We start from the raw sequence: 83,327 nt of genomic DNA, 5'->3' as shown, positions 1-83,327 counted from the left end.
CCAGTTTGTGCTAATGAGGGGCGTATTATAGACCCTTTTTTGTCAGTGTCAAGGGTTTATTTTATTTAGTTTGAAAGTCTTTATTTAACTAAATAAATACTCTAAAACAAGGACCGATTTGTTCAGTGGTAAACCACTCTCCAATCACCCTTCCCTTTCGACTGGGTGGCATTATACGCGCTTTTAATAGGGGGTCAAGTAAGAAATTAAGAATTTCTTACTTTTATGTTTACTACAGTTCTTAATTTTCTTCAAAAATTTGTTATCAATTAATACTTTCTGTCATACAGTACTTCATAAAAAAGGAGCTTACATTTTAAACTCCTTAATATAAAACATAAATGTAACTTTAACTTTTTGCTTTTTCCTTAATAGTAGTAACAATACCTGATAACGCATAGATGATACCGATGGCTAAGATACCAACAGGTATGTCATAGATCACAATGCTCATAACCAGCACCCCAAGGATAAGCACCACAAAAGGTACTTTCTTTTTGTCAAATTCCTTAAAACTATAGTATTTGACGTTACTGACCATTAATAAACCACAGATAACTACCCACACGGCAAATAAGAACATAACAGCAGTATCATATTGTCCCACCCATTCATTATGATCGACAGCAACCATAACAGCAGACGTTACTAATATAGCGGCAAGCGGACTTGCTAAACCAACAAAGTACTTTTTATCTACAATACCAACCTGCACGTTAAAACGTGCTAAACGGAATGCACCACAAGCCGTGAAAACGAACGCACAGCCTAGGCCAATGCGACCTAAAGGCTCTAAGGCAAAGCTATAAATCAAAATAGCCGGCGCAATGCCAAAAGCCAACATATCGGCAAGGGAATCGTACTGCTCGCCAAAGGGGCTTTGTGCATTGAGCATACGTGCAACCCGCCCATCAGCACCGTCAAGAATAGCGGATAAAAAGATGGCTAAAGATGCTTTATAAAACTCGCCTTGAGTACTGGCTAAAATCGAGTAAAAACCAGATAATAGCGATAAAGTGGTGATCAAGTTGGGCGCTAAATAAACACCGCGACTGACCACAGGCTTACCTTCTGCAACTTCTGTCTCAATCACCTCGAAAGTCAGCCCATCGTAATTATCATTATCCGCCAAGCGAATATTGAATTCATGCTCATCAACAAAGGGTGGCTGAGTTGCGGCGCTGTCATTTAAACTATTGTGAGGCGATTGCTCAGTCGTCATATTGATATCCTTATTCGCCAACTAACCAGCGTACATTGGTTGCACTATCAGGCGTCAGATTTGGCGCATCAGCTACTTTTAAAGCAGGCTGTAAAAATCGTAATATTTCACGTGCATGATTATCAAACTGCCATGGCGGATTGATAACGAGCAGCCCCGTACCATTGAGACCAACGGCGACATCATTTGGATAAATATTTAGCTCACAAACTAGCTGACGACGCATTTCAGTACGTTTTAGCTTTTTGTAGAACAGCTCTACCGCTTCAATGTTTTTAATGGGGAACCACAACGCATAAGTACCTTGTGGCCATTTGTTATAAGCAGTAACAAGCAAGTTGATAAGGCGTGTAAAGTCTTTGTGTTCTTGCTCATAGGGAGGATCAAGGAAAATAAGTCCGCGGCGCTCGGCTGGTGGGATAACCGCTGTAATACCTTCAAACGCATCACGATGATGGATACCAATTGGTAACTTATGTAATTGATAGTTCAACGCATCATATTCAGAAGCTTTAGCTTCAAAAGCTTCACCGCGCACGCCTGCGTCTGGGTTTTTTTCAACATGGTGAGCAACCCACCATGGCGACCCTGGATAGACTTTACTATCATAAGTGAATTTGGCTTGCTTGATACCTTCCACATATTCTTTAACAGCAGTTGGGGCCTTTTCAATGTCCGTTTTTAGTAGAGCTTGGATACCGCCCTTGGCTTCTCCTGTCTTACGCGCTTCTTCACTACTAAGTGAATACAGTCCGCGACCGCCATAAGCGTCAAGCACATAAAAAGGTTTGTTTTTTTGGCCCAGTTGATTAAGCAGTTGTACCAATAAAATGTGTTTGACCACATCAGCAAAGTTACCAGCGTGGTAGGCATGTTTATAGTTCATAATCTCAAAAGTTTAAATAAGAAAAATTGCATCTATGGTAGCATAGGAAGCATAAAAGATAATGTGGTTTTGGTAAGCACTTTTAATAAAAGGGCTTTGAATGCCAGCTAATTGACAATAACGAGGTGAGATGACTAAGATTATTAGCAACCTAAATGTGACAAAGCTTGTGGTCAATCATCCGATAGGTCCTGATAATCCGCCGCAGCTTGCGCCGTATACTGATAAAACCAGCGATAAACTGCTTACCCAAGATGTTTTGCAGATGACAAACTTTGCTGTCAATTGGGCGGATAAGCTGACCGATAGACAGTTAGATAAGTTTGTAACTGATGGCTGGATAGTGGTAGATGGCGTGTTTGATCATTTGGCACTACAGGCTTTGCAAGCAGAGAGTGGTTTTGTTGACTATCGTGATGCTGAGCTGACCGCTGGTGTTCGGATTAGTGATATTCGCGGTGACCGTATTCGCTGGATCACTAAAAATTTCTTTGCTGGCTACTTTTATCTACAAAGTATCAATGCGCTTGCCACTTTATTCAATCAAAGCTTGTTTGCAGGTATTCGCCACAGTGAAGCACATTATGCCTGCTATCCGGTAGGTTTCGGTTATAAATGGCATAGTGACAACCCTGCCGGCCGCAATGAGCGCGTTATCTCAGCCGTGTTTTATTTAAACGACGAATGGGCAGCCAATGATGGCGGCGCGTTAGAAATTGTTGACAAACATGGTATACATCATAATGTCATGCCTGTTGCCAATCGTCTGGTCATATTTGACAGCGACCTGCAACATCAAGTACAAATCGCTCATCGGCAGCGCTATTCTATCGCGACGTGGATGCGCCGAGATGGTTTAGTGCCTTTTGTTGAAGAGGGTTAAATAAGCTATTTATTGTAGGCTGGGTTTTTAACCCAGCTTTTAAACTTCGCAAATGCAGAATGCTGGGTTAAAAACCCAGCCTACGCTCAATTCTGAAAGGTCTATCATGTCTAATAATAAAAATACTTTAACGCAAACTCATCAGCAAGCCACTCTTGATCTAAGCATTGAACTATTAGAACGTCCTTCAGTGACGCCAGACGACGACGGTTGCCAAGATATTTTATCGGAACGCTTAAGACAGGCAGGCTTTGATTGTGAGTTTATGTATTTTGGCGATAGAGATAAGACTGGCGAGCACGCGGAAGTCAAAAACCTTTGGGCACGCCGTGGCACGACTGAACCAGTGATTTGCTTTGCCGGTCATACCGATGTGGTGCCAACAGGCGATGTCAATAATTGGACCTACCCGCCCTTTACCCCAACCATCGAAAATGGCTATCTCTGGGCGCGCGGTGCCGCTGATATGAAAACCGGCATTGCTGCTTTTACCATTGCAGCTGAGCGTTTCGTTGCCAACCATCCTGAGCATAATGGCTCTATCGCCTTTTTAATTACCTCAGATGAAGAAGGCCCCTCTATCAATGGCACCGTTAAAGTCATAGAAACTCTAGAAGCACGTAATGAAAAAATTACCTATTGTCTTGTTGGTGAGCCCTCGAGTACTGATACCCTAGGCGATATTATCAAAAACGGTCGCCGCGGCTCGTTGGGTGCCGTGCTGACGGTCACCGGTAAGCAAGGTCACGTGGCCTATCCGCATTTGGCTTGTAACCCTATTCATGCGGCTACCTCCGCGTTAGCAGAACTCACGACGGCAACTTGGGACAGTGGCAATGACTACTTCCCCGCCACCTCTCTACAAATCTCTAATATCAATAGTGGCACTGGCGCAACCAATGTCATCCCTGAGACGCTTGAAGTCGTTTTTAACTTCCGCTTTTCAACGGAAACAACTGAAAATGAACTAAAAGCAAAAACCCATGCTATCTTTGATAAGCATTTTGCTGATAGCAAGGCCAGTTATGATATTCATTGGAAATTATCCGGTCAGCCGTTTTTGACACCTGAAGGTAAACTCGTCTCTGCCTGCCAGCAAGCCATTAAGTCGGTGACGGGCACACAGGCAACTTTATCGACTTCAGGCGGTACTTCTGACGGACGCTTTATTGCGCCAACGGGTGCACAAGTCGTTGAGCTTGGCGTGCGCAATGCTACGATTCATCAAGTTGATGAAAAGGTTGAGGTGGATGACTTGGGCAGATTGGCGCAGATATATGAAGGCATTCTAGAGAATTTGTTGTTAGATTGATTTTACCCCTCTAACGTAAAAAAGCGCTATCTGATTTAAAATAGCGCTTTTTTTATCATTGTTCTTTATCAACTATAAATTAAACCTTTTAAATTATCTAATTTTTACTGACAGACAAGGTCATTTACTGGCTTTACTCAATCCCAATATATAAGTCCACCTGCCCATACTCTAAATTACCACCAATATAATGCTCAAAATCGACCTTATAAGTGCGAGTATGCGCGCAATCTGGATTATGGAAGTACTCCCAAGCTTTCTCCCAAGCGTTCATCACGGTATTCGGCATTCTACCTTCTTCAGAAAATACTAAATATTTACCGGCAGGAATAGTAACTGTCACCACATCGCTAGCATGAGCGGCACTAAGAATATTTTCAGCACTTAAAACATTATGTTCTTCGTCACTGCCTTCGCCTGCTGCTTGTGCACTCTCTACCTTCCAACTAGCGACTACATCAAAAGCGCCGACCAAATCTTCGCTCTCGTAGTTCTGATACACCCCGTAAATATCTTCACCTTCAGCCAAATGGCTGACATGGTTTTGGTAGAACTTTTGCCATAAACGTCCTAATTTAGCCGTATCATGGCTGATTTCTGCGTTATTCGTGGTGCGAGTGCTAATACCTTTGCAAACGATTGCATCAGCTAACTCTGTTACTTGAGAAGTCATATTGTTTCCTAATGAATGAAAAAGATCATGAAAGCTTGTCACATAAAGAAAGGTCTAATCTGCTTCATCTATCCAATTCATTTGAATCGCTTCCAGGATACCTTCGTTTGACTTTTGTGGATCATCATCAAAGCCTTCAAGCTCAGTCACCCAGCGGTGCAAATCAGTAAATCGTATGTACTGCGGGTCAGTCTCTGGAAATTTCTCATAAAGCTCAATGGCAATGTCTAAGCTATCTGTCCATTTTAGTTTTTGTGGGGTCATAATGGTGCCTCTTTATTATTAATTAAGCCTTGTATAGTAAGTTCAAAACAAAACGATTATAAATTTGAACGCGCTACTGGTATAAATTTTACTTGCGTGCTGTTATCTTTCGATGCTGCGTAAAATTCATCCCAGCAGCGCTACAACACTTTTAAAGTAATTCGACTATATCAGTGTTATGAACTATCCTAACAAACTTCAGCCTCTACTGTATAGATAGGCTTGGTTTTAACGACTTTCAGACTTAACTGCCACTTGGTGCTTATTCCAACTGGTAATCACGTCGCTCAATTGCTCATCCGCCATATCTAATACCTCAGGCGTACACTTATCGCCATGTTTATCCTTTAGCAAAAATTTAGTCATACCAACGCCCATTAGCTGACTTTTGACAAAGAAGCGAGTTTCAAAGTAAATATATTTCTTATCCCAGCCAACAAGCTCGCTACTCACCGTCATCTTATCTAAGAATTTAATCTCTTTTAGGTAGACCATCTCTTGCATAGCGATAACCCAATTTAAGGGCTTGATACCTTTTTGATGAACACAGGTCATTAGCCAACGGGTGATATTGAGCTCAATAAAAGACAGGTAACGGTAATTTGGCAGATGATCGCGAAAGCCCATGTCATGTGGCAATACTCGATACTGACGAGCAATTGGCGCGCTCAACATTTCAGTGGTTAATTTTTCACTAGCATTTTGCAGCTTAAGTTGTTTTTTGAGTAAGCTTGTCATAATAAAGAAGCGAATCAACATATTCATAAAAAACTCTCTTGATGTTTATATAGTCAGTTGAAAATAAAACTGTCATCAATTTAAATGCACTACTGGTATAAATTTTCCTTGCGTGCTGCTATCGCTCGATGCTGCGCGACTAATATCTAAAAGCAAGCATCCCAGTAGCGCTATAACACTTTCAAATTGAAACTACTATACTGTGTTTTATAATTGGTTATCTTTTATATCTGAGATAAAGGCGTCATACCATAACGCAAAAAAGCCACCCAGTGACTTTTTTATTTGCAAACTTATATTTAAAAACCGATTTTAGAGATTAATGACCTGCGCCGTTAATACTACGTACCATCTCTTCTACCATCTTCTTCGCATCACCAAAGATCATCATGGTTTTGTCCATGTAAAACAGACTGTTATCGAGTCCCGCGTAACCGGTACTCATCGAACGCTTGATAACCATAATCGTTTGGGCTTTGGTGACTTCTAGGATAGGCATACCGAAAATTGGCGACGATGGATCATCTTTCGCAGATGGGTTTACTACGTCGTTGGCGCCGATGACTAAGACCACATCTGTACTGGCAAAGTCTGAGTTAATCTCATCCATCTCTAAAATATCATCATAAGGCACATCCGCTTCAGCCAATAGCACGTTCATGTGTCCTGGCATACGACCTGCCACTGGATGAATAGCAAAACGAACGTTAACGCCTTCTTCTTTTAGCAGCTCATATAACTCTTTTACCGCATTCTGTGCACGACCTTGTGCCATACCATAACCCGGTACAATAACGACACTGCTTGCGTTGGCCATTAAGAAGCCAGCATCTTCTGCTGAACCTGCTTTATAGTTCTTTGGCGCGCCATCATCGCCGCCTGCCGCCACTGCTGCCGTACCCATACCGCCAAATAGTACGTTAAGTAATGAGCGATTCATGGCTTTACACATGATATAAGATAAAATCGCACCTGATGAACCTACAAGCGAGCCTGCGATAATAAGCATCGAGTTGCCAAGGGTAAAACCAATACCTGCTGCCGCCCAACCTGAGAATGAGTTCAATAGTGATACAACCACTGGCATATCACCGCCACCGATTGGTGCAATCCACATCCAACCAAAGATGACTGCAATTACTGCCATGGCATAGAAGGCAGGTAATGAATCAGTAACGAAATACACGCCACCAAAGCCAATCATAGCGATGAATAGTAGTGCTTGGACAGGTTTAACCCAGCCGCCAACCAAGGTCTTCGCCCAACTCTTTGCCGCCAATTTACCAAAGGCAAAGACAGAAGCTGAGAAAGTAATCGCACCGATGAAACAACCGATGAATAATTCGACACGAGCAACCGCGCCATGCTGTTGTTCAGTATGCAGTACCGTTGCTAAAGCAATCGCTACCGCTGACAAACCGACAAATGAGTGCATTAAAGCGACCGTTTCTGGCATCTGGGTCATCGCGACCGTCTTTGCTTTCCACATACCAACGAGTGCACCCAATATCATCGCACCGATAATCAACCACAGCACTGGGCCTTCTGCTAAGAAGAATGTCGTTGCTACTGCAATTGCCATCGCAACCATACCAAAGCGGTTACCGCGAATAGCGGTCTTTGGGCTAGATAAACCTCGAAGGGTTAAGACGAAAAGAATGGCACCGATTAAATAAAACCAGTCAGCATTCGCAGAAATCATATTTGTTAAATCGCTCATGCATCGCCTCCATTTTCAGATGTTACCACTGGCGCTTTTTTTGCTTTAGGTTTAAACATCGCGAGCATACGCTCAGTCACGGCAAAACCACCAAAGATATTAATACTGGCTAAAAATACCGCAAATGCACCAAGCAAACTGGTTGGTGTAAATATCGAACCATCAATCGTGACCGTCTGTAGCATTGCACCGACGATGACAATACTTGATAAGGCATTAGTTACGGCCATCAATGGTGTGTGTAATGCAGGCGTAACGCCCCAAACAACGTAATATCCGACAAAAATAGCGAGTACAAATACAGTGAAAATCGCTACAAATGGTGTGCTACTCATGGCCGCACCGGCTGGCGCCGCAGCTAAAACAGTGGCAATCATCTTATCCTCCTAAAATTTTATTCATTACTGGCAAATGTATGATGACAAAGTGTGTAGTGATAGGCAGTCAAGACTTAGCGTTTAGCAAGGCGTACCTGACTCTCATGCGTCACTGCCAGTGCGCCCTGAATCTCATCTTCCATATCTAAGTTCAGTGCCAGCTTGTTTGATGCAGCATTGTCTGTCGCTTCCGTGGTTTCTTCAGAGGCAATTAAAGTCGTGATAAAATTGACAAGGTTATTGGCATACAAGTCTGATGACTGCGCCGCTAGCATCGATGGAATGTTGGCCGCACCGACGATACGCACGCCATTGGCAGTGGTAATGGTTTCATCTGGCACACTGCCTTCCACGTTACCGCCTGTTCCAGCAGCCATATCAATCAGCACTGAGCCTGCCTTCATTTTGGCAAGTGTTGCTTGATGTACCAAGCGCGGTGCTTGACGACCCGGAATTTGCGCAGTGGTAATGACGATATCGGCATTACTTAAGGCTTTGTCCACCACAGCTGCTTGGTCTTTGATATACTGCTCTGAGGGTGTCCATGCATAACCGCCTGTGGACTTAGCTGTCTCAGCTTCCTCTGCACTCATTGGTACATCCAGCCATTTGCCACCTAATGACTCTACTTGCTCGCGAGCAGTCGGACGTAGATCACTGGCTTCCACGACTGCACCTAAACGCTTGGCAGTAGCAATGGCTTGCAAACCTGCGACCCCTACGCCTAAGATAACAACTTTGGCAGGTTTGACTGTCCCAGCTGAAGTCATAAACATAGGAAAAGGACGGGAATATTCATTGGCCGCGAGTAGTACCGCTTTATAACCGGCAAGGTTAGCTTGTGATGACAAGACATCCATATTCTGTGCACGTGATAAGGTACGTGGTAACAGTTCCATGGCAAATGCCGTTACCCCTTTGGCAGCATAAGTATCTAGCTGAGTATTACGGTAAGGATCGAGCATACCAATGACAATCTGACCAGATTTTAAGCTGTCAGTAGTTATAGAAGGTAAGTCATTAACTGTGGTAATAATTTGAGACTGGTTAACTACCTCAGCACTACTATTTGCAATATCGGCACCAGCCGCTTGGTACAAATTATCAGCATAATACGCTGCTTGACCTGCACCTGACTGGATGACGACTTCAAACCCAAGTTTAATTAGCTTTTTGACCGCATCTGGGGTGAGCGCTACGCGGTTTTCGTGTGTGATATCTGCACTGATGACACCGATTTTCATACCGTCTCCTTACTCTAAATATATTACTGACCTATACACAGATTATTTGCATGATGAGATGCATAGAGCGAAAATTTTGGTCAACGCTTACATTAGATACTTCAACCAATATTATCAATATAATAAATGACTAACTGTTTTCCATCATGTGTTTTTATTATAGAGACATCGTTTGCTAACTTTCATTGTCTAATGATGACCCATAAGTAAATAAAAAGTTATGTATTTATACCATTTATATAATCTTTATTGCTATATTTGAAATTTTTATTTTTTCGATCTCATAAATCACAAGGAATGACTATGTATTTTGTACTCTCCCCTGCCAAGTCTTTGAATGAAAAAGATGATATTCCCGTAAATCTAGGCAATCATTACAGTCAGCCTGAGCTTATAGGACATTCGCAAGAGTTGATTAAAATACTAAAATCGAAAGAACCGATTGATTTGCAAGAGATGATGAGCATCTCTGACGATTTGGCCCAGCTCAATGCTGAGCGCAATCAACAATGGAGCTGGAGCAAAAATAAGCCATTTAATGATCAAAATGCAAAACCAGCAGGTTATTTATTTGATGGAGATGTTTATACTGGGCTTGATATGTATAACATGGATAAAGAAACGGCCATTTATGTCAATGAGCATTTAGGTATTTTGTCAGGTCTTTATGGTGTGCTGAAACCACTTGATTTGATTCAGCCGTATCGCTTAGAGATGGGCACTAAGCTGAAAAATAAGCACGGTAATAACCTATATGAATTTTGGGGCAAGGAAGTGACTAATGTTATCAATGCACACATGGCAGATAGCGATGACAAGGTATTAGTTAATTTGGCCTCTAATGAGTATTTTAAATCGGTCAAGAAAAAGGCGCTAAATGCTGAAATCATCATGCCACGATTTGAAGATGAAAAAAACGGTCAATATAAGGTAATTAGCTTTTATGCCAAAAAAGCCCGTGGTCTGATGGTGAAGTACGCTGCGGATAATAAACTCACCAATGCTGAGCAATTAAAGCAGTTTGACTTGGCGGGATATTATTATGTCGATGAGCTGTCTGATGATAAGACATGGACGTTTAGACGAGATGAAGCGGATTCGTAATCATCATGCTAAAACATACTAAACTTGTATAAAAAAAACCCCGATAAGCTCAGCCTACTGGGGGTTTATTTGGGAAAACTGGACTAAAAACTTTCATTAAAAAAACCCTGCTATCCTAACGATAACAGAGCTTTTAATAGTCAAACAGACTTTATGACTTCAGTCATACTTCTAGCGAAAAGCGATTTGTCGAGAAAGACGAGCGAAAATAGTACCTATTGTACATTGAGCGCGTCTGACAAAGAGAAATCGCCTTGTAGCAGAAGTAAAATTACATCATGCCGCCCATTCCACCCATACCGCCCATTCCACCAGCACCGCCCATAGCAGCCATACCATCATCACCTTGCGGTAAATCAGTAATCATGACTTCGGTCGTGAGCATGAGACCTGCAACAGATGCAGCGTTTTCTAGTGCTGAACGAGCAACTTTCGCTGGATCAAGGATACCCATCTCTAGCATATCACCGTACTCGCCAGTCGCTGCGTTGTAACCATAGTTACCGCTACCGCTCTTCACTTCGTTGACTACAACTGAAGCTTCTTCGCCAGAGTTGGTCACGATTTGACGTAATGGTGCTTCCATCGCGCGACGTAGAATATTCATACCGGCATTTTGGTCATCGTTATCGCCACGTAGCTCAGACAATGCATTCATTGCACGAACTAAGGCAACACCACCACCAGGGACAACGCCTTCTTCAACCGCTGCACGAGTCGCATGTAGCGCATCGTCAACACGGTCTTTCTTCTCTTTCATTTCAGTTTCAGTCGCTGCGCCAACTTTGATAACGGCTACGCCACCTGCTAGTTTGGCCACACGCTCTTGTAACTTTTCTTTATCGTAGTCAGAAGTAGACTCTTCGATTTGACGGTTGATAGACTCAACGCGATTATCGATGTCTGCTTTGTTGCCAGCACCATCAACGATAACGGTGTTTTCTTTACCGACAGTAACCTTTTTAGCAGTACCCAATTGCTCTAGGGTTGCAGTCTCTAAGCTTAAACCGATCTCTTCAGAGATAACCGTACCGCCAGTTAGTGTCGCGATATCTTCTAGCATTGCTTTACGACGATCGCCGAAACCTGGTGCTTTAACCGCACAAGTCTTCAAACCACCACGCATATTGTTGACAACTAGCGTAGCCAATGCTTCGTTTTCTACGTCTTCAGCGATGATTAGCAACGGTTTGCTCTGCTGCATCACTTGCTCAAGTAGTGGCACGATTTCACGAATGTTGCTGATTTTTTTGTCAACCAATAGGATATATGGGTTTTCAAACTCGGCCGTTAAGCTGTCTTGCTTGTTCGCAAAGTATGGGCTGATATAACCACGGTCAAACTGCATACCTTCAACAACTTCTAAAGTATCCTCAAAGCTTGAACCTTCTTCAACAGTGATAACGCCTTGCTTACCGACTTTTTCCATCGCTTGAGAAATCAATTCACCGATCTTGGTGTCTGAGTTCGCAGAAATAGAACCAACCTGAGCAATCGCTTTATGATCGTCGGCTGGGGTCGATAGCTTATGGATTTCTTTAACCGCTTCGCGTACTGCTTTGTCGATACCGCGCTTAAGATCCATTGGGTTCATGCCAGCGGCAACTGATTTCATGCCTTCTTGCAGGATTGATTGAGCCAATACTGTTGCGGTAGTCGTACCATCACCAGCGACGTCATTAGTGCGGCTAGCAACTTCACGAACGAGCTGTGCGCCCATGTTTTCAAATTTGTTCTCAAGCTCAATCTCTTTGGCAACTGATACACCATCTTTAGTGATGGTTGGTGCGCCAAATGACTTGTCGATAACCACGTTACGACCTTTAGGGCCTAGCGTGACTTTTACAGCGTTTGCTAGAACGTTAACACCGTCCATCATTTGCTTACGAGCATCAATGCCGAATTTTACATCTTTTGCCATGTTAATTTACTCCATTATTATAAGTATAAAAATACGATCGAATAAGTCGATATAGTGTTGTTAAAGAACTGTCTAAACACAATTATCAAAAATGTGCTGAGTACTCAATGATACTCAAAAGCACTAGCCCTCTAGCACACCCAATACATCAGACTCTTTCATAATAAGTAGTTCTTCGCCGTCAACTTTTACCGTTTGACCAGCATATTGACCGAACAAAACTTTGTCGCCAGCTTTTACATCTAACGCACGAGTTTCACCGTTGTCACGAACTTGCCCATTACCGACAGCCAGCACTTCACCTTGTGACGGTTTTTCTTGTGCTGAACCAGGTAATAAGATACCACCAGCAGTTTTTGTTTCTTCTTCTATACGGCGGACGACGATACGGTCATGTAAAGGACGAATGTTCATCGATATGACTCCAAAAGTTGATTGTTTACGTTAAAGGGTTTATTTGAATAAATGGTCTCAAGACCAGTATCTATAAGAAATACGATTAACAGTAATGTCTCATAGATAAGCGTTGAGCTTGTATCAAAAAGTGGGGGCAATAGAAGATGGCTTCAAGTGTAAATTCGAAAAATTTACAAGAATGTGAAAGCAGAAATTTTATAAGTTCATGCTAGCGAGTAACCTTACTCACAAAGCGTTACTTGTGACGTCAGCTTAAGGAGTTTTGGCAACATAGGCTACAAGAGCTGAACACTGCTATATGTTGACGCCCTTGAAAATGTAACAACATATGACCATTATAAGCGTTGAGAACATAATAATAGTTATAAGAAAAGATGACATCTCTGTCTTCTATCTATTAAGGAGTATTCATGAGTGTTTTATCAATAAATAAAAAGTTAGCAATAACTGACAATCAAGACCTTAGACATAATAAACCGAAATTTTTAACCGCCTTAACTACAGGTGCTAGTATCGCTATTATCGGAGCTTTAAGTATGACTGCCCCTACGCTTGCCAATGCAAAAATCATTCAACCATCAAGTGCTGATTATAGCTTTACCGTTGAAGACAAATATAAAGGTACTGCAAACCGCACTTTAAAGAAGTCTGGTAATACTTGGAATTATAAAGTAAAAGCTCGCGTAGCTGGCGTCGCTAGTGCCGCGCAAGACAGCACCTTTACCATCAATGGCAATAATGTCAGCCCAACTCAAGCGAGCACTACCTATAAGTTGCTTGGTCTTGGGCGTACGCATAAGTTAAGTTTTAACCCTAGTAGTAAAGAAGTCACCAGTACTTATAAAGGCAAAACCACGACCATGAATATGGCGCAGCAAGCTTTTGATGATTTGAGCCTTGAAGTGCAAATTCGTCAAGACCTATTGAATGGTGATTTTTCTGGTAACTACTATATGGCCAAAAAAAATAAAGTAGAAAAGACGCCATTCAAGAAGTCTGGTAATACCAAAATCACCGTACCAGCGGGGACTTTTGATACCGTTCGTGTTGACCGTATTCATGACGACAATAGTCGTTCAACCAGTTTTTGGTTGGCACCGAGCCTTGATTACTTACCTGTCAAAGTAAGCCAAGTCAACGATGGCAAAAAAATGGATTTAGAATTAACGAAAGCCAACTAAATCCTGAGCTATTACTCATTTAGCTGATGATTACGTTATGTAGAGTCGATATTGGCTAAAGTAGATACATGACTTAAATAAGCAAGACCATAATAAAAAGCGCCGCTCTGGATAAGAGTGGCGCTTTTTATTATCTAAGCTTTTTTATATCAATAACAGAGGTAAAAACCAATCTAGCGAGAGCGTGGCTGTTTGACGACGTTATTCATTGAAGGCAAACGCTTTAATAGAATAAATAACCAAACGTTGATCGCCAGCAATAGCACAAAATCAAGCAAATATACCGCTATCTCAGACCAGCTACTACCATAGATGCGAGTAAACAGCACGACCCCACTTGCGCCCAAATAGACTAAAGTGAACATACTACTTATCAACAACGCATAAGGTGAACGACCACGCACAATCCATGGCGTCAATATAAAGGCTGGCAAAAGCCATAATGTCTGCCATGCAATACCGCCCACGATATCGGGGTTACTGACGTTAAACACACTAATAAGAATGGGCAGTGCAAGCATTCTATAAGCTAGCCAAATAAGCCACGTCAACATCAAACGCTGACGAATGGGCGTAATAGGTTTGACAGGTTTACTGGCTTTTTTTGCTGCTGGTTTTGCCTGAGTGTTATTATCTGGACGGTTAGTAGCCATTAGATACGTCTGTTTCCTAGTTTAATAGCATTGTGCTGCACGATATAAAAACAGCTTAGCGGGTCCAATTAGCTTGTGCTAATGCTTTAGCACTAATAGCCAAACGTCGACCTTGAGCGACACCTAGCTCGCGCTCATCATCATTTACAGGCTGGTCATGCAATGCACCGCTCACGTGACTAGCGCCATAAGGCGTACCGCCGCGATGAGTACGATTGAGTGCAGGCTCAGCATAAGGCACACCGACTATCATCATACCGTGATGCAGTAGTGGTAACATCATTGTCAATAAGGTCGTTTCTTGGCCACCATGCATCGAACCGGTCGCTGTAAATACTGAAGCGGGTTTGTTTTGCAGATTACCAGCCAGCCATAGCGTAACAGTATTGTCCCAAAAGTATTTCATGGGCGCGGCCATATTACCAAAATGCGTCGGACTACCAAGCGCCAGACCGCTACAGTCTTTTAAGTCATCCATCGTGCAATAAAGATCACCTTCGTCAGGAATAGCGGGTTTGCTCGATGTGGTCTCAGGTGCCACGATCGGTACTGTACGGATACGCGCTGTCATGCCTGCGTCTTCGATACCTTGAGCGATAGCATACGCCAAGGTCTTAGTCGTACCGTGACTAGAATAATATAGTACCAAAACATAAGGGTTGGTTTGACTCATGAGCAACACTTCCTTATAAAATCATTAATGTTAAGAGATGCCATAGCTTGAGTGTCATAATAGCTTAGGTGTCATATAAGCTTTGCACCAAGAGATTAACGTCATTGATAGATGTGCACATTATGCCCGACTCATTCACTGACATGCAAATAAAGACTGCTATACCTTATAGTGATAGCCATGTAACGAGTGCTATTATGTATTTTGACACAATTAATTGGCAGATGCTGATGGCACATTTTTGTTACACTACTGTCACTCTTACCCTTGCTAAATGGTCGATATGGAAAACTTACTGAAAAAAATCCCGTTTACACATCAACGCTGGTTTCAGTTTTCGCGATTTTTGACGCGGCATTTTTTTGAAGACAACTGCCAACAAAAAGCAGCTTCACTTACTTACACCACCATGCTATCGATTGTGCCTATGTTGACCGTCCTACTGATGATCCTATCGTCAGTTCCAGCGCTTGCTACAGTTAGAGCACAGATTTATGAAGTGATTTATAGCAATTTGCTACCGAAATCAAGTATGCAAGTCAGTGAGTATATCAACAGTTTCGCTGAAAAATCGTCTAACTTGACGGCCATCGGGGCAATGATTTTATTTGTCACAACTATTGTCACTTTGACGACTATCGAACGTGCCTTTAATCAAATTTGGCGAGTAGAGGATCGCTCTGGTGGTATTAAGAGTATGCTGCGCTATTGGACCATTGTCACCATGGGACCGTTAGTATTGGGTACTGCATTTATTGCTTCTAGTACGGTACAAAGTTTAAGCTTTTTAAACCGTCAAATAGGCGGTTACGGCATCGACTGGTCGTTTTGGGTACAAATAGTTTCCATTGGTGTCACGATCGCAGGCTTTATTGGTATGTATTGGTTCATCCCCAAAGCACGTGTACCCGTAAAAAACGCGGCCATAGCTGGTATATTCGTTGCAATAGTATTTGAATTACTAAAGCATATCTTTGGTACGGTAATGGGCAACTTTACCAGTTACGAAGCCATATACGGTGCGTTTGCCGCCTTACCAATCTTTTTATTATGGATTTATCTGTCATGGAACTTGATTTTACTAGGTGTTGAGATTAGCTATACGTTAACTATTTTTGAGACTGAGGAGGTCTATCCGCGACACCCGCTGTTAAGTTTGCTTGATATGTTAAATCTAGTCTACCTTAGCCACTTAAAAGGTGATGCTGTTAGCGAGCAGGAGCTACGAAATGTATTGGGTCGTAAAGAGCTGCCTAAATGGTATACCTACATCAATTATCTAAAAGACTGTAAACTTATTACCGTGACTGAAGATGATGAATACGTTCTCAAAAAAGATCTTAGCAAAATGACGCTATGGGATTTTTATCGTACCCTGCCCTATCCGTTACCTATAAAGGACGAGCTTGATGAGATGGAAAATAATAGCCAACAACCATGGCTAAGCCTGCTGGTGCGCCGCTTTAACAATACTGAAGCCTTCGCTCAAGAACAACTTGACTTACCGTTGTCTGCTATTTTCTCTCACAGTCAGCCACGTAAAAAAACCTCTGCAGATAACAAAATAGAGCCTTTTGGGAAATCTAGTAAGCGCAATACACAGCACAATAAACATAGGCGCGAGCAAGACACACCGCATTTTGAAGCAGCAGCCTATGATAAAGACAGTGACGTCATATGTGATAACAATCGCAATGAGATTTTGATTCCAAATGACCAGATTGCAGACGATAAAGATAAAAATAACGACCGCATCAATCACCAGGGCAATATCATTACTGAAGCGGATAATCCAAAAGTAAACAGGTAAATGCTATAACCTTAACTTTAACCTTATCAGACGATATTATAAAATAACCTTCGCTAGAAGACATGAGTCAAAATATACTCTCAACCCTTTGGAGCCTATGGCAGTGACCAAAAATGACAAAAACAACCTGCCCACACGCATACTGTCGACCAGTCTTGACGCACTCAAAAAATTTATCCAGTTATGGTCACTACAGACTCTAACCGATCTACCTGATCGATTAAGAAATCTATGGCAGCAGCTCATCGGTTCTTACTGGTTTATCCCGACTGCTTGTGTACTGACAGGCATACTTTTAGCCCCTTTATTTATTGCTATCGATCAACAGTTTGATCGCGCAACTGTTAAAGATATTAGTTTTGCGTTTACTGGTGATGACTCTTCTGCAAGAGCTATCATGACGACGATCGCAGGAGCTGTCTTAGGTGTGGCTGGTACTACTTTTTCGATTACCATTGCCGTCCTGTCTATGGCCTCATCACAATTTGGCCCACGGCTCTTACGTAACTTTCTTACAGACACCTCAAACCAGTTTGTACTTGGCGCCTTTATCGGTACGTTCAGCTATAGCTTGCTGGTCTTAAAGGCCATTCACAAGCATGACGTCAACTTTGGTGTGCCACAGCTATCTGTTACTTTTGCTATCGTAATGGCTGTTGTCTGTGCCTTACTTTTGGTCTACTTTGTCCAACATATGGTCCATGCTATTCAAGCGTCACGCGTGATTCAAGGAGCATGTAATGATGCTATTAAAAACATTCATTACTGGTATAGCGACAACTGCGAGATGGAGCATCAGTATAATGTCATAAATAGCGATGATGTTGAACAATATCATTCTTGGGCCGCTACACCTATCTATGCACCAACTTCAGGCTACTTACAACAAATCTACTTTGAATCACTTATTACATTGGCACAAGATTATGGCGGTGTGGTGCAATTGCATACCAATCTTGGCGATTTTGTCACTGATAAAAACGTTATAGGGCATTTTTATCGGCGCCCAACAGCACATATTAGCAACCTAAAAAAGACCAAAACCTCTCAGCTTGCAGTATCTCCACAGGCACCCGATGGCATATTTTGGCAACGCTTTGCCGCTTGTCTGCACTTTGAGCGTCAGTCCGCTTATACCAATGATATAGCATCAAGTTTGGGGCAAGTCACTGAGATCGCTGTGCGGGCATTGTCTCCTGGGATTAATGATCCTAAAACAGCTGTCAACTGTGTACAGTCTTTGACCATTTGTTTAAGCCTAATGTTACGTCGGCAGCCACCTAGCCCTTATCATTTTTATACGCCACCAAAAGACAAAGATGAGTCTAATATTACGGTTAATCAGCCGCGTGTCGCAATACTGGCGCTTATCACCAGAACACCAAAGATATCTGACTTTATCGAAACCTCCTTAGGTGAGATACGTCGATATGCTATTGCTGACCTAATGGTATTAAAGGCGCTTTGTCAGGCAGTGACTGACTTAAACTATGCTCGAGTCAATAGCGCACAGCGTCAGACTTTATTGCGCGAGCTGACTTTGATTGAACACGCAGGTCAAGCGAATCTAAGTTATAAGGAGCTGGCAGAGGACCTGATAGCCATGTGCCAACAAGCACGGCAGTTTATTCATGACGACAATGCGCAACATCAACATTTTGAATATATCAGTAAGTTTGATATGCATATTTATAAAGATTTACAGACACAATCAAGGTAAATAAGTAGTCCGTAACTCAATATATACGTCTAAATTTTGCTATAGGTATTAAGCAATACTAGCACTATCTATCTGCTAAATACCTGTTATCCTTTCAACAACTTTTATACTCATCGAGACTGCTTTTATGGCATCTGCAACCAGCCTGACCATACTTGAGATTAGCGCTATTTTCTTATCAGTAACGGCGATATTGGCTTACATCAATCATCGCTTTATTGGCTTGCCAACTACAATCGGGGTCATGGTTATCTCTATTGTCTTATCCATGATAGCGATTTTTTTAGGATTTTTGGGCTTCGATCAGCTTATTGACTATGAGGTGAGTTTATTAGATCAACTAGATTTCACTGAAGTCTTACTTGATGGCATGCTATCTATGCTCCTGTTTGCCGGGGCTTTGCACGTCAATATTGGTGATTTGAAGCGTTATAAACTTCCTATAGGTATTCTTGCATGTATTGGTACGCTAGTATCAGCCGTGCTGATCGCTACTGCCCTTTACTTTATGCTACCACTCCTCGGTTTTGGGCTGCCTTTCATTTGGTGCCTATTGTTTGGTGCTCTGATATCGCCTACAGATCCTATTGCGGTTATGGGAATATTAGCATCAGCGGGAGCACCAAAGAGTATCGAGACAGTCATCGCTGGCGAGTCACTATTCAACGACGGTATCGGCGTTGTCATATTTGTCCTATTGCTCGGTATCCTATCTAGTGGTGATATTCCCACGGTTAATTATGTGGCACATACTCTAGCCGTTGAGGCTGGCGGCGGTATTATTTTTGGCTTGGTACTTGGCGCTATTTTGTACTATTTACTCAAAAGCATTGATAGTTATCAAGAGGAAGTACTGTTGACGCTGGCAGGGGTAATAGGCGGTTATGCATTGGCCAGTCATTGGCATTTATCTGGACCACTTGCTATGGTGATGATGGGGTTAATGGTCGGCAACCGTGGTCGTGAGCTTGCGATGAGCGATAAGACTCGCCATTATATCGATCTGTTTTGGGAGCTGATAGATGAGATTTTGAATGCCATTTTATTTGTACTGATCGGTCTTGAGGTGGTCATTATTGCCTACTCGGGCAATCTATTTATTGCTGGAGGTTTGAGTATCATGATTGCCTTACTTGCTCGCCTTATCGTCGTCGGCATGACTACTAAAACCTTTAGTCGACAGCTACAACTGCCTGAGGGGGCATGGAAAGTATTGACCTGGGGCGGGTTACGCGGCGGCATTTCGGTGGCTTTAGTACTACAGCTACCCTCAGGGATGGAGCGTGACATTTTACTGGCGCTTACCTATGCTGTCGTCGTCTTCTCTATCTTGGTACAAGGGTTAAGCATTGGTAAAGTCGCTAAGAGGATTCAGCCTGTTATGCATAAATAGCGATTAATTTAGCTAATCAGCTTATCTAAACCATACAATTAACGCTATATAACTATCGAAGTAGTCAGCGAGATATATAGCCATGACGTCATACTGGTTTCCTAGTGCCAATCTCTCAACAGCACAGCTGCTCTATGATAAGGTTTGCTATCAAGGTTATATCAAACCTTTACGTTTCATATTACGATAGACCACAACGACAATAATAATATTTAGTAGTAAGATTCCCAGTTTGAACCAATCAAATGGGCTCACTATTAAGTAGTAAATCTCAATAGGAATGAATATTCCATAACCGATAACGCTAAACCAGTACGCCCATGTTTTATCTTGCCATAACCCATAAGCTTCAATAAAACGCAGACTGACATAAGCAAAGATAAACAACAAAAAAAGTGACCAGTTTTTACTTGCTTGCTGGGCAATTTGGACGATACTGTCAATTTGTGGTGACAACAGGCTGCCAAAGCGTTGTTGCCATGAATCCGATGCTTGGGCCAGCCAGCGCTCAAGATTAGTATGCCAAAGCCATAACGCAAAAGCCCCTATCAGCGCGCCCGCCCCTTTGACAATCTCGTATACTGCAACCGCTTTAATCGATTCGCTAGATTCGCTGTCTTTGGTCGCTTTGTTCGACAAACTATCGTCATCACCTAATAACTGATGACTTTCACTTGCTATAGAAGGTCGTGAATTGTCATTATGCTGGGACGAATTAACCAAAGAAGGTCTCCACGACTCGGCCTTGCAGATGCTGGTTAAAAAACGGGGTGTTTTTGCCGTTCGATAACATGGTATCTACTGTCACCTGCCACTCAAGATTAGGATCGACTAAGATTGCACCGCCCAAGCTCTCATATTTGGTACTTATTCCAGCAATTTGCGCAGGGTTGATGCAAATCTTATCTACTAGCTGCTCTACTGTTAATACCTTATCCCGTACTAATTGACAGGCTAAAGCCATAAAGGTGTCGAAATTTGAGATACCAGGTGTACTCTCAGCGAAAGGTGCTTTTTTGGCTGTAGAATTTAGGGGTTCATGATGACTGCAAATGGCATCGATAGTCCCATCTTTGAGGCCACGTAGCAGTGCTTGTTGATCAGTGTTACTACGTAATGGCGGTAATACATAAGCTTGGGCATTAAAGCCTTCTAGATTGTCATCTGTCAAATATAGCTGATGCATCGCCACATCACACGTTACTGGCAGTCCTTTGTCTTTTGCCCAGCGCATCAGCTCTACTGAAGACTTACAGGACAATTGACTAAAATGAGCTGCAATACCCGTCTCCTCTACCATCAATAACTGGGTAGACAGGGCGACGGTCTCAGCGATCCAAGGAATACCTTGCAGACCGTGATAAGAAGCAATGTAGCCTTCGTGTGCAACCCCATTGCCGGATAAACTTGGCTCATCAGGATAAAAAAACACTTTCATACCAAAGGTTGCGGCATATTCTAACGTCCGTAACAATACCAAATCATTATCAAAAGGCCTGCGCGCATTAGAAACAGCAATACAGCCTCCTTTTTTAAGACCTGCGATATTAGAGGGACGCGTCCCTTCTAGACCTGCTGTCAATGCGCCAAGTACATGCAAATAAATACCACCATCTTCAAGTGCACGTTCACGCAAACCTTTGAGTAGTGAGCCATTTTCTAAGATAGGGTTGGTATCAGGTGGAATCACTACATGCAAAAAACCATTGCCACGGGCAGCTCGACCTTCAGAGGATAATGTCCCATGTTGCTGCTGTCCGGGTTCGCGTAGGCGTGCGCACAAGTCTACTAATGGAGGTAATAACCAAGTCTCACGACCAGTCTCAAGGTTTGTAAGTTTATTCATCGTCTCATTCGGTAACGATTTCTTAAAGACGTTAGGAAGTAAATTTATCATCTGTGCATCAGTAGTAATGGGGTCAGTCATGAGCTTGTTACCATATCAATAATTAAATAAATAGAATCGATTCATCAAACGTCTAAAGTTTACATTACAAAATATCAGCTGTTAACGTCATTGGTTAGGTGTCTTTTATGAGTTTCTTGCTGTTTGATGAGCGCGTTGGCCTTCCATGGCAAGTGATAATACAGCCATACGAATCGCTACACCATTACTTACTTGCTCTAAAATAACAGACTGTGGACCATCGGCTACACTTGAGGCAATCTCAATACCTCGATTCATCGGACCTGGATGCATAATTAGAGCATCAGGTTTCGCAAGCGCCACCCGTTCAGGCGTAATACCATAATGTTTGTAATATTCACTTGATGAGGCCAGTAGCGGCGAGCCAATGCGCTCATTTTGTATTCTTAATCCCATGATGACATCACAGTCTGTGACGCACTCATTCATATTTTCATACACACGCACACCGTAACGCTCAATTCCCTTAGGTAATAGCGTACGTGGCGCGCAGACGCGAATATCTTTGACACCTAAAGTTTGCAGCGCATTGATATCGGAGCGCGCGACTCTTGAATGCTTAATATCACCGATGATAGCAACTGATAGCGCCTCAAACGGGCGCGGCGCGGCGCGATGAATGGTCAGCATATCTAGCATCCCTTGGGTCGGGTGCGCATGCCAGCCATCACCGCCATTGATAATAGCGATATCTGGTGTCACCTCAGTCGCCATAAAATGCGCAGCCCCTGATGCAGAATGCCTGACTACAAAAATATCAGCTGTCATTGCCTGCAAATTCCATAGAGTATCGCGTAGACTTTCGCCTTTTTTTGTACTAGAGCGCGCAATATCAATGTTTAGCACATTGGCTCCAAGACGCTTTTCTGCCACCTCAAAAGTAGTGCGGGTACGGGTCGAAGGCTCAAAAAACAGATTCATGACTGTGCAGCCTTCAAGCTCAGGCCGATTGATCAGCTGACCATTTTCATCAAAGAAAGTTTCAGCTTTAGCAATGATGGCTTGTAGTTGTGATTTATTTAGCCCTTCTACGCCCAAAAAGTGACGCAAACTTCCATCTTGGTTTAACTGTGGACGACTAAGGGAAGTGTTGAGTCTCTGATGGACAGTATCATGGTCAAATGTGGCGTATTTGGATGGTGATACAGTATTTGTAGATGTATTTTTTTTGGAAGTTGGCATAATGGCAAGTCTTTATTATGAGTTTATATCAAGTCAATCATAACGATTTATTCGTTCACGACTATGACCATGTGTACAGACACGAGGACATTTTGGCACTTATTTGCTACACTTTATCGCAGTAGCCTATGTCATCTTACTTGCTTTCATAAATAACCCACTATCTACGATAATAAGCAGCAAGTCTGACTAAATTATCAATAATAATAGACATAGTGTAGCTGATTTTGCATGCAGGACAAAGATAACGTGCCTGCTATTTGCATATTTACTTATTCAACCAAAGTTTTAGCTGAACATATTCTAAGTCATAAGCTTAATCTAGCGTATTTCTAAACCTTATGATTTTTTATCTTAGACGACTTCTTCCCTTTATTAGGAACTACTATGACGACTTTAGCCCAATATTTAAAAGCACAAAAAACTGACTCTGCCGTAAGCGATGTTATCACTACTGTCACAGAAGTTGGTAAAACCATTTCACAACTGCTCAGAAAAGGAGCGTTAGCAGACATTTTGGGCGAAGCAGGCAATCAAAATGTCCAAGGTGAAGAACAAAAAAAACTGGATGTATTGGCCAATGATTTATTATTAGATGCTTTAGCACAAAACGAACACTGTGCAGGTGTGGCGTCAGAAGAGCTAGATGATGCAACCCCTGCCAATGCAGATGGTAACTTACTCGTATTATTTGACCCACTTGATGGCTCATCAAACATCGATATCAATATGGCGGTAGGCACTATTTTCTCTATACTCCCCTACCAGCGCCAGGGCCAAACGAGTGAAAATAGCGACTTTTTACAAGCGGGCAACGCACAGCTGGCAGCAGGTTACCTACTATATGGCACATCGACCATGCTGGCACTGACGGTAGCGGATAATGTAGTGATGTTTAGCTTAGATCCAGATAGTAACGACTACATACTAGTAAAAGACAATGTACAGATCGACGCAGATACTAGTGAATATGCTATTAACAGCTCAAACTATCGTTATTGGCGTGCTCCTATGCAGCAGTATATTGATGAGCTAACCGCTGGTGATACAGGCGTACGTGGTCGTGATTTTAATATGCGCTGGGTAGCCGCTATGGTTGGCGATGTGCATCGTATACTATGCCGCGGTGGGTTATTCACGTATCCTTTTGATACAAAGTATCCAAACAAAGCTGGCAAGTTACGTTTAATGTACGAAGCCAATCCTATGAGTTTACTCATCGAACGCGCAGGCGGCAGTGCGACTGACGCCACCAATCGTATTTTAGATATATCCCCAACCGACATCCACCAGCGAGTCCCTGTCGTCCTTGGTAGTAAAAACGAGGTTGACTATGTCAAAGACTTACATATCAAGTATGACAATAAATAGTACGCATTATCATTACTTATTTATAATGTAATCCTATCCACCAAGCATGACCAGTCCTATATTAAAAAGTATTTTGGACTGGCTTGTTCTTAATGTTGTTAACTTTACCTTTTTTAAGCGGTCAATTATGTCAATAGACTCTACCGAGCTGATAACTTCAGATAAAAACCCTTCAGTAAAACTCGTAAAAGCGCTGTTGTCTCAAGCTCGTCAACGTAAAAAACAAGGGCAGACTGTACTTGAAGGTGTGCATCTTATTGACGCAGCTCTACGCAGTGATTATCCATTTGTTCAAATACTACTCGCACAATCAGCTCACCAGCATCCTGAGGTTCAGCAAGTTCTGACACGTCTGCCTACCCACACAAGTGTTTTGACGTTGTCCGATGCACTTTATGAGGGCATTCGAAGTCTCGGTACAGGTATCGATATTATGGGAGTCATAAACGTACCTGTGCCAAGCTTAACGGTGATAGATTACGACTGCTTGATTTTAAATGATGTACAAGATAGTGGTAACGTCGGTACGCTACTACGTACCGCAGCCGCAGTTGGGATAGAAACAGTACTCTGTACTAGCGGCACGGCCCAAACATGGTCACCCAAGACATTACGGGCGGGAATGGGCGCGCAGTTTGCGCTCACTATTTATGAAGGTTTGAGTGTTCAAAATATCCTAAAGTGTGTAAAAACCCCTTTATTGGCAACCAGCTCACATACTGATACTTTGATTTACGAACATGACCTTACCGCTCCGACTGCTTGGATCATGGGCCATGAAGGTCAAGGCGTCTGTGATGAGCTAATGCAATGTGCAACTCCTATCGCCTTACCGCAGCCCAATGGACAAGAGAGCCTTAACGTTGCGGTCGCAGGTTCGCTCTGTCTTTATGAAACGCTACGTCAGCGCCGTTATAGTTAAACTCATATACAGTTAATATAGAATAGTTATATGAGCTTGGTGTTTAAACTTAAAAAATCCCGCTATCGTTGATAGCGGGATTTTTAGATTGTCTTTTATAGATCATCTATCGAACTTAGACCTTACTAGTAAGCTCAGGTATCGCGTCAAATAGATCAGCTTCTAAGAAGTAATCGGCAACACTTGCGATTGGAGATTCTGGGTCATTGTTAATAGCGACAATAACTTTTGAATCCTTCATACCTGCCAAATGCTGGATAGCACCTGAGATACCAGCTGCGATATATAGATCTGGCGCGACAATTTTACCCGTTTGACCGACCTGCATGTCGTTAGGGACATAACCTGCATCAACCGCAGCACGCGATGCACCAACCGCAGCGCCTAGCTTATCTGCTAATGGCTCGATATATTTGGTGAAGTTCTCACCATTCGCTAAGGCACGTCCGCCTGATACAACAATTGAGGCTGATGTCAACTCAGGGCGATCAGAAGCTGCCATTTCTTCATTGACAAAGCTTGCTTTGCCAGCATCTTGTACATTATCGATTGTCTCAACAGTAGCAGAACCGCCTTCAGCAGCCACTGGATCAAAAGCCGTTGTACGTACGGTCAATACGATTTTATTTTCCGTCGTCTTGACCGTAGCAGTCGCATTACCAGCGTAAATAGGACGCTCAAAAGTTTGAGCATCTATGACAGCAGAAATCTCTGACAACATACTGACATCCAGTAAAGCTGCTGTACGTGGCATAAAGTTTTTGCCAGTGGTCGTTGCTGGTGCAATAATATGGCTATAGTCTGCAGCAATATCTGCAACCAATAACGATATATTTTCTGCCATTTGATGTTCGTAAGCTGCGTTATCTGCCAATAGCACTTTGCTTACGCCTTCAGCTTTTGCTGCTTCGTCAGCCGCCGCTTGATTACCACTGCCAGCAACCAATACATGAATATCATCACCCATTTGCTTAGCAGCTGCAATAGTACTTAGAGTCGCCTTTTTTAGACTGGCATTGTCGTGTTCTGCATATACCAAAATTGCCATTTTTTTGTCCTTTATTTATTTGTTCATGTCGTCAGATAGCTTTTAAATACGGCATTTACAGTACTAACACTCTATAAATGCGTCAGCGAAGTCTTAGATTACTTTCGCTTCATTTTTTAGCTTATCGACCAACTCATCAACTGAGGCTACCGTAATACCAGCTTTACGCTCAGCAGGTGGCATAACTTTAACGATTTCTTGCTTAGACGTCATCTCAACACTAAAATCTGCTGGCGTTTTCTCATCAAGAGGCTTTTTCTTAGCTTTCATGATATTTGGCAGTTTTGCATAGCGTGGTTCGTTTAAACGTAAATCAGTTGTAATCACTGCAGGTAGAGATAGCGCCACTGTCTGTAAGCCACCATCAACTTCACGAGTCACATTTACGCTATCACCTTCGACTTTTACTTCAGAAGCAAACGTACCTTGACCAATACCCATTAAGGCTGCAAGCATCTGGCCTGTCTGATTATTGTCATCATCAATCGCTTGCTTACCTAACAAAATAATATCCGTGCTTTCTTGTTCAGCAATGCTTTTTAGAATTTTAGCGACTTGTAGCGGATATGGTTTATCATCAGTTTTGACTAAGACTCCACGATCCGCGCCCAATGCTAACGCTGCACGAATTTGCTCTTGTGCTTCTTTTGGTCCAATAGAAGCGACGATGATCTCGTCAATGACGCCAGCTTCTTTTAGACGAACCGCTTCTTCAACTGCAATCTCATCAAACGGGTTGATAGACATTTTGGTATTCGATAAATCCACACCAGAGTTATCAGCTTTTACACGAACTTTTACGTTGTAATCAATGACACGCTTGACCGCGACTAATGCTTTCATACGTTCCTCGTTTATTAATGTTATGAATTGAAAATATAAATCAAAAACTATTGATTTACTTGATGCAAAATATTACTTAAATCTTGTAGCTACGTTTGTCAACGATTATCTGTTGAGCTTGACTTATTAGACCTAACTATCTTGCGTGAGCATCTTAGTAAGGTCAAGACAACGCCGTGAATAATGCGTCATAAATTTGTCACTATTTATATAAAACATGTCAGATGACATAATATATTCATGATTTTATCGTTCAAAATTTATTATTACATATTTAACTATGCTTTGTTCAAAGTATCTTTTTTCATAGAATTTTTAGTAGCGTCAATTAGCAGCTCGCTGTCACGTATATCATTAAATAATGACCAATCTGGTGTTACATCGTTATTTTTAATGACGCTCATATCACCAGTTGTTTCCATGATTACAACAAAAACCTCTGATTTTGATTTAATACTATTTTTACGTAATACCTGTTGGACATCACTAGTGCTCAAGTTAGCTTCTTTTAAGTTGTCCCAAAAATATTCACCATGCGCCATTAAGATTATAGGTTGATTATCTATCAGTGCTTTTAAAGGTTTGATTTTTCGTCTTATCATCGAGACCAAACCTTGAATGACAAATAATGCACCAACTGCACACAATCCTTGGAGTAACGATGGCGTGTCAGATAATACTGTCGATGCCAGGATACTACCAATGGCTACAGTCATGGCAAAATCGTGACTCGATAGCTTGGAGAAGCTACGTAGTCCCATCAAGCGTGTGAACATCATAAGGCCAATATAAAAGCCTACTGCGGATAAAGAGATGCCAACTACCTGTTGCCAATCAATCGAAAACCAGTTTTCCCATTTCATATTATCACCTTACTGCGCCTGCTTATTTATAATCAATCGTTTGTCTACAAAGTTATTTTTTCAATAAAAAAAGCAACCTGATTAGAGGTTGCTTTTTTATAGAGTCTAAACAATATTTTTGTTGTTATACAACAAACTAATCTTAGCTTTTATTTTATCTTTAAAAATGAAAAGTATTGATCAAACGATCAAACTTAACATCAATAAGATTACAGTGCTTCGATTTGCTCAGCTTGTGGTCCTTTCTTACCATCACCTAAGATGAAAGACACTTTTTGACCTTCGGCTAGAGTTTTAAAACCGTTACCTTGGATAGCGCTGTAGTGAGCGAATACGTCTTGTCCGCCGTTGTCTTGAGCGATAAAACCAAAACCTTTAGCTTCATTAAACCACTTTACAGTGCCTTCAACTTTATCTGACATAAATTTTCCTAACTCTTTAACTGTTGATGAGACTTTTGTCTTCACCGATTAATTGACAAATACTTAGTTGAATTTTAAGCAAATACTAAGACTAAAACCAGCGTTATATCTTAACGATATGTGACTATTTTCGTCTACAACTCCCTAAGTACAGGTTTAGTATAGCAGCTTTTATTGTGGTCAGGATGTTAAATTGCGAGTTTTTGTAAAGGTATAGTTGTTCGTTTAGTAAACTTGTGTAACCAAATATAGCCAGTTTAATAACACACTTAAGACTCAAATATGGGCAACCAAGGAAGTGCTAAGATAAATAAACACAACCCAAAGAATATTAAAGCGAATGATTGACTATAAGCAATATACTTAGAAGGTATTACCAAATCCTCAGGAGAGTCTGGAATACCGCGAAGTTTAAGTAAACGTGTTCCATAGATCCAACCAAAGACTGTATAAAGACCATATGCTGCTGGCACAGTCGTTGCCAATGGTGATAAATCAATCACATATATCATGACTACAGAAACGAAAAACCATGAAGTGTCTAATAATGAGCTAAATTGAAAGAACAGAGATTTTGGCAGCTTACCGCTGCTACGTTTAAGCATCTCCCCTTCTATCCAAATCAGAACGGCAACGACAGCGCTGAAAAAAATATATGCGAATTGCGGCGTTAGCCAGTCTGGAAAAGATATTTGCACAGCATATAACCTATAGTATAAATAAAAATAAAGAAAAACGCTCAAAGACCCTTAGATCCAAGCTTATTGTTTTATAAACATTAACTTTTGCATAAGTGGTATATCGGTTGTTTACATTGGGTGTTGATTGTAAGTTTTCAAGCGCTATTTTTTATTACTTCCAAAATTAGTAGGACAACCTTTTATTTTAATTGCAGTACTTGTTTGCTTACTCTAATCAAAAGTAGTAATTTTAATGCTCCTATGACGATGATATGAGGTCAAAAAACCCATGCTATCTATCGATAACATGGGTTTTAATAATAGCTTAGCAGATAACTATTTAGTTCTTGTCTTTGTCGATGATTTTATTACCACCAATCCAAGGCATCATACCACGTAGCTTAGCACCTGTCTTTTCAATCTCGTGCTCAGCGTTGTTACGACGACGGGCCGTCATAGACGGATAGTTGGTGGCACCTTCAGAGATGAACATTTTGGCGTATTCACCAGACTGGATACGTTTTAACGCATTACGCATGGCTTCGCGTGATTGCTCATTAATAACTTCAGTACCAGTCACATACTCGCCATACTCTGCGTTGTTACTGATCGAATAGTTCATGTCAGCGATACCGCCTTCATACATGAGGTCGACGATAAGCTTAAGTTCATGTAAGCACTCAAAATAAGCCATTTCTGGCGCGTAACCGGCTTCTGTCAGGGTTTCAAAGCCCATTTTGACCAGTTCAACAGCACCGCCACATAATACTGCTTGCTCACCAAACAAGTCAGTTTCAGTCTCATCTTTAAAGGTTGTTTCGATAATACCTGAGCGCCCGCCACCAACACCAGCGGCATAAGATAGTGCCAACTGCTTGGCTTGACCCGATGCATCTTGGTAAATAGCGATAAGATCAGGGATGCCGCCACCTTTAACGAACTCAGAACGTACCGTATGACCTGGTGCTTTTGGTGCGACCATGATGACATCAAGATCGCTACGCGGTACCACTTGGTTGTAGTGAATGGCGAAACCATGGGCAAAAGCAAGCGTGGCGCCTTCTTTGATATTTGGCTCAATCACATCATTATAAAGCTGCTTTTGAAACTCATCTGGTGTCAAAATCATGATAACGTCTGCGGCCTTTACTGCCTCTTCTACTTCAGAGACTTTTAGACCAGCGTTTTCAGCCTTTCTCCACGAACCAGAATTGGCACGTAGACCAACTGTTACGTCTACCCCAGATTCTTGTAAGTTCAAAGCATGGGCATGTCCTTGTGAGCCATAACCAATAATAGCCACTTTTTTGCCTTGGATGATGGATAGATCACAATCTTTATCATAAAAAACGTTCATAGGTAGAGTCCTTTTCCTCAATTATGGGAAGCCATGGGTTGTAAATACTTATATCATAATTATTTTTTAAAATAGTAAACAATATAAGCCTAGTAATAAAATGATTTAAAACAGAGTAATATTAGACGCTTAAGGTTTTCTCGCCGCGGGCAATACCAATGACACCTGAACGCACCACTTCAAGCACACGCTCACGACCGATAGTATCAATAAACCCATCAAGCTTAGCGGTATCACCCACGATTTGGATGGTATATAGGTTTGCATTCACATCGACGATTTGAGCACGGAATATGTCAGCGCTGCGTTTAATTTCTTCACGCACACTACCAGTGGCACGAACCTTAATCAGCATGAGCTCACGTTCAACGTGTACATTTTCAGATAGATTCAATACTTTAATTACTTCAACCAGCTTATGCAACTGCTTGGTAATTTGCTCTATTTTTTCTGGTGAAGTAATCGTCGTTACTGTCAAGCGTGAAATGGATGGATCTTCTGTTGGTGCAACGTTTAGAGTCTCAATATTGTACCCACGTTGAGAAAACAAGCCAACCAACCGCGACAACGATCCCGCTTCGTTTTCTATTAATACCGAAATCAGATGTTGTTGCATTAGGTACGCTCCCCTTTTGATAACCACATATCACGCATTGTTTGACCTGCGACTTGCATCGGATATACATGCTCGTTACGATCGACATAGACATCGATGAATACAAGCTTGTCTTTCATGGCCATTGCTTCAGCCAATTGCTCTTCCATTTTTTCAGGGTCAGTAATTTTGATACCAACATGACCATAACTTTCGGCCAATTTAACGAAGTCAGGTAATGAATTCATATAAGAATGAGCATGACGACCCTCATACAACATATCCTGCCACTGCTTAACCATACCCAACTGCGCGTTATTAAGGTTTAAAATCTTAACTGGTAGATCATACTGCAGACACGTTGATAGCTCTTGAATGTTCATCTGAATTGAGCCCTCACCTGTAATACAGACGACATCGCGCTCTGGTCTTACAAGCTTTGCTGCCATGGCATATGGCAAACCAACGCCCATAGTACCCAGACCCCCTGAGTTAAGCCATTGACGTGGCTCATTATAGGTGTAATAAAGCGCAGCAAACATTTGATGCTGACCGACATCACTGGTGATAATTGCATTACCTTCGGTGATTTTGCACAAAGTCTGTACCACATTTTGCGGCTTGATACCATTTTTAGTATCAGTGTCATAACGTAGACCATGACGCTTGCGCCATTCGTTGATCTGCGACCACCAATCTAATAATGCATGTTGTTCTAACTCTTTATCTTCCCCAATAATAGATAACATATCGCTAAGTACAGACTTTACATCACCAACGATAGGAATATGCGCAAAGATAGTTTTTGAGATAGACGCCGGATCAATATCTATATGGATGATTGTCGCATTTGGACAAAACTTCTTGACGTTGTTGGTTACGCGGTCATCAAAACGTGCCCCAACTGCTAAAATGACATCTGCATGATGCATAGTCATATTGGCCTCATAAGTACCATGCATACCAAGCATTCCTAAGAACTGACGATCAGAACCAGGGAAGGTACCAAGACCCATCAAAGTGTTGGTCACAGGCAAGTTCAAGCGATGAGCAATATCTTTTAACTCTTCATGAGCCTTACTCCAAATAACGCCGCCACCTGCATAAACAACGGGACGCTTTGCAGCAAGTAAAGTCTCAACAGCTCTTTTTATCTGACCGCTATGACCCTTAACAGATGGCTGATAAGATCTTATGAACACATCCTTTGGATATTGGTAAGCGTACTTTTCGCTAGGGGCAGTCATGTCTTTGGGCACATCAATAACGACAGGACCTGGACGCCCTGACTGAGCGATATAAAAAGCTTTCTTGACGATTGAAGGTATTTCGCTGGCATGACGAACTTGAAAGCTATGTTTAACGATCGGCCTTGAAACACCAACCATATCCGTTTCTTGGAAGGCATCTTCACCGATTAAACTGCTTGGTACTTGACCTGAAATCACGACCATCGGCACTGAGTCCATAAACGCTGTGGCAATAGCAGTCACTGTATTCGTAGCACCAGGCCCTGATGTCGCTAACACAACGCCAGTATTGCCAGTTGTCCGCGAATAAGCATCTGCCATATGACCTGCTGCTTGCTCATGACGGACTAAGATATGTTCAATATTGTCCTGTTGAAACAGCGCATCGTATATATGTAAAACTGCACCACCTGGGTAGCCAAAAATATATTCGACCCCTTCATCTGTTAGTGATTGCACCAACATTTCTGCACCAGATAGCATCACAGGCTGAGCGCTACCCTCAGCAATACGTTGTTGTTTTTCGTCGAAGTGTTTGGCGGCATTACCCGTTTGAGTATGGCCGGTCATGTTTGGACTTTGCGTGGTTTGCGTCACTGTCATCACCTTATCAATAATATGTGATCACTATGTCAGAACATAACTGTACAATAAGACAGCAAGTTAGCCAAACATAGCAATTTATATGGTCGGTTTTTGATAGGAGTTTATCGATATACGTGACGAAATGCAGATTAAAGCATTTTTAATAGAAGCTTATTATTGGTAAGAAATGTAAGAATATTAAACCGTTGAATATCCAAACCAATGACAACATAAGTGATCTTAATAAAAGTAACATACCGATAAGACGGCTGCACTTTGTATTACACATGACAATATCATAGGGTATATATACAGCAGTTAACTTTTAGCATTTAAAATAATAAGTTTATCTTAGTCATTGTAGACCGATGAGTCCGGAGACAGTAAGTACAGTTAAAAATAAAGACTATGACAGTCATGATTTTTACTACACTGTGCTACTGTCACAAAGAGCATAAAACTGCAGAGACTGCTGATAAGCAGTAACCAGTAATTATCCCCAAGTGCTACGGCAATATCATAAAAGCCGCTCACTGACCAATCAACTAACCTTATATTCGACGGTTTAAGTCCTATTGTCAAGAAAAACTTGTGAAACCCATCCTTAACTATTAGTTATTAAATAATATACATTTGTCATTATTTTTTGTTAGAATCGACATACATTGTATGCTCATTGTAAGTTATACAATAATTCATTTACGCTTATACATGAATGCTTTTATTCATCAAAAGGATTGCTAGCATGGCATATTCACCCATGATTCATACAGTCAACAAACTATTGGTTGGTGTTATCACCACTTGTGTATTTGCCCTGCCTATGAGTGCAAGTCATGCTATCCAAGTTTACAAGTCTCTTGGTACGCATGGTGAGGTCAAATATAGTCAACATGCACCGCAAAATGCACGGAATATCGAGGTAATTGAGTTCCGCAGTGATGGTAGACAATCTGATGCAGGGCAGATGGCAGGTAAAACGGATGCCAATCAAAGCAATGATACGCCAAATGCAGAACAGCAACGAGTCGCGCAACTTGAGGCGCGTATTAAAGATCAAGAAGCGCAGGCAAACGCCCAGCGCTGTCAATCGTTACGTAACAATTTAACCAATTTAAATGTCGGTGGCCGTATATATGAGATGGATGCAAACGGTAAACGCCAGTATCTAGATGGCCGCGAGATTGAACTTAAGCGAGAGCGTGTACAACAAGCGATTGGACAGTATTGTAAAGGTACACAGACTTAAATATATCTTTAGTAGTTATTATAGCCCCGTACCAAAAACGCTTTCGGTGCAGTCATACTATAGTCGATACTAAACGAGATGAATATATAGCATTATAGTGCGTGGCTAGTACAATTCTTTGCTTGCTGTACCTATAAATCTTAATGATGCAAAAATTTTATCTCAGTGACGCGGTATTTTTTAAGTTGACTTAAATAGACTTAGCAAGTCAGCTTTTGCATGATATGACGTATGGCTGCTGGCATATCTTGTGCTTGTAAGCCGCGCTGCCCAATCAATAACTGATTGCTACTTATACGATCATATGTCGTAGCATCATATGAGCTTTGATGGACCAACATATCGCCTGCTAATGCATGAATCACTACCGCTTGACACGGGTTATTCTGCTCGTCATCTAAATCTTGTTGAGCCAATAATCCTGCAACGACGCCAGATAATATATCACCCATACCAGCTGTTGCCATGCCAGCATTCCCAACACCGCAAACATATAACTGTCCTTGAGCTAAAATAAGTGAGCCTGCGCCCTTTAATACCCAATTGCCACCATAGATATTAGCGCATTGATGTATGGCTGACGATCTGTCATTTTCTATCGCACTAATCTTTTTATCTAACAATTTAGCAGCTTCGCCACTATGCGGGGTCAAGCAAACATTGTGCGTCTTACTATATTCTCGCAATTGAGTAATTAGCTCATTTTTATCCCTTTGTAACGCTGCCAAATGATAAAGACCATCGGCATCAATGATTAACGATCTGTTGTGCGCTATTGCAGCTTTCAGGTAACGGGTGAATAGTATTTTTGCTTTTTCATCGCGGCCAAGCCCCATGCCGATAGCAACGACGCTTGCACTTTTAATTAAACGCTCAACGCTCTCTTGATCATGCAAGTCAATCGTCATTGCGTCAGGTAATGAGCTCAATAATGCACCATGAAATGCTTGATGACAGGCAACAGTTATCTTGCCAGCGCCAGTGGCCATCGCGCTAGAGGAAGTCAGAATCGCTGCACCGCCCATGCCTTGAGAGCCATCAAGACGATTGCCTCCAACCACTAAAACATGACCATAACTACCTTTATAACTGTTATGACGACGCGGCGTTAGATGTTGGGCATCTTTAAGCAATACTGCAATAGGTTCAATAGATGCATAAGGTATCAACGGTATATCAATTACTTCTCCACTAAAATCCATACCATCTTTGGTATGCAGACCAAACTTACGCGCAATTAGACATAAGGTAATGTCTGCCTGTATGGCTAATTTTTCAAATACTTGACCAGTAGAAGCGACAAGACCACTTGGAATATCAACAGCGACTACTAAAGCGCCAATCTGCTGAGCAGCGTTATTAAATGTTATAATTGCTTGTTCATACAAACCTTTTGGCGCACGATCTAAACCAATACCAAATAATGCATCGATATAGATATCAGCCTGCAAGGCCATATCCAATTGATCATTTTTATTTTGATAACATTGCATATCCTCAAAGCGTTGGTAAGGACAGTTCATGCTCAAAGCCTTACGCTGAGCCTTTGTTGCATCGTTGACTGTTTCTTGGCTCTTTTGACTGTTATCTGCCCGATTATCCATTTCTACGCCGACTGTTATCACTTGTACTTGCCAGCCCGCTTGCTGTAGATAATGAGCAATTAACCAACCATCTCCGCCATTATTACCTTGCCCTACCCAAACACACGCACTAGGCTGACGAGTCATATAATGATGATGTCTGGCGTAGCGCTTCGTTTGCGCCTTGACTCGTTCATAAAACGGTATAATACGTTGTGCCATTTGCCAAGCAGCTTGTTGCATCAAACCAAAGCTATTGTATCCTTGTGCAAACCATGCTTGTTCTATAGCATAAACTTGTTCGCTAGCGTATAAAGCGATAGGCAATGACGAGTACGGGCACTGTGCTGCTGATTGTATTGATGATTGCATAATATTCCTTTTTCTTATTTTATGAGTTTATAAACTGCTAGGTTATAAATATAACAAAAACATATCTAGCTTTATGTATTAATACTAACCACCCAATATTTAATTTTTATGATTGCATTGGCAATAAACTGGCCTATCATAGCCGCTACAACATCACTATCGATGTATAAATTCACAAACTAGTACCCTCTAATATGAACAATAAATCGTCCATCAAACAGCATTCAGTGCATTCCTCTAATCAGCAAACGAGCGGTGGTATTGAAGTTACCAATACTCCTGTATTTGCTACTGCAGTAGAGGTAAAACAATGGATTAAGTCTGAGGCCCAAGCTTTAGGGTTCGCTGACTGTGGGTTCTTATCCGTCCATCATCCTTTATTTGCTCAACAAATTGAGCAGCTACAGCAGTGGTTAGATAAAGGGTATGAAGGACAGTTGCAGTTTATGCATAACAATCATGATTTAAGAGCGCACCCTGCTAAGCTTGTTGCAGGTGCACAAACCATTATCAGCGTTCGTATGGATTATCTAACCCAGGCACCTGTGCCGCGCACTGTTAGCGATAATGATTATCCCAATCAAGGCATTATTGCACGCTATGCGCGAGGGCGTGATTATCATAAAACAATGCGTAACCGCTTAAAGCAGTTGGCACTTAGTATTGAAAATAAACTCCCCGAATGGCAACATTTAAACATTGGAGCTGAGTCAGATTTTATCTTTCGTCCATTTAGTGATTCTGCCCCTATTTTTGAGCGACCAATAGCCGATGCAGTCGGTCTTGGTTGGACAGGCAAGCATACCTTACTACTGAATAAATCTGCAGGCTCATTTTTTGTATTGGGTGAGTTGTTTATTAGTCTTAACCTACCCGATGATAAGCCTGTTAACGCGCATTGTGGCAGTTGTAGCGCATGTATTGATATCTGTCCTACGCAAGCGATTGTCGCACCTTATAAGCTCAATGCAGCTGCTTGCATCTCATATCTAACCATCGAACACAAAGGCGCAATTGACATAAAGTACCGCCGGGCCATAGGCAATCGAGTATTTGGCTGTGATGACTGCCAGCTTATCTGTCCCTGGAACCGTTATGCCAATCTGACATCAGTAGACGACTTTGCCCCTAGACATCATTTTGATAATATCGGTTTAATTGAGCTGTGGCAGTGGCAAGAATCTGACTTTTTAGAATACACGAAAGGTAGCCCAATTAGGCGAACAGGATATATTAGTTTTTTACGTAACATTGCTATTGGACTGGGTAACGCGAATCCTAGTTTAGATGTCATCGATCATCTACAGTACAGACTAGGATGTAGCGAGATGCTTGATGAGCATATCTATTGGGCTATAGCAGAGCAAGAGGAAAAACTAAAAAGTAGTAACAAGTAGCAGAATATTAATAAACAAACGAAAATAAAAAACGCCTCTTAATACAAGAGGCGTTTTATTTGTTTGAATTATAACTTAACAATTACGGCTTAGGAATACGCAAAACTTGACCTGGGTATATTTTGTCTGGATCAGATAACATAGGCTTATTAGCTTCGAATATTTTCATATAGTCACCAGATGAACCATATACTTCCTCAGCAATCTTAGACAAGCTATCGCCAGACTTCACAGTATACATGGTAGATTCAGGAGCATCTTCTTCAATATCGATGTTATCAATAACTTTTGCTACGTTTTGTACGTTACCAATAGCGATGATAGCTTTTTCACGATCTGCTTGCGTTTTAGCATCACCACTGATTTCAGCAGTATCAGTTGAACCGTTATATTTAACTTTTAGATTGTCAATATTGAGATTTTGCTGCTGAATACGGCGCAACAAGATATTAGCAACCGACTGAGCAGAAGGTTCTGTATTTTTCACTGGCGTATTAGCATCTGCTTTAGTCTCTGATTTTGCATCGTGCTTATCATCATCACGATTGAAAATTTTATCACCAATATCTTTTGCAAAACTGAACATACCCATATATTTACTCCTTGAAATTTTATTGTTGGTTCTCTTTCATATTCTAGAATTATAATTCATAACAGACTGATTTTGATTGCTGTCATTCCAGTCAGTATAACAAAGCCAGAAAGGCAAAAAAGCGAGAGATAGTAAAAGTATGTTGGATAATGTTACTTACAGGTAGATTGTGTTAATAATATTACTGGTGTTGTTTAAACAATATAAATGCTAATGATGTAAGAAAAATTGCTTATATTACAAAAGAACCATGACTGTTAACTTTTTAAAGGTTTAAAAAAACCGCTTATCAATAAAGATAAACGGTTTAGCAAAATTTGCTGTAGTCATATTATAAATAGACTATAAAGCAGCAGTAGCTTATAGTTGAGCTTGGACGTAATCGATTGCTTTTTGTACAGTAGTCAATTCTGCTGAATCTTCATCAGGAATAGTAATACCAAAATCACTTTCAAAAGACATAACAAGCTCGACTAAGTCTAATGAATCTGCACCTAGATCTTCCATGAAAGAAGCATCGTTGCTGATATCTTCAACGTTCATGCCTAACTGCTCTGCTACTGCAGATTTTACTCTTAACTCAGTATCATTACTCATATAAACTGTTCCTTTATCTATTAATTTTAAAAACTATCATCTAGCTATTTTTTGAGCTGATAATGTCTTATCGAATACGGTGTTTTATCTCAGAGATAAGACTCTAACACAGTTTTACCCATTTCGATTTATTTAATGTTTTATGAAACCCTTTATAACGTAGGTCTGAAACATAAAAATATGCGTCATTATAACACCATTAAATACAGTTTACACTCGTTCACGCAAGTTTTTATTATATGAGTGTAAATGACGCTTTTGTCCTTTTTAACACATTACATATACATGCCGCCGTTAACAGGTATAACGGCACCCGTAATATAACTCGCTTCATCACTAGCTAAGAATAATGTTGCTGCGGCAATATCTTCTGGCTGTCCTAAACGTCCAATAGGCACAGCGTCCAACATAGAGTTTAGCAAGCGTTCGTCAAGCTCATCCGTCATATCAGTTTCAATCAGCCCAGGTGCCACACAGTTGATCGTTACTTGACGAGAGCCAATCTCACGCGCCAAAGTACGGCTAAAGCCCTCTACGCCCGCTTTAGTCGCCGCATAATTGGATTGTCCAGCATTACCCATCTTTGCAACCACTGAACTGATATTAATAATACGCCCACGACGAGCTTTCATCATACCGCGCACTGCACGTTTACTCATACGATAAACTGACGTTAAATTGGTATCAATCACACTGTCCCAATCTTCGTCTTTCATACGCATTAGCAAACCATCTTGAGTAATACCTGCGTTATTTACTAATACCTGTACAGCGCCATACACACTTTCGATCTCTTCAAACAATTTATCGATTTGTGTGCCATCACGGACATCTAGAACCCGACCAATACCACCGGAATCATGCAAATAATCATCGATAAGAGCAGCACCTTTTTCTGTAGTCGCTGTGCCAATAACAAAATGTCCTTCTTTCGCAAAACGTTTAGCAACTGCTTTACCAATACCGCGACTTGCTCCACTAACTAATACAATCGTTCGACTCATGATAACACCTCCATCAGTTTTTCCATACGAGCAGGCTTGTCTATTGGATAACTTGCAATTGGCTGCGTTTGACGCTTGGCCAAATTACTTAGCACGTTACCACTACCGCACTCAATTAATATATTTATTTGTTTGTCTGCCAGCTCTTGCATGGTCTTTGACCATAATACAGGCTCGCTAAGCTGCTCTGTTAACGCTTGTTTGATACTTTGAACGCTGGTCTCAATACGAGCATGACGATTTTGGATAACAGGAATATTGGCTTGATCAAATTTAATAGCAGCCAACTCTTCTGCCAATGCTTGGCTCGCTGGCTCCATCAATGCACAGTGTGATGGCACGCTAACCTTTAGAGGAATCGCTTTTTTACCCGTATTTTGTACCTTATCAATCACAGCCGTTACTCCAGCGGCATTACCAGATATAACAACTTGACCTGGACTGTTAAAATTAGCAGCACCCACAACAGCACCATCAACATGTTCAGTCGCTTGCTCGCATAACGTTTCAACACGATTGTCCTCGAGCCCCAATACTGCTGCCATTGCTGTATCAATATCAGCTACAGCCTCCTGCATCAGTTTGCCACGCTTATGTACCAGTTGCACAGCATCAGTTAACGATATAACACCGGCAGCACAAAGAGCACTATACTCACCTAACGAATGACCTGCTAAATAAAGAGGTGCTTTATTTAGCTTATCTTGCAGGATGCGCCAAATAGCAATACTCGCTGTTAATAGTGCAGGCTGAGTATACTGAGTCTGATTTAATTGTTCTTCATTTTGACATATTGCCCATAAATCTTCACCTAAAGCCTTGCTAGCTTCAGCAAAAGTATCTTGTATTTGTGGGTATATTTCTGCAAGCTCAGCAGTCATATTGACCGCCTGTGCTCCTTGTCCAGGAAAGATTACTGCAATACGATGGGTTGGGGTTGTTACTGTATCAGGTGCAGATGCCATAGCCAATATTCCTTAAGTAATTGAAAATATTCTTAAAATAGACTGAGGATAATTATAAAATAAAATTCTAATATGTCGCTTATCACAGCGAATTATTACAAACTATACACTGCTCTGCATAATTATTATAGCGAGTCATGAAATCACAATAAAACAAACTGAATGAATCATTAAAAATACTATCAACGAAACTTTTATGGCTATCAAACCATCGTTACAAGCGCTTGCTAACGGGCATAGACTCAAAAATCACGCATAATAAAAAACCAAGCTATCCAGCTACCCTATATGCGATAGCAAAATAACTTGGTTTTTGTAAGCTCAATACATATTGTTTGATAATGTATGTACTAAGTAGCAGTAAATAGTTGGAAATATTACCACCACCGTATATCAACTACCAAACAGACAATGATTTAAGCTTCTTGACTAACTTTAAACAATTGACGGCCACGATAAAAACCATCTTTAGTCATATGATGACGACGATGTTTTTCACCAGTGGTCGCATCTACGCTTAGCTCAGCCACGCTCATATGGTGGTGTGAACGGCGCATGTCACGACGAGAACGGCTTTTACGACTCTTTTGAACAGCCATGATATAGCTCCTATACTTAAAGGGACAAGCTTAGAATTCAGCTTTAATCGATACTGACAGAGGCTATATAATCACAACAACCTAAGTCTTACGCATCATCAAATATTTTACGATATGCATCAAACATTAACTAAATATAAAATCTATGGATAATTTGGTTAATCTTTAATCACATATAGTACGTTGCCAGAATGCAATAAACCGGACATTATACGCATGTTTAGACAAATAATAAAGTACTGACTTTCACTCTTGTACATAAAGACGATAAAAAATATTATTAATAAGAAAATGATCAGGATAACTTAGTTAATATGGTTGGTGCTTCATACTACCCGATGTTCTTATACTATAATTTACCTTTTAGCGCAGCTAGCGCTGCAAAAGGGTTTTCACTCTCTTCTTCTTCAGGTATGTCACCAAACTGTTCAACCACCATTTCACAATCGTCATGTTTTGGTGCCAATGGTGTCTTTAATAAAATCTCATCTTCTATCAATTTTTTGAAAGGTAAAAAACGCTCTGACGTTTGCTCAGTAATAATCTCATCTAACAATAAATAGTCTTGCTCATTATCAATCAAACGTACTTGATCTTCATCATCAAGCAAAGCAATGTCGTAGTTATCTGTAAGATCAGTTTCAACAGGTTGTAAACAACGCTGACAGGTCAACCATACTTTTCCTGTCAATTTAAAAGCAAAATGTAAAACATTATTATGACGGTATAAATTAGCATCCAAGCTCAATTTTGGTTGTTCACGCTCATCTGTTAAAAGTTTAGCTAAACGTTCAAACTTTGCAGGCGCAACCTCACCCTGCCAATCAAACCCGCTATCTGCCCATTTATCTAAAGAGATTTGCTCTGGCATATTTGCAGATGTAACTGTGCTATTTTCATGACTTTGAATAGATTCAGGATTCTTTGAAGTACTTGACATATGGCGCCTCGTGGTTCAAAACGGTGTATAATATTGCATGACATACTAACGGAAAGCCCAATATGACGCTAGCGCTAGTATGTTACGATTTTTGATACCAATTAAAAAAATTTTTCAAAAATATATTTTTACTTATTTAATGAATCTGCTTATCTATGAACACTCAGTCTAAACATATTGATTTTTCTACAGTATTGACTACTGCCGATTCTATCACTCTTTTAAATAAACTGATGGCACTAGAGAATTTAACTGATGAAAACACTTATCGAAATAAGCTTACAAGTTATTTAATGAGTTCACAGCAAAAATGGCAGTTGCTAACTAGTATGAGCTCTGGCTATCGGATAGGTAATAATACCTTTATAAGCTCGCCAGATACTTTTAAAGACTCTGAATATAACCTTACTAATTGGCTAATATCATTATTCAACACTTTGTTCTTAGAACAAAAAGTAGAGCTGGTACGCGGTAAACAAGAACCAGAGTATTTTCCTATTCAAGGAGAACAACTTGCACGTATTGAGTTCGCCCATGGGTTTTTTGCAAGCGCCTTGCACGAGATTAGTCATTGGTGCGTGGCTGGTGAAGCTCGTAGACGTCTATCTGATTTTGGCTACTGGTATGCCCCTGACGGTAGATCAGCTGCTCAGCAACAAGCATTTGAGCGTGTAGAAATAAAACCTCAAGCATTGGAGTGTTTATTTACTTTGGCTTGTGGGCGACAGTTTCAAGTCTCACAAGACAACTTGTTTGCTGAGTTTGATACTAGCGATAGTACTTTCGCCAGTGATGTCTATCAGCAAGTAAAAAATTATATAACCGAACCTCATACTTTACCACGTGACGCCAAGACTTTATTAACTGCGTTACTTAGCATTTGCAAGACCTCTTTATCTAATACGGTATCTTAGTTTGAGTTACTCTCCCTTCTACTTATTAACGTTTTTCTACGGTTAGTAACGCCTTGCCATTAAACCTATATCCGCTTTAAGCTATACTGATAACTTAAGTACTATTATTAAGGATATTAACCTACTTTATCATTTGAATAAATATTCTGATATATTTAGCGATTAAACCATGTTTAATTAGTTAATGAAAAAGTTTTCTCAACTAAAAATTAATAATTATAAAATAAGGAACCACTATGGAAATATTCTACATTCATCCTGATAATCCGCAGCCACGTCTTATTGAACAAGCAGCTGACCTATTGCGAAAAGATCAATTAATCATTTACCCAACTGATACCAGCTACGCTTTTGGTTGTCGTTTAGGTGCAAAAGACGCACTGAGTAAGCTCAAGCAAATCCGCGAACTTGATGATAAGCACCAATTTACCTTACTTTGCCGTGATCTAAGCGAAATCGCGAATTATGCGACGGTAGATAATATACAATTTAAACAACTAAAAGCACATACGCCAGCAGCGATTACTTTTATTTTGAACGCTACCAAAGATGTGCCGAAAAAACTGGCACATGCTAAGAAAAAAACCATCGGTATTCGAGTGCCTAGCAATCCTATTGCTCAAGCATTATTAGAAGCGATGGATGAACCTATCCTGACTAGCTCCCTAATTTTACCCAACCGTGATGACATATTGGACGATCCGTTTGAAATTGAAGAGCTGCTAGGTAATCAAATTGATGCACTTATTAATGCAGGTATTAAAACCACTAAGCTAACAACTATCGTTGACATGACTAGCAGCCAGCCTGAAATTATTAGACAAGGCGCTGCCGATGTCGAGTCATTGTTACTTTAACTAGCTAATACGATAATTAACTAAACTACAGATGTAAAAAAGGCTCCAATTGAATTGGAGCCTTTTTTATAAATTTAATCAGCATATAAAATTAGTCACGATCAACCAATTCTACATAAGCCATTGGTGCATTGTCACCATCACGGTAACCGCATTTTACAATACGCAAATAGCCACCTGGACGCGTCTGATAACGAGGACCTAACGTACCAAATAGTTTGCCTACCATAGCTTTGCTACGCATACGGCTAAATGCTAAACGGCGATTAGCAACGCTGTCTTCTTTAGCCATAGTGATTAATGGTTCAGCGACGCGGCGTAATTCTTTTGCTTTTGGTAAAGTTGTTTTAATCAGTTCATGCTCAAATAATGAGTTAGTCATGTTCTGAAACATTGCCTTACGATGACTGCCGGTACGACCCAGCTTGACTCCACTCTTACGATGGCGCATAGTCAAATATCCTTAAAGTTTAACGGCTACGATAAGAAAAGCGATCATCAACACGTAAATCAGCTGGCGGCCAGTTGTCTAGACGCATACCAAGCTCTAAATCTTTAGACGCTAGTACGTCTTTGATTTCTGTTAATGACTTCTTACCAAGATTTGGGGTTTTTAATAGTTCAGTCTCTGAACGTTGTACCAAATCACCGATATAGTAAATGTTTTCAGCTTTCAAGCAGTTGGCTGAGCGAACCGTTAGTTCAAGATCATCCACAGGGCGTAAAAGCACTGGATCAACCTCTTCTTTTTCTTTCACAGGCTCAGGCGCTTCTTCAGCTTCTAGATCAACGAAGATAGAAATCTGTTGTTGTAAAATAGTAGCTGCTTTACGAATTGCTTCTTCTGGATCTATAGTGCCATTGGTTTCAAGCTCAACGATAAGACGATCAAGATCAGTACGCTGCTCTACGCGAGCGTTCTCAACTTGATAAGCGACACGTAGCACAGGACTAAAGCTTGCATCAAGCTTCAAGCGTCCAATTGCTTTAGTATCACCGTCTTCACGGCGCTGATTTGCTGGCTCATATCCACGACCCATTACTACACGCAAACGCATCTTAAGATGACCACGATCACTCAACGTACCCAATACCAACTCTGGATTGATAATGTCTACGTTATGCGGTAGTGCGATGTCTGCAGCAGTAATAGTGCCTGGACCTTGTTTATCCAAGGTCAAGAATACTTCATTTTGGTCATGAAGCGTAATTGCTAAGCCTTTCAAGTTCAAAAGCAGATCAAGCACGTCTTCTTGTAGTCCTTCAAGGGTTGAGTATTCATGGTCAACACCATCAATCTCAGCTTCAATGACTGCAGCGCCAGGTAATGAAGATAATAAGATGCGACGTAGAGCATTACCTAGAGTATGCCCAAAGCCACGTTCTAACGGTTCGAGCGTGACTTTCGCAATCGTTTCATTAACCGTATCCACATTAATGGCATTCGGCGTTAGAAACTCAGTTGCATTTAGCATCATGATGTCACCTCGATTTATTAAACTGGTTTAATTAACGTTGACTACTCAACATCATTATTATGATGCTGAGCGTTACGTCATTTACTTAGAGTATAGCTCAACGATCAAGCTTTCGTTGATTTCAGCAGGTAGATCAATGCGATCAGGTGCTTGTTTAAAAGTACCTTGTAATTTGCTGTGATCAACATCTAGCCATTCTGGAATGCCACGTTGTGTCGCTAACTCGATAGCGTTTTTGATACGCAACTGTTCGCGAGACTTCTCTTGGATAGCGATGACATCACCATCTTGAAGCTGAATTGACGGAATGTTCACACGAACAAACTCATCACGACCAGCTTTTTTTACCATAACAGTACGGTGACTGACTAGCTGACGTGCTTCAGCGCGAGTTGAGCCAAAGCCCATGCGATATACTACGTTGTCTAAACGACTTTCTAGCATAGCTAGTAGGTTTTCACCAGTAGCACCACGCTTACGTGCAGCTTCTTTGTAGTAATTAGCAAACTGGCGCTCTAATACACCATAAATACGTTTAACTTTCTGCTTTTCGCGCAGCTGTAAAGCATATTCTGAAGTCTTATTACGGCTTACACCGTGTTGACCTGGTGGACGTCCAGCTTTCTTTGTTTTTACATCGTATGGTTTAACACCAGACTTAAGGCCTAAGTCTGTACCTTCACGACGTGATAATTTGAGTTTTGGTCCAATATAGCGGGCCATTGTTATGTCTCCTATAAGCTCTTATAATAAAAAGCTTCGTCTTTAATATTAGACGCGGCGCTTTTTCGGCGCACGGCAACCATTGTGTGGGATTGGGGTTACATCAGAAATGCTGTTAACTTTATAACCCAATGCACCTAGTGCTCTTACCGCAGACTCACGACCCGGTCCTGGTCCTTTGACCAAAACATCGATATTCTTAACACCATATTCTTGGGCCGCTTTACCAGCGACTTCAGCTGCAACCTGCGCTGCAAATGGTGTAGATTTACGTGAACCACGGAAGCCTTGTCCACCTGAAGTGGCCCAAGCCAATGCATTACCTTGACGATCGGTAATCGTAACAATGGTGTTATTAAAAGACGCATGGATATGGGCTACGCCCTCCGATACTGAACGACGAGTCACTTTTTTGCGACTACGAGTGTCTTTAGCCATCTTTTAGCTTCCTAAGTTAATTATCTTTTGAGAGGGCGTGTCGGACCCTTACGAGTACGAGCGTTGTTCTTGGTATTTTGACCGCGAACAGGTAAGTTACGACGATGGCGAATGCCACGGTAACAACCAAGATCTACCAAACGCTTGATATTCATTGACACTTCACGACGAAGATCACCTTCAGTCGTGTAATTTGCAACTTGTGCACGGATAGCATCTAACTGTGTATCATCTAACTGACTAACTTTAGTAGTAGGGGCAATGCCAACTGCTTCTAAGATTTTCTGAGCAGTGGTACGACCTACACCAAAGATATAAGTTAGTGAAATAACAGCATGCTTATTATCCGGAATGTTTACACCGGCAATACGAGCCATTGATTTCTCTCCATTAAAGAAAAACGAGCTTTATTCGTAAATAAACATCATTTCTCAGATTTATTGCTGTTAATACTAATTCTTTTACGCCACTATTAATATTTTAACTTAATAACAAGTTTATTTATAAATTAGGTTAATAAATGAGTTAGCATAAACTACGGCAAGTGGCGGATGATATCGCATCCGCCGTTATAATTCAAGTATTAATTTTTTTATAGTTAAGGTATGTTCACCTATACTACTATCTATTAACCTTGACGCTGCTTGTGGCGTGGTTCTGCTGTGCAAATGATATGGACACGACCTTTACGGCGTACAACCTTACAGCTACCACAAATCTTTTTAACTGATGCTTGAACTTTCATAGCATGCTCCTTGAAATATCACACTACTCTTTAAGATTGAGTAGGCGACTGAATTAACGTCTGATCATGATATTGATGGGTCATCAAATGCGCTTGAATTTGCGATATGAAATCCATAACTACAACCACCATAATCAGTAACGATGTACCGCCAAGATTAAATGGTACTCCAAATGATGATTGGATAACCATTGGCATTAAACAAATAACCGTCATGTATATCGCACCGATAAAAGTTAATCGATTTAATACATGATCGAGGTAACGCTGTGTTTGCTGTCCTGGTCGAATACCTGGAATATACGCACCACTACGTTTAAGGTTTTCTGCAACTTCGCGTGGACTAAATACTAATGCTGTATAAAAATAACAGAAGAATATAATCATCGCACCGAAAAGAACTAAATATAAAGGTTGTCCTGGAGACAATACCAATGCCATATTTTGTAGAATTTTCTGAGTGAAGGTAGGATCAGTCGAATGACCTACCCACTGTCCTAAACTGGCTGGAAACAGCAATAATGAGCTGGCAAAAATAGCAGGAATAACACCTGCCATGTTTATTTTCAGTGGCAAATGTGATTGCTGCTGAGCATAAATTTTGCGGCCTTGCTGTTGCTTTTGAGCATAGTTCACAGGTACCCGGCGCTGAGCTCGTTCGATATAAACGATACCAGCAGTAACCGCGACCCCTAGTACTACAAAAATAAATAGCACAATCAAGTTCATTTGACCTTGATTGACCTGTTCAATAGACTGCGAAATCATTCCAGGAGTTCCAGCAACAATACTCGCAAAAATCAACATTGAGATACCGTTACCTACACCACGTTCTGTAATCTGCTCACCAAGCCACATTAAAAACATAGCGCCTGCTACCAACGAAGTAACTGCAGGAATATAAAAGGTAAGACCAGTAGATAATGTTAAATTTTGACTGATTAAGCCAGCACACATTCCCAACGACTGTACTAAAGCTAAAGCAAGTGTTCCTTGGCGGGTATACTTATTTAGCTTACGTCGTCCTGCTTCACCTTCTTTCTTAAGCGCTTCAAGCGATGGCACTACCGCAGACATCATCTGTACAATAATTGACGCCGAGATGTATGGCATAATACCAAGTGCCATAATAGACATACGTTCAAGCGCACCACCCGAGAACATATTAAACATGCTTAATATGGTGTTTTCGTTACGCGAGAATAGATCAGCTAAATTGACCGGATTAATACCTGGTACTGGAATATGCGACCCTAAACGATAAACAATCAATGCGCCGATTAAGAATAATAAGCGTGTCCAAAGCTCATCATATTTACGTATGAAAGCAAATGGATTAAGCGGTATACCAGACGATGACATTGATTGTTTTGACACGTTACTACTCCTCGATGCTACCACCAGCAGCTTCGATTGCTTGCTTAGCGCCTTTAGTTACTTTGATACCTTTAAAGGTATAAGCTTTAGTAACTTCGCCTGATAGCATGATACGAGCACGCTTCATATCGCGACGAATAAGGTTAGCAGCCTTAAGAGTTTCTAAGCTAACTACATCACCTTCGATTTTATTCAGCTCAGACAAACGGACTTCAGCAGTCGTCATTGCCATTTTACTAGTAAAACCAAATTTTGGTAGACGGCGATACAAAGGCATCTGACCACCTTCAAATCCTGAGCGAATGCTAGAACCTGAGCGTGATTTTTGTCCTTTTACACCACGGCCACCAGTCTTACCAAGACCTGAACCGATACCACGACCTCGACGTTGGGCAGTTTTCTTTGCACCAACACCAGGTGATAATTCATTTAATCTAAGTCCCATTACGCTTCCTCCACTTTTACCATGTAGTTGACGCGATTGACCATACCACGAGTTGAAGGAGTATCTTCTACTTCAACAGTATGGTTAATACGGCGTAAACCCAATCCTTTCAAGCTCGCTTTGTGGCTCTTTAGGCGATGGGCACCCGATTTAAATTGAGTGACTTTCATTTTTTTCATCGTAACTCACCTAGTTTAAGTTAACCCAAGATTTCGTCTACAGATTTACCACGTTTTGCTGCCATCTTTTCTGGAGTTGACATATCACGTAAACCGTTAAACGTTGCACGAACAACGTTAGCAGTATTGGTAGAACCATAACATTTGGTCAAAACATCTTTGACACCCGCAACTTCTAGTACTGCACGCATTGCACCACCAGCGATTACGCCAGTACCTTCAGATGCAGGCTGCATATAAACTTTACTTGCACCATGACGTGCTTTAATTGGATGATACAAAGTCGCTTCATTAAGCTCAACGGTAATCATATTACGTTTAGCAGCTTCTAGCGCTTTTTGAATAGCAGCCGGTACTTCACGTGCTTTACCACGACCAAAACCAACGCGACCATTACCATCACCCACTACAGTTAGTGCAGTAAATGAGAAAATACGACCACCTTTAACAACTTTTGCAACGCGATCAACAGTTACCAAACGTTCTACTAGACCATCGGTCTGTTCATTTTTATCATTTCTCGCCATGATTAAAACTCCAATCCATTTTCGCGAGCTGCTTCAGCTAAAGCTTTCACTCGACCATGATATTTAAAACCACTACGGTCAAAGGCAACTTTAGTAATACCAGCTGCTTTTGCGCGTTCTGCGATCATTTGGCCTACAGACGTCGCTGCATCAGCGTTACCAGTTGCGCCCGAGCGCAAACTGCCGTCCAAGGTAGATGCCTGAGCAATCACTTCACCACCGTTAGGAGAGATAATCTGGGCATATATGTGCTTCGGCGTGCGGTTAACCGTCAGGCGATGAACACCTAAATGACGAATATGCGCGCGGGTTTTTTTAGCTCGACGCAGACGAGCTGCTTTTTTATCAAACATTTCAACTCACCTTATTTTTTCTTAGCTTCTTTACGAACCACATGCTCGTCGCTATAACGAATACCTTTACCTTTGTAAGGCTCTGGTGGGCGGAAACCACGGATATTAGCCGCTGCTTGACCAAGCTGCTGCTTATTGTTTGATTTTAAAACAATTTCAGTTTGCGTTGGGGTTTCAGCTGATACACCTTCAGGTAACGTGTATTCTACTGGATGCGAATAACCAACATTAAGGGTTACTTTGCTACCAGACGCTTGTGCACGATAACCGACACCGATCAGTTGAAGGCGTTTTTCAAAACCTTCATTGACGCCTATAACATAGTTGTTAAGTAAGGCGCGCATAGTACCAGTATGCATCATAGCTTCTTTTGAATCGACTGTAGGTGAGAGAATGATATTATCATCTTCCTGGTTCAGCTCGACCAATTCATGCAGGCGTAAAGACATAGAGCCATTCTTGCCTTTAACTTCGACCTGCCGATCGTTCAAAGTAACGCTTACACCGCTAGGTAGCGTCACTGGGGCTTTAGCCACACGAGACATAGGAATATTCCTTGAAAAATTAAAACTTATATTAGCGAAAAAACTAACAGACTAAAAAGCCTGCTAGTTTAGCATAATTGATCCAGCTAAACATCATCCAATTTTTGTAAAATTTTCGGATATCTAACTTATTCTTGGTTTAAATCATCTTTAACAAGATAATCAAACCAAATAGGATTCAAGTAAGACTTCTCATCACGTTGTTTTATGCAACAAACGCAACGATTTCGCCACCAATACCAGCAGCGCGAGCAGCACGATCGCTCATGATACCTTGGCTGGTTGATACGATAGCAACACCCATACCTTGCTTAACAGTAGGGATAGCGTCTTTGCCGCGATGCTGGCGCAGGCCAGGACGGCTATAACGTTGAATAGTTTCGATGACAGCGCGGCCTTCGAAGTATTTTAGTTCAATAGTAAGTGTCGCTTTGTTGTTGTCTTCTTCAGTAACAACAGCACTCGCTACATAACCTTCATTAACCAATAAATCAGCTATCGATTTACGTAGTTTTGAGCTTGGCATCGCTACGGATACTTTATTAGCCATTTGTGCGTTACGGATACGGGTTAGCATATCTCCAACGGTATCTTGCATACTCATGTAATTACCCCTTACCAGCTTGCTTTACGAACACCAGGCACATCGCCTTGCATGACTCGCTCACGTAACATATTACGTGATAAGCCAAACTTACGGAAGTAGCCATGAGGACGACCGGTGATAGCACAACGATTGCGCAGACGAACTGGTGATGAATTGCGCGGTAAAGCTTGTAGCTCTAACATCGCATCCATACGTTCTTCGTCGCTTGCAGTCATATCACTGATGGTTTCTTTTAACTTAATACGCTTTTCAGCATATTTAGCAACCATTTTTTCGCGCTTTAATTCGCGGTTAATCATGCTCTTTTTTGCCATAACGTCTTTACCTTATTTAAATGGGAAGCCGAATGCTTTAAGTAACGCACGACCTTCTTCATCAGTACCAGCTGACGTAGTGATAGTCACATCCATACCACGAATACGATCAATCTTATCAAAGTCTACTTCTGGGAATACGATTTGTTCTTTAATACCCAGTGAGTAGTTACCACGTCCGTCAAAGGCTTTAGGTGAAAAACCACGGAAATCGCGAATACGAGGAATTGCAATGGCAATCAGACGATCTAAAAATTCGTACATTTGCTCACCGCGTAGCGTTACTTTACAGCCAATCGGCCATTCTTCACGAATTTTAAAGCCAGCAACTGATTTACGCGCTTTGGTGACAACAGGCTTTTGACCAGCAATTGCAGTCATATCAGCGACAGCACCTTCAAGCAATTTCTTGTCCTGAGATGCGCCACCAACGCCCATATTAAGTGTGACTTTAGTGATTTTAGGCACTTGCATCACATTGTCTAAACCAAGCTCTTCTTTGATTTGCTGCTTTAGTTTATCGTTATATAAAGATTTTAATCTTGCCATTACCATTACACCCTTAGTGTCTTACGCAGTCGCCACTACTTCACCATTCGAACGATAGACGCGTTGTTTTTTGCCGTCTTCGCCGAATTGATAAGTAATACGGTCTGCTTTTTGGGTTTGCGCATTTAAAATTGCGACATTTGAAATATGCAAAAAAGCTTCTTGCTTAACGATGCCACCTTCAACGCCAGTCGCCTGATTTGGCTTCTGATGTTTAGTGACAATGTTAATGCCTTCTACTTTAATACGATCGTTTTTTACAGCTTGTACAGTACCTTGCTTGCCTTTATCTTTCCCAGCAATCACGATAACTGTATCGCCTTTACGTAATTTTGACATGGATTACCTCACAATACTTCTGGTGCTAGTGATACAATTTTCATAAACTGATCACCACGTAGTTCACGAGTTACCGGTCCAAAAATACGAGTTGCAATCGGTGCTTTGTTTTGGTTCAACAATACCGCAGCATTGTCATCAAAACGTAGAACTGAACCATCAGGACGACGAACGCCTTTTTTGGTACGTACAACTACTGCATTCATCACGTCGCCTTTTTTAACACGACCACGAGGAATGGCTTCTTTAACCGTTACTTTAATAATGTCGCCAACTGATGCATAACGACGATGAGATCCACCCAGTACTTTAATGCACTGAACTCGCCTTGCACCGCTATTGTCTGCAACTTCCAGCATTGACTCAACCTGAATCATAGCGTTACTCCACACGTATGAGCAAAAAAACCAGTTGCTGCCGCTAGCACAGTATGAGTAGACGGCATTTTAATGTAAATAACCGCACCTAACTCTTAATGTGAGTGATATACGACGGGCGCAATCAGCATCCTTAAAAAGGCGGCTATTTTAACAGCTTCTGGCCTTTAATGCAATTTACTTAGATTTTTTCTACTTTTTCAACCACATCAACTAAAGTCCAAGACTTAGTTTTTGAGATTGGACGCGTTTCTTTGATGCGGACAAGGTCGCCTTGTTGGCAAACATTATTCTCATCATGGGCTTTGATCTTTGTAGAACGACGAAGCTGTTTGCCATACAAAGGATGACGAACCAGACGCTCAATCAAAACCGTGATGGACTTGTCCATCTTGTCGCTGACAACTCGTCCTGTCAATACGCTAGCATTAGTAGCTGTTTGATTGTTATCGCTCATGAGTCGCCTCGTTGTTTCTCGTTAATCAAAGTCTGAATCTGAGCAATCGTACGACGATTGCCTTTGACTTCATGGGTATTACCCAACTGTCCAGTTGCTTTAGCCATACGAATACGGAAAGCATCAAGTTGCTTTTCATCAAGTAACTGGGTCAGTTCTTCTAATGATTTATCACGTAATTCACTGATCTTCATTACATTATCGTCCGCTTAACAATGGTAGTTTTAAAGGGCAACTTTGCTGCAGCAAGCGTTAAGGCATCGCGAGCAAGCTCTTCTGAGACCCCTTCGATTTCATATAGCACTTTACCAGGCTTGATTTCGCATACCCAATACTCGACTGGACCTTTACCTTTACCCATACGTACTTCTAATGGCTTATTAGTAATTGGTTTGTCTGGGAATACACGAATCCAAATTTTACCACCACGCTTAATTTTACGTGTAATAGTACGACGTGCTGCTTCGATTTGACGGGCTGTCATACGACCACGCGTCAATGATTTTAGACCAATTTGTCCGAATGCAACGGTGCTTCCACGATGAGCGAGCCCTGTGTTACGACCTTTGTGCATTTTACGAAACTTGGTACGTTTTGGCTGTAACATAGTTTAACCTCTGTCTGAGTTTCGACGGTTTCCACGACCACGGCGTTTTGGCGCACGAGGTTTCTCTTCGTTGACGGGATTATAAACGCTGTTCATACCGTCAAGGATCTCTCCGCGGAAAATCCAAACTTTAACACCAATGGTGCCGTAAGTTGTCTCTGCACGAATTGACGCATAGTCAATATCAGCACGGAGTGTATGCAATGGCACACGACCTTCACGGTACCATTCAGTACGAGCAATCTCAGCACCGCCAAGACGGCCAGACAGCTCAACTTTAATACCTTTAGCACCAGAACGCATGCTGTTTTGTACAGCGCGCTTCATCGCACGACGGAACATAACACGGCGCTCAAGCTGGCTACCAATACCATCTGCTACCAAACGTGCATCAAGATCAGGCGATGTGATTTCTTCAATATTGACCTGGGCAGGTACGCCCATAATTTTGGTCAACTCTTTTTGAAGTCTTTCAATATCCTCGCCTTTTTTACCGATAACAATACCAGGACGTGCTGTAGCAATGGTAATCTTAGCAGCACCAGTAGGACGCTCGATCATAATGTTGCTGATCATCGCGTTGTCTAGCTTTTTGCGTAGATATTCACGAACTTGAATGTCGTTAATTAGGTATTCTGAGTATTGTTTAGGGTTAGCATACCAGTTTGCGTTATGCTTTTTGACAACACCAAGACGAATTCCGATTGGATGTACTTTTTGACCCATAACTTATTCTCCTACCTTTATAGTGATGTGACAGGTACGCTTACTGATACGATCAGCACGACCTTTGGCACGTGGTAGGATACGCTTTAGCGTAATGCCTTCATCAACGTAGATAGTGGCGACTCTTAAGTCATCAATATCTAAGCCATGATTATGTTCGGCATTGGCGATGGCTGAGTTAAGGCATTTCTTAACAAACACAGCGCCTTTTTTATTGCTATACGTTAGGATATCCAAAGCACGCTCAATAGATTTGCCGCGAACTTCATCAGCAACGAGTCTAACTTTTTGTGCCGATATGGCGGCACCGCGTAATTTTGCAGTTACTTCCATGGTAAGCACCTTATCTCTTAGCTTTTTTGTCAATGCCGTGACCACGATACGTACGAGTCGGGGCAAATTCACCTAGTTTATGACCAACCATCTGCTCACTCACGATAACCGGTACATGAGTACGGCCATTGTGAACAGACAAAGTTAGGCCAACCATTTGTGGCAGAATCATCGAGCGGCGCGACCAAGTTTTAATGGGTTTGCGTGAGTTGGTGTCAATAGCATTCTCAACTTTAGCAAACAGATGCGCGTCTATGAATGGACCTTTTTTCAATGAACGAGGCATGAGATTCTTCCTTTATTTCTTCTTGGCGCGACGGCGACGAATGATCATACTGTCAGTACGCTTATTGTGACGCGTTTTCAGTCCTTTAGACTTCTGACCCCAAGGGCTGGTTGGATGGCGACCTTTATTACGGCCTTCACCACCACCATGTGGGTGATCAACCGGGTTCATCGCAACACCACGAACCGTAGGACGAACACCGCGCCAACGTGAAGCACCAGCTTTACCAAGTGATTTCAGGTTGTTTTCAGTGTTAGAGACTTCACCGATAACTGCACGGCAATTAACGTGTACACGGCGAGTTTCACCAGAACGTAGACGAAGAATCGCATAAATACCATCACGACCTAGCAACTGAACACTAGCACCCGCAGAACGAGCCATCTGTGCACCTTTACCGATTTTAAGCTCGATATTGTGAATCACAGTACCCAATGGGATGTTTTTAAGCGGTAGGCAGTTACCTGGACGAATTGGTGAAGTTTCACCTGACATTACAGTGTCACCAACTGCTTGTTTTTTAGCAGCGATGATGTAACGACGTTCGCCATCAGCATATTTTAGTAATGCAATATGTGCAGTACGGTTAGGATCGTATTCGATACGCTCTACCGTTGCTGGAATATTGTCTTTAGTACGCTTAAAGTCAATAATACGATAATGATGCTTATGACCACCGCCAACGTGGCGAGTCGTTATGCGACCATTGTTATTACGACCACCTGACTTACTTTTTGATTCGACAAGTGCTGCATAAGGACGACCTTTGTAAAGGTGTGGATGCACCACTTTTTCAACAAAACGACGGCCTGGTGATGTTGGCTTTGCTTTTACGATAGGCATGATTGTAATCCTTATTCGTTGTTCGCTGTTTCACTAGTAGAGTCAGTCGCGCTTGCAACTTCTTCACCAGCATCAGCCATTTGTACATCTTGACCAGCTTTTAAGGTAACATAGGCTTTTTTAAAGTCATTACGACGGCCAATGCTTTTACCAAAACGCTTTGTCTTACCTTTAACATTCAAAGTGTTCACTTTAGTAACTTCAACACCTTCAAACATCAACTCAACTGCTTTTTTGACTTCAAGCTTAGTAGCATTAGAGTCAACTTTAAATACCTGTACACCAAGTGAGTCACCAAGCATTTGAGATTTTTCTGAGAAGACAGGCCCTCTTAAGACCTGATAAAGTCTTGCGTTATTCATGCTAGTGCTTCCTCAAATTGTTTCGCAGCTTCAACTGACATGATCACTTTATCAAAAGCAATCAAACTCACTGGATCCACTTCAGATGTACCAAGTACATTGACATGTGGGATATTGCGAGCAGCTAAGTATAAGTTTTCGTCAACTTCTTTAGTAACGATAAGTGCACGAGGTGCATTTAAATCACTTAACTTTGCGATCAGCTCTTTGGTCTTAGGTGCAGACAAAGTCAATTCTTCAACCAAAATCAGACGCTCTTGACGTACCAATTCGGCTAGGATGCACTGCATAGCACCGCGATACATTTTGCGGTTAACTTTCTGTGACCAGTCTTGTGGTTTTGCCGCGAATGCACGACCACCAGAACGCCAGATTGGGCTACGAATAGAACCTGCACGAGCGCGACCAGTACCTTTTTGGCGCCATGGCTTAATACCACCGCCAGAAACTTCGGCACGGGTCTTTTGCGCACGTGTACCTTGACGAGCACCTGCAAGATATGCAGTGACGACTTGATGCACTAATGCTTCGTTGAATTCACGACCAAAAGCCGTATCAGAAAGCTCAACCGCCGCACCTGTAACTGTTTTTAAATCCACGTTAATCCCCTTGCTTAGGCTTTGATTGACGGACGTACGATAACGTCGCCACCGGTGGCACCTGGGATAGCACCCTTGATGACAAGTAACCCTTTTTCGGCATCAACCGAAACCACTTCTAGGCCTTGAACGGTGACACGTTTGTTACCCATCTGACCTGGCATCTTTTTGCCTTTGAATACTTTACCTGGTGACTGGTTTTGACCAGTTGAACCAAGGGCACGATGAGATACTGAGTTACCATGAGTGGCATCTTGCATGCTAAAGTTGTGACGCTTTACGCCGCCTTGAAAGCCTTTACCTTTACTCTGTCCTGTGACATCAACCATCTGACCTTGTTCGAACAAGTCAGCTAGGATCTCACCACCAATCTCACGACCTTCAAGATCGCTATCATTGGCACGAAATTCCCAAACACCACGACCAGCTTTTACGCCAGCTTTTGCGAAGTGACCTTTCTGTGCGGCTGTTACGCGGCTGTCACGACGAGTACCTGTGGTGATTTGAATGGCTTGATAGCCATCTACATCAGTATTTTTTAATTGAGTAATGCGGTTTGCACTAACCTCAATCACTGTTACAGGGATAGAGGCACCTGTTTCAGTGAAGATACGGGTCATGCCGCATTTTTTACCGACTAAACCGATCGCCATTTTAGACCTCTTTATATCTTATATTAATGAGTTGGGCGTTTAATATGCATTAACCCAAAGCAATTTGAACGTCAACGCCCGCCGCTAAGTCTAACTTCATTAACGCGTCCACAGTTTTGTCAGTAGGCTGAACAATGTCAACCATACGCTTATGAGTACGGATTTCGTACTGATCACGTGCGTCTTTATTGACGTGTGGCGAAGTTAGAACGTTGAAGCGCTCAATGCGAGTCGGCAACGGTACAGGACCACAAACTTGCGCACCGGTGCGCTTTGCAGTATCAACGATCTCTTGTGCAGATTGATCAATCAAACGATGATCAAAAGACTTAAGACGGATACGGATTCTCTGGTTAGCCATGCCAGCAAGCTCCTAATATGTGCTCTTGTCATTCTTGCTTTGCAAGTAAATGAGCAAAAGCCGTTTGGTTAAATATTCACTTAAAGCGGCCTTCTGTTCTTAACCAGAATGAGTTCTTTAGCGGAACTTATAGCGTGCTAAAAGCAAAATAGTTTAAAGCCCCGCCAACCCTCCTATTCATATAGAGGTCAGCAAAGGCATAATGAAATAGTGCTAGAAACGATGCTCTAGCTGTCATAGCGCTGGCTGTTTTATTAGCTGCGCGTATATAATTCAGTGGTGTGTATTATACAGAGTATTTATCTGATTGCAAGTCTCTTGTAAAAAGGCCTCTTAAGAAAGCATCGTTTTCAAATTATGGGAAAATGAAGTCTTACTTTAAACCATATTCAATCTAAAACAATATCATATTGTTCTTGGGTATATAGGTTTTCTACTTCAAATGTAATCACTCGTCCTAACAAATACTCAAGATCTGCAACGGTATCTGCTTCTGAGGTTAGCAATAAATCAATAACTGCAGCATGAGCCACGACGGTAAACTTCTTTGGTGAATTATAAGTACGAGCACAGCGCATCATTTCACGAAATATCTCAAAACAAACCGTTTCAGCTGTTTTGACAAACCCGCGACCTTGACAAGTTGAACAAGGCTCACACAGTTGCTGACCTAAAGACTCACGCGTACGCTTACGCGTCATTTCAACGAGGCCTAGCTCACTCACTTGAGTGATATTGGTTTTAGCATAGTCTTGTGCCAGTTGTTCTTGCAGACTTGTTAATACATCATTTTTATGTTCTTGTTCTAACATATCAATGAAGTCTAGTATGATAATACCACCTAAATTACGCAGACGCAGTTGGCGAGCAATGGCATGCGTGGCTTCAAGGTTGGTCTTGTAGACAGTATCTTCTAGTGAGCGGCCGCCAACGAAAGAGCCGGTGTTGACATCGATAGTGGTCATTGCCTCTGTCTGATCAATGATAAGATAGCCACCAGATTTTAGATCGACACGGCGTTTTAAGGCATCGCGTAGGTCGTCCTCGACACGGTGCACGTCGAACAACGCTGGCTCGGCGGTATAATGTACGATTCGCTCATATACAAAAGGCACAAACTCTTTGGCAAAATATCGTACTTGCTCATAAACTTGCGCATTATCGATAATGACTTTTTCAGTATCAGCATGAACCAAGTCACGTATCGAGCGCAGTGGTAACGATAACTCTTGATAAATAAGCTCAGAGCTTTGATGATGATTTATCTCTTGGCGACGCGCACAAATAGTTCGCCACAGCTGGACAAGGTAATAAATATCTTCTTCAAGTTTGTTCACAGGTACGCGCTCAGCAGCGGTACGAGCGATCAAACCACCTTTTAAACTGACTGTCTGCATCAAACTTGTCAGCTCAGTCTTTAAGCGAGTACGCTCATCTTCGCTATCAATACGTTGAGAGATGCCAACATGATCGCTTGATGGCAGATACACAAGATACCGTGATGGTAATGAGATATTGGTAGTCAAGCGTGCGCCTTTACTCCCTAGCTGATCTTTGGTTACTTGTACAAGGATACGTTGACCTTCGTGCAGACGATGCTGGATAAGTGTTTTAGTAACAGGAATCACCTCTGTACTGCGCGTTCTGACCACAGGTGGCGTGACGGCCAAGCCTTCCATAGTATCTGCAACTGGACTAGCCCCCGTAGCGGCAGTTTGTTTATGGTTATCATCGTCAACTATGGTATTTTTATTTTCGACGACTGGGCGCGGCTCACGTTGCATATCATTAACATGTAAAAATGCGGTTCGTGATTGACCGATATCAACAAATGCCGCCTGCATACCAGGCAACACGCGGACAACCGTTCCCAGATAAATATTACCAACCAAACCCAATTTATGATGGCGCTCTATATAAATCTCACCGAGCACGCCATTATCTAGAACAGCCACGCGGCATTCCATTGGGCTGATATTCATTAGCAGCTCTTCAGACATATTTTTTCTCTTATTTATTACTTATGGTACTTATTAATATTGAAATCACAGTCTAACAAATGTCCCATCATGGTGCCCACTACCCTGCCGTGTCATTATGTGTCTGCTTACTTTTACATCTACCTTATAAACAGTCTTTATGTTTGTTTATTCTTAGATTTTTGGACCTTAGCTGCTTCATCGATTAATTCTAACGTTTGCGCCAACGGTAAGCCCACGACATTGGTATAGCTACCATTGATACGCGTCACCCAAGCAGCCGCTAAACCTTGAATAGCATAACCCCCTGCCTTGTCAGCAGGCTCGCCACTGTCCCAATAATCACGCATCATATTTTGTGTTAAAGGAACAAAGGTGACATCTGTCGATTCAATGATTTGTTTTTGCCAGACAGCTTTTAATGGTCTGTCGTTTAGCTCTTTTACTTCGTCAGCGAATGATACTAAGGTTGCTTGTACGGCAGTCCATACTTGATGAGAGCTATCAGACATTTGCTGCCACATGCGGTAGGCATGAGCGCGATCTGCTGGCTTGACAAGAACTGTGTGACCATCAGGTAATACACCGATAGTATCAGCTGTTAGAACAATAAATGATGTGGCAAGTTTGCATGATTTGAAAGAGTCATGACGATAATTTGTCTTTAGTTGCACGATAGCTGCGTCAGCCTTGGCCGCAATCATGCGTTGAATATACTCTTTTGGAGACTCATTGTCGTTGGGAGTCTCATCAATATCAACGCTCATGACATCAAGCTCGAGCTTGGCATCGCTCAGAAGCTTACGACGACGCAGCGAACCAGACGCCAATATAATAGTCATTACTACCCTCTTATTATTGTCAGGACTTATTATTCTTAAATTAAATGCTGTGCAAAAACTGACGTATGAATCATCTAACGCGTAAATCCACGCAATATTAACAGTATGAGAGGCCAGCTTAAGATGCTCATCAACAAAGACAATCCTGACTGTGCGATGAATAAACTTTGAGTCATCAATTGTAATATCCATAGAGTAAGCTGAAAAACAATCAACCCAATAGCTGCTAAAAACCAGGCGCTAAATGTATTTAACTGCTTAACTTGAAGACTGCAAACCCTAAGTGCCAACACCATGACGACTGCTGCAAATGCTTGCTGTCCAAGATGAGTATCCATCAACAAATCAGCAATAATACCAACCACAAAGGCGGTAAAGACTCCAACATATCGCGGCTGAAACAACAACCAAAATATCAATACCATCATTAAGATCATGGGACGTAAAGCTGCCATGCTTGGGCTTAGTGGATAGACACTAGGTGATGAGGCAACCACAAAACTCAATATGATTGCGATAAGCATCTTACTAGATGAATGCTCAGAGTTTGAAAGTGCCATGAATGCTTGCCTTAACGATTGATTAACGACTGGCAGGTAGTGGTAATTCGGTGTCAGTATACGTCACCTTATCTTGTAAGATAAGCACATAAGCATTATCAACAAAGTTGGCAGCAGGTGATACCTCAATCGTTCTAAAATTGTCGGCTTGAGTGTCTGTAATGCGGGTAATACGGCCGACACGATAGCCCGCTGGAATACGGCCGCCTAAACCGGAAGATACTAGCTCGTCGCCAATACGTATATCCGAGGTTTTGAATACGTAATTAAGGCTCAGTGAGGTTGGAATACCTGCACCGGTGACAATGGCACGTTGACCAGTACGCTTGATGGTTACAGCAACTGATTGCTGCTCGTCTGTGATGAGTAACAAGCGGCTGGTATTGGGATAGACATTGATAATTTGCCCTAAAATACCATTTTCATCAATCACCGTTTGCCCCACTTGAACACCATCTTGCGCGCCTTTATTGAGCACTACGATCTGTTTGAGTAAATTGGTATCGGTGCCAATCACTTGTGCTAAATTTAAATCAAACAAATCAGGCTTGGTCGTTGATAAGATACCTTGTAAGCGGGCATTTTGCGCCAAGATATAATCTTGCTGCTGAAGCTTTGCTTTTGCATGAATCAGTTGCGACTTTAATTGTACGTTTTGGCGGCGTAAAGCTTCTTTTGATTGTATGCTACCGCGTGCCCAGTGTTCAGCATAGCTTGGTAATAAAGAAAATTCATAGATAGGCTGCATGGCAGCATGACTAATACTACGGACAGGTTTAAACAACTCCGGATTTTTGCTATCAAACCACATGATAATTAACGCCACTATTAATACAATAGCAGTTTTACGAAGTGCGAGTGGCTGACGAGCAAAAATACTTGGGATCATAGGGCATCTAATTTGATCGGTACCCAGCGCGGGGTATAAAGCTATTATGCGCGAACATAATGGCGTATGCTAGTTGTTGATACAACAAAGGCAGCCATATTGACCGCCTTTGTTCAGTGATTCATTTTAGCCTAGGTTTATTATCTACAAGTGACCAGAATCACTATTGCAAGTAACCAAAGCGCTTATAAAAGCTTTATACAAAAATCATATTTAAGCTTTTGTTATTAATAAAATCAAGCGCAATACCGCCACCACGACTGACACAAGTAAGGGGGTCTTCTGCAACAGTAACTGGTAGACCAGTCTCTTTTGAAATAAGCTTATCCAAATCACGTAATAATGCACCACCCCCAGTTAGGACAATACCGCGCTCGGCGATATCTGATGACAACTCAGGCGGGGTTTGTTCAAGTGCAGCTTTTACTGCACTGACGATACCACTTAGCGGATCGCTTAATGCTTTTTGGATTTCTTCTGAATTGATGATAAACGTCTTAGGTACGCCTTCTGCCATACTACGGCCACGGACTTCTACTTCTAAGTTGCTCTCTTCGTTGAGCGCCGAGCCCACTTCCTGCTTGATACGTTCGGCGGTTGTCTCACCAATCACACAACCATGGGTACGGCGTACATGAGTAATAATCGCGTCATCAAACATATCACCGCCAATGCGGATCGACTCGGCATACACACAGCCAGACAGTGCGATAACAGCAATCTCAGTGGTACCGCCACCGATATCGACGACCATCGAACCACTGGCCTCATGAACCGGCATTCCTGCACCGATAGCTGCGGCCATCGGCTCTTCTAATAGCAGTACTTTGTTAGCGCCCGCTGATGACACTGCTTCACGAATAGCCTTTCGCTCAACCAGAGTCGACTTACAAGGTACGCAAACCACGACATTGGGCTGTGCCATAAAACGTTTGGCTTTTACTTTGGCAATAAAATGCTTTAGCATCTTTTGGGTGACTTCAAAGTCAGCGATGACCCCGTCTTTCAATGGACGAATGGCAGTAATATTGGCAGGAGTACGTCCAAGCATTTGCTTGGCATCAAGACCAACAGCAGCGACGGTCGGGTTTTGCGTACGGTTGCTACGTAAGGCGACCACCGTAGGCTCATCGAGCACTACCCCTTTATTAGGAATAAAAATTAAGGTGTTCGCAGTACCAAGGTCGATAGCGATATTATTCGATAAAAATCCAAACGGGTTCATTAATATATCCAGCGGCTTACAAATGAGATGACTGAGGCGATGCTTATTAGTATCAAGTAGAGAGCGGTTAAAGACTCAAACAAACAAAAACGTATCTTTGCGATAGGTTTGAATCATGCAATACTGACTAGAAACTAAAAGTGAGATAAATTATACCGATTTAGTCTCAAAAAAACATCGTTATTTACACTGTAAAGTAAGTATTATTTAATCAAAAAATAGACCCTAATAAATCAATTAAGTGATTTTTCAATAGCGTTTATCGCTATATCGTACTTTCGCCAAACAATGTGCGGCTACTTTACCGTATTTAGCAAGTTAATTGTTAGGCAATTGAAAATAAATCAATAACTGTATCGTCACAGTACCAGTTGTTTGTGATTATGCAGCAATCTAACACAGCGCTCTGTAAACTTAGGCCAGATGCTTTATAATAAACTTACTCTATATACGATATTATTTTAGTAGTCATATACCTACTCTAACAAAAACTGTCTTTAACTGGAGAAATTATGTCACAGCAACCTGCAACGTCCGACAGCAATGTTAGTCGTGAAGAAATTTTAGAAGTTGCCAATTTGGCCCGTTTAGGTGTCGATGCAAGTACGGCGAGCAGTTACGCTGACGATATCAGTAAGGTGCTAACCCTTATGCAAACTCTTGGTAACGTCGATACAGATGGTGTCAAACCTCTATCAAATATTCATGAGGCTTGCCAAGAGTTGCGCACTGACGTGGCAAAACACGATATCAATCGTGCACGTAATCAGTCAGTTGCGCCCGCTGTAGAAGATGGACTATATCTGGTACCGCAGGTCATTGAATAGTCCGCTGTACTGATATTTACGTTTATTTTCTTACATTTTATGCTATTAACATTTTGACGGACGACACCTTATGTCTGAACTTCATCTATTGAGTACCCAGCAGCTTGTCACAGGCTTACAAGACAAACAATTTAGCAGCCTTGAGCTGACTGACCATTATATCAAGCGCATTGACGCGCTAGATGGCAAGATTAATAGTTTTATCACACGAACCTCTGAGACGGCACGCGCCCAAGCACAGGCAGCTGATGAGATGCGAGCACAAGGCGATAAAAGACGTCTGCTCGGGGTGCCAATGGCGCATAAAGACATCTTTTGTACCCAAGGCGTACTGACCACTTGTGGTTCTAAAATGCTTCATAACTTTGTCTCACCTTATAACGCCACTATCGTCTCCAACATCGATAAAGCGGGCATGATTAGCTTAGGTAAGCTCAATATGGACGAGTTTGCGATGGGCTCAGACAACAGTAGCTCATACTATGGGACCGTACAAAATCCCTGGAACCTAGAGCGTGTCCCTGGCGGCTCATCTGGTGGTAGTGCCGCCGCTGTCGCCGCAGGTTTTGTGCCAGTGGCAACAGGTAGTGATACTGGAGGCTCTATTCGTCAGCCTGCATCATTTTGCGGCTTGACAGGTATCAAGCCCACTTATGGCCGTGTATCGCGCTTCGGTATGATCGCCTACGCCTCAAGTCTTGACCAAGCCGGTAGCATGGGTCGTAGCGCCAAAGACTGCGCGTATCTACTACAGCCGATGATCGGTCATGATCCGCGTGATGCAACCTCTATCAAATATGATATGCCTGATTACGTACAAGACCTTAATGATGCAGAGGCAGCCGCCGGTGACAAGCCCTTTGATGGTCTACGTATCGGTGTCGCAAAAGAATACTTCAGTGAAGGGCTTGATAGCGAGGTCGAACAAGCGGTCCGTGCGGCTCTCAAACAGTATGAAGATCTGGGCGCAACCATTGTAGAGGTGAACATTACTGATCCTGAGATCACCCTTGCCACCTACTACATGCTAGCGCCTGCCGAAGCATCATCTAACCTCTCGCGCTTCGATGGCGTACGCTTTGGCTATCGCTGTGAAAACCCAACCGATCTAGTCGATCTATATACACGCTCACGCTCTGAAGGTTTTGGTCCTGAAGTACAACGTCGTATCTTGACGGGTACCTATGCATTGTCTGCAGGTTATTTTGATGCTTATTATACAAAAGCACAAAGAATACGCCGCTTAATCGTACAAGATTTCGATGAAGCATTTGCCGATTGTGATGTGATTGCCAGCCCAACCTCTCCAACGGCAGCTTACAAACTTAGTGAAGACCTTGATCCTGCAACGATGTACTTAGGTGATGTCTACACCATCGCGGTTAACTTGGCCGGTCTACCTGCACTCAGTCAGCCAGTTGGTTTGACCTCAGAGGGCTTACCTATTGGCTTGCAATTGATTGGTCAATATTGGCAAGAAAGTAAGCTGTTGGCTACCGCGCATTTATTCCAGCAGCATACAGATCACCATTTGCAATCTTCTGCTATCGCCGAGAAGGCGGTTTAATACTCCGTTATAGTCAAATAACTTACCGTATAATATGCGCAAAAATTTGACTCCACTTTTAGCTTCACTGGAGATATACAATGAGTTTTCTTAACATGATGAAGCAAGACTATCGCTTAGATGATAATCAAGCTCTAACTTTAAAGACAGATCTTAAAAACTTGGAAACCTTTTTTGATGAAAACTTTGAGGACACGCCAAGTTTTTTTCAGACGTTTTACGATAAGTTTGAAAAGATTATTGCCCCTTACGGCTTTATAGAGGGGGATGCTAAACAAGCTGAACCTTTGGTAAGTAGCTTGTACAGTCAAGGTAAGTTTAGAATTTTGATGAGCTATGTTATTTCTGCTTTTTATCAAAGTGGCGGGAGTAGTGAGATATTTGCAGATACCTATACGCAGATGCAGAACCATCACTAAAGCTTGCTATTTAAGCAGTTACAGTCTGGTTTTCGCACACTATTATAGCCATTGTAAAAAGACGGAAATGCTAGTGAGAATTGTAAAGTGTTCCCTACGCTTCCTAAAGATGAATGGCTTGATTTACGAGTACTAATTATTGGCACTAGAAAATAGTGAAGTCTGCCATAACAAGATCGTTTAGCCTTGATTGAGGAAAAGCGAAGCACTGTTTTGTTCGAGCTTAAGGGAACTTGTATTATCGTAAATTTCGAAGCAAAAAGTAGCGAAAAGCAGGATAAGCTACGAAAAATTTATTGCAAATAATGATAGTAAGTCACGACTATAACTTTATAGCTTAACGATTATTTATTTTAATTTTTGATAGGATTTTATAATGGAAATGACAGAATTTGCAGTTCGCAAAGAATTGCTCGTCGATGGTTACGAGGTGGTGATCGGGATTGAGATTCATTGTCAGCTAAATACCGAAAGCAAGTTATTCTCGAGCGCACCGACCGACTTCGGTCATGAGCCAAATAGCCAGGCCAGCATCGTCGATTTGGGTCTGCCTGGTGTTTTGCCAGTTTTAAATGCTGGAGTGGTCGATCGTGCCCTAAAATTTGGCATTGGTGTCAATGCTGAGCTGGGGTTATTCAACACTTTTGATCGCAAAAACTATTTTTACCCTGATTTACCTAAAGGCTACCAGATTACCCAGATGGTCCACCCTATCGTTGGCAAAGGTTATATCGATGTGGTGGTGAATGAAGGCGAGAAAAACGAGTACCCAAAACGCATGGGTATCACACGCGCGCATTTAGAAGAAGACGCTGGTAAATCCGTACATGATGCTGTCGATGGTATGACGGGCGTCGATCTAAACCGTGCGGGTACGCCGCTGGTCGAAATTGTCTCTGAGCCAGACATGCGCTCTGCTCACGAAGCACTTGCTTATATAAAAGCCATTCATCAGCTGGTTACGTGGCTTGGCATCTCAGATGCTGTCATGGCAGAAGGCTCATTTCGCTGTGACTGTAACGTCTCTGTGCGTAAACCAGGCGACGAGCTTGGCACACGAACTGAGCTGAAAAACCTAAACTCGTTCCGCTTTATCGAACGTGCCATCAATCGCGAAATCGAGCGTCAAATCGATATCATCGAGGATGGCGGTCAAGTCGTGCAAGCAACGATGCTCTATGATCCAGAGCGCGATGAAACGCGTACCATGCGTACCAAAGAGGACGCCAACGACTATCGCTACTTCCCTGACCCTGACTTGCTGCCAGTACGTATTGAGCAGCATACGATTGATGAGATTAAAGCGGCAATGCCTGAGCTACCTGTTGCTCGACGTGCGCGTTTTGAAGAAGCGCTCGGTCTGTCAGAGTACGATGCTCGTATATTGACCGGTAGCCGCCAGCTTGCCGATTATTTTGAAGATGTAGTCGCAGAGATCGGGCAGCAAGATGCGAAGATGGCCGGCAACTGGGTCATGGGCGAGCTGCTGGGTGCATTGAATAAAGATGATAAAGACATCGTTGACTCCCCTATCAGCGCTAAGCAATTGGCTGGTATGCTGGAGCGTATCAAAGACGACACTCTATCTGGCAAATTGGCTAAGAAAGTCTTTAGTGCCTTATATGAACGCGCGGGCGGCAACGATGATGACGCAGCAGATAAAATCATCAAAGAAAAAGGACTTAAGCAAGAAACCGATACGGGCGCCATTAAGGCCATGGTTGAAGACGTCATTGCAAACAATCAAACGATGGTAGATGAGTATAAAGGCGGTAAGCAAAAAGCCTTTAATGGTCTGGTCGGCCAAGTCATGAAAGCCAGTCGCGGTAGTGCCAACCCGCAGCAAGTCAATCAAATTTTAAAAGAGCTGCTGGATTAAGACGAATGGCAAATCTGTCATACTAACTATAGTACGTAGAAATGTGTTGTAAATTTTAAGCAAAACAAATAGCTCTTGCAATATGCCTAATTTTGCGTAAAATAGTCAGTCATTCGGGGCGTAGCGCAGTCTGGTAGCGCACCACACTGGGGGTGTGGTGGTCGCAGGTTCAAATCCTGCCGTTCCGACCAAACATAGTAGTAATACAGAAAAGCCAATCATTGTTTTCAATGGTTGGCTTTTTTTGTGTTTTAATTTCTAAAATAACAACGGGATTTGAAATACAATTTATTAAATAATACGATTGTTCCAATTCATAGTAGATTTACAAAATTATAAGTTGACTTTATCTCATGTATTTAAGTTAAAGAAAAAACACCACCTTTACTAAGTATTTAAGATGAAGCATATATGGTGAGATAGCTACATATTACTGCTAATAAACTCGTTGTCATCTTCAGCTAAATAATAATTGAGATAAATTTACCTTTCTCAAAGGTCAATACATAGTCAGTGCAATATATCTCATCATCATAAAAGATTATTTATAATGATTTATTCAGTTTTCATAGAATGACTAGCCAATACAATAGCTTCAAGTTTATCTTCATGCTATTGAACCATTATCCAAATAACACCAAATCTTTGTTCCAAACTATAGTTTATTAGTATACAATATATTCGCATATGTGATTATATAGTAACTTTCGGTAAGCATTGATTACTACTTTCTAATTACTTACTCATCTTATCAATGACAACTTATCGGTAATTAATTATGAATTACAGAGCAGATATACAGATCCTTAGAGGTATTTCCGTTGTACTTGTTGTGTTATTCCATCTTGGCTTTAGCTCAATAAAAAGTGGCTTTCTAGGTGTTGATGTATTCTTTGTTATTAGCGGCTTTCTAATGGCTATCTTATATAAAAAGGATGATATAACAGGTTTTTATTTAAGAAGAGCTAAACGATTGCTACCAGCTTATTACGCTACAATCTTTTTCACTTTAATATTTTCCTATTTTTTGACTACTCCAAATGAAACTGTTCAAGTCAGTAAACAGGCACTATATGCAGTTCCTTTTTTATCCAACATAGGTTTTTGGTTCCAAGACTCTTATTTTAGCAATTCTCATTTCAATCCTTTACTACACCTTTGGTCATTAGGGGTTGAAATACAGTTCTACTTAATAGTACCACTGCTGTACTGGTTCTTTACAAAGCTAAAAATTAACTATTGGCTCACGATGATAGTGAGCTTAGCTTTATGTTTTATTATGGTCGAATTTTCGCCTAAAACGTCGTTTTTTCTTGTTCCCTTTAGGCTTTGGGAGTTCTTAATTGGGTATGGCGCTGCTCACTTCCTAACCAACCAAGGCAATGTAAAGTATACAAAATATAAGTGGTTGGGTCTTATAGGCTTGATTGTAATTTTTATAATTCCGTTACTTTCTGTCAGTGGCGAAGCAAGAAGTGCAGTAAATGGTCATCCTGGTCTATACGCCCTATTTGTAAGTTTGGCAACGGCAACCGTTCTAGCTTTTGGAATACCATCTCTTATAGAGCGTTCATATATATCTAAGGTACTCGAAAAACTTGGTAAATACTCATACTCTATTTATTTAGCTCACTTTCCTGTGATAGTGATCTATCTGTCAAAACCTTTTGATGGAACAAACTTAACGATTCCAAGTCTCAAAGATGGTATTACGTTGTTCATACTTGTCTGTATAGCATCAACACTTCTGTACTACTTTTTTGAACATAAAAGATCTAAATACAATATAAAGAACTATGCTTTAACTGCGAGTGCCTTATTAATAGGCTTAGTATTAGTATTACCTTCTGTTCAAAAGGAATTTTATTCAGAAAAAGAATTGCTTATATTCAATGCATCTTCAGATAAAGGGCCTTTTCGTTGTGGCGTAGTAACACAAAAACTTGAGAAGTTCATTACATCTTGTGATTTGACTGGTGACATTGAGCAATCTGAAGAAAACATAATGTTTGTTGGCAATAGTCATAGTGATTCTGTAAAAGAACACTTCACTGAACTGGCTATTAAAAACGGTACTAAATTATTTATTCCAATTTCAAATACGTTCTTGTCAAAGGGTACGGCTCGTCCAAAAACGGTAGTTGATGATTCAATTGAGAACAAAGTTAGTAAAATCGTAATACATTCTTCACCTGATTCTATTTCGAATGACACTATAAACGAGGTCATCAAACTATCTAAGTCAGCTGGAATTAAAGTATATTTTATTGAACCAGTTCCAACATGGGATAAGAACATTCCAACTTATATGTACAAAAAAATGAAGGGCGAAAAACAGCCTTCAATTCAGAAAACAAAAAAGGATTACCTAAGTGAAAATGCTGATCAAATTCGCTTTGTCAGATCAATAGATGACGATAACTTTATATCATTCCCTGTAGTAGACTATTTTTGCGCGTCAGAATGTCGTTACGTATCCAAAGAGGGGAAACCTTTATATTTTGATAAACACCATCTGACCACCACTGGAAGCTACCAACTATCAGATGTTTTTACTAAAATACTTAAAGACTAGGTTTTCGAAAGCGCAACAAAAAAGCCAGCCTCTTAAATCCAAGCGCTGGCTTTTATTATCCTAATTACTATCAATTAAAAACTCGCTTTCGTAATCTTACTCAGCGCTTCATTAATTTTGAAAGTTTTTGATTTAATGTCAGTAAAGCCAAACGACTCTAAACGCTCAGTATGCTTGGCGAGATATCGATTGGCATCATCCAAGTTATCAAATACATAAATACCGCCCGCTTCTTGCGTCTCTTCGTTTTCTGTCCATAGCTTATAGACCAGCCCGCTCTCGTTCGCGATGTCTTTAGCGAGCTCTTGCGTAGATTCAAAGAATTTATCGTCAAAAGGGCCACTATAAGGGAAGTCGATTTGCAAAAGATATTTCATAGTTTAATCCTCATTATTATTTGATCTCTCATTTCATGATCGACGAATCTATGCTGCCAGATACGTTCAATCTTAACATCGTACGATTGACTATAGACTTTTCCCAAGCGAGCAGTTAGGGTAAATGCTCTACAACTTACTTCGGTTTATTCTATGTCCGAGCCTATCGCTCATTCATTGTCCATACTTACAAATCATGCGCCTTGGGAAGCGTACCAGCGTCCTTATGTACGTGATTTGGCATACGTGCTGGCGTGCCCCAATGTATTGACAGGATGGCTGGATTTTGCACCCTATCAAAACACACATACGGTATCGGTACACAGTGCCAGCTTTTGGCAACAGCAGTTTGACGCCTATCAGCAGCGTTTAGAAGAGCTTGATACCACCAATGCTTATCAGGAGTTGACGCGCTATCTACTGACACGACCCAGTCCCAATCGTTTGGGTTTTCACTTTGAGGGGTTATTGTCTTTTTGGTTAGCAGATGGTTTTGCACGCCAGTTGCATCCATATGAGACACTCGCTAGTAATGTACAGCTATTTAATGGCAAGCAAACCTCTGGCGAGCTTGACTTGATTTTATACAACCATAAAGAGGCAGTCACTGAACATTGGGAGCTGGCCATTAAGTTTTTTATGGGATCAGCGCCTTTTGCGCCTGAAAACTGGGTTGGGATTAACTCAAACGACAATCTACAGCGCAAAATGACCCATATGCAGACCAAACAATTTCGTACTATATGGGTAGATACTAAGGATCACGGGCAAGTCAAAATTGATAAGCGTTATGGTGTTATAAAAGGACGGTTCTTTTTGCCCATCAATACGACTGATTTTATTTATCCCGCTTGGCTTTCACTAAGCTTTCCTATGCATGAATGGTGCGATAAATGGGATAAGGATAATCTGACGACAATTGATATGACGACCCTTCGACGCGCAAATTATATCGAATGGTTTACGAAACGCAGCTTTTATGACAGCTACGATGGACAGAAGCCACAGATAGCTTGGCCAGACGATACGCCACCTAGAACAGGACTATACTTTGAAGGTAATCAGCCGATAGTCATTTATCCCAAGCAGCGTGACCCTAAAATGGGTAATTCTTAATGATGGCCTACCATGAGTAACGTCCATATAAGCTAACTTCACTGCGCTGGGCTTTTTCTGAGTCAAGACTGTCGGTGAGTAACTTGATACCGCCATACTGACTGTCTACAGCAAGCCCTAACGCTTGTGTTTGCGGCTCTATCAAACCAGTGATAGTGAGTGGATAATAATCTTCATTGGTTTGATAGCTTGCTGACAACTGATATAAGTCTTGGATATCATTCACTTGACCATGGACACCGATCTGCCATTGAGGGTTTAGCTCATGTATGAGACTGCCTTCAACGCGCCATGGCAATGTTTGCGTGATATCATCAGTGTCGAGTTGACCTTCAGTCGTATCTATAGGTCGTCTATTGGCATCATAATCTAGTATATATTGCGTACTAGGTGTATCTTTCCAATGCATACGTCCCAGAAGATCATAACCACGGACAGATAACTGCGTGCGATCCGTTAATGTACCTGTCAAATTTATATCTAACGAATAACCATAGCCCGTTGGTTTGTTGGGATACCAATTTAGATCCTCCTCCCCAAGTGCTGGCTCATCGTAATAGTAATCTACATAAGTCTTCGTTCTATTTAGACGGTCTATATTTCTAACTATTTCGCTATCAGGGTATGCTTGTGATGTAATACTGCCCTTAGCTTCACCGTCAAGCAAATGTAAACCTTTCCAAATGTTGGCATAAGTGGTTAGCTGCCAATTGGACGTTAATTGCTGAGCAAAACCCACATTCGCGCCAATACGTTCATTATGCCGTGCATCTAACTCTAAAGCATAAGTTTGATTCTGATTGGGGAGTTGCTTATTTTGATACTGCCAGTACAAGTCTGCGGTTTCTTGACTAAATGTCATCATATAATCATAACGCCACGCCAGACCATAGCTGATCGGACTGTCAGCTGGGCGTACATTGAGTGACGCGCGCCCCTGTGCGTAGGCATGCTTTCCAGAATCTAAAGGCGCATCCCAATCTTTGATAAAAGCTGCAATAGGCTGCGCTGGACTATGAGCACTCGCCATCACTGTCCAATCAATTTGTGTGTCTGACTTCTTAGTAGCTATAAATGGTGTAGATACTAAAGAAGGCGTTAAATTTTTCTCTAAAATCGAGTCATCACCAGTAAGTTGATAAACTATTGAGGACTCTTGCGCGATAGCAGATATTGAAATCCCAGTGCTCACGATAACCAATACAGTACGTATGGTATAGGCCGTCTGATAGCGTGTCTTAACAGACTGAATAAATTGTGGTACAAACAGAACCTGTGCAAATAACATACGCACGGACGAGCACAAAAAGGCCATGACATTCTTCCATAAATTAAAAGGCACAAAAAAGAGACAGGGCTAGCTGTCTCTTCTTTCCATGATCAATATCTCAAATACATAACATCATTAGCCTAGAGGAATAAAGCTATTGTCTTTAAATTTAGCGCCTACTTTACCGTTGTTCTGTAATAACTCACCAAAGACCTTGCCGTTGACCTTAATATCAGCAAACTTACCAGTTTTGTTGTCTTGTATGATGAATTTATTATCGACATCGAATTTTAGCTTAATAGCGGCATTGTTTTGGGTAATATCAAGTTGTGTACACTTGCAGCTAACATTATATTGAGTATCTAAGATAGTTTTACCTGTCACATACAGACTTTTACCGTCTACGCTTGCTTTCAAACCTTGCAGTTCTACCACATCACGCGCTGTACGTTTTAGGTTCGCTTGAATATCTAAAGGTATAATTGCAGTCGAAGTCGCAGTCTCTTTTGTCACGTTACCCTTAAGAGACATGACAATTTCTACTCCAACGAACTTACCAGCAGCCTCTTCAATATTACCTTCTTGGGTCACTTTGATGACGTTTTTGATATCGGTTTCATTAGCAACCGCGTTTAGCGAAATGGCGACATCTGTTGCAGGCTTTTCTTTGAGTAATTCGCCCGTCAGCTTAATAGCGGTTGGCAAAGTTCTGACCACCAAGGTGCCATCAGCAAGCTTGCGACTCATATCTAAAAACCCTAGCTCAACGTCACGGGCTTCAATGATACTATCGTTAGCTTTAAGTTTTACATTATCCAGTTTAATGACCGCTTTTTCTAAAGTAATGCCGGCTCTATTGACATCATTTATATCAAACTCATCATTAACCAAGACTTTATCACTGAATTGCGCATTAACCGTTGCGCCTTGTGAAGTTGAGCTCAAAACGACAGCGTCCGCTTCTGAACCAATGTCAAGACGATTAAAGCCATAACGGCCTGTAAAATCATCAGTACTAGTATTAGAAGCCAATGAGTTTTCAAATTTATCGTAGGTTATCTTGAAAGAATCTTTGGTGACTGTTGTATCTGTAACGTTGGTTAGCGGATTATAGTTATGTTCCAAACGTTCACTATTCACAAGCGTAGTGCCAGACAGTTTGAATTTACCATTGGTATCAAGCGTTGCAAGAAAATCATCGCTTGGCTGTAGCTTATCGTTATAGAATCTGTCCCAATAAAAATCGCTGTCCAATCCTTTATCTATTACTTCTTGCAGATCACCCTGATCTCTTAATAAAGCGACATCTGCTGCATCCAGTTTTGCTATTGAATTCTCTTTCATGTATCCATGTAAACCTTCAGCAATCTCAAAGGTTAGGTTGACTCGGGCTTGCTGCTGTTCGGTCAAAATCTCACTAGCGTCTTCATAAGCATCTTCGATTGCTTTGTTATCTAAAATAAACTGCTTTGCAGTATTGATGATGCTTTTAGCTTGTTCAAGCTCAGACAGTTTATTGTTTACAGGAGGCTTAGAAGGTACAGCTGAGCCATTATTGTTAGAGGCCGTAGTGCTAGTATTGTCACTATCGCTACCGCACCCTGCTAATGCTAAAGTGCTGGCGAATGCTAGCGCAGTCAGTTTAAAAAACTTCATAAAACAATCCTTTATTGGTAAGACCTAGTTGAGGTAATGACAGTAAATGTGATTTGAATAGGTAATAGTTCGACCTAACACTAACAAAACTTTAGTCAAAACTTATGTTCACTAATCAATAATGGAATAGTATAATTATTTACTGCCTAAGTCCATACAATAATCCGTTGTATTGTAAAAGATATTCAAACGTTGGCAAAGAAGTCTATGGGTTTGTTTCATAATAGAAAGAAGCCAGATACAAGCAGTACCTGACTCTGATGAACTGACAGTCAATGAATTAGCAATAGTATTACGCTTCATAAGTTTCAATAACCTGCATCAGCTCGTATCTCAGTATATCGACACTTGGTATGCGCTCAGCATGAAACCTGACAATCGGGATCCCTGCGCTTGCTAGCGCTTTGTCCTTTTTGTCATCAGCCTTTTGTCTTGATTTACTAGTATGCGTCCAGTCGTCAAGCTCGATGGCAACCAATGTCGTCTGCGCATCGATATCAGTAATAACATAATCGACACTTTGACGGCAGATACGGTTGAACCAAAAGCTACGCTCAGAGGCTTCTTCACTATCAGCATTGATGATACGAGAAAGTTGAACTTGTACAAATATATGATATTCAGGCAGTGCGTTTTTGAGCTTTTGAAAAAATATGACCTCAGTATCTGTCATGATAGGCATCGGTGCAAACGGCCAAATAGCCAGGTCGTCACCGCGTACAGGAGCTGGATTAGGTTCGGTATTTTTATGAGCTTGATGTCTTGATAATAGCTTTGGTAAGACAATGAACCCCAAAAAACCTACGGCTAATACCAAGAACACAATGCCAAACGACATAATCACACCTTATAAAGTTTTAAAACGATCAACTTTAGAGGTTTCTAAATAGTCAATCGTAACGTAGCAACCATTATTGGCTAACACGTTCTACAGAGAAAAGTAAATGAGCCATAAATAGGGCTTATATTATCTAAGCAATACTATCTGAGCTAATAATTAGCTACAATTTATAAATTAAAAAAACACGACAGCAGGTGTCGTGTTTTGAATGTTATGTGAGTAAAGGTATTATCAAAATCTAGTATATTAACCAGCTTTTATATTCAATAAAATCTATCGAAAATTTAACGCCAATACAGTACCCACGCTCCTGAGGTGTCAACTTGAGAATCTGTATTAATCTTATCCTTTAGTGCCAATGCAGCTACTTTTCCGCGCTCAGGGCCGACGATGACGCGTACACCGCGACTAGTAACACTGGTTTTGACTTGATAGCCGGCAGCTTTAAACTTTTTGGCTACTTCATCAGCTGAAGTCTGATTGCTTGCCAAAGCGACCTGTACCCCGAAGCTGCCTTTCGCATCAGTTTCTCGAACTTCTTTACGCGCTTCGCGTAGCTTTTGTTGAGCTTCTCGTTTGGCATCAGCGGACTTTTTGGCGGCAGCTGCTTCACGCTCTAAGCGCTCAACCTGCTTGCGTGATGGAATAGTTAGCTCTTGTCCGACTTGTAATGAAGTAGATGAGGATATATCGTTGGCTTGAGCCAGAGCTTCAACTGGCACATTATACTGGCGTGCTAGTTTGATTAAACCATCACCTCTTTTGACAGTATAATCTGTAGGGGCTGTCGGTGCAGCTGTTTTGCTGGCTTGCTCTTCAGCCTGCTTCTGCTGTTTGGCTGCTGCTTGTGCTTCTGCCTTTTTCTTAGCATCAGCTTTTTTCTTAGCTTCTGCTTCTGCTTCTTTTTTAGCCTGAGCTTCAGCTTGCTCTTTTGCTTCAGCTCGCTTTTTGTTATCTGCTAATTTTTTTGCTTCGGCCTGTTGAGCAGCTTTTTTGGCTTCTTCTTTCTCAGCCGCTTGAGCTTTTTGTTTTTCTTCATTGGTTGTGTTTGTTGTGGCATCAGTACGCGCTTGCACAGTTGGTGTTGTAACTGTTGAGCTATTTTCTACTTTCGTATCCTCATCCTCTGCTGGCATAGCGTTGGCAACATACTGCTGGTTTTCTGCACGAGATTTCGCCAGTGCCTTTGCTTCTGCACTCTCCTGCTCTGCCAAAAACTGCTGAGCGCGCTTCTCTTGTTCTGCAACACGAGCCGCACGTTCTTTTTGCTTTTGTGCCAAGATACGTTTTTCAGTTTCGATATCTGTGGTTAATGGTTCTACAGTTGTTTGTTCAGTTGATGATTTTTCGACGATAGCAGCGGGCGTTGCTGGCTTATCATTAGTACCGATTTGTTGCACCATGGCGTATAGCATGACGCTACCGCCTATAATCATCCCGATGCCCAATAAGGCTTGTCTCGAAAAATTCATCCGTTTACGTCTCTTAGTTGGTTAATAAGGTTGATGGCTAGGCATGACCAGTCTATATCGTCATCTTACTTTACTGCAAAAATTACTGCAAAAATTGTGTCATGTTTATAAAACGCTTTGATTATAAAACATATTTTTCACGCTGTCTGCTATCAGGCATCTGTTAATGCAATTTTTGGACGTCAATCAGCTCTAGGAGATTATAATTATTCGTTTACATCGAGGGTGGTAAGCGCTTCACCGATGGTATGAAAAGAGCCACATACTACAATTAAGTCTTGCGCTCCACTGTCTTCGATTACCGCTTGCGTGGCCTGTTGTAAATCAGTATAAACATGTATAGCAGTATCTTCTACGTATGCAGCCAATGCCGCTTGCAACTCCTCCATACTCGCTGCACGAGGATGATCAATCTCTGCAATATACCAATCCGTAATGGGTAATTTGGCTTGCGTTAAATGCTCGACCACCATCTCAATATCTTTATCTGCAAGCATAGAAAACAGCAGCTTAATAGAAGCCATTTGTCCATCATTTAAGACCGCTAGATGCTGTTGCCATAATGGCTTGAGCTGATTTAATAAAAACGTCACGCCCTGCTCATTGTGTGCCACATCAAACAGCCACTGGCGATCAACCATTTGACGATAATCAAAGCGTCCGGCAAGCTTGACTGTCTGTAGTGCGGTTTTGATAGCGTCAATACCGATATCAAGTGGACTTGCCAGCACCGCGGATAGCGCATTGGCAGTATTTACCAATGATAGCTTGGGTTGTGGCAGCTGCAAAGTTATAGCAGCATTGCTATATTGCCACGTGGCAGCGCTAGTGACTATATCCGTTTCTATATCTGGCACGCGATAGCTAAAATCGCGTCCCGCTTGGTAACAGACAACATTATGATCATCGATTTTTTGTTGCACGCTGGCGGGCATGTCAGTTGCACCAAAAATTAATGGAATACCATCACGTAAAATGCCCGCCTTTTCAAAGCCTATAGCATCAACATTATCGCCAAGCCAATCTACATGATCGATGCCGATATTGGTAATCACGGCTAAATCTGCATCAATGATGTTGGTCACATCCAAGCGGCCGCCCAATCCCACTTCTAGCACCCACACATCACAATCAGCTTCAGCAAAAATCAAAAGCGCTGCCAAAGTCGTTATCTCAAAAAACGATAACGTTAAATCGCAAGCAAGCCGTGCCTGCTCAACCTTCTCGAAAGCAGCAATCAAGGTCCGATCGCTTGCCATCTGACCATCGATACGCACGCGCTCATTAAAATCAACCAGATGCGGCGATTGATATAACGCGGTTTTGTAACCAGCTGCGCGGCACATATCGCTGATAACGGCAGTCGTTGAGCCTTTACCATTGGTGCCTGCGACAGTGAAGACAAAGGCATCGTCTTTTGCTGATTGCACCACGCCCAAATAATTAGCCACTGGCAATACACGTGATAATCCCATATCAATAGCAGAAACATGAATCTGCTGCATATAATCTAGCCATGCAGTCAAGCTTGATTGTGCCGTTGGACTGGTCACGGTAGTAGCGTGATTCGATGAGGACATAAAAACACCTTAAAGTAAAAAGCAGCCAAGATATACAGCTGCCAAAAGCGTCATTATACAATGCTTATAACCATATAATGAGTTCAGTATAAAAATGATACGGCAGGACTGATATCTAATGTATCCACCTTATTTGAAATCGACCATATTCAAACCCCAAAAATTAAAAATAGCATTTATCATCAATGACGATAAATGCTATTTAAAGGGTAAGCCAAACATGCGACATACAAAAACTTAAGTACTCACACAATTTAGGCGTCTACATTATCCGTATGCGTAAGCTTAGCTAGCAGACGATAAATGGTATCAATCATCTGATGACGATGTACCACTTCATCAACCACGCCATGCTCTAACAAAAACTCAGCACGCTGAAACGGCTCTTCTAACGTCTCGCGCACCGTTTGCTCGATCACGCGCTTACCTGCAAAACCAATCATCGCTTTTGGCTCCGCCAGATGAACATCACCAAGCATGGCAAGAGAAGCGGTCACCCCGCCATAAACTGGATTGGTCAGTACTACGATATATGGAATACCAGCGATTCTCAGACGCTCAACAGCAGCGGCAGTACGTGCCATCTGCATTAAGGACAGTAAACCCTCTTGCATACGCGCGCCACCTGAGGCTGCAAAACATACCAAAGGTTTTTTGTCTTTGAGTGCTTTTTCAGCAGCTTGTACAAACCGATCGCCAACGACCGATCCCATAGAACCACCCATAAAGCGAAAATCAAAGGCGCAAGCAACCACATCAAGGTTACGTAGCTTACCGTGCAAAACAATTAGAGCTTCTGTCTCGCCAGTCTTAGTCTTAGCCTCAGTCATGCGCTGGGGATATGGTTTGCTATCTACAAACCCGAGAGGATCTTTAGCGCTAAATTCTTGTCCAAGCTCTCCATCTACTTGATCCAAAAACCACTGTAGACGTTCACGCGCAGTCATTGGTAGATGATGATCACAGTGAGGGCAGACATAACAGTTAAAAATCAGTGCTGTATTGGTAATCATTGAATGACAGTTAGTACATTCTGTAGATGGCTCAGTTTCAACTGCAGTCAGCGTAGCGGTTAATTGCTGCTTGATACCCGGTACTGGGCGATCAAACCATGATTGACCAGCTTGATAGTTGTCTGTAGCAGAGCTAGCATCATCACTTTGAGTTTCAGGTTTTTTTATAGTATCAGTCATATTATTCGCCATTGTTGAAGGCTTATCGGCAAGCTTGCTCATTTACTTGTCCTTAAGAGTTTAATTGTTGTCTAGTCTAGGAAGCAAATACAGCCATAACATGAGCAGTTATGACTAACACGGTAGCTTATTCGCATTACTATTATCTATGTCATGATAAACAATAAGCTGAATAAATCGAGTAATTGTAACAAATTATACATCATGTTAGTTTACACACGTAAACTAAATATAGCAAAGTGATTTACTGCTATTATCATCATTACTTAGGCACTCAAACTGTCTAATGCACCGCGCAGCTCATCCATTTTTGTCATGATTTTTTGCTGTGCATTTGCGACTGCAGCGGCATCATTGGCATCGATATCGGCAAAGTTCTGTACCAATGCACTACCGACGATGACGCCATCTGCATGAGTACCGATCGCTTTTGCAGACGCACCATCACGGATACCAAAACCGACGCATACTGGCAAATCGGTCTCTGCTTTAATCGCTTGAACTTGAGTCGCTACATCGTCAGTATCTAGTGTGGCTGAGCCCGTCACGCCTTTTAGTGATACATAATAAATATAGCCGCCACAATGAGTCAAGACTTGCTCACGGCGCTCAGGCAAAGTGGTTGGCGATAGCAAGAAAATCTCATTCATCGCATGCTCAGTCAAATGCTGAGTGAAGCTGCCCGCCTCTGCTGGTGGCAAATCTACCATTAATAAGCCATCAACGCCTGACTGCTCACACAATGCGACAAAATTGTCATAGCCGATGATTTCAACAGGATTGAGATAACCCATTAAAATGATTGGTGTCTGCGTATCTGTTTGACGGAACTCTGCAACCATTTTTAGTGCGTCACGAGTACTGGTACCGGCTGCTAACGCTCGCTCACCCGCCAAGGCCACAGTTGGACCATCAGCCATAGGGTCAGAAAATGGTAAGCCAACTTCGATCATATCTGCGCCATGCTTCACTAAGTCATGTAGCAAGCCAACAAAGTTACTAGGATTGGGGTCGCCTGCCATTACATAAGGAATCAGGGCTTTTTTGTTTTGTGATTTTAATGTTTCAAAGGTGCTTTCAATTCGGGTCATAATGGTTCTCTTATTAAATTTATTCATTATCAATGATATGGACTTTGTCTCTTGGAAGTATAATTTTTACTTTATCTACAACTCCATGCTCACTATTCTTTGGAAATAGAATCACAATATTATCGCCTAAACCTTGCATTAACACATCGACATTATCAGTCCTAACATAATGGTTTCCGAAATTACTATCGCTTGATTTAATACCATATTCTATTAAGTATTGATTGTATGGTTCTTGAACATGGACTGATACATTGTCGTTAGCAAGACTTAGTATCTGCATAGAGGAATTGATAAATCCTTCAACTTTCATACCTGAAAAAACCAAAAGTAGAACTGTTATCGAAAATACAGTTATATTCAAAAACTCTTTCTTATTGGTAAACTCCAAATCTGCAAGACCTAATCCTTTGTTGAGTCTTTGCTCTTTAATCTTAATGGAACTTATTTCGTAAAAAAAAACTGCTATGAGAAATATACCTAGAACACTTAAAATATCAAGAACTTCTATTATATTTGACACGAGCATAAAACTTAACCACAAGGCAATAAAGATAGATTTAAATACTGTATCTAAATTAAATCTGTATTTTCTATACATAATATTAGAAAATACTATGATTTTTTTAAATTTAAAAACCTTTATATTCACATAAAGTAAAAGCCCTAAAGTAATATCAAACAACATTTTAATAGCTGATAAGGTTAAACAATAAAATATACCGAACACTACTGTTAGGGCAATAAATATAAAGGTATCACTGATTGAAAGATCCGTAGGGAAATATCCGATTTTGAAACAGTAATACAACATTATCCCTCCACCAATCAAGGTGGAGGTCTTAAACCCAGTGGATGCAACAACGCTTATCAGTTTCTCAAAGTTTTCACTTTTATTATAAACCGCTGTGAGATAAGACTCTTCATTAAAATTAGGCTTCAATCCCTTCTGCCTTCATCACTGAATGCAAATCTTTGTCACCGCGACCTGACATGTTAACGATAATCGTCTGATCAGGAGTCATGGTTTTAGCCAGTTTCAATGCATAAGCAACGGCATGAGCAGTCTCAAGCGCAGGAATGATACCTTCTTTACGCGTGGTTTCATGGAAGCCTTTTAGCGCTTCTTTATCGGTACAGCCAACATACTCAACGCGCTTCATGTCTTTTAGGAAGCTATGCTCTGGACCAACGCCAGGATAATCAAGACCCGCTGAGATAGAATGCGTCTCTTGAATCTGACCATCATCATCGGCCATCAGGTAAGTACGGTTACCGTGTAATACGCCGATACGACCAGCAGCCAATGGCGCTGAATGACGACCTGACTCGATGCCATCGCCTGTTGCCTCGACGCCATACATTTTGACGTCAGTATCGTTCAAGAAGTCAAAGAACAAACCAATAGCGTTTGAGCCACCACCGACACATGCAACCAACG

92 protein-coding genes and 1 tRNA gene (1 of these 93 only partly in view) are annotated in these 83,327 nt (G+C 41.6%); 20 read left to right on the top strand and 73 right to left on the bottom strand.

The features are described 5' to 3' along the window. Positions 1-349: 349 nt before the first annotated feature. Both pssA and ACS8FB_RS12510 read right to left on the bottom strand, forming a co-directional pair. The gene (pssA, locus tag ACS8FB_RS12515) at positions 350-1,222 is read right to left on the bottom strand and encodes a CDP-diacylglycerol--serine O-phosphatidyltransferase (RefSeq protein WP_439263329.1); all 873 of its coding nucleotides are present in this window, start codon (positions 1,220-1,222) and stop codon (positions 350-352) included. 10 nt (positions 1,223-1,232) lie between these two features. After that, positions 1,233-2,108, bottom strand: coding sequence for a 23S rRNA (adenine(2030)-N(6))-methyltransferase RlmJ (locus tag ACS8FB_RS12510; RefSeq protein ID WP_439263327.1), 876 nt, complete (start codon positions 2,106-2,108; stop codon positions 1,233-1,235). 130 nt (positions 2,109-2,238) lie between these two features. On the opposite strand from ACS8FB_RS12510, the gene ACS8FB_RS12505 reads away from it, so the two are divergent. After that, on the top strand, positions 2,239-2,991 hold the full coding sequence (locus ACS8FB_RS12505; protein ID WP_439263325.1) for a 2OG-Fe(II) oxygenase: 753 nt from the start codon (positions 2,239-2,241) through the stop codon (positions 2,989-2,991). A gap of 106 nt (positions 2,992-3,097) precedes the next feature. Then, the gene (gene dapE, locus ACS8FB_RS12500; protein WP_439263323.1) at positions 3,098-4,303 is read left to right on the top strand and encodes a succinyl-diaminopimelate desuccinylase; all 1,206 of its coding nucleotides are present in this window, start codon (positions 3,098-3,100) and stop codon (positions 4,301-4,303) included. Between the two features lie 133 nt (positions 4,304-4,436). Here dapE and ACS8FB_RS12495 read toward each other — a convergent pair whose 3' ends face one another. From ACS8FB_RS12495 to ACS8FB_RS12470, 6 genes are all read right to left on the bottom strand, one after another. Continuing rightward, complete coding sequence (locus ACS8FB_RS12495) at positions 4,437-4,976, bottom strand: GyrI-like domain-containing protein (RefSeq protein ID WP_439263321.1); 540 nt, start codon at positions 4,974-4,976, stop codon at positions 4,437-4,439. A 54-nt stretch (positions 4,977-5,030) separates the two neighbouring features. Next, positions 5,031-5,240, bottom strand: a complete 210-nt coding sequence (gene iscX / locus ACS8FB_RS12490) for a Fe-S cluster assembly protein IscX (protein WP_021812734.1) — start codon at positions 5,238-5,240, stop codon at positions 5,031-5,033. A 228-nt stretch (positions 5,241-5,468) separates the two neighbouring features. Beyond that, entirely contained in the window at positions 5,469-6,005 is a 537-nt protein-coding gene (locus ACS8FB_RS12485) for an acyl-CoA thioesterase (RefSeq protein ID WP_439263318.1), read from the bottom strand. A gap of 292 nt (positions 6,006-6,297) precedes the next feature. Continuing rightward, on the bottom strand, positions 6,298-7,680 hold the full coding sequence (locus ACS8FB_RS12480) for an NAD(P)(+) transhydrogenase (Re/Si-specific) subunit beta (protein WP_439263341.1): 1,383 nt from the start codon (positions 7,678-7,680) through the stop codon (positions 6,298-6,300). Positions 7,681-7,694: 14 nt separating this feature from the next. Next, positions 7,695-8,033, bottom strand: a complete 339-nt coding sequence (locus tag ACS8FB_RS12475; RefSeq protein WP_439263339.1) for a proton-translocating transhydrogenase family protein — start codon at positions 8,031-8,033, stop codon at positions 7,695-7,697. Between the two features lie 116 nt (positions 8,034-8,149). Continuing rightward, the gene (locus tag ACS8FB_RS12470; protein WP_439263316.1) at positions 8,150-9,319 is read right to left on the bottom strand and encodes a Re/Si-specific NAD(P)(+) transhydrogenase subunit alpha; all 1,170 of its coding nucleotides are present in this window, start codon (positions 9,317-9,319) and stop codon (positions 8,150-8,152) included. Positions 9,320-9,622: 303 nt separating this feature from the next. On the opposite strand from ACS8FB_RS12470, the gene yaaA reads away from it, so the two are divergent. Beyond that, the gene (yaaA, locus tag ACS8FB_RS12465; RefSeq protein ID WP_439263314.1) at positions 9,623-10,423 is read left to right on the top strand and encodes a peroxide stress protein YaaA; all 801 of its coding nucleotides are present in this window, start codon (positions 9,623-9,625) and stop codon (positions 10,421-10,423) included. Between the two features lie 271 nt (positions 10,424-10,694). Here yaaA and groL read toward each other — a convergent pair whose 3' ends face one another. Next, positions 10,695-12,344 carry a chaperonin GroEL gene (gene groL / locus ACS8FB_RS12460; RefSeq protein WP_439263312.1) on the bottom strand — a complete coding sequence of 550 codons (1,650 nt, stop codon included), beginning with the start codon at positions 12,342-12,344 and terminating at the stop codon, positions 10,695-10,697. A 123-nt stretch (positions 12,345-12,467) separates the two neighbouring features. Beyond that, complete coding sequence (gene groES, locus ACS8FB_RS12455; protein WP_057758860.1) at positions 12,468-12,758, bottom strand: co-chaperone GroES; 291 nt, start codon at positions 12,756-12,758, stop codon at positions 12,468-12,470. A 413-nt stretch (positions 12,759-13,171) separates the two neighbouring features. On the opposite strand from groES, the gene ACS8FB_RS12450 reads away from it, so the two are divergent. Continuing rightward, positions 13,172-13,942, top strand: a complete 771-nt coding sequence (locus ACS8FB_RS12450) for a DUF3108 domain-containing protein (protein ID WP_439263310.1) — start codon at positions 13,172-13,174, stop codon at positions 13,940-13,942. 173 nt (positions 13,943-14,115) lie between these two features. Here ACS8FB_RS12450 and ACS8FB_RS12445 read toward each other — a convergent pair whose 3' ends face one another. Further along, positions 14,116-14,595 carry a hypothetical protein gene (locus ACS8FB_RS12445; RefSeq protein ID WP_439263308.1) on the bottom strand — a complete coding sequence of 160 codons (480 nt, stop codon included), beginning with the start codon at positions 14,593-14,595 and terminating at the stop codon, positions 14,116-14,118. A gap of 55 nt (positions 14,596-14,650) precedes the next feature. Continuing rightward, a complete protein-coding gene (wrbA, locus tag ACS8FB_RS12440) occupies positions 14,651-15,268 on the bottom strand; it encodes an NAD(P)H:quinone oxidoreductase (RefSeq protein ID WP_439263306.1) in 618 nt (205 codons plus the stop codon). Between the two features lie 283 nt (positions 15,269-15,551). Between wrbA and ACS8FB_RS12435 the strand changes: the two genes are divergently transcribed. From ACS8FB_RS12435 to ACS8FB_RS12425, 3 genes are all read left to right on the top strand, one after another. Then, complete coding sequence (locus ACS8FB_RS12435; protein WP_439263304.1) at positions 15,552-17,078, top strand: YihY family inner membrane protein; 1,527 nt, start codon at positions 15,552-15,554, stop codon at positions 17,076-17,078. A 97-nt stretch (positions 17,079-17,175) separates the two neighbouring features. Beyond that, positions 17,176-18,798: a DUF2254 domain-containing protein gene (locus ACS8FB_RS12430; protein WP_439263302.1), complete on the top strand. Its 1,623-nt coding sequence runs from the start codon at positions 17,176-17,178 to the stop codon at positions 18,796-18,798. Positions 18,799-18,925: 127 nt separating this feature from the next. Further along, positions 18,926-20,191, top strand: a complete 1,266-nt coding sequence (locus ACS8FB_RS12425) for a cation:proton antiporter (RefSeq protein WP_299221373.1) — start codon at positions 18,926-18,928, stop codon at positions 20,189-20,191. 156 nt (positions 20,192-20,347) lie between these two features. Here the strand turns inward: ACS8FB_RS12425 and ACS8FB_RS12420 are convergent, their stop codons facing one another. The 3 genes from ACS8FB_RS12420 to ACS8FB_RS12410 form a co-directional block, all read right to left on the bottom strand. Then, positions 20,348-20,914 carry a DUF2127 domain-containing protein gene (locus tag ACS8FB_RS12420; RefSeq protein ID WP_439263300.1) on the bottom strand — a complete coding sequence of 189 codons (567 nt, stop codon included), beginning with the start codon at positions 20,912-20,914 and terminating at the stop codon, positions 20,348-20,350. Beyond that, the gene (locus ACS8FB_RS12415; RefSeq protein ID WP_439263338.1) at positions 20,907-22,088 is read right to left on the bottom strand and encodes a dihydroorotase; all 1,182 of its coding nucleotides are present in this window, start codon (positions 22,086-22,088) and stop codon (positions 20,907-20,909) included. The genes ACS8FB_RS12420 and ACS8FB_RS12415 overlap by 8 nt, the downstream gene beginning before the upstream one ends. Before the next feature lie 135 nt (positions 22,089-22,223). After that, positions 22,224-23,300, bottom strand: coding sequence for an aspartate carbamoyltransferase catalytic subunit (locus ACS8FB_RS12410; RefSeq protein ID WP_439263298.1), 1,077 nt, complete (start codon positions 23,298-23,300; stop codon positions 22,224-22,226). 387 nt (positions 23,301-23,687) lie between these two features. On the opposite strand from ACS8FB_RS12410, the gene ACS8FB_RS12405 reads away from it, so the two are divergent. Both ACS8FB_RS12405 and ACS8FB_RS12400 read left to right on the top strand, forming a co-directional pair. Next, positions 23,688-24,671, top strand: coding sequence for a class 1 fructose-bisphosphatase (locus ACS8FB_RS12405; RefSeq protein ID WP_439263296.1), 984 nt, complete (start codon positions 23,688-23,690; stop codon positions 24,669-24,671). Positions 24,672-24,798: 127 nt separating this feature from the next. Continuing rightward, positions 24,799-25,593, top strand: a complete 795-nt coding sequence (locus tag ACS8FB_RS12400) for a TrmH family RNA methyltransferase (RefSeq protein ID WP_439263294.1) — start codon at positions 24,799-24,801, stop codon at positions 25,591-25,593. 115 nt (positions 25,594-25,708) lie between these two features. Here ACS8FB_RS12400 and ACS8FB_RS12395 read toward each other — a convergent pair whose 3' ends face one another. The 8 genes from ACS8FB_RS12395 to ACS8FB_RS12360 form a co-directional block, all read right to left on the bottom strand. Next, positions 25,709-26,641 (bottom strand): electron transfer flavoprotein subunit alpha/FixB family protein, encoded by a 933-nt coding sequence (locus ACS8FB_RS12395; protein WP_439263292.1) that lies wholly within the window; start codon positions 26,639-26,641, stop codon positions 25,709-25,711. A 93-nt stretch (positions 26,642-26,734) separates the two neighbouring features. Then, positions 26,735-27,484: an electron transfer flavoprotein subunit beta/FixA family protein gene (locus ACS8FB_RS12390; protein WP_439263291.1), complete on the bottom strand. Its 750-nt coding sequence runs from the start codon at positions 27,482-27,484 to the stop codon at positions 26,735-26,737. A gap of 278 nt (positions 27,485-27,762) precedes the next feature. Then, positions 27,763-28,347, bottom strand: a complete 585-nt coding sequence (locus ACS8FB_RS12385; RefSeq protein WP_439263289.1) for a DUF421 domain-containing protein — start codon at positions 28,345-28,347, stop codon at positions 27,763-27,765. Between the two features lie 209 nt (positions 28,348-28,556). Then, entirely contained in the window at positions 28,557-28,769 is a 213-nt protein-coding gene (locus ACS8FB_RS12380) for a cold-shock protein (RefSeq protein WP_058368296.1), read from the bottom strand. Positions 28,770-29,038: 269 nt separating this feature from the next. Then, positions 29,039-29,467 carry a hypothetical protein gene (locus ACS8FB_RS12375; protein ID WP_439263287.1) on the bottom strand — a complete coding sequence of 143 codons (429 nt, stop codon included), beginning with the start codon at positions 29,465-29,467 and terminating at the stop codon, positions 29,039-29,041. Between the two features lie 322 nt (positions 29,468-29,789). After that, entirely contained in the window at positions 29,790-30,806 is a 1,017-nt protein-coding gene (ilvC, locus tag ACS8FB_RS12370) for a ketol-acid reductoisomerase (RefSeq protein WP_299221398.1), read from the bottom strand. A 121-nt stretch (positions 30,807-30,927) separates the two neighbouring features. Further along, a complete protein-coding gene (gene ilvN, locus ACS8FB_RS12365; protein ID WP_299221401.1) occupies positions 30,928-31,422 on the bottom strand; it encodes an acetolactate synthase small subunit in 495 nt (164 codons plus the stop codon). Further along, entirely contained in the window at positions 31,422-33,134 is a 1,713-nt protein-coding gene (locus tag ACS8FB_RS12360; RefSeq protein ID WP_439263337.1) for an acetolactate synthase 3 large subunit, read from the bottom strand. The genes ilvN and ACS8FB_RS12360 overlap by 1 nt, the downstream gene beginning before the upstream one ends. An 847-nt stretch (positions 33,135-33,981) precedes the next feature. Here ACS8FB_RS12360 and ACS8FB_RS12355 point away from each other — a divergent pair. Next, positions 33,982-34,485: a DUF4124 domain-containing protein gene (locus tag ACS8FB_RS12355; RefSeq protein ID WP_439263284.1), complete on the top strand. Its 504-nt coding sequence runs from the start codon at positions 33,982-33,984 to the stop codon at positions 34,483-34,485. Between the two features lie 200 nt (positions 34,486-34,685). Here the strand turns inward: ACS8FB_RS12355 and ACS8FB_RS12350 are convergent, their stop codons facing one another. Next, positions 34,686-36,440 carry an NAD(P)H-hydrate dehydratase gene (locus ACS8FB_RS12350; RefSeq protein WP_439263282.1) on the bottom strand — a complete coding sequence of 585 codons (1,755 nt, stop codon included), beginning with the start codon at positions 36,438-36,440 and terminating at the stop codon, positions 34,686-34,688. Positions 36,441-36,634: 194 nt separating this feature from the next. Between ACS8FB_RS12350 and queG the strand changes: the two genes are divergently transcribed. Continuing rightward, positions 36,635-37,837 carry a tRNA epoxyqueuosine(34) reductase QueG gene (gene queG / locus ACS8FB_RS12345; protein ID WP_439263280.1) on the top strand — a complete coding sequence of 401 codons (1,203 nt, stop codon included), beginning with the start codon at positions 36,635-36,637 and terminating at the stop codon, positions 37,835-37,837. Between the two features lie 82 nt (positions 37,838-37,919). Here the strand turns inward: queG and lysM are convergent, their stop codons facing one another. The 6 genes from lysM to ACS8FB_RS12315 form a co-directional block, all read right to left on the bottom strand. Next, positions 37,920-38,429 (bottom strand): peptidoglycan-binding protein LysM, encoded by a 510-nt coding sequence (gene lysM, locus ACS8FB_RS12340; protein ID WP_299221412.1) that lies wholly within the window; start codon positions 38,427-38,429, stop codon positions 37,920-37,922. A 360-nt stretch (positions 38,430-38,789) separates the two neighbouring features. Beyond that, a complete protein-coding gene (gene acpP / locus ACS8FB_RS12335) occupies positions 38,790-39,026 on the bottom strand; it encodes an acyl carrier protein (RefSeq protein WP_058368288.1) in 237 nt (78 codons plus the stop codon). 275 nt (positions 39,027-39,301) lie between these two features. Then, a complete protein-coding gene (gene fabG, locus ACS8FB_RS12330; protein WP_439263278.1) occupies positions 39,302-40,030 on the bottom strand; it encodes a 3-oxoacyl-ACP reductase FabG in 729 nt (242 codons plus the stop codon). Next, a complete protein-coding gene (gene fabD, locus ACS8FB_RS12325; protein ID WP_439263277.1) occupies positions 40,027-40,995 on the bottom strand; it encodes an ACP S-malonyltransferase in 969 nt (322 codons plus the stop codon). The genes fabG and fabD overlap by 4 nt, the downstream gene beginning before the upstream one ends. A gap of 416 nt (positions 40,996-41,411) precedes the next feature. After that, positions 41,412-41,594 (bottom strand): 50S ribosomal protein L32, encoded by a 183-nt coding sequence (gene rpmF / locus ACS8FB_RS12320; RefSeq protein ID WP_058368285.1) that lies wholly within the window; start codon positions 41,592-41,594, stop codon positions 41,412-41,414. Positions 41,595-41,943: 349 nt separating this feature from the next. Then, positions 41,944-42,534: a YceD family protein gene (locus ACS8FB_RS12315; protein WP_439263275.1), complete on the bottom strand. Its 591-nt coding sequence runs from the start codon at positions 42,532-42,534 to the stop codon at positions 41,944-41,946. Positions 42,535-42,689: 155 nt separating this feature from the next. On the opposite strand from ACS8FB_RS12315, the gene ACS8FB_RS12310 reads away from it, so the two are divergent. Together ACS8FB_RS12310 and ACS8FB_RS12305 are read left to right on the top strand one after the other, a co-directional pair. After that, on the top strand, positions 42,690-43,448 hold the full coding sequence (locus tag ACS8FB_RS12310; protein WP_439263273.1) for an elongation factor P hydroxylase: 759 nt from the start codon (positions 42,690-42,692) through the stop codon (positions 43,446-43,448). A 236-nt stretch (positions 43,449-43,684) separates the two neighbouring features. Beyond that, the gene (locus ACS8FB_RS12305) at positions 43,685-44,305 is read left to right on the top strand and encodes an L-threonylcarbamoyladenylate synthase (RefSeq protein ID WP_439263271.1); all 621 of its coding nucleotides are present in this window, start codon (positions 43,685-43,687) and stop codon (positions 44,303-44,305) included. A 91-nt stretch (positions 44,306-44,396) separates the two neighbouring features. Here ACS8FB_RS12305 and rplQ read toward each other — a convergent pair whose 3' ends face one another. The 33 genes from rplQ to ACS8FB_RS12140 all read right to left on the bottom strand — a co-directional run bounded on the left by rplQ (position 44,397) and on the right by ACS8FB_RS12140 (position 64,023). After that, positions 44,397-44,756 (bottom strand): 50S ribosomal protein L17, encoded by a 360-nt coding sequence (rplQ, locus tag ACS8FB_RS12300; RefSeq protein WP_021813387.1) that lies wholly within the window; start codon positions 44,754-44,756, stop codon positions 44,397-44,399. A gap of 19 nt (positions 44,757-44,775) precedes the next feature. Then, positions 44,776-45,783: a DNA-directed RNA polymerase subunit alpha gene (locus tag ACS8FB_RS12295; protein ID WP_087040762.1), complete on the bottom strand. Its 1,008-nt coding sequence runs from the start codon at positions 45,781-45,783 to the stop codon at positions 44,776-44,778. A gap of 81 nt (positions 45,784-45,864) precedes the next feature. Further along, positions 45,865-46,506 carry a 30S ribosomal protein S4 gene (gene rpsD, locus ACS8FB_RS12290; protein ID WP_010196731.1) on the bottom strand — a complete coding sequence of 214 codons (642 nt, stop codon included), beginning with the start codon at positions 46,504-46,506 and terminating at the stop codon, positions 45,865-45,867. Between the two features lie 48 nt (positions 46,507-46,554). Then, entirely contained in the window at positions 46,555-46,944 is a 390-nt protein-coding gene (rpsK, locus tag ACS8FB_RS12285; RefSeq protein WP_058368279.1) for a 30S ribosomal protein S11, read from the bottom strand. A gap of 20 nt (positions 46,945-46,964) precedes the next feature. Continuing rightward, positions 46,965-47,321, bottom strand: a complete 357-nt coding sequence (rpsM, locus tag ACS8FB_RS12280; protein ID WP_058368278.1) for a 30S ribosomal protein S13 — start codon at positions 47,319-47,321, stop codon at positions 46,965-46,967. Between the two features lie 251 nt (positions 47,322-47,572). Continuing rightward, the gene (gene rpmJ, locus ACS8FB_RS12275; RefSeq protein WP_010196721.1) at positions 47,573-47,689 is read right to left on the bottom strand and encodes a 50S ribosomal protein L36; all 117 of its coding nucleotides are present in this window, start codon (positions 47,687-47,689) and stop codon (positions 47,573-47,575) included. Positions 47,690-47,719: 30 nt separating this feature from the next. Beyond that, entirely contained in the window at positions 47,720-49,051 is a 1,332-nt protein-coding gene (gene secY, locus ACS8FB_RS12270) for a preprotein translocase subunit SecY (RefSeq protein ID WP_299221673.1), read from the bottom strand. 19 nt (positions 49,052-49,070) lie between these two features. Then, entirely contained in the window at positions 49,071-49,511 is a 441-nt protein-coding gene (gene rplO, locus ACS8FB_RS12265; RefSeq protein ID WP_299221439.1) for a 50S ribosomal protein L15, read from the bottom strand. After that, positions 49,511-49,690 carry a 50S ribosomal protein L30 gene (gene rpmD / locus ACS8FB_RS12260; RefSeq protein ID WP_010196714.1) on the bottom strand — a complete coding sequence of 60 codons (180 nt, stop codon included), beginning with the start codon at positions 49,688-49,690 and terminating at the stop codon, positions 49,511-49,513. The genes rplO and rpmD overlap by 1 nt, the downstream gene beginning before the upstream one ends. A gap of 20 nt (positions 49,691-49,710) precedes the next feature. Beyond that, positions 49,711-50,217 carry a 30S ribosomal protein S5 gene (gene rpsE / locus ACS8FB_RS12255; protein WP_299221442.1) on the bottom strand — a complete coding sequence of 169 codons (507 nt, stop codon included), beginning with the start codon at positions 50,215-50,217 and terminating at the stop codon, positions 49,711-49,713. 2 nt (positions 50,218-50,219) lie between these two features. After that, positions 50,220-50,570 (bottom strand): 50S ribosomal protein L18, encoded by a 351-nt coding sequence (gene rplR / locus ACS8FB_RS12250; RefSeq protein ID WP_201574035.1) that lies wholly within the window; start codon positions 50,568-50,570, stop codon positions 50,220-50,222. A gap of 11 nt (positions 50,571-50,581) precedes the next feature. Next, positions 50,582-51,115 carry a 50S ribosomal protein L6 gene (rplF, locus tag ACS8FB_RS12245; RefSeq protein WP_299221449.1) on the bottom strand — a complete coding sequence of 178 codons (534 nt, stop codon included), beginning with the start codon at positions 51,113-51,115 and terminating at the stop codon, positions 50,582-50,584. 205 nt (positions 51,116-51,320) lie between these two features. Then, positions 51,321-51,719: a 30S ribosomal protein S8 gene (gene rpsH / locus ACS8FB_RS12240; protein WP_058368271.1), complete on the bottom strand. Its 399-nt coding sequence runs from the start codon at positions 51,717-51,719 to the stop codon at positions 51,321-51,323. An 11-nt stretch (positions 51,720-51,730) separates the two neighbouring features. Next, positions 51,731-52,036 carry a 30S ribosomal protein S14 gene (gene rpsN, locus ACS8FB_RS12235; protein ID WP_068034613.1) on the bottom strand — a complete coding sequence of 102 codons (306 nt, stop codon included), beginning with the start codon at positions 52,034-52,036 and terminating at the stop codon, positions 51,731-51,733. A 12-nt stretch (positions 52,037-52,048) separates the two neighbouring features. Continuing rightward, positions 52,049-52,585: a 50S ribosomal protein L5 gene (gene rplE, locus ACS8FB_RS12230; RefSeq protein ID WP_299221458.1), complete on the bottom strand. Its 537-nt coding sequence runs from the start codon at positions 52,583-52,585 to the stop codon at positions 52,049-52,051. A gap of 21 nt (positions 52,586-52,606) precedes the next feature. Beyond that, positions 52,607-52,924, bottom strand: a complete 318-nt coding sequence (gene rplX / locus ACS8FB_RS12225) for a 50S ribosomal protein L24 (protein WP_201605171.1) — start codon at positions 52,922-52,924, stop codon at positions 52,607-52,609. A gap of 8 nt (positions 52,925-52,932) precedes the next feature. Further along, the gene (rplN, locus tag ACS8FB_RS12220; RefSeq protein ID WP_010196702.1) at positions 52,933-53,301 is read right to left on the bottom strand and encodes a 50S ribosomal protein L14; all 369 of its coding nucleotides are present in this window, start codon (positions 53,299-53,301) and stop codon (positions 52,933-52,935) included. Positions 53,302-53,482: 181 nt separating this feature from the next. Continuing rightward, entirely contained in the window at positions 53,483-53,758 is a 276-nt protein-coding gene (rpsQ, locus tag ACS8FB_RS12215) for a 30S ribosomal protein S17 (RefSeq protein WP_021813375.1), read from the bottom strand. Then, positions 53,755-53,952, bottom strand: coding sequence for a 50S ribosomal protein L29 (rpmC, locus tag ACS8FB_RS12210; protein ID WP_299221463.1), 198 nt, complete (start codon positions 53,950-53,952; stop codon positions 53,755-53,757). Before rpmC ends, rpsQ begins: the two co-directional genes overlap by 4 nt. After that, complete coding sequence (gene rplP, locus ACS8FB_RS12205; protein ID WP_025644399.1) at positions 53,952-54,365, bottom strand: 50S ribosomal protein L16; 414 nt, start codon at positions 54,363-54,365, stop codon at positions 53,952-53,954. Before rplP ends, rpmC begins: the two co-directional genes overlap by 1 nt. 3 nt (positions 54,366-54,368) lie before the next feature. Then, positions 54,369-55,091, bottom strand: a complete 723-nt coding sequence (rpsC, locus tag ACS8FB_RS12200) for a 30S ribosomal protein S3 (protein ID WP_075102273.1) — start codon at positions 55,089-55,091, stop codon at positions 54,369-54,371. 3 nt (positions 55,092-55,094) lie between these two features. Beyond that, entirely contained in the window at positions 55,095-55,424 is a 330-nt protein-coding gene (gene rplV, locus ACS8FB_RS12195; RefSeq protein WP_439263263.1) for a 50S ribosomal protein L22, read from the bottom strand. Between the two features lie 10 nt (positions 55,425-55,434). After that, complete coding sequence (gene rpsS, locus ACS8FB_RS12190; protein WP_058368265.1) at positions 55,435-55,710, bottom strand: 30S ribosomal protein S19; 276 nt, start codon at positions 55,708-55,710, stop codon at positions 55,435-55,437. Between the two features lie 12 nt (positions 55,711-55,722). Next, positions 55,723-56,553, bottom strand: a complete 831-nt coding sequence (rplB, locus tag ACS8FB_RS12185) for a 50S ribosomal protein L2 (protein ID WP_299221467.1) — start codon at positions 56,551-56,553, stop codon at positions 55,723-55,725. A gap of 11 nt (positions 56,554-56,564) precedes the next feature. After that, complete coding sequence (rplW, locus tag ACS8FB_RS12180) at positions 56,565-56,915, bottom strand: 50S ribosomal protein L23 (protein WP_299221470.1); 351 nt, start codon at positions 56,913-56,915, stop codon at positions 56,565-56,567. After that, the gene (rplD, locus tag ACS8FB_RS12175; protein ID WP_299221473.1) at positions 56,912-57,514 is read right to left on the bottom strand and encodes a 50S ribosomal protein L4; all 603 of its coding nucleotides are present in this window, start codon (positions 57,512-57,514) and stop codon (positions 56,912-56,914) included. Before rplD ends, rplW begins: the two co-directional genes overlap by 4 nt. 14 nt (positions 57,515-57,528) lie before the next feature. Continuing rightward, the gene (gene rplC, locus ACS8FB_RS12170) at positions 57,529-58,167 is read right to left on the bottom strand and encodes a 50S ribosomal protein L3 (RefSeq protein ID WP_058368261.1); all 639 of its coding nucleotides are present in this window, start codon (positions 58,165-58,167) and stop codon (positions 57,529-57,531) included. A 49-nt stretch (positions 58,168-58,216) separates the two neighbouring features. Then, positions 58,217-58,528 carry a 30S ribosomal protein S10 gene (rpsJ, locus tag ACS8FB_RS12165; protein WP_010196670.1) on the bottom strand — a complete coding sequence of 104 codons (312 nt, stop codon included), beginning with the start codon at positions 58,526-58,528 and terminating at the stop codon, positions 58,217-58,219. A 389-nt stretch (positions 58,529-58,917) separates the two neighbouring features. After that, positions 58,918-60,528 (bottom strand): Rne/Rng family ribonuclease, encoded by a 1,611-nt coding sequence (locus ACS8FB_RS12160; RefSeq protein ID WP_439263259.1) that lies wholly within the window; start codon positions 60,526-60,528, stop codon positions 58,918-58,920. A 137-nt stretch (positions 60,529-60,665) separates the two neighbouring features. Continuing rightward, a complete protein-coding gene (locus tag ACS8FB_RS12155) occupies positions 60,666-61,349 on the bottom strand; it encodes a Maf family protein (RefSeq protein WP_439263257.1) in 684 nt (227 codons plus the stop codon). Positions 61,350-61,423: 74 nt separating this feature from the next. Next, positions 61,424-61,909 (bottom strand): rod shape-determining protein MreD, encoded by a 486-nt coding sequence (gene mreD, locus ACS8FB_RS12150; protein WP_439263255.1) that lies wholly within the window; start codon positions 61,907-61,909, stop codon positions 61,424-61,426. Between the two features lie 22 nt (positions 61,910-61,931). Continuing rightward, positions 61,932-62,798, bottom strand: coding sequence for a rod shape-determining protein MreC (mreC, locus tag ACS8FB_RS12145; RefSeq protein WP_439263254.1), 867 nt, complete (start codon positions 62,796-62,798; stop codon positions 61,932-61,934). A 196-nt stretch (positions 62,799-62,994) separates the two neighbouring features. Beyond that, positions 62,995-64,023, bottom strand: coding sequence for a rod shape-determining protein (locus tag ACS8FB_RS12140; RefSeq protein WP_299221487.1), 1,029 nt, complete (start codon positions 64,021-64,023; stop codon positions 62,995-62,997). A 512-nt stretch (positions 64,024-64,535) separates the two neighbouring features. Between ACS8FB_RS12140 and gatC the strand changes: the two genes are divergently transcribed. From gatC to ACS8FB_RS12110, 6 genes are all read left to right on the top strand, one after another. Next, positions 64,536-64,850, top strand: coding sequence for an Asp-tRNA(Asn)/Glu-tRNA(Gln) amidotransferase subunit GatC (gene gatC, locus ACS8FB_RS12135; RefSeq protein WP_299221490.1), 315 nt, complete (start codon positions 64,536-64,538; stop codon positions 64,848-64,850). A gap of 70 nt (positions 64,851-64,920) precedes the next feature. After that, complete coding sequence (gene gatA / locus ACS8FB_RS12130) at positions 64,921-66,417, top strand: Asp-tRNA(Asn)/Glu-tRNA(Gln) amidotransferase subunit GatA (RefSeq protein ID WP_299221493.1); 1,497 nt, start codon at positions 64,921-64,923, stop codon at positions 66,415-66,417. An 80-nt stretch (positions 66,418-66,497) separates the two neighbouring features. Next, positions 66,498-66,836, top strand: coding sequence for a hypothetical protein (locus ACS8FB_RS12125; RefSeq protein ID WP_439263252.1), 339 nt, complete (start codon positions 66,498-66,500; stop codon positions 66,834-66,836). Between the two features lie 376 nt (positions 66,837-67,212). Next, positions 67,213-68,715 (top strand): Asp-tRNA(Asn)/Glu-tRNA(Gln) amidotransferase subunit GatB, encoded by a 1,503-nt coding sequence (gene gatB / locus ACS8FB_RS12120; RefSeq protein ID WP_439263250.1) that lies wholly within the window; start codon positions 67,213-67,215, stop codon positions 68,713-68,715. 114 nt (positions 68,716-68,829) lie between these two features. After that, positions 68,830-68,906: transfer RNA gene (locus tag ACS8FB_RS12115), tRNA-Pro, on the top strand. A 587-nt stretch (positions 68,907-69,493) separates the two neighbouring features. Beyond that, positions 69,494-71,290, top strand: a complete 1,797-nt coding sequence (locus tag ACS8FB_RS12110) for an acyltransferase family protein (RefSeq protein ID WP_439263249.1) — start codon at positions 69,494-69,496, stop codon at positions 71,288-71,290. Between the two features lie 74 nt (positions 71,291-71,364). Here the strand turns inward: ACS8FB_RS12110 and ACS8FB_RS12105 are convergent, their stop codons facing one another. Beyond that, a complete protein-coding gene (locus ACS8FB_RS12105; protein ID WP_439263248.1) occupies positions 71,365-71,667 on the bottom strand; it encodes a monooxygenase in 303 nt (100 codons plus the stop codon). A 153-nt stretch (positions 71,668-71,820) separates the two neighbouring features. On the opposite strand from ACS8FB_RS12105, the gene ACS8FB_RS12100 reads away from it, so the two are divergent. Then, positions 71,821-72,783: a DUF1853 family protein gene (locus ACS8FB_RS12100; protein WP_439263247.1), complete on the top strand. Its 963-nt coding sequence runs from the start codon at positions 71,821-71,823 to the stop codon at positions 72,781-72,783. A 7-nt stretch (positions 72,784-72,790) separates the two neighbouring features. Here the strand turns inward: ACS8FB_RS12100 and ACS8FB_RS12095 are convergent, their stop codons facing one another. From ACS8FB_RS12095 to trpB, 9 genes are all read right to left on the bottom strand, one after another. Beyond that, positions 72,791-74,098: a hypothetical protein gene (locus tag ACS8FB_RS12095; RefSeq protein WP_439263246.1), complete on the bottom strand. Its 1,308-nt coding sequence runs from the start codon at positions 74,096-74,098 to the stop codon at positions 72,791-72,793. Positions 74,099-74,188: 90 nt separating this feature from the next. Continuing rightward, on the bottom strand, positions 74,189-75,709 hold the full coding sequence (locus ACS8FB_RS12090) for a hypothetical protein (RefSeq protein ID WP_439263245.1): 1,521 nt from the start codon (positions 75,707-75,709) through the stop codon (positions 74,189-74,191). A gap of 292 nt (positions 75,710-76,001) precedes the next feature. Further along, positions 76,002-76,547 (bottom strand): DUF2726 domain-containing protein, encoded by a 546-nt coding sequence (locus ACS8FB_RS12085; RefSeq protein ID WP_439263244.1) that lies wholly within the window; start codon positions 76,545-76,547, stop codon positions 76,002-76,004. A 287-nt stretch (positions 76,548-76,834) separates the two neighbouring features. Then, positions 76,835-78,022 (bottom strand): LysM peptidoglycan-binding domain-containing protein, encoded by a 1,188-nt coding sequence (locus tag ACS8FB_RS12080; protein ID WP_439263243.1) that lies wholly within the window; start codon positions 78,020-78,022, stop codon positions 76,835-76,837. A gap of 206 nt (positions 78,023-78,228) precedes the next feature. Further along, positions 78,229-79,602 carry a bifunctional tetrahydrofolate synthase/dihydrofolate synthase gene (folC, locus tag ACS8FB_RS12075; protein ID WP_439263242.1) on the bottom strand — a complete coding sequence of 458 codons (1,374 nt, stop codon included), beginning with the start codon at positions 79,600-79,602 and terminating at the stop codon, positions 78,229-78,231. 254 nt (positions 79,603-79,856) lie between these two features. Beyond that, on the bottom strand, positions 79,857-80,807 hold the full coding sequence (gene accD, locus ACS8FB_RS12070; RefSeq protein WP_439263335.1) for an acetyl-CoA carboxylase, carboxyltransferase subunit beta: 951 nt from the start codon (positions 80,805-80,807) through the stop codon (positions 79,857-79,859). A 254-nt stretch (positions 80,808-81,061) separates the two neighbouring features. After that, positions 81,062-81,886 (bottom strand): tryptophan synthase subunit alpha, encoded by an 825-nt coding sequence (trpA, locus tag ACS8FB_RS12065; RefSeq protein WP_439263241.1) that lies wholly within the window; start codon positions 81,884-81,886, stop codon positions 81,062-81,064. A 19-nt stretch (positions 81,887-81,905) separates the two neighbouring features. Further along, positions 81,906-82,829 (bottom strand): hypothetical protein, encoded by a 924-nt coding sequence (locus ACS8FB_RS12060; RefSeq protein WP_439263240.1) that lies wholly within the window; start codon positions 82,827-82,829, stop codon positions 81,906-81,908. After that, positions 82,819-83,327 carry the final stretch of a tryptophan synthase subunit beta gene (trpB, locus tag ACS8FB_RS12055; RefSeq protein WP_439263239.1) on the bottom strand. 766 nt of this gene lie beyond the right edge of the window, so 509 of the gene's 1,275 nt are visible here — the last part of the coding sequence; its start codon lies off the right edge, out of view — the gene reads right to left on this strand; its stop codon occupies positions 82,819-82,821. The genes ACS8FB_RS12060 and trpB overlap by 11 nt, the downstream gene beginning before the upstream one ends.

It is taken from the genome of Psychrobacter sp. 1U1, assembly GCF_051847535.1.
Taxonomy (GTDB): domain Bacteria; phylum Pseudomonadota; class Gammaproteobacteria; order Pseudomonadales; family Moraxellaceae; genus Psychrobacter; species Psychrobacter saeujeotis.
Note: the sequence above shows the minus strand (reverse complement) of the source record. Positions and strands in the feature narration are given on the sequence as shown.

Excerpts from the sequence above, each read along its gene's own strand:
- ACS8FB_RS12085 (WP_439263244.1), bottom strand. The coding sequence starts at position 76,547 with ATGTCGTTTGGCATTGTGTTCTTGGTATTAGCCGTAGGTTTTTTGGGG.
- gatC (WP_299221490.1), top strand. The coding sequence starts at position 64,536 with ATGTCACAGCAACCTGCAACGTCCGACAGCAATGTTAGTCGTGAAGAA.
- rplC (WP_058368261.1), bottom strand. The coding sequence starts at position 58,167 with ATGGCGATCGGTTTAGTCGGTAAAAAATGCGGCATGACCCGTATCTTC.
- wrbA (WP_439263306.1), bottom strand. The coding sequence starts at position 15,268 with ATGAGTCAAACCAACCCTTATGTTTTGGTACTATATTATTCTAGTCAC.
- ACS8FB_RS12295 (WP_087040762.1), bottom strand. The coding sequence starts at position 45,783 with ATGATGCTAAATGCAACTGAGTTTCTAACGCCGAATGCCATTAATGTG.
- ACS8FB_RS12430 (WP_439263302.1), top strand. The coding sequence starts at position 17,176 with ATGGCAGTGACCAAAAATGACAAAAACAACCTGCCCACACGCATACTG.
- rplX (WP_201605171.1), bottom strand. The coding sequence starts at position 52,924 with ATGTCAAAATTACGTAAAGGCGATACAGTTATCGTGATTGCTGGGAAA.
- pssA (WP_439263329.1), bottom strand. The coding sequence starts at position 1,222 with ATGACGACTGAGCAATCGCCTCACAATAGTTTAAATGACAGCGCCGCA.
- dapE (WP_439263323.1), top strand. The coding sequence starts at position 3,098 with ATGTCTAATAATAAAAATACTTTAACGCAAACTCATCAGCAAGCCACT.
- ACS8FB_RS12155 (WP_439263257.1), bottom strand. The coding sequence starts at position 61,349 with ATGACTATTATATTGGCGTCTGGTTCGCTGCGTCGTCGTAAGCTTCTG.
- rpsM (WP_058368278.1), bottom strand. The coding sequence starts at position 47,321 with ATGGCTCGTATTGCCGGTGTAAACATTCCGGATAATAAGCATGCTGTT.
- ACS8FB_RS12445 (WP_439263308.1), bottom strand. The coding sequence starts at position 14,595 with ATGGCTACTAACCGTCCAGATAATAACACTCAGGCAAAACCAGCAGCA.
- ilvC (WP_299221398.1), bottom strand. The coding sequence starts at position 30,806 with ATGAACGTTTTTTATGATAAAGATTGTGATCTATCCATCATCCAAGGC.
- ACS8FB_RS12480 (WP_439263341.1), bottom strand. The coding sequence starts at position 7,680 with ATGATTTCTGCGAATGCTGACTGGTTTTATTTAATCGGTGCCATTCTT.
- ACS8FB_RS12105 (WP_439263248.1), bottom strand. The coding sequence starts at position 71,667 with ATGAAATATCTTTTGCAAATCGACTTCCCTTATAGTGGCCCTTTTGAC.
- ACS8FB_RS12475 (WP_439263339.1), bottom strand. The coding sequence starts at position 8,033 with ATGAGTAGCACACCATTTGTAGCGATTTTCACTGTATTTGTACTCGCT.
- ACS8FB_RS12125 (WP_439263252.1), top strand. The coding sequence starts at position 66,498 with ATGAGTTTTCTTAACATGATGAAGCAAGACTATCGCTTAGATGATAAT.
- ACS8FB_RS12485 (WP_439263318.1), bottom strand. The coding sequence starts at position 6,005 with ATGAATATGTTGATTCGCTTCTTTATTATGACAAGCTTACTCAAAAAA.
- rpmC (WP_299221463.1), bottom strand. The coding sequence starts at position 53,952 with ATGAAGATCAGTGAATTACGTGATAAATCATTAGAAGAACTGACCCAG.
- ACS8FB_RS12080 (WP_439263243.1), bottom strand. The coding sequence starts at position 78,022 with ATGAATTTTTCGAGACAAGCCTTATTGGGCATCGGGATGATTATAGGC.
- ACS8FB_RS12310 (WP_439263273.1), top strand. The coding sequence starts at position 42,690 with ATGAACACTCAGTCTAAACATATTGATTTTTCTACAGTATTGACTACT.
- rpsK (WP_058368279.1), bottom strand. The coding sequence starts at position 46,944 with ATGGCTAAAGACACTCGTAGTCGCAAAAAAGTGACTCGTCGTTCAGTA.
- secY (WP_299221673.1), bottom strand. The coding sequence starts at position 49,051 with ATGTCATCGTCTGGTATACCGCTTAATCCATTTGCTTTCATACGTAAA.
- groES (WP_057758860.1), bottom strand. The coding sequence starts at position 12,758 with ATGAACATTCGTCCTTTACATGACCGTATCGTCGTCCGCCGTATAGAA.
- ACS8FB_RS12390 (WP_439263291.1), bottom strand. The coding sequence starts at position 27,484 with ATGAAAGCATTAGTCGCGGTCAAGCGTGTCATTGATTACAACGTAAAA.
- ACS8FB_RS12140 (WP_299221487.1), bottom strand. The coding sequence starts at position 64,023 with ATGAACCCGTTTGGATTTTTATCGAATAATATCGCTATCGACCTTGGT.
- ACS8FB_RS12435 (WP_439263304.1), top strand. The coding sequence starts at position 15,552 with ATGGAAAACTTACTGAAAAAAATCCCGTTTACACATCAACGCTGGTTT.
- ACS8FB_RS12385 (WP_439263289.1), bottom strand. The coding sequence starts at position 28,347 with ATGAAATGGGAAAACTGGTTTTCGATTGATTGGCAACAGGTAGTTGGC.
- ACS8FB_RS12360 (WP_439263337.1), bottom strand. The coding sequence starts at position 33,134 with ATGCTATCTGGTGCAGAAATGTTGGTGCAATCACTAACAGATGAAGGG.
- ACS8FB_RS12400 (WP_439263294.1), top strand. The coding sequence starts at position 24,799 with ATGTCAATAGACTCTACCGAGCTGATAACTTCAGATAAAAACCCTTCA.
- gatA (WP_299221493.1), top strand. The coding sequence starts at position 64,921 with ATGTCTGAACTTCATCTATTGAGTACCCAGCAGCTTGTCACAGGCTTA.
- iscX (WP_021812734.1), bottom strand. The coding sequence starts at position 5,240 with ATGACCCCACAAAAACTAAAATGGACAGATAGCTTAGACATTGCCATT.
- rplO (WP_299221439.1), bottom strand. The coding sequence starts at position 49,511 with ATGGGACTTAGATTAAATGAATTATCACCTGGTGTTGGTGCAAAGAAA.
- ACS8FB_RS12495 (WP_439263321.1), bottom strand. The coding sequence starts at position 4,976 with ATGACTTCTCAAGTAACAGAGTTAGCTGATGCAATCGTTTGCAAAGGT.
- rpsD (WP_010196731.1), bottom strand. The coding sequence starts at position 46,506 with ATGGCCCGCTATATTGGACCAAAACTCAAATTATCACGTCGTGAAGGT.
- rpsQ (WP_021813375.1), bottom strand. The coding sequence starts at position 53,758 with ATGAGCGATAACAATCAAACAGCTACTAATGCTAGCGTATTGACAGGA.
- fabD (WP_439263277.1), bottom strand. The coding sequence starts at position 40,995 with ATGGCATCTGCACCTGATACAGTAACAACCCCAACCCATCGTATTGCA.
- mreD (WP_439263255.1), bottom strand. The coding sequence starts at position 61,909 with ATGGCACTTTCAAACTCTGAGCATTCATCTAGTAAGATGCTTATCGCA.
- rplR (WP_201574035.1), bottom strand. The coding sequence starts at position 50,570 with ATGTTTGATAAAAAAGCAGCTCGTCTGCGTCGAGCTAAAAAAACCCGC.
- rpsH (WP_058368271.1), bottom strand. The coding sequence starts at position 51,719 with ATGAGTATGCAAGATACCGTTGGAGATATGCTAACCCGTATCCGTAAC.
- ACS8FB_RS12505 (WP_439263325.1), top strand. The coding sequence starts at position 2,239 with ATGACTAAGATTATTAGCAACCTAAATGTGACAAAGCTTGTGGTCAAT.
- mreC (WP_439263254.1), bottom strand. The coding sequence starts at position 62,798 with ATGATCCCAAGTATTTTTGCTCGTCAGCCACTCGCACTTCGTAAAACT.
- rplQ (WP_021813387.1), bottom strand. The coding sequence starts at position 44,756 with ATGCGCCATCGTAAGAGTGGAGTCAAGCTGGGTCGTACCGGCAGTCAT.
- rplN (WP_010196702.1), bottom strand. The coding sequence starts at position 53,301 with ATGATTCAGGTTGAGTCAATGCTGGAAGTTGCAGACAATAGCGGTGCA.
- rpmD (WP_010196714.1), bottom strand. The coding sequence starts at position 49,690 with ATGAAAAAAATGAAAGTCACTCAATTTAAATCGGGTGCCCATCGCCTA.
- ACS8FB_RS12425 (WP_299221373.1), top strand. The coding sequence starts at position 18,926 with ATGGCATCTGCAACCAGCCTGACCATACTTGAGATTAGCGCTATTTTC.
- rpmJ (WP_010196721.1), bottom strand. The coding sequence starts at position 47,689 with ATGAAAGTTCAAGCATCAGTTAAAAAGATTTGTGGTAGCTGTAAGGTT.
- acpP (WP_058368288.1), bottom strand. The coding sequence starts at position 39,026 with ATGAGTAATGATACTGAGTTAAGAGTAAAATCTGCAGTAGCAGAGCAG.
- ACS8FB_RS12305 (WP_439263271.1), top strand. The coding sequence starts at position 43,685 with ATGGAAATATTCTACATTCATCCTGATAATCCGCAGCCACGTCTTATT.
- ACS8FB_RS12470 (WP_439263316.1), bottom strand. The coding sequence starts at position 9,319 with ATGAAAATCGGTGTCATCAGTGCAGATATCACACACGAAAACCGCGTA.
- ACS8FB_RS12160 (WP_439263259.1), bottom strand. The coding sequence starts at position 60,528 with ATGTCTGAAGAGCTGCTAATGAATATCAGCCCAATGGAATGCCGCGTG.
- ACS8FB_RS12410 (WP_439263298.1), bottom strand. The coding sequence starts at position 23,300 with ATGCCAACTTCCAAAAAAAATACATCTACAAATACTGTATCACCATCC.
- ACS8FB_RS12355 (WP_439263284.1), top strand. The coding sequence starts at position 33,982 with ATGGCATATTCACCCATGATTCATACAGTCAACAAACTATTGGTTGGT.
- groL (WP_439263312.1), bottom strand. The coding sequence starts at position 12,344 with ATGGCAAAAGATGTAAAATTCGGCATTGATGCTCGTAAGCAAATGATG.
- rpsJ (WP_010196670.1), bottom strand. The coding sequence starts at position 58,528 with ATGGCTAACCAGAGAATCCGTATCCGTCTTAAGTCTTTTGATCATCGT.
- rplE (WP_299221458.1), bottom strand. The coding sequence starts at position 52,585 with ATGGCAAGATTAAAATCTTTATATAACGATAAACTAAAGCAGCAAATC.
- rpsE (WP_299221442.1), bottom strand. The coding sequence starts at position 50,217 with ATGGCGAGAAATGATAAAAATGAACAGACCGATGGTCTAGTAGAACGT.
- rplW (WP_299221470.1), bottom strand. The coding sequence starts at position 56,915 with ATGAATAACGCAAGACTTTATCAGGTCTTAAGAGGGCCTGTCTTCTCA.
- ACS8FB_RS12395 (WP_439263292.1), bottom strand. The coding sequence starts at position 26,641 with ATGGCAATTTTGGTATATGCAGAACACGACAATGCCAGTCTAAAAAAG.
- rpmF (WP_058368285.1), bottom strand. The coding sequence starts at position 41,594 with ATGGCTGTTCAAAAGAGTCGTAAAAGCCGTTCTCGTCGTGACATGCGC.
- ACS8FB_RS12380 (WP_058368296.1), bottom strand. The coding sequence starts at position 28,769 with ATGTCAGATAAAGTTGAAGGCACTGTAAAGTGGTTTAATGAAGCTAAA.
- ACS8FB_RS12090 (WP_439263245.1), bottom strand. The coding sequence starts at position 75,709 with ATGAAGTTTTTTAAACTGACTGCGCTAGCATTCGCCAGCACTTTAGCA.
- yaaA (WP_439263314.1), top strand. The coding sequence starts at position 9,623 with ATGTATTTTGTACTCTCCCCTGCCAAGTCTTTGAATGAAAAAGATGAT.
- accD (WP_439263335.1), bottom strand. The coding sequence starts at position 80,807 with ATGGCGAATAATATGACTGATACTATAAAAAAACCTGAAACTCAAAGT.
- ACS8FB_RS12350 (WP_439263282.1), bottom strand. The coding sequence starts at position 36,440 with ATGCAATCATCAATACAATCAGCAGCACAGTGCCCGTACTCGTCATTG.
- fabG (WP_439263278.1), bottom strand. The coding sequence starts at position 40,030 with ATGAGTCGAACGATTGTATTAGTTAGTGGAGCAAGTCGCGGTATTGGT.
- ACS8FB_RS12405 (WP_439263296.1), top strand. The coding sequence starts at position 23,688 with ATGACGACTTTAGCCCAATATTTAAAAGCACAAAAAACTGACTCTGCC.
- ACS8FB_RS12510 (WP_439263327.1), bottom strand. The coding sequence starts at position 2,108 with ATGAACTATAAACATGCCTACCACGCTGGTAACTTTGCTGATGTGGTC.
- queG (WP_439263280.1), top strand. The coding sequence starts at position 36,635 with ATGAACAATAAATCGTCCATCAAACAGCATTCAGTGCATTCCTCTAAT.
- gatB (WP_439263250.1), top strand. The coding sequence starts at position 67,213 with ATGGAAATGACAGAATTTGCAGTTCGCAAAGAATTGCTCGTCGATGGT.
- rplF (WP_299221449.1), bottom strand. The coding sequence starts at position 51,115 with ATGTCTCGTGTGGCTAAAGCCCCAGTGACGCTACCTAGCGGTGTAAGC.
- rpsC (WP_075102273.1), bottom strand. The coding sequence starts at position 55,091 with ATGGGTCAAAAAGTACATCCAATCGGAATTCGTCTTGGTGTTGTCAAA.
- ACS8FB_RS12100 (WP_439263247.1), top strand. The coding sequence starts at position 71,821 with ATGTCCGAGCCTATCGCTCATTCATTGTCCATACTTACAAATCATGCG.
- rplV (WP_439263263.1), bottom strand. The coding sequence starts at position 55,424 with ATGGAAGTAACTGCAAAATTACGCGGTGCCGCCATATCGGCACAAAAA.
- ACS8FB_RS12415 (WP_439263338.1), bottom strand. The coding sequence starts at position 22,088 with ATGATAAATTTACTTCCTAACGTCTTTAAGAAATCGTTACCGAATGAG.
- ACS8FB_RS12095 (WP_439263246.1), bottom strand. The coding sequence starts at position 74,098 with ATGGCCTTTTTGTGCTCGTCCGTGCGTATGTTATTTGCACAGGTTCTG.
- ACS8FB_RS12450 (WP_439263310.1), top strand. The coding sequence starts at position 13,172 with ATGAGTGTTTTATCAATAAATAAAAAGTTAGCAATAACTGACAATCAA.
- rplP (WP_025644399.1), bottom strand. The coding sequence starts at position 54,365 with ATGTTACAGCCAAAACGTACCAAGTTTCGTAAAATGCACAAAGGTCGT.
- rpsN (WP_068034613.1), bottom strand. The coding sequence starts at position 52,036 with ATGGCAAAAAAGAGCATGATTAACCGCGAATTAAAGCGCGAAAAAATG.
- rplB (WP_299221467.1), bottom strand. The coding sequence starts at position 56,553 with ATGCCTATCGTAAAAGCAAAGCCAACATCACCAGGCCGTCGTTTTGTT.
- ACS8FB_RS12315 (WP_439263275.1), bottom strand. The coding sequence starts at position 42,534 with ATGTCAAGTACTTCAAAGAATCCTGAATCTATTCAAAGTCATGAAAAT.
- folC (WP_439263242.1), bottom strand. The coding sequence starts at position 79,602 with ATGTCCTCATCGAATCACGCTACTACCGTGACCAGTCCAACGGCACAA.
- ilvN (WP_299221401.1), bottom strand. The coding sequence starts at position 31,422 with ATGCAACAACATCTGATTTCGGTATTAATAGAAAACGAAGCGGGATCG.
- lysM (WP_299221412.1), bottom strand. The coding sequence starts at position 38,429 with ATGGGTATGTTCAGTTTTGCAAAAGATATTGGTGATAAAATTTTCAAT.
- trpA (WP_439263241.1), bottom strand. The coding sequence starts at position 81,886 with ATGACCCGAATTGAAAGCACCTTTGAAACATTAAAATCACAAAACAAA.
- rpsS (WP_058368265.1), bottom strand. The coding sequence starts at position 55,710 with ATGCCTCGTTCATTGAAAAAAGGTCCATTCATAGACGCGCATCTGTTT.
- ACS8FB_RS12110 (WP_439263249.1), top strand. The coding sequence starts at position 69,494 with ATGAATTACAGAGCAGATATACAGATCCTTAGAGGTATTTCCGTTGTA.